This window comes from Bacillus sp. AC266, from assembly GCF_979253805.1.
The window spans coordinates 1-110,997 of the sequence record NZ_CEEDEC010000004.1 but is presented as its reverse complement, the minus strand read 5'-3'; the positions used below and the strand labels follow the sequence as shown (position 1 = coordinate 110,997).

General features: G+C 36.7%; 129 protein-coding genes, 1 pseudogene, 1 riboswitch and 1 other annotated feature. Of the genes and pseudogenes, 89 read left to right on the top strand and 41 right to left on the bottom strand.

The window, feature by feature from the left end; all coding sequences use genetic code 11:
• The first annotated feature begins 122 nt into the window (after positions 1-122).
• On the top strand, positions 123-1,085 hold the full coding sequence (locus tag AC0IXC_RS17635; protein ID WP_471653089.1) for a hypothetical protein: 963 nt from the start codon (positions 123-125) through the stop codon (positions 1,083-1,085).
• A 247-nt stretch (positions 1,086-1,332) separates the two neighbouring features.
• On the opposite strand, the gene AC0IXC_RS17630 is transcribed toward AC0IXC_RS17635, so the two are convergent.
• A complete protein-coding gene (locus tag AC0IXC_RS17630; protein WP_471653088.1) occupies positions 1,333-1,557 on the bottom strand; it encodes a hypothetical protein in 225 nt (74 codons plus the stop codon).
• Between the two features lie 165 nt (positions 1,558-1,722).
• Positions 1,723-1,959 (top strand) — a binding site (T-box leader).
• 65 nt (positions 1,960-2,024) lie between these two features.
• On the opposite strand from AC0IXC_RS17630, the gene AC0IXC_RS17625 reads away from it, so the two are divergent.
• From AC0IXC_RS17625 to AC0IXC_RS17615, 3 genes are all read left to right on the top strand, one after another.
• The gene (locus tag AC0IXC_RS17625; protein WP_471653087.1) at positions 2,025-3,338 is read left to right on the top strand and encodes an APC family permease; all 1,314 of its coding nucleotides are present in this window, start codon (positions 2,025-2,027) and stop codon (positions 3,336-3,338) included.
• Entirely contained in the window at positions 3,338-4,633 is a 1,296-nt protein-coding gene (locus tag AC0IXC_RS17620) for an MFS transporter (protein ID WP_471653086.1), read from the top strand. The genes AC0IXC_RS17625 and AC0IXC_RS17620 overlap by 1 nt, the downstream gene beginning before the upstream one ends.
• Positions 4,634-4,710: 77 nt before the next feature.
• Complete coding sequence (locus AC0IXC_RS17615) at positions 4,711-4,884, top strand: hypothetical protein (RefSeq protein ID WP_002034605.1); 174 nt, start codon at positions 4,711-4,713, stop codon at positions 4,882-4,884.
• Between the two features lie 181 nt (positions 4,885-5,065).
• On the opposite strand, the gene AC0IXC_RS17610 is transcribed toward AC0IXC_RS17615, so the two are convergent.
• The gene (locus AC0IXC_RS17610; RefSeq protein ID WP_002143655.1) at positions 5,066-5,824 is read right to left on the bottom strand and encodes a TrmB family transcriptional regulator; all 759 of its coding nucleotides are present in this window, start codon (positions 5,822-5,824) and stop codon (positions 5,066-5,068) included.
• Between the two features lie 208 nt (positions 5,825-6,032).
• Here AC0IXC_RS17610 and AC0IXC_RS17605 point away from each other — a divergent pair, with 208 nt between their 5' ends.
• The 4 genes from AC0IXC_RS17605 (at position 6,033) to AC0IXC_RS17590 (ending at position 9,935) form a co-directional block, all read left to right on the top strand.
• A complete protein-coding gene (locus tag AC0IXC_RS17605) occupies positions 6,033-8,033 on the top strand; it encodes a methyl-accepting chemotaxis protein (RefSeq protein ID WP_471653085.1) in 2,001 nt (666 codons plus the stop codon).
• Positions 8,034-8,110: 77 nt separating this feature from the next.
• Entirely contained in the window at positions 8,111-8,413 is a 303-nt protein-coding gene (locus tag AC0IXC_RS17600) for an MTH1187 family thiamine-binding protein (RefSeq protein WP_001018862.1), read from the top strand.
• 48 nt (positions 8,414-8,461) lie between these two features.
• Complete coding sequence (locus AC0IXC_RS17595) at positions 8,462-8,707, top strand: YusU family protein (protein WP_001290599.1); 246 nt, start codon at positions 8,462-8,464, stop codon at positions 8,705-8,707.
• 310 nt (positions 8,708-9,017) lie between these two features.
• The gene (locus AC0IXC_RS17590; RefSeq protein WP_002034609.1) at positions 9,018-9,935 is read left to right on the top strand and encodes a proline dehydrogenase family protein; all 918 of its coding nucleotides are present in this window, start codon (positions 9,018-9,020) and stop codon (positions 9,933-9,935) included.
• A gap of 22 nt (positions 9,936-9,957) precedes the next feature.
• Here AC0IXC_RS17590 and AC0IXC_RS17585 read toward each other — a convergent pair whose 3' ends face one another.
• Together AC0IXC_RS17585 and AC0IXC_RS17580 are read right to left on the bottom strand one after the other, a co-directional pair.
• On the bottom strand, positions 9,958-10,797 hold the full coding sequence (locus AC0IXC_RS17585; protein WP_002143652.1) for a D-alanyl-D-alanine carboxypeptidase family protein: 840 nt from the start codon (positions 10,795-10,797) through the stop codon (positions 9,958-9,960).
• 97 nt (positions 10,798-10,894) lie between these two features.
• Complete coding sequence (locus AC0IXC_RS17580; protein ID WP_001096346.1) at positions 10,895-11,041, bottom strand: YuzL family protein; 147 nt, start codon at positions 11,039-11,041, stop codon at positions 10,895-10,897.
• Between the two features lie 237 nt (positions 11,042-11,278).
• On the opposite strand from AC0IXC_RS17580, the gene AC0IXC_RS17575 reads away from it, so the two are divergent.
• From AC0IXC_RS17575 to AC0IXC_RS17525, 11 genes are all read left to right on the top strand, one after another.
• A complete protein-coding gene (locus tag AC0IXC_RS17575; protein ID WP_061673679.1) occupies positions 11,279-13,660 on the top strand; it encodes a 3-hydroxyacyl-CoA dehydrogenase/enoyl-CoA hydratase family protein in 2,382 nt (793 codons plus the stop codon).
• 21 nt (positions 13,661-13,681) lie between these two features.
• Entirely contained in the window at positions 13,682-14,854 is a 1,173-nt protein-coding gene (locus AC0IXC_RS17570; RefSeq protein WP_001206332.1) for an acetyl-CoA C-acetyltransferase, read from the top strand.
• Between the two features lie 144 nt (positions 14,855-14,998).
• Positions 14,999-16,783: an acyl-CoA dehydrogenase family protein gene (locus AC0IXC_RS17565; RefSeq protein ID WP_002089410.1), complete on the top strand. Its 1,785-nt coding sequence runs from the start codon at positions 14,999-15,001 to the stop codon at positions 16,781-16,783.
• Between the two features lie 139 nt (positions 16,784-16,922).
• A complete protein-coding gene (locus AC0IXC_RS17560) occupies positions 16,923-17,645 on the top strand; it encodes an MBL fold metallo-hydrolase (RefSeq protein ID WP_044439224.1) in 723 nt (240 codons plus the stop codon).
• A gap of 3 nt (positions 17,646-17,648) precedes the next feature.
• Positions 17,649-18,206 carry a TetR/AcrR family transcriptional regulator gene (locus tag AC0IXC_RS17555; RefSeq protein ID WP_088033213.1) on the top strand — a complete coding sequence of 186 codons (558 nt, stop codon included), beginning with the start codon at positions 17,649-17,651 and terminating at the stop codon, positions 18,204-18,206.
• Positions 18,207-18,304: 98 nt separating this feature from the next.
• Positions 18,305-18,871, top strand: coding sequence for a permease (locus tag AC0IXC_RS17550; RefSeq protein ID WP_471653084.1), 567 nt, complete (start codon positions 18,305-18,307; stop codon positions 18,869-18,871).
• A 462-nt stretch (positions 18,872-19,333) separates the two neighbouring features.
• Complete coding sequence (locus AC0IXC_RS17545; RefSeq protein WP_061690069.1) at positions 19,334-20,047, top strand: CPBP family intramembrane glutamic endopeptidase; 714 nt, start codon at positions 19,334-19,336, stop codon at positions 20,045-20,047.
• 143 nt (positions 20,048-20,190) lie between these two features.
• Positions 20,191-20,376, top strand: a complete 186-nt coding sequence (locus tag AC0IXC_RS17540) for a hypothetical protein (RefSeq protein ID WP_001180550.1) — start codon at positions 20,191-20,193, stop codon at positions 20,374-20,376.
• A gap of 13 nt (positions 20,377-20,389) precedes the next feature.
• Positions 20,390-20,638 carry a spore coat protein gene (locus tag AC0IXC_RS17535; protein ID WP_002015950.1) on the top strand — a complete coding sequence of 83 codons (249 nt, stop codon included), beginning with the start codon at positions 20,390-20,392 and terminating at the stop codon, positions 20,636-20,638.
• Positions 20,639-20,884: 246 nt separating this feature from the next.
• Entirely contained in the window at positions 20,885-21,835 is a 951-nt protein-coding gene (locus AC0IXC_RS17530) for an L-lactate dehydrogenase (RefSeq protein WP_002034621.1), read from the top strand.
• Between the two features lie 22 nt (positions 21,836-21,857).
• The gene (locus AC0IXC_RS17525) at positions 21,858-22,871 is read left to right on the top strand and encodes a PTS sugar transporter subunit IIC (protein ID WP_471653083.1); all 1,014 of its coding nucleotides are present in this window, start codon (positions 21,858-21,860) and stop codon (positions 22,869-22,871) included.
• Positions 22,872-22,924: 53 nt separating this feature from the next.
• Here AC0IXC_RS17525 and AC0IXC_RS17520 read toward each other — a convergent pair whose 3' ends face one another.
• Positions 22,925-23,572 (bottom strand): phosphatase PAP2 family protein, encoded by a 648-nt coding sequence (locus AC0IXC_RS17520; RefSeq protein WP_002143641.1) that lies wholly within the window; start codon positions 23,570-23,572, stop codon positions 22,925-22,927.
• A 144-nt stretch (positions 23,573-23,716) separates the two neighbouring features.
• Here AC0IXC_RS17520 and AC0IXC_RS17515 point away from each other — a divergent pair, with 144 nt between their 5' ends.
• The 22 genes and pseudogenes from AC0IXC_RS17515 (at position 23,717) to sufB (ending at position 39,771) form a co-directional block, all read left to right on the top strand.
• Positions 23,717-24,244, top strand: coding sequence for a hypothetical protein (locus tag AC0IXC_RS17515; protein ID WP_012261939.1), 528 nt, complete (start codon positions 23,717-23,719; stop codon positions 24,242-24,244).
• Positions 24,245-24,299: 55 nt separating this feature from the next.
• On the top strand, positions 24,300-24,452 hold the full coding sequence (locus tag AC0IXC_RS17510; RefSeq protein WP_002034624.1) for a hypothetical protein: 153 nt from the start codon (positions 24,300-24,302) through the stop codon (positions 24,450-24,452).
• Positions 24,453-24,802: 350 nt separating this feature from the next.
• The gene (locus AC0IXC_RS17505) at positions 24,803-25,636 is read left to right on the top strand and encodes a WXG100 family type VII secretion target (RefSeq protein ID WP_002143638.1); all 834 of its coding nucleotides are present in this window, start codon (positions 24,803-24,805) and stop codon (positions 25,634-25,636) included.
• A gap of 15 nt (positions 25,637-25,651) precedes the next feature.
• Positions 25,652-25,843: a hypothetical protein gene (locus tag AC0IXC_RS17500; RefSeq protein WP_002143637.1), complete on the top strand. Its 192-nt coding sequence runs from the start codon at positions 25,652-25,654 to the stop codon at positions 25,841-25,843.
• Positions 25,844-25,857: 14 nt separating this feature from the next.
• The gene (locus AC0IXC_RS17495) at positions 25,858-26,121 is read left to right on the top strand and encodes a DUF4176 domain-containing protein (protein WP_002143636.1); all 264 of its coding nucleotides are present in this window, start codon (positions 25,858-25,860) and stop codon (positions 26,119-26,121) included.
• A 116-nt stretch (positions 26,122-26,237) separates the two neighbouring features.
• Positions 26,238-26,627, top strand: coding sequence for a hypothetical protein (locus tag AC0IXC_RS17490; protein ID WP_471653082.1), 390 nt, complete (start codon positions 26,238-26,240; stop codon positions 26,625-26,627).
• A gap of 290 nt (positions 26,628-26,917) precedes the next feature.
• Positions 26,918-27,127: pseudogene (locus tag AC0IXC_RS17485) on the top strand (hypothetical protein); the annotation flags it as partial.
• A 120-nt stretch (positions 27,128-27,247) separates the two neighbouring features.
• Complete coding sequence (locus AC0IXC_RS17480; protein WP_002143630.1) at positions 27,248-27,490, top strand: DUF3937 family protein; 243 nt, start codon at positions 27,248-27,250, stop codon at positions 27,488-27,490.
• Positions 27,491-28,097: 607 nt separating this feature from the next.
• Positions 28,098-28,463 (top strand): arsenate reductase family protein, encoded by a 366-nt coding sequence (locus AC0IXC_RS17475; protein WP_002129756.1) that lies wholly within the window; start codon positions 28,098-28,100, stop codon positions 28,461-28,463.
• A gap of 41 nt (positions 28,464-28,504) precedes the next feature.
• Positions 28,505-28,888 (top strand): glycine cleavage system protein GcvH, encoded by a 384-nt coding sequence (gene gcvH, locus AC0IXC_RS17470; protein ID WP_000026895.1) that lies wholly within the window; start codon positions 28,505-28,507, stop codon positions 28,886-28,888.
• Between the two features lie 373 nt (positions 28,889-29,261).
• Entirely contained in the window at positions 29,262-29,606 is a 345-nt protein-coding gene (locus AC0IXC_RS17465; RefSeq protein ID WP_000640865.1) for a toprim domain-containing protein, read from the top strand.
• 3 nt (positions 29,607-29,609) lie between these two features.
• On the top strand, positions 29,610-29,918 hold the full coding sequence (locus tag AC0IXC_RS17460; protein WP_002015940.1) for a thioredoxin family protein: 309 nt from the start codon (positions 29,610-29,612) through the stop codon (positions 29,916-29,918).
• 152 nt (positions 29,919-30,070) lie between these two features.
• Positions 30,071-30,415 (top strand): hypothetical protein, encoded by a 345-nt coding sequence (locus tag AC0IXC_RS17455; protein ID WP_002015939.1) that lies wholly within the window; start codon positions 30,071-30,073, stop codon positions 30,413-30,415.
• Positions 30,416-30,540: 125 nt separating this feature from the next.
• A riboswitch (SAM riboswitch) is annotated at positions 30,541-30,648 on the top strand.
• A gap of 308 nt (positions 30,649-30,956) precedes the next feature.
• Positions 30,957-31,982 carry a methionine ABC transporter ATP-binding protein gene (locus tag AC0IXC_RS17450; protein WP_002015938.1) on the top strand — a complete coding sequence of 342 codons (1,026 nt, stop codon included), beginning with the start codon at positions 30,957-30,959 and terminating at the stop codon, positions 31,980-31,982.
• On the top strand, positions 31,975-32,640 hold the full coding sequence (locus AC0IXC_RS17445; RefSeq protein ID WP_002129754.1) for a methionine ABC transporter permease: 666 nt from the start codon (positions 31,975-31,977) through the stop codon (positions 32,638-32,640). The genes AC0IXC_RS17450 and AC0IXC_RS17445 overlap by 8 nt, the downstream gene beginning before the upstream one ends.
• A gap of 22 nt (positions 32,641-32,662) precedes the next feature.
• A complete protein-coding gene (gene metQ / locus AC0IXC_RS17440) occupies positions 32,663-33,475 on the top strand; it encodes a methionine ABC transporter substrate-binding lipoprotein MetQ (protein ID WP_002015935.1) in 813 nt (270 codons plus the stop codon).
• A 71-nt stretch (positions 33,476-33,546) separates the two neighbouring features.
• Positions 33,547-34,353 (top strand): methionine ABC transporter substrate-binding lipoprotein MetQ, encoded by an 807-nt coding sequence (gene metQ / locus AC0IXC_RS17435; protein WP_002089377.1) that lies wholly within the window; start codon positions 33,547-33,549, stop codon positions 34,351-34,353.
• 237 nt (positions 34,354-34,590) lie between these two features.
• Positions 34,591-35,376: a Fe-S cluster assembly ATPase SufC gene (gene sufC, locus AC0IXC_RS17430; protein ID WP_002034576.1), complete on the top strand. Its 786-nt coding sequence runs from the start codon at positions 34,591-34,593 to the stop codon at positions 35,374-35,376.
• 15 nt (positions 35,377-35,391) lie between these two features.
• Entirely contained in the window at positions 35,392-36,684 is a 1,293-nt protein-coding gene (gene sufD / locus AC0IXC_RS17425; protein WP_016102222.1) for a Fe-S cluster assembly protein SufD, read from the top strand.
• Positions 36,684-37,904, top strand: coding sequence for a cysteine desulfurase SufS (gene sufS / locus AC0IXC_RS17420; RefSeq protein ID WP_002015930.1), 1,221 nt, complete (start codon positions 36,684-36,686; stop codon positions 37,902-37,904). Before sufD ends, sufS begins: the two co-directional genes overlap by 1 nt.
• On the top strand, positions 37,894-38,325 hold the full coding sequence (gene sufU / locus AC0IXC_RS17415; protein WP_002089369.1) for a Fe-S cluster assembly sulfur transfer protein SufU: 432 nt from the start codon (positions 37,894-37,896) through the stop codon (positions 38,323-38,325). Before sufS ends, sufU begins: the two co-directional genes overlap by 11 nt.
• A 48-nt stretch (positions 38,326-38,373) precedes the next feature.
• On the top strand, positions 38,374-39,771 hold the full coding sequence (gene sufB, locus AC0IXC_RS17410; protein WP_002015928.1) for a Fe-S cluster assembly protein SufB: 1,398 nt from the start codon (positions 38,374-38,376) through the stop codon (positions 39,769-39,771).
• Positions 39,772-40,092: 321 nt separating this feature from the next.
• On the opposite strand, the gene AC0IXC_RS17405 is transcribed toward sufB, so the two are convergent.
• Positions 40,093-40,821, bottom strand: coding sequence for a VanZ family protein (locus AC0IXC_RS17405; RefSeq protein ID WP_078177963.1), 729 nt, complete (start codon positions 40,819-40,821; stop codon positions 40,093-40,095).
• A complete protein-coding gene (locus AC0IXC_RS17400) occupies positions 40,821-41,150 on the bottom strand; it encodes a PadR family transcriptional regulator (protein ID WP_078177962.1) in 330 nt (109 codons plus the stop codon). The genes AC0IXC_RS17405 and AC0IXC_RS17400 overlap by 1 nt, the downstream gene beginning before the upstream one ends.
• A 347-nt stretch (positions 41,151-41,497) precedes the next feature.
• On the opposite strand from AC0IXC_RS17400, the gene AC0IXC_RS17395 reads away from it, so the two are divergent.
• The 3 genes from AC0IXC_RS17395 to yunB all read left to right on the top strand — a co-directional run bounded on the left by AC0IXC_RS17395 (position 41,498) and on the right by yunB (position 44,068).
• Complete coding sequence (locus AC0IXC_RS17395; protein WP_305881565.1) at positions 41,498-42,913, top strand: bifunctional metallophosphatase/5'-nucleotidase; 1,416 nt, start codon at positions 41,498-41,500, stop codon at positions 42,911-42,913.
• A gap of 65 nt (positions 42,914-42,978) precedes the next feature.
• A complete protein-coding gene (locus tag AC0IXC_RS17390) occupies positions 42,979-43,281 on the top strand; it encodes a YunC family protein (RefSeq protein WP_002015926.1) in 303 nt (100 codons plus the stop codon).
• Between the two features lie 55 nt (positions 43,282-43,336).
• Positions 43,337-44,068 carry a sporulation protein YunB gene (gene yunB, locus AC0IXC_RS17385; RefSeq protein WP_088040371.1) on the top strand — a complete coding sequence of 244 codons (732 nt, stop codon included), beginning with the start codon at positions 43,337-43,339 and terminating at the stop codon, positions 44,066-44,068.
• Between the two features lie 57 nt (positions 44,069-44,125).
• On the opposite strand, the gene AC0IXC_RS17380 is transcribed toward yunB, so the two are convergent.
• Positions 44,126-45,109 carry a M23 family metallopeptidase gene (locus AC0IXC_RS17380; protein ID WP_002034579.1) on the bottom strand — a complete coding sequence of 328 codons (984 nt, stop codon included), beginning with the start codon at positions 45,107-45,109 and terminating at the stop codon, positions 44,126-44,128.
• 189 nt (positions 45,110-45,298) lie between these two features.
• On the opposite strand from AC0IXC_RS17380, the gene lipA reads away from it, so the two are divergent.
• Positions 45,299-46,195, top strand: coding sequence for a lipoyl synthase (gene lipA / locus AC0IXC_RS17375; protein ID WP_002034580.1), 897 nt, complete (start codon positions 45,299-45,301; stop codon positions 46,193-46,195).
• A gap of 20 nt (positions 46,196-46,215) precedes the next feature.
• Here lipA and AC0IXC_RS17370 read toward each other — a convergent pair whose 3' ends face one another.
• Together AC0IXC_RS17370 and AC0IXC_RS17365 are read right to left on the bottom strand one after the other, a co-directional pair.
• A complete protein-coding gene (locus AC0IXC_RS17370) occupies positions 46,216-46,695 on the bottom strand; it encodes a YbaK/EbsC family protein (protein ID WP_002034581.1) in 480 nt (159 codons plus the stop codon).
• A gap of 82 nt (positions 46,696-46,777) precedes the next feature.
• Positions 46,778-47,332 carry a histidine phosphatase family protein gene (locus tag AC0IXC_RS17365; protein ID WP_002034582.1) on the bottom strand — a complete coding sequence of 185 codons (555 nt, stop codon included), beginning with the start codon at positions 47,330-47,332 and terminating at the stop codon, positions 46,778-46,780.
• Between the two features lie 133 nt (positions 47,333-47,465).
• Between AC0IXC_RS17365 and AC0IXC_RS17360 the strand changes: the two genes are divergently transcribed.
• Positions 47,466-47,909 carry a hypothetical protein gene (locus AC0IXC_RS17360; protein ID WP_471653081.1) on the top strand — a complete coding sequence of 148 codons (444 nt, stop codon included), beginning with the start codon at positions 47,466-47,468 and terminating at the stop codon, positions 47,907-47,909.
• Between the two features lie 23 nt (positions 47,910-47,932).
• Here AC0IXC_RS17360 and AC0IXC_RS17355 read toward each other — a convergent pair whose 3' ends face one another.
• Positions 47,933-48,748: a YhfC family intramembrane metalloprotease gene (locus tag AC0IXC_RS17355; RefSeq protein ID WP_471653080.1), complete on the bottom strand. Its 816-nt coding sequence runs from the start codon at positions 48,746-48,748 to the stop codon at positions 47,933-47,935.
• 99 nt (positions 48,749-48,847) lie between these two features.
• Here AC0IXC_RS17355 and AC0IXC_RS17350 point away from each other — a divergent pair, with 99 nt between their 5' ends.
• Positions 48,848-49,579, top strand: a complete 732-nt coding sequence (locus AC0IXC_RS17350) for a MerR family transcriptional regulator (protein ID WP_002143625.1) — start codon at positions 48,848-48,850, stop codon at positions 49,577-49,579.
• Between the two features lie 28 nt (positions 49,580-49,607).
• Here AC0IXC_RS17350 and AC0IXC_RS17345 read toward each other — a convergent pair whose 3' ends face one another.
• Complete coding sequence (locus AC0IXC_RS17345; RefSeq protein WP_002015915.1) at positions 49,608-50,186, bottom strand: YhcN/YlaJ family sporulation lipoprotein; 579 nt, start codon at positions 50,184-50,186, stop codon at positions 49,608-49,610.
• Positions 50,187-50,304: 118 nt separating this feature from the next.
• Between AC0IXC_RS17345 and AC0IXC_RS17340 the strand changes: the two genes are divergently transcribed.
• Complete coding sequence (locus tag AC0IXC_RS17340) at positions 50,305-50,607, top strand: YutD family protein (protein WP_002015914.1); 303 nt, start codon at positions 50,305-50,307, stop codon at positions 50,605-50,607.
• A gap of 10 nt (positions 50,608-50,617) precedes the next feature.
• On the opposite strand, the gene AC0IXC_RS17335 is transcribed toward AC0IXC_RS17340, so the two are convergent.
• From AC0IXC_RS17335 to glpX, 4 genes are all read right to left on the bottom strand, one after another.
• On the bottom strand, positions 50,618-51,139 hold the full coding sequence (locus tag AC0IXC_RS17335) for a GNAT family N-acetyltransferase (protein ID WP_431183224.1): 522 nt from the start codon (positions 51,137-51,139) through the stop codon (positions 50,618-50,620).
• A gap of 11 nt (positions 51,140-51,150) precedes the next feature.
• Complete coding sequence (locus AC0IXC_RS17330) at positions 51,151-51,648, bottom strand: cytoplasmic protein (RefSeq protein WP_471653079.1); 498 nt, start codon at positions 51,646-51,648, stop codon at positions 51,151-51,153.
• Positions 51,649-52,021: 373 nt separating this feature from the next.
• The gene (locus AC0IXC_RS17325; protein WP_002015912.1) at positions 52,022-52,288 is read right to left on the bottom strand and encodes a DUF3055 domain-containing protein; all 267 of its coding nucleotides are present in this window, start codon (positions 52,286-52,288) and stop codon (positions 52,022-52,024) included.
• Between the two features lie 16 nt (positions 52,289-52,304).
• Positions 52,305-53,276: a class II fructose-bisphosphatase gene (glpX, locus tag AC0IXC_RS17320; protein ID WP_002015911.1), complete on the bottom strand. Its 972-nt coding sequence runs from the start codon at positions 53,274-53,276 to the stop codon at positions 52,305-52,307.
• Positions 53,277-53,423: 147 nt separating this feature from the next.
• On the opposite strand from glpX, the gene AC0IXC_RS17315 reads away from it, so the two are divergent.
• The 4 genes from AC0IXC_RS17315 to AC0IXC_RS17300 all read left to right on the top strand — a co-directional run bounded on the left by AC0IXC_RS17315 (position 53,424) and on the right by AC0IXC_RS17300 (position 56,094).
• Positions 53,424-53,864, top strand: coding sequence for a DUF86 domain-containing protein (locus AC0IXC_RS17315; protein ID WP_002015910.1), 441 nt, complete (start codon positions 53,424-53,426; stop codon positions 53,862-53,864).
• Positions 53,865-53,942: 78 nt separating this feature from the next.
• The gene (locus tag AC0IXC_RS17310; protein ID WP_215590335.1) at positions 53,943-54,575 is read left to right on the top strand and encodes a helix-turn-helix transcriptional regulator; all 633 of its coding nucleotides are present in this window, start codon (positions 53,943-53,945) and stop codon (positions 54,573-54,575) included.
• Between the two features lie 107 nt (positions 54,576-54,682).
• Positions 54,683-55,447 carry a TIGR01457 family HAD-type hydrolase gene (locus tag AC0IXC_RS17305; protein ID WP_002129729.1) on the top strand — a complete coding sequence of 255 codons (765 nt, stop codon included), beginning with the start codon at positions 54,683-54,685 and terminating at the stop codon, positions 55,445-55,447.
• Between the two features lie 116 nt (positions 55,448-55,563).
• Positions 55,564-56,094, top strand: a complete 531-nt coding sequence (locus AC0IXC_RS17300; protein WP_215590333.1) for an iron ABC transporter substrate-binding protein — start codon at positions 55,564-55,566, stop codon at positions 56,092-56,094.
• 32 nt (positions 56,095-56,126) lie between these two features.
• Here AC0IXC_RS17300 and AC0IXC_RS17295 read toward each other — a convergent pair whose 3' ends face one another.
• On the bottom strand, positions 56,127-56,708 hold the full coding sequence (locus tag AC0IXC_RS17295; protein ID WP_215590331.1) for an NAD(P)H-dependent oxidoreductase: 582 nt from the start codon (positions 56,706-56,708) through the stop codon (positions 56,127-56,129).
• 245 nt (positions 56,709-56,953) lie between these two features.
• Between AC0IXC_RS17295 and AC0IXC_RS17290 the strand changes: the two genes are divergently transcribed.
• From AC0IXC_RS17290 to AC0IXC_RS17280, 3 genes are all read left to right on the top strand, one after another.
• On the top strand, positions 56,954-57,742 hold the full coding sequence (locus AC0IXC_RS17290) for an ABC transporter ATP-binding protein (RefSeq protein ID WP_471653078.1): 789 nt from the start codon (positions 56,954-56,956) through the stop codon (positions 57,740-57,742).
• Positions 57,726-60,299, top strand: coding sequence for an FtsX-like permease family protein (locus AC0IXC_RS17285; protein WP_471653077.1), 2,574 nt, complete (start codon positions 57,726-57,728; stop codon positions 60,297-60,299). The genes AC0IXC_RS17290 and AC0IXC_RS17285 overlap by 17 nt, the downstream gene beginning before the upstream one ends.
• 521 nt (positions 60,300-60,820) lie before the next feature.
• Positions 60,821-61,300, top strand: a complete 480-nt coding sequence (locus AC0IXC_RS17280) for a GNAT family N-acetyltransferase (protein ID WP_002034600.1) — start codon at positions 60,821-60,823, stop codon at positions 61,298-61,300.
• A gap of 19 nt (positions 61,301-61,319) precedes the next feature.
• Here AC0IXC_RS17280 and AC0IXC_RS17275 read toward each other — a convergent pair whose 3' ends face one another.
• Positions 61,320-61,811: a phosphatidylglycerophosphatase A family protein gene (locus AC0IXC_RS17275; protein WP_078179370.1), complete on the bottom strand. Its 492-nt coding sequence runs from the start codon at positions 61,809-61,811 to the stop codon at positions 61,320-61,322.
• A gap of 120 nt (positions 61,812-61,931) precedes the next feature.
• Here AC0IXC_RS17275 and yutH point away from each other — a divergent pair, with 120 nt between their 5' ends.
• The gene (gene yutH / locus AC0IXC_RS17270; RefSeq protein ID WP_098634929.1) at positions 61,932-62,933 is read left to right on the top strand and encodes a spore coat putative kinase YutH; all 1,002 of its coding nucleotides are present in this window, start codon (positions 61,932-61,934) and stop codon (positions 62,931-62,933) included.
• Positions 62,934-62,992: 59 nt separating this feature from the next.
• Here the strand turns inward: yutH and AC0IXC_RS17265 are convergent, their stop codons facing one another.
• Positions 62,993-63,208, bottom strand: coding sequence for a hypothetical protein (locus AC0IXC_RS17265; RefSeq protein ID WP_001137788.1), 216 nt, complete (start codon positions 63,206-63,208; stop codon positions 62,993-62,995).
• A gap of 425 nt (positions 63,209-63,633) precedes the next feature.
• Positions 63,634-63,870 (bottom strand): NifU family protein, encoded by a 237-nt coding sequence (locus AC0IXC_RS17260; RefSeq protein ID WP_000431159.1) that lies wholly within the window; start codon positions 63,868-63,870, stop codon positions 63,634-63,636.
• Between the two features lie 206 nt (positions 63,871-64,076).
• Between AC0IXC_RS17260 and AC0IXC_RS17255 the strand changes: the two genes are divergently transcribed.
• From AC0IXC_RS17255 to AC0IXC_RS17235, 5 genes are all read left to right on the top strand, one after another.
• Complete coding sequence (locus AC0IXC_RS17255; protein ID WP_000248598.1) at positions 64,077-64,385, top strand: YuzD family protein; 309 nt, start codon at positions 64,077-64,079, stop codon at positions 64,383-64,385.
• Positions 64,386-64,437: 52 nt separating this feature from the next.
• Positions 64,438-65,232 carry a nucleotidyltransferase domain-containing protein gene (locus AC0IXC_RS17250; RefSeq protein ID WP_215590325.1) on the top strand — a complete coding sequence of 265 codons (795 nt, stop codon included), beginning with the start codon at positions 64,438-64,440 and terminating at the stop codon, positions 65,230-65,232.
• Between the two features lie 96 nt (positions 65,233-65,328).
• Positions 65,329-66,006: a lysostaphin resistance A-like protein gene (locus AC0IXC_RS17245; RefSeq protein ID WP_471653076.1), complete on the top strand. Its 678-nt coding sequence runs from the start codon at positions 65,329-65,331 to the stop codon at positions 66,004-66,006.
• Between the two features lie 113 nt (positions 66,007-66,119).
• Positions 66,120-66,788 (top strand): hypothetical protein, encoded by a 669-nt coding sequence (locus tag AC0IXC_RS17240; protein WP_193652079.1) that lies wholly within the window; start codon positions 66,120-66,122, stop codon positions 66,786-66,788.
• An 11-nt stretch (positions 66,789-66,799) separates the two neighbouring features.
• A complete protein-coding gene (locus AC0IXC_RS17235; protein WP_193652078.1) occupies positions 66,800-67,603 on the top strand; it encodes a leucine-rich repeat domain-containing protein in 804 nt (267 codons plus the stop codon).
• 2 nt (positions 67,604-67,605) lie between these two features.
• Here AC0IXC_RS17235 and AC0IXC_RS17230 read toward each other — a convergent pair whose 3' ends face one another.
• On the bottom strand, positions 67,606-68,199 hold the full coding sequence (locus AC0IXC_RS17230) for a DUF4304 domain-containing protein (protein ID WP_201053686.1): 594 nt from the start codon (positions 68,197-68,199) through the stop codon (positions 67,606-67,608).
• 168 nt (positions 68,200-68,367) lie between these two features.
• On the opposite strand from AC0IXC_RS17230, the gene AC0IXC_RS17225 reads away from it, so the two are divergent.
• The 3 genes from AC0IXC_RS17225 (at position 68,368) to phnA (ending at position 70,492) form a co-directional block, all read left to right on the top strand.
• The gene (locus AC0IXC_RS17225; RefSeq protein ID WP_471653075.1) at positions 68,368-68,742 is read left to right on the top strand and encodes a hypothetical protein; all 375 of its coding nucleotides are present in this window, start codon (positions 68,368-68,370) and stop codon (positions 68,740-68,742) included.
• Positions 68,743-69,095: 353 nt separating this feature from the next.
• Positions 69,096-69,869: a DUF2628 domain-containing protein gene (locus tag AC0IXC_RS17220; protein WP_002166528.1), complete on the top strand. Its 774-nt coding sequence runs from the start codon at positions 69,096-69,098 to the stop codon at positions 69,867-69,869.
• Positions 69,870-70,150: 281 nt separating this feature from the next.
• Positions 70,151-70,492: an alkylphosphonate utilization operon protein PhnA gene (gene phnA, locus AC0IXC_RS17215; RefSeq protein WP_002089332.1), complete on the top strand. Its 342-nt coding sequence runs from the start codon at positions 70,151-70,153 to the stop codon at positions 70,490-70,492.
• Between the two features lie 50 nt (positions 70,493-70,542).
• On the opposite strand, the gene AC0IXC_RS17210 is transcribed toward phnA, so the two are convergent.
• The 3 genes from AC0IXC_RS17210 to AC0IXC_RS17200 all read right to left on the bottom strand — a co-directional run bounded on the left by AC0IXC_RS17210 (position 70,543) and on the right by AC0IXC_RS17200 (position 73,319).
• Complete coding sequence (locus AC0IXC_RS17210) at positions 70,543-71,337, bottom strand: ABC transporter permease (protein ID WP_002191065.1); 795 nt, start codon at positions 71,335-71,337, stop codon at positions 70,543-70,545.
• Positions 71,321-71,980 carry an ABC transporter ATP-binding protein gene (locus AC0IXC_RS17205; protein ID WP_002034567.1) on the bottom strand — a complete coding sequence of 220 codons (660 nt, stop codon included), beginning with the start codon at positions 71,978-71,980 and terminating at the stop codon, positions 71,321-71,323. The genes AC0IXC_RS17210 and AC0IXC_RS17205 overlap by 17 nt, the downstream gene beginning before the upstream one ends.
• Positions 71,981-72,248: 268 nt before the next feature.
• Entirely contained in the window at positions 72,249-73,319 is a 1,071-nt protein-coding gene (locus AC0IXC_RS17200) for an NAD(P)/FAD-dependent oxidoreductase (RefSeq protein WP_002192372.1), read from the bottom strand.
• Positions 73,320-73,747: 428 nt separating this feature from the next.
• Between AC0IXC_RS17200 and AC0IXC_RS17195 the strand changes: the two genes are divergently transcribed.
• The 6 genes from AC0IXC_RS17195 (at position 73,748) to AC0IXC_RS17170 (ending at position 77,614) form a co-directional block, all read left to right on the top strand.
• The gene (locus tag AC0IXC_RS17195) at positions 73,748-73,987 is read left to right on the top strand and encodes a YuzB family protein (RefSeq protein WP_002015892.1); all 240 of its coding nucleotides are present in this window, start codon (positions 73,748-73,750) and stop codon (positions 73,985-73,987) included.
• 328 nt (positions 73,988-74,315) lie between these two features.
• Entirely contained in the window at positions 74,316-75,182 is an 867-nt protein-coding gene (gene dapF, locus AC0IXC_RS17190) for a diaminopimelate epimerase (RefSeq protein WP_002015893.1), read from the top strand.
• 41 nt (positions 75,183-75,223) lie between these two features.
• Positions 75,224-75,577: a HesB/IscA family protein gene (locus AC0IXC_RS17185; protein ID WP_002034566.1), complete on the top strand. Its 354-nt coding sequence runs from the start codon at positions 75,224-75,226 to the stop codon at positions 75,575-75,577.
• Between the two features lie 268 nt (positions 75,578-75,845).
• A complete protein-coding gene (locus AC0IXC_RS17180) occupies positions 75,846-76,604 on the top strand; it encodes a hypothetical protein (protein WP_326996213.1) in 759 nt (252 codons plus the stop codon).
• 87 nt (positions 76,605-76,691) lie between these two features.
• Positions 76,692-76,883: a hypothetical protein gene (locus AC0IXC_RS17175; RefSeq protein WP_137076099.1), complete on the top strand. Its 192-nt coding sequence runs from the start codon at positions 76,692-76,694 to the stop codon at positions 76,881-76,883.
• A gap of 377 nt (positions 76,884-77,260) precedes the next feature.
• Positions 77,261-77,614, top strand: a complete 354-nt coding sequence (locus tag AC0IXC_RS17170; RefSeq protein WP_002191062.1) for a YxeA family protein — start codon at positions 77,261-77,263, stop codon at positions 77,612-77,614.
• A gap of 28 nt (positions 77,615-77,642) precedes the next feature.
• On the opposite strand, the gene AC0IXC_RS17165 is transcribed toward AC0IXC_RS17170, so the two are convergent.
• Positions 77,643-78,104 carry a 2-thiouracil desulfurase family protein gene (locus AC0IXC_RS17165; protein WP_002191061.1) on the bottom strand — a complete coding sequence of 154 codons (462 nt, stop codon included), beginning with the start codon at positions 78,102-78,104 and terminating at the stop codon, positions 77,643-77,645.
• A gap of 232 nt (positions 78,105-78,336) precedes the next feature.
• Here AC0IXC_RS17165 and AC0IXC_RS17160 point away from each other — a divergent pair, with 232 nt between their 5' ends.
• Positions 78,337-79,218, top strand: coding sequence for a helix-turn-helix domain-containing protein (locus AC0IXC_RS17160; protein ID WP_326996214.1), 882 nt, complete (start codon positions 78,337-78,339; stop codon positions 79,216-79,218).
• A gap of 17 nt (positions 79,219-79,235) precedes the next feature.
• Here the strand turns inward: AC0IXC_RS17160 and AC0IXC_RS17155 are convergent, their stop codons facing one another.
• From AC0IXC_RS17155 to AC0IXC_RS17145, 3 genes are all read right to left on the bottom strand, one after another.
• Positions 79,236-80,483 (bottom strand): MFS transporter, encoded by a 1,248-nt coding sequence (locus AC0IXC_RS17155; RefSeq protein WP_002034542.1) that lies wholly within the window; start codon positions 80,481-80,483, stop codon positions 79,236-79,238.
• Positions 80,484-80,658: 175 nt separating this feature from the next.
• Positions 80,659-81,135: a GyrI-like domain-containing protein gene (locus tag AC0IXC_RS17150; RefSeq protein WP_033709549.1), complete on the bottom strand. Its 477-nt coding sequence runs from the start codon at positions 81,133-81,135 to the stop codon at positions 80,659-80,661.
• Between the two features lie 178 nt (positions 81,136-81,313).
• A complete protein-coding gene (locus AC0IXC_RS17145; protein WP_012261913.1) occupies positions 81,314-82,303 on the bottom strand; it encodes an NAD(P)/FAD-dependent oxidoreductase in 990 nt (329 codons plus the stop codon).
• 464 nt (positions 82,304-82,767) lie between these two features.
• Here AC0IXC_RS17145 and AC0IXC_RS17140 point away from each other — a divergent pair, with 464 nt between their 5' ends.
• From AC0IXC_RS17140 to pepA, 5 genes are all read left to right on the top strand, one after another.
• A complete protein-coding gene (locus AC0IXC_RS17140; protein ID WP_002067919.1) occupies positions 82,768-83,976 on the top strand; it encodes an NAD(P)/FAD-dependent oxidoreductase in 1,209 nt (402 codons plus the stop codon).
• Positions 83,977-84,096: 120 nt separating this feature from the next.
• On the top strand, positions 84,097-84,603 hold the full coding sequence (locus AC0IXC_RS17135; protein ID WP_002015875.1) for an NUDIX hydrolase: 507 nt from the start codon (positions 84,097-84,099) through the stop codon (positions 84,601-84,603).
• A complete protein-coding gene (locus AC0IXC_RS17130; protein WP_002089308.1) occupies positions 84,600-84,917 on the top strand; it encodes a YuiB family protein in 318 nt (105 codons plus the stop codon). Before AC0IXC_RS17135 ends, AC0IXC_RS17130 begins: the two co-directional genes overlap by 4 nt.
• Positions 84,918-85,003: 86 nt before the next feature.
• On the top strand, positions 85,004-85,630 hold the full coding sequence (locus AC0IXC_RS17125; protein ID WP_033709844.1) for a 3D domain-containing protein: 627 nt from the start codon (positions 85,004-85,006) through the stop codon (positions 85,628-85,630).
• Positions 85,631-85,835: 205 nt separating this feature from the next.
• A complete protein-coding gene (gene pepA / locus AC0IXC_RS17120) occupies positions 85,836-87,320 on the top strand; it encodes a cytosol aminopeptidase (RefSeq protein WP_215590316.1) in 1,485 nt (494 codons plus the stop codon).
• 168 nt (positions 87,321-87,488) lie between these two features.
• Here pepA and cdaS read toward each other — a convergent pair whose 3' ends face one another.
• Positions 87,489-88,094 carry a sporulation-specific diadenylate cyclase CdaS gene (gene cdaS, locus AC0IXC_RS17115; protein ID WP_002034547.1) on the bottom strand — a complete coding sequence of 202 codons (606 nt, stop codon included), beginning with the start codon at positions 88,092-88,094 and terminating at the stop codon, positions 87,489-87,491.
• A gap of 143 nt (positions 88,095-88,237) precedes the next feature.
• Between cdaS and AC0IXC_RS17110 the strand changes: the two genes are divergently transcribed.
• The gene (locus AC0IXC_RS17110; RefSeq protein ID WP_471653074.1) at positions 88,238-89,962 is read left to right on the top strand and encodes a phospho-sugar mutase; all 1,725 of its coding nucleotides are present in this window, start codon (positions 88,238-88,240) and stop codon (positions 89,960-89,962) included.
• 152 nt (positions 89,963-90,114) lie between these two features.
• A complete protein-coding gene (gene galU / locus AC0IXC_RS17105) occupies positions 90,115-91,002 on the top strand; it encodes a UTP--glucose-1-phosphate uridylyltransferase GalU (RefSeq protein ID WP_002015869.1) in 888 nt (295 codons plus the stop codon).
• Positions 91,003-91,047: 45 nt separating this feature from the next.
• On the opposite strand, the gene AC0IXC_RS17100 is transcribed toward galU, so the two are convergent.
• Positions 91,048-91,641, bottom strand: a complete 594-nt coding sequence (locus AC0IXC_RS17100) for a biotin transporter BioY (RefSeq protein WP_002015867.1) — start codon at positions 91,639-91,641, stop codon at positions 91,048-91,050.
• 50 nt (positions 91,642-91,691) lie between these two features.
• Positions 91,692-92,435, bottom strand: coding sequence for a DUF3298 and DUF4163 domain-containing protein (locus AC0IXC_RS17095; RefSeq protein ID WP_002089296.1), 744 nt, complete (start codon positions 92,433-92,435; stop codon positions 91,692-91,694).
• A gap of 96 nt (positions 92,436-92,531) precedes the next feature.
• Here AC0IXC_RS17095 and AC0IXC_RS17090 point away from each other — a divergent pair, with 96 nt between their 5' ends.
• Positions 92,532-92,915, top strand: coding sequence for a hotdog fold thioesterase (locus tag AC0IXC_RS17090; protein ID WP_002034550.1), 384 nt, complete (start codon positions 92,532-92,534; stop codon positions 92,913-92,915).
• A gap of 39 nt (positions 92,916-92,954) precedes the next feature.
• Here AC0IXC_RS17090 and AC0IXC_RS17085 read toward each other — a convergent pair whose 3' ends face one another.
• Together AC0IXC_RS17085 and AC0IXC_RS17080 are read right to left on the bottom strand one after the other, a co-directional pair.
• Positions 92,955-94,331 carry a glycine--tRNA ligase gene (locus AC0IXC_RS17085; RefSeq protein WP_471653073.1) on the bottom strand — a complete coding sequence of 459 codons (1,377 nt, stop codon included), beginning with the start codon at positions 94,329-94,331 and terminating at the stop codon, positions 92,955-92,957.
• Positions 94,332-94,700: 369 nt separating this feature from the next.
• Complete coding sequence (locus AC0IXC_RS17080; protein WP_471653072.1) at positions 94,701-95,390, bottom strand: DNA alkylation repair protein; 690 nt, start codon at positions 95,388-95,390, stop codon at positions 94,701-94,703.
• 118 nt (positions 95,391-95,508) lie between these two features.
• On the opposite strand from AC0IXC_RS17080, the gene AC0IXC_RS17075 reads away from it, so the two are divergent.
• A complete protein-coding gene (locus tag AC0IXC_RS17075; protein ID WP_002034556.1) occupies positions 95,509-95,976 on the top strand; it encodes a hypothetical protein in 468 nt (155 codons plus the stop codon).
• A 103-nt stretch (positions 95,977-96,079) separates the two neighbouring features.
• Here AC0IXC_RS17075 and AC0IXC_RS17070 read toward each other — a convergent pair whose 3' ends face one another.
• Positions 96,080-97,405 (bottom strand): ArsB/NhaD family transporter, encoded by a 1,326-nt coding sequence (locus AC0IXC_RS17070; protein ID WP_002139350.1) that lies wholly within the window; start codon positions 97,403-97,405, stop codon positions 96,080-96,082.
• A 290-nt stretch (positions 97,406-97,695) separates the two neighbouring features.
• Between AC0IXC_RS17070 and kapD the strand changes: the two genes are divergently transcribed.
• Entirely contained in the window at positions 97,696-98,319 is a 624-nt protein-coding gene (gene kapD / locus AC0IXC_RS17065; RefSeq protein WP_002034559.1) for a 3'-5' exonuclease KapD, read from the top strand.
• Positions 98,320-98,359: 40 nt separating this feature from the next.
• On the opposite strand, the gene kapB is transcribed toward kapD, so the two are convergent.
• Positions 98,360-98,743 (bottom strand): kinase-associated lipoprotein KapB, encoded by a 384-nt coding sequence (gene kapB, locus AC0IXC_RS17060; protein WP_001209324.1) that lies wholly within the window; start codon positions 98,741-98,743, stop codon positions 98,360-98,362.
• 174 nt (positions 98,744-98,917) lie between these two features.
• On the opposite strand from kapB, the gene AC0IXC_RS17055 reads away from it, so the two are divergent.
• Together AC0IXC_RS17055 and sodC are read left to right on the top strand one after the other, a co-directional pair.
• Entirely contained in the window at positions 98,918-99,094 is a 177-nt protein-coding gene (locus tag AC0IXC_RS17055) for a hypothetical protein (protein ID WP_000982764.1), read from the top strand.
• Positions 99,095-99,161: 67 nt separating this feature from the next.
• Positions 99,162-99,701: a superoxide dismutase [Cu-Zn] gene (gene sodC, locus AC0IXC_RS17050; RefSeq protein WP_002143588.1), complete on the top strand. Its 540-nt coding sequence runs from the start codon at positions 99,162-99,164 to the stop codon at positions 99,699-99,701.
• Between the two features lie 117 nt (positions 99,702-99,818).
• Here the strand turns inward: sodC and AC0IXC_RS17045 are convergent, their stop codons facing one another.
• Complete coding sequence (locus AC0IXC_RS17045) at positions 99,819-100,970, bottom strand: MalY/PatB family protein (RefSeq protein WP_471653071.1); 1,152 nt, start codon at positions 100,968-100,970, stop codon at positions 99,819-99,821.
• Between the two features lie 117 nt (positions 100,971-101,087).
• Between AC0IXC_RS17045 and AC0IXC_RS17040 the strand changes: the two genes are divergently transcribed.
• Positions 101,088-101,339, top strand: coding sequence for a YugE family protein (locus AC0IXC_RS17040; protein ID WP_002015854.1), 252 nt, complete (start codon positions 101,088-101,090; stop codon positions 101,337-101,339).
• Positions 101,340-101,554: 215 nt separating this feature from the next.
• On the opposite strand, the gene AC0IXC_RS17035 is transcribed toward AC0IXC_RS17040, so the two are convergent.
• Positions 101,555-102,394 carry an alpha/beta fold hydrolase gene (locus AC0IXC_RS17035; protein ID WP_215590311.1) on the bottom strand — a complete coding sequence of 280 codons (840 nt, stop codon included), beginning with the start codon at positions 102,392-102,394 and terminating at the stop codon, positions 101,555-101,557.
• A gap of 203 nt (positions 102,395-102,597) precedes the next feature.
• Entirely contained in the window at positions 102,598-103,578 is a 981-nt protein-coding gene (locus AC0IXC_RS17030) for a 2-hydroxyacid dehydrogenase (RefSeq protein ID WP_340779075.1), read from the bottom strand.
• Between the two features lie 262 nt (positions 103,579-103,840).
• Between AC0IXC_RS17030 and AC0IXC_RS17025 the strand changes: the two genes are divergently transcribed.
• The 3 genes from AC0IXC_RS17025 (at position 103,841) to yugI (ending at position 106,123) form a co-directional block, all read left to right on the top strand.
• On the top strand, positions 103,841-104,338 hold the full coding sequence (locus AC0IXC_RS17025) for an Lrp/AsnC family transcriptional regulator (protein ID WP_002067952.1): 498 nt from the start codon (positions 103,841-103,843) through the stop codon (positions 104,336-104,338).
• Positions 104,335-105,525, top strand: coding sequence for an aminotransferase (locus tag AC0IXC_RS17020; RefSeq protein WP_002129685.1), 1,191 nt, complete (start codon positions 104,335-104,337; stop codon positions 105,523-105,525). The genes AC0IXC_RS17025 and AC0IXC_RS17020 overlap by 4 nt, the downstream gene beginning before the upstream one ends.
• 253 nt (positions 105,526-105,778) lie before the next feature.
• Positions 105,779-106,123: a S1 domain-containing post-transcriptional regulator GSP13 gene (gene yugI, locus AC0IXC_RS17015; RefSeq protein ID WP_002015848.1), complete on the top strand. Its 345-nt coding sequence runs from the start codon at positions 105,779-105,781 to the stop codon at positions 106,121-106,123.
• A gap of 112 nt (positions 106,124-106,235) precedes the next feature.
• Here yugI and AC0IXC_RS17010 read toward each other — a convergent pair whose 3' ends face one another.
• Positions 106,236-106,469: a DUF378 domain-containing protein gene (locus AC0IXC_RS17010; RefSeq protein WP_002034535.1), complete on the bottom strand. Its 234-nt coding sequence runs from the start codon at positions 106,467-106,469 to the stop codon at positions 106,236-106,238.
• Between the two features lie 282 nt (positions 106,470-106,751).
• Between AC0IXC_RS17010 and AC0IXC_RS17005 the strand changes: the two genes are divergently transcribed.
• Both AC0IXC_RS17005 and AC0IXC_RS17000 read left to right on the top strand, forming a co-directional pair.
• Entirely contained in the window at positions 106,752-108,104 is a 1,353-nt protein-coding gene (locus AC0IXC_RS17005) for a glucose-6-phosphate isomerase (protein WP_002015845.1), read from the top strand.
• 108 nt (positions 108,105-108,212) lie between these two features.
• Entirely contained in the window at positions 108,213-108,626 is a 414-nt protein-coding gene (locus AC0IXC_RS17000) for a YugN-like family protein (protein ID WP_002131278.1), read from the top strand.
• Here AC0IXC_RS17000 and AC0IXC_RS16995 read toward each other — a convergent pair.
• Both AC0IXC_RS16995 and AC0IXC_RS16990 read right to left on the bottom strand, forming a co-directional pair.
• Positions 108,613-109,608 carry a potassium channel family protein gene (locus tag AC0IXC_RS16995; RefSeq protein WP_061673634.1) on the bottom strand — a complete coding sequence of 332 codons (996 nt, stop codon included), beginning with the start codon at positions 109,606-109,608 and terminating at the stop codon, positions 108,613-108,615. The two genes, AC0IXC_RS17000 and AC0IXC_RS16995, sit on opposite strands and share 14 nt — an antisense overlap.
• Positions 109,609-109,703: 95 nt before the next feature.
• The gene (locus AC0IXC_RS16990) at positions 109,704-110,387 is read right to left on the bottom strand and encodes an MgtC/SapB family protein (protein ID WP_002143579.1); all 684 of its coding nucleotides are present in this window, start codon (positions 110,385-110,387) and stop codon (positions 109,704-109,706) included.
• Between the last annotated feature and the right edge of the window lie 610 nt (positions 110,388-110,997).

Here is a 110,997-nt window from a genome sequence, read left to right as displayed (position 1 = left end):
CCGCTCGTGATGAGCGGTGTTTTTTATTTAAATCGTTAAGGAAATTTTAAGAAACCAACATTACTATTGGCATTGTATACGAAAGTGTACATGCTTTAGAAATATGAAGGAGGAAATTTCCTATGAAGAAGAAAACAGTTGGGTATGTAGCAATTGCAGGTGCTTTATCATTTGGAATTATAGGAGGAGCTTGCATACCAGCGTTTGCGGCAACGAATACTCCAGCGGCCGATCAAGTTACAAAAACTGCGAAGAAGGATTTAGATGAAGCGACAAAACAAAAAGTAAAAACGATTATGGATGATACAAAGAAACAGTTAGAGGAACTAGGTGTGAAACTTCCAGAGAAGGAGAAACGCAAAGACATGCTTGCGGACTTAGATGAGGCGACAAAAGAAAAAGCGAAGTCGATTCTAGAGCAAGAAAAATCCGGGAAATTAACTCGCGAACAAGCAAATGAGGAATTAACAAAGCTAGGCGTGAAATTCCCAGAGAAAGGGAAGCACAAAGGTATATTCGCGAATTTAGATGAGGCGACAAAAGAAAAAGCGAAGTCCATTTTTGAGCAAGAAAAGTCCGGAGCATTAACGCATGATCAAGTGAAAGAGAAATTGAAAGAATTAGGCGTAACGCTTCCAGAGAAAGGGAAGCATGGTGACATGTTCGCGGATTTAGATGAGGCGACAAAAGAAAAAGCGGAAGCAATTTTGAAGCAAGAAAAGTCTGGAACACTAACTCGTGAGCAAGCGAAAGCGAAGTTGAAAGAACTAGGTGTGAAATTCCCAGAGAAAGGGAAGCACGGTGATATGTTCGCGAATCTAGATGAGGCGACAAAAGAAAAAGCGAAGTCTATTTTTGAGCAAGAAAAGTCCGGGAAATTAACTCGCGAGCAAGCGAAAGAAGAATTGACAAAACTAGGTGTGAATCTTCCAGAGAAAGGGAAGCATGAAGACATCTTTGCAAACTTAGATGAGGTGACAAAAGAAAAAGCGAAAGCGATTCTAGAAAAGGAAAAGAAACAATTAGCAGATTTAAATGTGGATCTTCCAAATCATAAATTTTTTATGAAAAAAGATGATAAATAATTGAACTATGTAGTATCTTTCGTGTGGGCAAACGAAAGGTACATACGACAAATGCGAGGACCGATTTCTGTAAGCAGAAATCGGTCCCTTTTAATGATTCATCCCGCTATTTGCCGGCAGTAAGACACCCACCTCAAAATTGGATTAGAGCAAAGAAGTTAGGTGGGAGATCAACTGCCCGTAAACGCCCGATTGGTGAAGGCTAATAATCAGTGGGAGATGGATAAAACCCCCATTGATTAAAGTTTCACTTTATCGAAATTCTTTTCATTGTTAGTATGTATCCAAAGATGCAGTAGAAGATTGCAAAACCGATAAACACTTCAGTATATCGGTATTTATCTAATACGTAGAAGGAAGCAGCTGGTATAATAGCTACCGCTAAAATGCTATAACCAGGATACTTATATCGATACATGATAGCGAATATAAAAGAAAGAACCGTAGCGTTGATACAAAAAATAGCAATCATTATTAGTACACCTTCTACATTGATTATACCATTTTTAGGAAATTAGAGAAGTGTCGGAACTTCTGTTATAATATAAGAAGAGAAATGTTTCTTATGTTATATAAAAAATATATTGATTTTTTCTAACAATTCAATATAATGGGAAACAACTACAAAATTCGACATCAAGAAGTGATGATGAGGATATGATCAGTTTTTTACGATTATCAGAGAGGGAGGCCTTTGGCTGTGAGCTTCCTAATACGGGAAAATCGATTACCACCTCTGAACTGCAGCAGTGAACGTATATCTAGTAATTGCATGCCGGCAAAAACCGTTATTTAGACTTGAGAAATTGGTGAAGTGTGTCACTTTACTAATTGAAACAAGGGTGGAACCACGAATACAACACTCGTCCCTTTTTTAGGGAGGAGTGTTTTTTTATTTCATTTTTGCATCACACTAGAATTGGAAGGAGGATACGCAGCATGCATCATGATGAGAAAAACAAAATTGGTTTAACAGTAGCACTTTCTATCGTAGTAGGAACTATTATTGGGTCTGGTGTGTTTATGAAACCAGGGAGCGTATTAGATTACTCAGGGAGTTCTAATATGGCTATTCTTGCTTGGATAATTGGTGGTCTGTTGACGTTAGCAAGTGGTTTAACAGTAGCCGAAATTGGAGCGCAAATTCCGAAAAATGGTGGGTTGTATACGTATTTAGAGGAGATTTACGGAAGTTTTTGGGGGTATTTATCTGGCTGGATGCAAACAATTGTTTATGGACCAGCTATTATTGGAACGTTAGGTTTGTATTTTAGTTCTTTAATGATCAATTTTTTCTATTTAGATAAAGTCTGGAATTTACCAATCGCAATTGGAACAGTTGTGTTCCTAGGCGTTATAAATAGTTTGGGAACAAAATATGGGGGCATCGTCCAAACGGTTACGACAATTGGGAAGATGATTCCAATTATATTAATTGTTGTGCTAGGGTTTTGGAAAGGGAATAGTGATATCTTCAACGTAGTTGTACCGATATCAGAAAATCAAAGTATCGGGATGGCAATTTTAGCAACTTTATTTGCCTATGATGGCTGGATTTTGCTTGCTTCTATTGGCGGAGAAATGAAGAATCCAACAAAGTTATTACCGAAGGCAATGACAGTTGGGATTTTAATTGTAACAGCTGCTTACGTGTTAATTAACTTAGCGTTATTAAATGTATTACCAGCAGCGAAAATTGTAGACCTTGGAGAAAATGCAACAGCGACAGCTGCGGGTATGTTACTTGGAGAATATGGCGGGAAAATTATTAGTATCGGTATTATCATTTCTATTTTCGGTTGTTTAAATGGAAAGATTTTAACGTTCCCACGTATTCCGATGTCGATGGCAGAGCGTGGACACCTTCCGTTTTCTAAGTTTATTGCAAAAGAAAATTCGAGATTTAAAACACCAGCAAATGCGATTACTGTTGAAATCATTTTAGGAATTATTTTAATGCTTATTAGTGATCCGAATAAGCTATCTGAGATTTCCGTATTCATTATTTATATTTTCTACGTAATGACGTTTATTGGTGTCTTCATTTTACGAAGACGTAACAAGGATAAAGAGCGTGCATATAGTGTACCGTTATTCCCGATTGTACCAATCGTTGCGATTTTAGGGTCATTGTTTGTACTTGGAAGTGCGATTATTAACGATCCGGTAAGTTGTTTCTTATCAATTGGAATGGTATTTACTGGACTTCCGGTGTATTGGTACTTAAATAAGAAGAAAGAAACTGGAGTTTAATGATTGAAGGGCAGGCGTATAATACGCCTGCTTTTTTCGCTGTAAAAAAATTGTACTTGCGTCCACTTTCTCTTTTGGTTACTATAATAGTAGTAACCAAAAGAGAAAGTGTGGGGGAAGACTTGAATTTTCGTGTATATATTTTAGCTATTGCGGCTTTCGTAGTCGGAACGGTTGAGCTAATTATAGGAGGAACGCTTGATTTAGTTGCCAATGATTTAGGTGTGTCGATTAGTGCAGCTGGTCAGCTTATTACAATATTTTCAGTAGTATTCGCTCTATCAGGGCCAGTTTTATTAGCATTAACAGGCAAGTTTGAAAGAAAGAAATTGTATGTTGTGGCATTATCAATTTTCTTAATTGGAAATATCATTTCGGCATTTAGTGTGAATTACGGGATGTTAATGTTCTCGAGAGTAATTTGTGCAGCGAGTGGATCGCTTATTATTGCACTATCGGTTACACTTGCTTCTAGTGTAGTAGAGCCGCATTTTCGTGCGCGTGCAATTGGAATCATTTTTATGGGTATTAGTGGATCACTCGTACTTGGAGTACCGCTCGGTCTTGTGCTCGGAAATGCATATGGATGGCGTGCACCATTTGTATTAATTTCAATATTAACGGTTATAGCGATTGCTTGTATTTCATTATTCTTAACGAAAGTACCAGCGACATCGGTATTATCAATAAGAGAACAAATTGCTACGTTAAAGGATAAAAAAATTGTAAGCGCACAGTTAACATCATTTTTATTTTTAACAGGTCATTTAACGCTATACGCATATTTAACACCATTTTTAAAAGATGTGATGCATGTTGAAGCAAATTGGATTAGTGTGTTTTACTTCATTTTCGGAATTGCAGCGGTACTTGGAGGTGGCCTTGGTGGCTGGCTTGCTGATAAATGGGGATCGAAGAAAAGTATTATTTCCATCATTATCGTATTTGCATGTGCAATCTTTATGTTGCCGATGATGACATTCTCATTCCCGCTTTTCATTATTATGATGGGGCTTTGGAGTATGCTGAGCTGGGCAATTTCGCCAGCACAGCAAAACTATTTAATTGAAATTGCGCCAGAATCAGCTGGTATTCAGCAAGGTTTAAATAACTCTGCACTTCATTTAGGAATTGCACTTGGCTCAACAGTGGGCGGAGTTGTTATTGAGAAATCATCTGTTATATATAACGCTTGGGTAGGCGGCGTTTTCATTATATTTGCACTGCTTTGTGCGGTTTTCTCTATTACGAGAGGACGCTCGAATCAGCTTGCGAAAGAAGAATCTATCATTTGATAGGTTCTTTTTTGTGTGAAAAATTGCAGGGGTTAGTAGAGAAATGGAGAAGGGAGTATATAGCGAGGTGATAGTATATGGAGTCTAATTTTTCAATTATTGGTTTTCTAATTTCTTTAGTCCCATTATTTCTTATTATTTTTGTATTTAGATGGATTCGTTTCATCTATCAAAATTCTGAGAAACAAGTAGAGCAAAATGAGAAGATTATTGAGCTTTTGATGGAGATAAAGGAGCAAAAAAAATCGTAAAATGAACGCTCTGTATTTACAAATCAAAACCATCCGAAAAACCAACTACATAAAATTAAATTAGCGAAAGCGTAAAAAAAGAGCTGTACCAAATGAGTATGTAAAACTCCGTTTGGTACAGCTTTTTTTGTATAAAAAATTATATTATCTATTCAAATGGTAGAATCGATTTTGGGATTTGTTAATACCTCAACTTCATCAACAATTCCTTAATTTCCTCATCCTGCATAAAGAGATCATGGTGCTTCTCTGTAATCTTCGCAAGTGCAACGTCATGATAGAAGAACTCCGTAAAGAACTTCACGAAAGGTTGTGACATTGTTTTCATCGCTTGCCATGATTCTTGCTCTACACCAGCAAATAAAATTTCACTATCGTCAACGATGAGTAGTAAATAACGCTCTAATGCGTTAGGTTCTTGAGCTGGGATTAAAAAATGCATGTTTTCTAAGTCAGTTTCCACTTTTCCAACTATGAGGGACTCGACTTGGACGCCTTGTTTTGCTTTTTGTTCTAGTAAAGGAAGATATTCTAAAAGGGTATCGTTCCATGCGGAGATGCGTATGGATTCTTTCGCATCTTCTACAAGTTGCCTACTTTGTACTTTAATAGAAGACTGCATTTTTAAACTCCAAACGCGGTCATCTGTAAATGATTTTTTAGAAATATTATTTTCAAGTTCTTTAATATTAGATTGGAATTCTGTCGTTAACTTTTCAATTGCTAGCTTGAGTGGTAATGCTGTATACAATTTTTTCTTTTCAGAAACAGAATCCATTACCATCCCTTTATCAATGAGTCGTGCTAACACTTCGTATATTTTTGCTTTTGGAACACCTGAATGTTTAACGATAGTTGTTGCATCTAATGGGTCATTGCTTGATACGACAACTTCATAAGCTTGGCTTTCATATTGTGAGAAACCGAATTTTTGTAGCATAGTTCCCTCCGAACGAATGAGATTATATGTTAAGGATAATGAACTATTTGTTTTTACACAAGTGTTGAGATAACAAGTAAGTTGATTGAAATGAGAATAAATTTCAAGTTTTTAAACTATATAGATTGAGCTTTCTGATTTATCCATTATACTTAATATGGCGATTAGTATGATTAAATTTTACCGAGAAGGGGATGCTTGAGGGAATATGTTGAGAAGTTTACGTTTAAAAATTGCAGTAGTATTTTCGGTACTTATTTCTATGATGTTCGTAATATTAGGTACAGCTATGTATCAATTACAGAAAGAAAAGGAAGTGCGTTCCTTAGACCAGTATTCTCAAAATACGATGGACCTTGTGACAGAGCAACTTACGACATTTGTTCAAAGAACTGATGAAGATATGGGGTATTACGCGAACAGTGAGATGATTCGTAATATGATTCAAGATGGGGTTACTCCAGAAGAGGAAGCGTTTTTAACGAAAGAGTTTGCAGAGTATAAAAAGAATCATCCCGGTATTTTAGATTTATATATTGGTACGAAAGATAAAAAAACATTAAGTGCCAATCTTGCTGAAGGTGGGCAAGTGCCAGAAGGATATGATCCAACGACAAGAACGTGGTATAAAGATTCAGAGGCTGATGTGAAAAGGGTTCATTGGGGACAACCTTCTTATGAAATTGCGACAGGAAAGTTAAGTGTAGGGGTTTCTAAAGCAATTACAGCTCAAGATGGATCTGTATTAGGCGTTGTTGCGATGGATGTATCGCTCGGAACAATTCAGAAATTGCTTCACAATATTCAATACAATAATGACGGAGAAATGTTTATTATAAATGATAAAAATATGGCTCTTGTTTATCCAGAAAAAGTAGGGAAAGATGTTTCTAAAGAGCCACTTATGAAGAGTTTAAATAAAGAGGTAACAAAATATGCTGTCACTACATTAAAAGGTGAAGATGTAGTTGTTTATAGTCAGTCATTTGATGCGATGAAATGGAAGATAGGAATCTTTTATCCGAAACAAACGATTGATGGATTGTTAAGTAGTACGAGAAATACAGTTATTATAATGGCGTGTATTAGTTTATTAGTTGGAATAGTAGCATCATATTTATTCTCAAGAAGATTAGCAAGACCATTACAACTATTAACAAATCACGTTCAAAAAGTAGCGGAAGGTGATTTAACACTACAAATGAAGGTGACAAGTAAAGATGAGGTTGGTATGCTTACGACTCACTTTAATGATATGGTTGAGCAAATGAATGAAATGGTAAGTAAAATTAAAAATAGTGTATCGACAGTACAGAAATCGACTCACAATCTGCATTATTTAACGAATGAAACTGTAGCAGCTAGTAGAGAAGTTTCAGGTGCAATGGATGATGTGAGCGGAGGCGCGTCTACTCTTGCTAATAGTGTAGATGAAGTTTCAGAACAGCTCGAGAATATGGCGCAGTCAGTGGAACAAATGAATAACTCCGTTGGTGAAATAAAAGGAGTGGCTGGCAAAGCTGAAGAGGCATCTAAGCAAGGATTAAATACGATGCGAAATTTAGTTCGTACAAGAGAACAATCATCTTCTATCGTTGTTCATACGGAAGAAGCGTCCGGTAAGTTAGAGCAAAGGGTTGGATCGATTCAAAATGTGGTAGAACTTATAAAAGGTCTTTCGGATCAAACGAATTTACTGGCTTTAAACGCTTCAATTGAAGCAGCACGTGCAGGTGAGCAAGGTAAGGGCTTTGCTGTTGTTGCGGAAGAGGTTCGGAAATTAGCTGAACAATCAAAAGAGGCAACGGGTGAGATTACAATAATGATTAGCGATGTGCAGTTAGAAGTAAAGCGAGTTATAGAAGTTGTAAGTAAATTGAAAGACATTGCGGATATACAAAATAAAGTTACGACAGAGGCGGAGACAGAATTCCGCACAATTATGTCAGTTGTAAATACTATTAGTGCCTCAGTTGAAAAAATTGTAGAAGAGGTAAATAACATAGGTCACGAGCAAGAAGAAATTACAGAAGTTATGCAAACAATTGGTAGCACGAGTCAAGAGAGTGCGGCTGTTTCTGAAGAGGTAAATGCAGCAACTGAGTCACAAGTGAATCATTTAGAAAAAGTAGCTCATACGATGGAAAGTTTGACAGAGAATATGCAGGACTTAGAAAGATTGGTTGAGCAGTTTAAAGTAGAAGAGTAACGTATTAGTAAAATGATGAGAATTTCGGTAAAATAGACAATGGATATATAAGAAGCAGTAATAGGAGGAAGATTATTATGGCAATTGTTGATGTATCGATTATTCCAGTAGGAACAGGTAATCCAAGTGTTAGTGAATATGTAGCAGAAGTACAAAAGGTACTAGAGAAAAATGCTGATCGCGTGAAGTATCAATTAACACCGATGAATACAGTAATTGAAGGAGATCTTCCTGTCATTTTAGAAGTCATTCAACAAATGCATGAAGTTCCATACACGAAAGGTGCACAGCGCGTTGCGACAACAATTCGTATCGATGATCGCCGTGATAAAGTAAGTACGATGGAGAAGAAATTAAACTCTGTTCGATCAAAATTATAAGAAAAAGCAGCGATCTTCGCTGCTTTTTTCATATAGGAGGAAAATAAGATGAGTGAAAAGTTTAATGAGCAGTTTGATGGCTTGCTAGAGAAATACACGGAACTATTACTTGGAGAGAGCAACGAAGAGCGAAAAGAGCAGGTACAGAAATGGGCACTTTATTCTTATATGGCTAAGACGATGCCAGCTTTAGTGAAACATTGGAATGAGACGTATCCAGATGCAAAAGAAGAGATGGTACAGTTAATTACGAATATTAAAAAGCTGAATGATGAGAAGCGAAATGAGAAGTAAGAAGGCTTGAGATAATGTTACCTCAAGTTTTTGTTATTAATATCCTTATATAATTTACAGGAAATATAAATGGTTTTGTGAGCATGTCGAATATTTTCGGCATGCTCATTTTTTCCCTAGTAAACCCGTTTTTTCTGAATGTCGAAAAATAGTTTCTTCATATTTACAAACGAGAATATAGAGTTTTAAATGTTTTGATAGTATTTTATAAATTATCTAAATAATTATTTGTATCAAATAATTTTAAACAGTGATATAATTTCGAAGAGGGGTAAAAAACAGATAAATTATAGTCGTAGGGGTGAATTACATGGAACAATTAATGCGAAATTCGTTTCTTTTCTTATCTAAAAATAAAGCGCTAACAAAACTGGCTAAAAAGTACGGTTTACGCTTTGGTGCAGGTCGCTTCGTCGCAGGGGAAACGATTGAATTAGCGACAGCTGCAATTAAAGCATTAAATAAGCAAGGTCTTTGTGTAACGATCGATTATTTAGGTGAATTCGTTGATAACGAAGCGGAAGCAAATGAAATGGCTAGCGAATCGATTGAAGCGATTCGTGCAATTGGAAGAGAAGGTCTTAATTCGCAGCTTTCTTTAAAGATGACTTCTATGGGATTAGATATCTCTGATGAAATCGTAATGAACAATATGCGCCGTATTTTAGAAGCTGGAAAAGAAAACGGTGTGTTTATTACAATTGATATGGAAGACTATACGCGCTGCGGAAAAACAATTGATATCTTTAAACAATTAAAATCTGAATACGATAATATTGGTACAGTTATTCAAGCTTACTTATATCGTACAGAAAAAGATATGGAAGAATTAAATGCTTATAGTCCTAATTTACGTCTTGTAAAAGGAGCTTATAAAGAACCTGAAGAGGTAGCGTTCCCGGATAAGAAAGATGTAGATGACAATTATAAAAAAATTATTAAAATGCACTTATTAAATGGAAATTACACTGCAATTGCTTCACATGACGAAGCGATTATTGAATATACGAAAAAACTTGCGGAAGAACACAACATTCCAAGGGATCAATTTGAATTCCAAATGTTATTTGGTATTCGTACAGAGCGTCAACTTGAGCTAGTAAAAGAAGGTTACAAAATGCGCGTTTATGTGCCTTATGGAAACGACTGGTATGGCTATTTCATGCGCCGTCTAGCAGAACGTCCAGCAAACGTTGCGTTCGTATTAAAAGGTATGATCAAAAAATAACCAAGGAGTAAATACTCCTTGGTTATTTTAATTGCTGAAATGCGTAGTGCGCCATTTTCTTCGTATCAGGATATAGCTGCGTACGAGTAGAAGATAACACGACGTTAATGACGCGTTTACCGTCTTTTTCATCAACTGTTACGACTGTGTATTTTCCGAGTGCTGATAAACCGCTTTTACTTCCAATCGCATATGAATCATCATATAGTTCTTCCCGTCCATAGTTTGCGATTTTCGGAGAACGCTCTGAAGTATGTAATGTTGTATGTATTGAATTCATATATTCTAAAACAATCGGATACTTCAAGGCTTCTTTCGTAATAATAGCAATGTCATATGGTGATACTTTATTTCCAAGTGCATCAGCACCGCTTGCGTTTTTGAAAGTCGCATGTTTTGTCCCAAGTTCCTTCGCCCTAGCGTTCATCATTTTCACAAACTCATTTTTTGATCCTGCGATATGTTCTGCGATTGACTCAGCGATTGGGTCTGCACTAATAATAAGCATAAGTTTTAATGCCTCATCACGTTTTAATTTTTCACCCGCGCGAAGCTTAATCTTCTTACTTTGACTTTCCGTTTTAATCGCATTCTCTGTAACCGTAATTTCTTCATCTTCTTTCACATTTTCTAGTAAGAGTAAGGTAGTCATCATTTTCCCTATACTAGCCGGATAAGAGCGTTCATCTTCCCGTTTTCCATACAAAATTTCACCTGTGTCTGCATCGATTGTAATCCCGTATTGCCCAGTAATGTTAGGCTGATCTGCTCTTACAACTTGTTGCCTTTGTGCATAAGAGAAGAAAATCATCCCTGTAAATAGTGTGGCAATCATTACAATCATAATTATTGTTCGTTTCATCGTCGTTCCCTCTTTTGTTTTCCATATGTACAAATAAATTGGGCAGAAAAAGCAGCCATTAATCATTATGCCACGTTCTCTGCCCAAAAATATAGCGTTATTTTTCGCCCATATTATGCTTCTTATATTGTTGGTTATTACCTTGACGCCCTTTTTCAACACCTTGATTATGCGGGCCTGCATTTCCAGTTACGCTTGCTGCGCTAATTCCAGCTTTTGAAGGGTTCTTCTTAAGTTTTGCCATATATATTCCTCCAGTTTCGTCAGATTATAAAAAGGAAAAGTGCATTTTGATGAAGAAAATACACATGTATAGCATAGCCAAATGAAAGAAATATATTTATTTCAGAAAATTTTATCAATAAATATATTGCGAAAATTCAAACTGTATCATATATTTATTAGTAGAGGCTCACTCATTGATTGCGACTTATGTCGAAAAATTGAATGAGCATTCATTCAAGAATAGGGGGAGAAATGGATGTTCCAAATTAAAAAGGCTGCTGTTCTAGGTTCAGGCGTAATGGGTTCAGGAATTGCGGCACACTTAGCTAATATTGGTATTCCGACATTATTGCTTGATATTGTACCACCTGCGCTTACGAAAGAAGAAGAGGCGAAGGGACTTACATTAGAACATAAAAGTGTGAGAAATCGTTTTAGTAATACGGCTGTGCAAAAACTATTAAAGCAAAAACCAGCTCCTCTGACAGTGAAAGGAAATTTAGCACTGATTGAAGCGGGTAACTTAGAAGATGATCTTGAGCGTCTAGCTGATGTAGATTGGATTATTGAAGTAGTAGTTGAAAACTTAGATATAAAGAAGAAACTATTTGAAAAAGTAGATGCTGTTCGTAAACCAGGCTCAATTGTGAGCTCAAATACATCAGGCATTTCCGTTGAAAAAATGGCAGAGGGTCGTTCAGACGACTTCCAGAAACACTTCTTAGGAACACACTTTTTTAACCCACCACGATATTTAAAACTTCTAGAGGTAATACCGACGAAAGAAACTGATCCACAAGTATTAAGCTTCATGAAACTATTTGGCGAAGACGTTCTTGGAAAAGGCGTTGTTATCGCAAAAGACACACCAAACTTTATTGGAAACCGCATCGGTACGTATGGCTTGCTTGTAACGCTTCAAGAAATGATTAAGCGTGGCTATAGCATTGGAGAAGTTGACTCTGTAACAGGTCCATTAATTGGTCGTCCGAAGAGCGCAACGTTCCGTACATTAGATGTTGTTGGTTTAGATACATTTGTACACGTTGCAAATAACGTATATGAAAATGTACAGGAAGAAGAGCGTGATGTATTTAAAGTACCTGCTTTCATGCATGACATGCTTGATAAAAAATGGCTTGGAAGCAAAACAGGTCAAGGCTTCTTCTTAAAACAAGGAAAAGAAATTTTAGAACTAAATCCTGAAACGATGGAATACGAAGCTCGCAAGAAATTAAAAGCTGCATCTATCGAGTTAAGTAAACAAGAAAAAGGTTTATCGAATAAATTGAAAGCGCTTGTATACGCGAAAGACCGCGCAGGAGAGTTGTTATGGAACATCATCACACCAACTCTTTTATACTCTGCAAAACTTCATAAAGAAATTGCTGACGATATCGTTGCAATTGACCAAGCGATGAAGTGGGGCTTCGGCTGGGAGCAAGGGCCATTTGAAGTTTGGGATGCAATCGGCGTTGAAAAGTCCGTTCAAAAGATGGAAGAAAACGGCGTAGTTGTTCCGACTTGGGTGAAAGAAATGGTAGAGAAAGGTTTCACTACTTTCTACAAACACGATAACGGAGATAGCTACTATTACGATAATGGCGAATATAAGCTAATCGAACGTAATAAAAAGGCAATTTCTCTTAAACAATTAAAAGCGAAAAATGGCGTATTAAAGAAAAATAGCGGAGCGAGCTTAATCGATTTAGGCGATGGTATCCTTTGCTTAGAATTCCATTCGAAGAGCAATGCAATCGGTATGGATATTACGCAAATGATTAACTACGCTGTTGATGAAGTAGAGAAAAATTATAAAGGTCTTGTTATCGGAAACCAATCGAAGAACTTCTGCGTTGGTGCGAACCTTGCAATGATCTTAATGGAAGCACAAGACGACAACTACTTTGAAATTGAGTGGGTTGTGAAAAACTTCCAAGATGCAATGACGAAAATTAAGTACTCTTCTAAGCCAGTTGTAGCGGCGCCATATGGTATGACGCTTGGCGGCGGTACAGAAGTTTGTTTACCAGCAGCGAGCATTCAAGCTTCTAGCGAAACATATATGGGCTTAGTAGAAGTAGGTGTTGGCTTAATCCCTGGCGGAGGCGGTAACAAAGAGTTATACATTAAACACTTAAACAAAATGGCAAACGGTGTAGAATTTGACTTACAAAAAGTTGCGAATAAAGTATTCGAATCTGTAGCGATGGCGAAAGTTTCTACATCAGCACAAGAAGCTGTATCGAACAACTTCTTAGGCGATAAAGACGGTATTAGTGTGAATGGTGATCACTTACTATATGATGCGAAACAAAAAGCACTTTCTTTATATGAAGCAGGTTATAAAGCACCTATCCGCAAAAAGATACCAGTTGTTGGTGAGACAGGATATGCAGCGCTTGTACTTGGTGCAGAGGCAATGCATTTATCAGGTTACATTTCTGAACATGATCTGCACATTGCGAAGAAACTGGCATATGTCATTGCGGGCGGAAAAGTGCCGTACGGAACAGAAGTTGATGAGCAGTATTTATTAGATGTAGAACGTGAAGCATTTATTAGCTTAGTAAGTGAGATGAAATCACAAGCAAGAATGCAGCACATGCTTGTAAAAGGAAAACCATTACGTAACTAATAACGAGGGGAGATATCGTTCATGAGAGAAGCTGTCATTGTTGCGGGAGCAAGAACACCAATTGGAAAAGCAAAGAGGGGTTCATTAAAAACAGTTCGTCCTGACGATCTAGGGGCGTTAGTAGTAAAAGAAACGTTAAAGCGTGCGAATTATGAAGGACCAATCGATGATTTAATTTTCGGTTGTGCGATGCCAGAAGCAGAGCAAGGTTTAAATATGGCTCGTAATATCGGCGGATTAGCAGGACTTTCTTACGATGTTCCAGCTATTACAATTAACCGTTACTGTTCTTCAGGTTTACAAAGTATCGCTTACGGAGCAGAGCGCATTATGCTTGGTCACTCTGAAGCTGTATTATCAGGCGGAGCGGAATCAATGAGTTTAGTTCCAATGATGGGACACGTTGTTCGTCCGAATAGTCGCCTTGTAGAAGCAGCACCAGAATATTATATGGGTATGGGGCATACAGCAGAGCAAGTTGCTGTGAAATATGGAATTTCTCGTGAAGAACAAGATGCATTTGCAGTAAGAAGTCATCAACGTGCTGCGAAAGCATTAGCTGCAGGGAACTTTGCGGATGAAACAGTATCTGTAGATGTGACGTTACGCTCGGTTGGATCAAACAACAAACTGCAAGAAGAAACAATCATTTTCGCACAAGACGAAGGTGTAAGAGCAGAGACGACGCTAGACATTTTAGGTAAATTACGTCCAGCATTTAACGTTCGCGGTTCTGTAACGGCTGGTAACTCTTCACAAATGAGTGACGGTGCAGCATCTGTACTATTAATGGATCGTGAAAAAGCAGTGAGCGATGGCATGAAGCCACTTGCAAAATTCCGTTCATTCGCAGTAGCTGGAGTACCACCAGAAGTAATGGGAATCGGCCCAATTGCTGCAATTCCGAAAGCGTTAAAATTAGCTGGTTTAGAGCTATCTGATATCGGTCTATTTGAACTAAATGAAGCATTCGCTTCTCAATCTATCCAAGTTATTCGTGAACTTGGTCTAGATGAAGAAAAAGTAAACGTAAACGGCGGTGCAATCGCACTTGGACATCCACTTGGCTGTACAGGAGCGAAACTAACACTATCTCTTATTCACGAAATGAAACGTCGCAACCAACAATTCGGTATCGTAACAATGTGTATCGGCGGCGGAATGGGAGCAGCGGGAGTGTTTGAATTACTATAAAAAAAGTGTAAGCGGCTCGCTCAGAATGTGAGGGCGCTAAAGAAAAGAATGGAAGCAACAAAGGTTTATAAAAAATAAAATTGAGAGCCAGCTTCTTTCAAAATGAGAGAAGCGGCTTATGAAAATATGAAGGAGGAAATTTTCATGGAAAAAACAGTAGGAAATGCGGTTAAGGGCGGTAGCTTTTTAGTAGAGGAAATTACAATTGATCAAGTGTTTACGCCAGAAGATTTTTCATCTGAGCATAAAATGATTGCAAAAACGACAGAGGACTTTATCGTAAATGAAGTTCTTCCGGAGCTTGAATATTTAGAGCAACACGAGTTTGATCGTTCTGTTCGTCTTTTAAAAGAAGCTGGTGAACTTGGTTTACTAGGCGCTGACGTACCAGAAGAGTACGGCGGAATTGGTCTTGATAAAGTAAGCTCAGCGTTAATCGCAGAGAAATTCTCGCGCGCTGGTGGTTTTGCAATCACTCACGGTGCTCACGTTGGTATCGGATCTTTACCAATCGTATTATTCGGTAACGAAGAGCAAAAGAAAAAATATTTACCACTACTTGCAACTGGTGAAAAATTAGCGGCATACGCATTAACTGAGCCAGGTTCAGGATCTGACGCATTAGGTGCAAAAACAACTGCACGTTTAAACGCAGAAGGTACGCATTACGTATTAAATGGTGAAAAACAATGGATTACAAACTCTGCATTTGCTGACGTATTTATCGTATACGCAAAAATAGATGGAGAGCACTTCTCAGCATTTATCGTAGAGAAAGACTACGCTGGTGTATCTACAAGCCCTGAAGAGAAGAAAATGGGTATTAAATGTTCTTCAACTCGTACGTTAATTTTAGAAGATGCGTTAGTACCGAAAGAAAACCTACTTGGTGAAATCGGTAAAGGCCATATTATTGCGTTCAACATTTTAAATATCGGTCGTTATAAATTAGGTGTTGGTACAGTTGGATCTGCGAAACGTGCAGTAGAAATTTCAGCACAATATGCAAATCAACGTCAACAATTCAAACAACCAATCGCTCGCTTCCCATTAATTCAAGAGAAACTTGCGAATATGGCAGCGAAAACATATGCAGCTGAAAGCTCTGTATATCGTACAGTAGGTTTATTCGAAAGCCGCATGAGCACATTATCTGAAGAAGAAGTAAAAGACGGTAAAGCAGTAGCAGCTTCTATCGCTGAATATGCAATCGAGTGCTCTTTAAATAAAGTATTCGGTTCTGAAGTGTTAGATTATACAGTAGATGAAGGTGTTCAAATTCACGGTGGTTACGGATTTATGGCAGAGTACGAGATTGAAAGAATGTACCGCGATTCTCGTATTAACCGTATTTTCGAAGGCACGAACGAAATTAACCGCCTAATCGTACCAGGTACGTTCTTACGTAAAGCGATGAAAGGTGAATTACCATTACTACAAAAAGCACAAAAATTACAAGAAGAGTTAATGATGATGATGCCAGAAGAAGTAGGCGATGAGCCATTAGCACTTCAAAAATATTTAGTAAAGAACGCGAAGAAAATCGGCTTAATGGTAGCTGGATTAGCTGCTCAAAAATACGGTAAAGCATTAGATAAAGAGCAAGAAATTCTTGTGAATATCGCTGACATCGTAAGCAATCTTTACGCAATGGAATCAGCTCTTCTTCGTACAGAAAAAGCAATTAAAACAACTGGTCTTGAAAAGAATAAACAAAAAGTGTTATACACTGAAGTATTCTGCCAAGAAGCATTCAACGAAATCGAAGCAGATGCGAAAGAAACACTTATCGCAGTTGAAAATGGCGACATGCTGCGCATGATGTTATCATCATTACGCAAATTAACTCGCCACACACCACTTAACGTAATTCCGAAGAAACGTGAAATTGCTGCGAAAATTTTAGAAGATGAGCGTTACACAGTTTAATAGCTGTAAAGAAAAGTAGTCGTATAAACGGCTACTTTTCTTTTTTTTTGTAAAAATGAAATTTTTAGTGACACAAAACTAATACCATTAGTATAATAAAACTAATGTTATTAGTTTTCGTGAAAAGGGAGATGGAAATATGAGAATGATGCATGAAAAAACGGTATATCAATTGTCATTTTTGCCAAGAGTGTTTCCTGTGAATTGTTACTTTGTGGAGGAAGAAGATGGTTTAACTTTAATTGATGCGGCTTTGCCATATAGTACAAAAGGTATTTTACAGGCGGCTGAGAAAATAGGGAAGCCAATTACTAAGATTGTATTAACACATGCGCATGATGATCACATCGGTGCATTAGACGCGTTAAAGGAAGTACTTCCTAATGTTCCAGTCTATATTTCTAAGCGGGACGCAAAGCTGTTAGAAGGAGATACGACGTTACAAAAGGATGAACCGAATATACCGATAAAAGGCGGTGTACCTAAAAAAGTAAAAACGGTACCTGATGTTTTATTGGAAGATGGCGACCGAGTTGGATCCCTTCTTGCGATTATGACACCGGGACATACGCCAGGCTCCATGTCATTTCTTGATGTACGAAATAAAGCTCTTATTGTCGGGGATGCATTCCAAACAAGAGGAGGTATGGCTGTTTCGGGACAAATGAAATTTTGGTTTCCGTTTCCTGCGATGGCAACGTGGAGCAAAGAAATATCATTACAAAGTGCAGAGAAGTTAAGTGAATATGAGCCTTCCTTGCTTGCGGCAGGACATGGGAAAATGATAAAGAATCCGGGCACTGTCATAAAACTTGCTATTAAGGAAGCTAAGCGGAATATAGAAGGTAGGAAAGAGGGATAATTTATGTCACCGAGAATCGGACTTACATTACAGAAAATTGTAGAAACAGCGGCAGAAATTGCAGATACAAATGGAATACAAGAAGTAACGTTAGCTTCATTAGCGCAAACATTAGGGGTACGTTCACCCTCGCTATATAATCATGTGAACGGTTTACAAGATGTACGGAAAAATCTCGGTATGTACGGAATAAAACAGCTGCATAACAGACTGGAAGAAGCGGCTGAGGGTAAACGTATGGATGAAGCAGTTCATGCTTTAGGAGAAGCGTATGTAGCATTCGTCCGCAAACATCCTGGACTGTATGAAGCAACCTTTTTACGAGATGAAGAAGTAAGAAAAGCAGGTGACGGAATTGTAAAGCTTTGTCTGCAGGTGTTACAACAGTACGGCTTAGAAGGAGAGAATGCACTTCATGCGACACGTGGATTCAGAAGTATTTGTCATGGGTTTGCGTCGATTGAACAGCAAGGTGGATTTGGTTTGCCGCTAGATTTAGATACAAGTTTACATGTATTATTGGAGACGTTTATTAAAGGATTACATGTAATGAGAGATTGAATAGGAAGCAAAAAAACGTGAATTTGTTACTGATCATGCTTTTTGTATAGTAGGCTGCGGTTTGCTGGAGACAAGATTACAAAAGGATGTGAAGTGAAATGTTTGCAGGACATTTTGGCTTAGCGGCAGTAGTGAAAACAAAGTCACCTAAACTACCACTTTGGGCTCTCATGTTAAGCACACAATTATTGGATGTTATTTTTTTACCGCTTTATGTTTTAGGAGTAGAGACAATTGAACCTATTAATAGTAATGGTTATGGTGAAGCGATCATTCAAGCGGATTATTCACACTCTTTAATAGGAGCACTGTTTATTGCTTTTGTTGCAGGAATGGTGGGTATGATGTTTTGGGGCAAGCGGAGTGGCTTTGTTGTTGGGGCTGTAGTTTTTAGTCATTGGATTCTTGATTTACTTGTGCACCGTGCTGATTTGCCGCTACTTCCAGGGAATTTCGGAGACTTACCTATGCTAGGTTTTGGGTTGTGGCGATTTCCGGCTATTAGTATCATATTGGAATGTATTCTTATTGCGGTGGGTGGCATATTATACTTCAGATTTACCGTTTCCAGTGCGGGCGAACAAAAGAAATTTATAGCAAGAGTAACCGGCGGATTGGTAGTTATATTATTAATTCTTTCGTTACTTATAAGTATGGCGTTTTGAGTATGAATAGCCAGAAACCTTAGAAGCGATTCTAAGGTTTTTTAGTGCATATGATTCCAAAAGAACGGTAGGCTTTTTCTCATTAAATGATATTATCTTGCAGGTTTGAAAAATGTGTATATGGCTAAGGAAAAGCAAACGAAAATAAATGCGATAGGGTCTTGATAGGGATTAGGTTCAGAGCCCTTCTGGATTTCTGTAAGGAAGTCATGTGTTTTCATGTTCATTTCTCCTTTAATTAATAAGTTTTATATGATGCGAGGGTTATGGTGGATAGATAAGAAATTTTTGGAATTCCATCTAATAATTATTCTATAGTAATCTAGTTCCAAAAACTATATAATACAAAGCTTTCATAATATGTAAAATTGCATATTATTCTTTTTGAAAATCTTGTTATATTATCTATATATTTGTATTAATAGTTTTTGTTAAGGGAATGAAAACAAATGGAGGAATAGTATGAGAAAAACAGTGTTAGACGCGTATAATGCAGAAAGAGAAGTAGATAACATAACATATAAAAATCTAGTTGTAACGATTGCAAGCATTCTAGGGTTCTCACTCTTAGGGGGATTATTCCTTGCTTTAGCCCTTGGAATTTTTGGAGAAGAGGTATTACGTGCTAATTTAGAGGGATATTATTTACTTCTATTTGATGCAGCTGTTGTTACTATTGTTTTATTTGCTTATAAACCAGTGCTTCATTTTATTAAGAACATTTGGGATGTATCTGTTTTAAAAAATGGGAAAACCTACTTGTATTTATTAATAGGTTTTATCATCATTGCATTAACTCAGTATGTAATGTTAGAGTTGTTTAGCTTTGAAAGTGCAGAGCAGCAACGAGATCAATTAGGGAGCTTAGGACTTCAAAATAGTCTACAAAGTATTATATATGTGTTAAGTGTTGCTATAATTACACCAATTAAAGAAGAAATTTTATATAGAGGTATTTTGTATCGATTTTTTGAAAAGAAATATAGTTTTCTAGTTGGTACCATTATTTCTTCCTTCATCTTTGGGATTCTTCATGGTGGTTTTCCGATTACGGCAATGATTATGGGGATTGTATTTGCTATGTTATATAAGAAAACACAATCTATTGTACCTAGCATCATTTTACATATTGTATGGAACCTACTTGTGAGTATAAGTATGATTGTTTCTTTATAAAATTGAATGAATATTTAGCATAAAAGATGAATGGCCTAGCTATTCATCTTTTATTTTGTTTATATGTGGGAAAAGTTAATGAATACAATCCAAAAAGAACCAAATACTAATGATGAATGAACAAAGAAAGGCGGGTATGTTATATGCAAAACTTAACAGAGCTTGAAGTAGAAAACTTACGTCATTTAATTGGTGGACATGCGACGATTATTAACAAATTGGACCAGTATGCACAGGCTTGTACAGATCCACAGCTAAAGCAAATGCTACAAAAGGATGCACAAGATGCACGAAATACGAAACAGCAATTAATGACTTTTCTAGGATAGGAGGAAGAGAGAAATGAATGAAAAAGATATGGTAAATGATTATTTAGCAGGGTTAAATTCAAGTTTAACAAGTTATGCAAATTATATTTCTCAGTCTGATAATGAACAGTTACATCAAACGTTAATTCAAATTCGTAATCAAGATGAGATGCGTCAACGTAATATGTATGAATACGCAAAGCAAAAAAGTTATTATAAGCCGGCAGCGCCTGCTAACCCAATGATTGTACAGCAATTAAAAAGTCAATTAAGTGCGGAATAGTGTGATGAATGAAACGAGCGAATGGATTCGCTCGTTTTTTTGTTTGGTATATGTCAATAAATACATAAAAAATATTTTTCCGGTTGTAACAAATATGACGAAAATGGAATATAACAATTCACAAAAAGGACAAAAGTTTGCTCAATATTTCACAAAGTATCCATGGTTTCTATCGTGAGAACCTCTATAATTAGGGGTGTAAAGAACGAAAGAAATAGACTACATGATCAATTAGGAGAGATTGCTATGAATAGAAACACAAGAAAAATTGCAATTATCGGTACTGGATTAGTTGGATCAAGCTGTGCGTATTCCATTGTAAACCAAGGGATTTGCGAAGAGCTATTGTTAATTGATATAAATCATGAACGTGCAGTTGGAGAAGCGATGGATTTATCGCACTGCATTAACTTTACAAATACAAGAACAAAAGTATATGCAGGAAGTTATGAAGACTGCAAAGATATGGACATTGTCATTATTACAGCAGGACCAGCGCCGAAGCCTGGACAAAGTCGTTTAGACACTTTAGGAGCAAGCGCTAAGATTATGGAGGGTGTTGTTGGCGGCGTAATGGAAAGTGGATTTGATGGCATTTTCTTACTCGCATCGAACCCAGTTGACATTATTACATATCAAGTGTGGAAGCTATCTGGATTACCTAGAAATCGTGTGATTGGTACAGGTACATCACTAGATTCTTCTCGCTTAAGAACAATTTTATCTGAAATGTTACATGTAGACCCTCGTAGTATTCATGGGTATTCATTAGGAGAACATGGTGATTCTCAAATGGTTGCTTGGTCTCACGTAACTGTTGGTGGAAAGCCGATTTTACAAATTTTAGAAGAGAAAAAAGACCAATTTGGTGAAATAGATTTAGATGAAATTGTTGAGAAGACTGCAAAAGCTGGATGGGAAATTTATAAGCGCAAAGGAACTACTTATTACGGAATCGGAAATTCTTTAGCTTATATTGCGCGCTCAATTTTCAATGATGATCACCGTGTTATCGCTGTTTCAGCTATTTTAGATGGTGAATATGGCGAATACGATATTTGTACAGGAGTACCAGCAATTATTACTAGAGACGGTGTAAGAGAAGTGGTAGAACTAAACTTATCAGAAGATGAAGAAAGTCGCTTTGCAAAATCAAACGATGTTTTACGCGATTATATGAAAACAATTGGTTACTAAATTATAGGAGAAGGTGAAACAAATGAAGGAATATATAATGTCTCGTGTGTTTAAAGCTTCTGCCGGAATCGCACAGGGTATTTTCGTATCCCTTGGAATTGGTTTACTAATCGAAAATATAGGAAGAATTGTTGATATCCCATTACTTATTACAATCGGAGTTGTTGCAAAATCACTTATGGCACCAGCAATTGGAGCCGGGATTGCCTTTATGCTCGGTGCAAACGGACTCGTAATTTTCTCAGCAATAGTAGCTGGAGCAATTGGAGCAGGTTCCATTTCAATTACTGAAGCTGGTCTCATCATTAAAACAGGTGAACCAATCGGTGCATTATTAACAGCGACTTTAGCAGTTTATATTGGTAAACGATTAAGTGGAAAAACTGCTTTAGATATGATGCTCGTTCCATTTGCAGCAATATTAGGTTCTGGTTTAGTCGGTATTTGGTTAGCTCAAAATATTAGCCCAGTTTTAAATACAGTTGGAGCATTCATTAAAGATAGTTCAGCTGGTAGCCCGTTTATCGCTTCTATCGTGATTGCTGTAGTTTGGGGATTGTTACTTATCTCTCCAGCTTCATCAGCTGCGTTAGCGATAGCGCTTAGCTTAGATGGTGTTGCAGGCGGTGCAGCACTTGCAGGATGTGTTGCTCAGTTTATCGGATTCTCTGTTATTTCAGCGAAAGAGAATAATTTAGGTGGCATATTAGCTCAGGCACTTTGTACTCCAAAAGTACAGTTGCCGAACATTACTAAAAATCCAATGATTCTCATCCCAACTGTCGTCGCCAGTGCTATAGTGGGCCCAGTATCAGCATTAATTTTCCAACTGGAAGCAGGAAAAGAAATTGCAGGTCTTGGATTAAGCTCTCTTATCGCACCAATTAATTTAATTTCCAGCCAAGGGTGGGAAGTTGTCCCAGCGATGGTAATCACTTATATCATCATTCCAGTAGCTGTTTCTTATATACTGTACATTGCTCTTAAAAAAGCAGGTCGTATTCATTCTGGTGACATGACTGTACCACAATCTTAATTTGAAAATCTCCTTAATATAGAGAAAAGCAGACTGAAGCCACAGTCTGCTTTTTACATTTTTTGATTTTGTTTTACTGGAACACGTACGGTTTCTTTTGCTAATAACAACTGAACGCCGAAGTAAAGTACGCTTGCAAGCGTCATTCCAGAAATGGCGTCTACAAATGCATGCTGCTTCGTAAATAATGTTGATAAAATAATAAGCGTACCGAAGAAAGTAAGGATGTAATATTCCAAAGTATGCTGTTCCTTGCGCTTAAAGGCAGCTAACATAATTACAAATGTCGTAAGGACATGAATGCTTGGGAAGCAGTTTACTGGATGATCAATACTATAAATATAGCGGACTAGTTCGGAAAATACATCTGTTCCAACGACGGTTGGGCGTGGTACAGTTGTCTGCCAAAAAAAATAAATCGAAAAACAAGCAAGTTTTCCAAGAATTACACTACTTAAAGTGACATAATATTGCTTTCGATCAGCAAAACAGTAATAAATAAGTGCACCGTATAAGTATGGAAACCAAAGTAAGTAAGGAATAATAAATGCTTTCACAAATGGAATCCAATCATCTACTACAGTTGTGACATCTACTGCGTGAACAGTAGATTTATTTAATACATCGTAAAGGGGACTTACGAGTACGAGTAGAAGTATATAACTTAACGGAAGAAGAGATGAAAGTTTAAATTTCTTCATGATAATCTCCTATGTTTTAGTAATGTAAATAAATTCAATTGATTATAATATAGAAAATCCAATTGGGCTATCGATTTTGCTTACATTTTCTTGAATTCACCTTACATTTTTGTCACTTGACTTAAAAGAGGGGGAGGGTGCTATATGAAGCGTTCATTTTATTTCTTAGTTTTTATATTGTTATGCCTAGTGAGTACTGGGTGTGCAAAGGATAAAGAAGGAGAGAAATTAGAATATAACGGGAGAGCACTCGTAATTGGAGTTGTTGGTGAAAAGCCGAAAGATACGTTTAGAAATATAAAGTTTGAAAATGTGAAGTTAGAGGAATTGGAAAAGAAATCTAAGGAAGTGGATGGTTTTCTAATAATGAAAGATCACTTTCAAGAAGCCTCAACAGAGCAGTATAAAGATGTATTTTCATCGCTAAAGAAACCAGTATTTTTTATTGGTTTACAAGATAAATCATATTCAACTTTTATTACAAAAGGGATAGAGTATAACAGTGCACGAAAAGATGTAAATGCTATGTATACGCAAGGTTTTGCAAATATCGGAAGTGGTGAAGGACAACAATGGGCAGTTGGTTTATCGAATGGTGGAAATACAGAAGAAAGTATTCATAATATGTATATCGTAGTATTTCAAACAATTGCAGATTATTTGAATAGATGATGAAGGAGCCTGTAAACGAGGCTTCTTATTTTTTTATGTAGAAGCATATAACAATGTGATTGAGAAGCTCACGCAAGCTTTACAACGTATGCCAGATGCATTCGCGGCTGTAATGATACCGATTTATAATTTTATATCAGCTATTGCAGATTTAATTATAAAATTTAATAAAGCGCATCGAGTATTAGCTCGTTTTATCAAGGGATGATAATGTTAGTTCCACATCTTCCCCCTTGCGATTGGTATTGGTTTGTGGGCAAGTATGCAAGCAGCTTTAGCTTTATTATGGTAGGTAGAGCCAGGAACGAGGATTCTCCTTTATTTTGCATGCAGGAATCGGTTATATAGTGGTTCAAATGATTCCATTGTTTATAAAATTGCTAAAGATATATAGATTACTTTTTTATTTGGAGGAATTCCCTAACTATCATGGAATACAATCATCAAAAATTCTAAATAATATAATTTTTACCTTGATTTTTTTGGGAAAAACAGTAATTATATGAATGTGTAATTCTAATGTTAAATTAGGAACCATAGAAATAAGGGGGGGTATAAATGGGAGAGATCAAGGTTACTCCAGAGGAATTAAGAAATAGGGCAAAAAATTTTAAATACGCTAGTGCTGAAGCAACTGATCGTCATAATAGGATTCTTTCAGAATTGTTGAATCTTCAAATGAGATGGATAGGAGCTTCGAGTTTATCTTTTTATAATGATTTGCCTACTTTAACCAAAGCTTATGAATCTTTTAATAGTCATTTGAAAAATATTGAAGAAGAATTAGTGCGTATTGCCCTTAAGTTTGAAACAACGGATAATAATGGAGTTAATATGACTAGTGGTGCTACTGGATTAAGTACTGCCGGATTAAGTGCTGCTGGATTAGGTGCTGGATTAGGGATTAATAATAAAGTTAATTTACAATCAATAACTGATTTGTTAAGTACCAAGTCTAAAGAAGGCTATTTATATAATGAAAGAAGTGGCCCGTTATATGCTAAAGCTATAGGTGGTGAATTGAAAGCTGGAGCAATTATTGGAGGCAGTGCCTCATATAACACTGTAAAAGTAGGTATTGAAGGTTCAGTAAATATTGATGGAAGAGATTTAAAAGGAGAAGCAAGTTTAAGCATGGCAAACGCGGAAGTTGCTGCTAAAATAGATAAAAATGGCTTTGAACTTGGGGCGGAGGCCTCTTTAGCAAAATATGAAGCGGGGATAGATATACCTATACCATTTACAGATCATGATTTACATCTTGGTGGTTCAGCCTCACTTGGACAAGCCGGTGGTTCACTAAAGGTAAGTTCAAGTGGATTTAAAGTGAATTTCCCTTGGGGACCTGGAGCTAGTCCTGTGGGTACAGGTGTTGAAGTAGAGATAAAGTAAAAAGGAGTATCTTTTATGACTTTAGAAAGTTTGAAAAAAATTTTAACAATTCTTTTTGTTATTTGTTTTTTTGGTACTATTATTCTTACAATGTTTGATGCTACATATAATTTAAAAGAAAAAATAATCTTTTCATTGATATATTTAATTACAGTTCCTATTAGTTTTTTAATTTTATATAAAATAGGTAAATTTTTCATTAAATAAAGAGGTGAATTAAAATGGAGAAGGTAGAGAAAGACACATTACTTCCGATTGGTTCAGTTGTGAAATTTAAAACATGGGAACAGCCATTAATGATATATGGTAGAAAACAAGAAGATTCAAAAACTAAGAAAACTTGGGATTATGTAGCTTGTTATTATCCTATCGGAAATATTTCAACCGAATATAATATGTTTTTTAATCATGAACATATATCAGAGGTGATTTTTACTGGATATGTAAATGAAGATGAAATGAAGTTGCGTGAAGATTTAAAATAGCATTATTGATTTTACAACTATAATAATTATAATATATTCACTAGGGTATATTATAGTTATTATAGTTTTTTTGAATGTAAATAGGAGGATATTTATTGTGAGGATAAGGGGGAATGATGTTGAAAACTATTAAAAATACATTATTATTTATTCTATGTTTGGTAGTTCTTAGTGGTTGTTTTACAAGAGAGGGAACGATTGTTGGTGGTAAGGTTCATGGAGGTTCAAATAGTATAGATGGAAAGTATAAAAGTTTCACAGGTTTTGCCACTCAAGATATGGATGTAACAAAAGGTGAAAGCTGGATATTTTCCTTTGATGATAAAACTAAGCAAGGAACCATAAAGGCTTATGTTTTAGATTCAAATGATAATACAATACTGGAAGTTAATAGTGGAAACAGTAAAAATAATATTAAAGTGTCTAAAGATGATACATATAAAGTTAAAATTATAACAGAAGAACATGGTGGAGAATTTGAAATATCATGGAAAAAAGAAAAGTAGTTAAGTTAATGAGTATCGGGCTATTATTATGTTCTTAGGATTCGGATATCTTCCAAAGAGATGGGGAAAAAGGAAAGTTTCAGAAAAGTTTCTGCAAGCAAAATTTGCTGATGAAGGAAAAGGGATTTTGATTATTACTTATGCTATAGATTTATATGTAATATCTATTCCTTTAAAAGTAAAGAAATATAATTCACTTTAATTTCTATTGAATATAGAAGTGATTATGCTATGAAAGTCATGTTTATGCATGGCTTTTTCTTTGCAGTAATTTCTTACCTGTCGGTTCTATCGCATCCGTTGTAGCGTTATGTGGCGGGATATTCATTATGGGTGGTAGCCAGGAAAAGGGATTTCCCCTTATTTCAAGGACTGGGATTGGCTATATAGTGGTTCAAATGATTCCGTTATTTATGCGATTAATTGTCGGGATTGCTAAAGCTATTTTGTCCTACACTTGTAGGGCTTTTTTATTAACAGTAATTCCTCAATATTCATGAAATATGCAAATGTGCATATTGTATTTATTTGGATTTTATTCATGTTAAAATTACATATAAAGATTTTTATATGTAATGAACTGAAAGCAGAAATATCCAATGAATTTTGAGAGGTGTTACATGTTTAAAAATAAGAAATTGATTCAATTTGGTCTAACATTACTTGTATGTTTATGTGTAATTGATTTTACAATCAGTTATTTTCAAGCGTATCTTGAATCAGCCGCAGGTATTAAATGGGTAATATCAGAAACTTGGAGAACTATTTTGTTAGATGCCCCTGAAAGTATATTGGTTATTTTAGGCGCAGTTGCTTTATATGATTTCACAAAAGAAACATTGCCAAAAGACGCATCACTTTAAATGCGTCTTTTTTTATTTCATTCAATTAGCAATTTCATGGATAGTAGTCTTGCTGTAAAAGCGGAATAAGAAGCCCTAATTAGGGCTTTTTTCATTGCAGTAATTTCTTCAACATCATGGAATACTCTCACTATTACGGCCAAAATCGTTAGTTCCTTTTATCTGTACGCCTTTGTCATTTAAAGTGTTTCCGGGTTCTGTGATTATAGGCTGAAATGGTTAAATAAACGTTTGTTTAAGATGTATGTTCGGTAGGAAGAAACCGATGCAACTCAAAGGTTAACAAAGAAAAGTAGGAAATTAATCAAACGTTTGTTTAAGATGTATGTTCGGTAAGAAGAAACCGATACAGCTCAAGGGCTAACAAAGAAAAATAGGTAGTTAATCAAACGTTTGTTTAAGATATATGTTCGGCGTGGGATGAGAAAAAAATTTTAAAAAATTATATATTTATTTTTTCTTAATAAATGGCGGAAAAATAAGAAAAATTAGCAGGATTATTAAAAATTATCACGAAATAAGTAAAAGTTTAGCGAATAATCGTTTGAAATAATAAAATGTTTTCTATATGATAAAGGTAAAGGTTAGTAAAAAAGTAGGTGAATTTATGACAGTAACATTTTATTCATATCCAAAATGTGGCACATGTCAAAAAGCAAAGAAATGGTTTGAGGCAAACGATGTAGCATATGAGATGATTCATATTGTTGAAAATCCACCGTCAAAAGAAGATTTACGTAATTTACATGAGAAAAGTGAATTACCATTAAAAAAATTCTTTAATACAAGTGGAATGCGTTACCGCGAACTTGGTTTAAAAGATAAGTTAAAGGATGCAAGCGAAGACGAAATGTATGAGCTTTTAGCATCTGATGGCATGTTAATTAAACGTCCAATTGTAACAGATGGAACGAGTGTAACACTTGGTTTTAACGAAGAGCAGTTTGAAAGTGTGTGGAAAAAGTACCAATAAGGTATTTTTACATAATTAATACATTCACTGGAGGTACAGTCATGAGCATTCCAAATAATTTACGTTACTCTGAAGAACACGAATGGGTAAAAACAGAAGGTAATGCGGTTGTTATCGGTATTACTCATTTTGCGCAAGGTGAGTTAGGCGATATCGTATTCGTTGAACTTCCTGAAGTAGGTGCAACAATCCAAGCTGACGAGCCATTCGGAAGCGTAGAATCTGTTAAAACAGTTTCTGAACTATACGCACCTGTAAGTGGTAAAGTTGTAGCAGTAAACGAAGAATTAAGTGACCAACCAGAACTAGTTAACGAATCTCCATACGAGGGTGCATGGATGGTTAAAGTTGAACTTTCTGATGCAAGCCAAGTTGAGAAGTTATTAACTGCAGAAAAATATGCAGAAATGACAAACCAAGACTAATTATAGTCGAAGAAAAAGGACAGCCTTTGTGCTGTCCTTTTTTATGTTGTGTACATAATGAATTTAAAAACATATATATTAATTATTATGTAGGAGAACGTTTTTGAAAAACTTTTTTCATGGAGGCTTCATGCTGAGCGAGCGGCTTGCGCTTTTCATTGTCTAGCTCCAGCGGGCTAGATTGTTCGGTGGCTTCGCGTCTTCCTGTGAGGCAAAAGGCGCCTCTACCTCAGAAGCTCCATCCCCCTCGCAATCTGAGCGAGCCGCTTGCGCTTTTCTTTTGCAAAAATAAACAGGAAACAACATGAAAATAACGAATATACTATATACTAAGTTAAAGGTTGTATAGTATATGGTGATCGGGTGATGACATATGATTTATGTGGAAAAAGTCATTATTGTAGAAGGTAAATCGGATAGAAGAAAGATTGAATCTATTATTCGTGAACCAGTGGAAATTGTTTGTACAAATGGTACAATTGGTTTGTCGAAAATGGATGAGCTCATTGATCAATTTTTTGATAAGGACGTATATGTGCTAGTGGATGCTGATGATGCAGGAGAAAAGTTAAGGAAACAATTCCGAAAAGAATTTCCGCAAGCAGAGCATATTTATATTGATCGCTCGTATCGCGAGGTGGCGACTGCACCTTCTTCACATTTAGCAAATGTATTATGGGGAGCAGACATTGACGTTTATACAGAATATTTACGGTAAGGAATGATAGAAGTGATTGATTGGACAGGTGCCGAAGCTACAGCCCTAATAGGAAATGAAGAAAAAACAGTGTTATATGTGTATACACCAATGTGTGGAACATGCCAATTGGCAAAGAAGATGTTAACGGTCGTTGAGATGACGATTGAAGATTTGAAAATTGGAATGTTAGATTTAAATTATGCCCCGCATTTAGCGAAAGAGTATGGGATAGAAAGTGTACCGTGTTTACTTATTTTTGAAAATGGGACACTGATGAAGAAAATATATGCATTTCATTCGGTGGAATATTTATATACGGAATTAAAGTAGGCGGCAAAGTTTTTGCCGCCTCGACATATTTCTTGGGAAATATGTCGACATGCGTGATAGATACAGTATTTGTCGAGCGAAAATAACAGGATTGCCCTTTAATAAGAGGGAATGGTATGTAATAGAAAGTGATATGAGGGATGTGGTTTAGGATGAAATTATATTCTTTGCTTCAATCATTTGTAAATTACGCTAATGGTCAATATCATTTAGAACCGCTTTTAAGGCAAGGAGAAAGAACTGTTAATTTTCGTTTTGGAGATGAATGCTGTTCGTTACAAATTTCAAGAGATTATATAGAACTTTTGAAAGAGGCGAGAGGAACGGAACAAATCGTTTGTTTAGAGGAAGAGGATGTACAAAAATTAGTGACTGGAAATATGAGGTTGCAAAAGTTAATGAGTGATGGACGGGTACAATATTCTGGAACGTATCGAACGATGTTATTAGTTGAATCGATGTTTCATATATGTAAACCGATGTCAGTCGGAGCTTAAAATTCTGAAGTTTCTTTTTTTACGAAAATTTCTGTTGACAGAGCATGTGGATATTGATACAATTCAATTCATAAAATATAGACAATTTCATAAATTTTAAATCAGACGAAAATTTAATCTGATTTCTCTTATTAAGAGAGGTGGAGGGACTGTGCCCTGTGAAGCCCGGCAACCGTCAACTTATGTTGAAATGGTGCCAATTCCTGCAAAGCAAATGCTTTGAGAGATGAGAGAGAGGGATAATGTTGTTATATACGCATATAAACCTTTCTGCTTCTCTAGAAGCGGAAAGGTTTTTTGTTGTTTGAATGCGGAGGACATTCAAATAATAAGAGGAGCTATAACGATGGACTACACGCATGAAAAATAAAAAAATGCGGAGTCTATCCAAAGTTTTATGAAATCCAGCTCCAGCGGCTAGAACAGTCGGTCGTTTCATCCCTTCCTATGAGGCAAAAAGCGCCTCTACGTCTGGGATTCCAACGCCCTCTTGTTCTAAACGAGCCGCTTACGCTTTTTAAACAAAAAAGGGGTGAACATCATGATTTTATTAGAAAATGTAAAGAAAATATATAAGGCAAAAAGCGGTGATGTCACTGCTGTAGATAACGCCAACTTAAAAGTAGATAAGGGTGAAATATTTGGTGTTATTGGATATAGTGGCGCTGGGAAAAGTTCGTTAATTAGATTGTTTAATCAGTTAGAGAAACCAACTTCTGGCCAAATTACAATTGCGAATCGTGTGATTTCAGCGATTACTGGAAATGAACTTCGTAAGGCAAGACAAGAAATCGGAATGATTTTTCAGCATTTCAACTTACTTTGGTCACGAACTGTGCGTGAAAATATCGCATTCCCACTTGAAATTGCAGGTGTCGATAAGGCGGAGAGAAGAAAACGTGTCGATGAGTTAATTCATCTTGTTGGATTAGAAGGAAGAGGAGACGCGTACCCATCTCAGCTAAGTGGTGGACAAAAGCAGCGCGTCGGGATTGCAAGAGCGTTAGCAAATAATCCACAAGTACTTTTATGTGATGAAGCAACGTCAGCTCTTGATCCGGAAACGACAGATCAAATTTTAGATTTATTGTTAGATATTAATAAGCGTCTCGGCTTAACAATTGTATTGATTACGCATGAGATGCACGTTATTCGCAAAATTTGTAATCGAGTTGCTGTAATGGAGAAAGGGAAAATCGTAGAAACGGGTCCAGTACTTGACGTATTCCGTAATCCACAGCAAGACATTACAAAACGATTTGTACAGCAGTTAACTGATTCTGAAGATACAAATGAAACGATTGAAAGTTTAATAGAAAAGTATCCAGATGGAAAAGTAATTCGTTTGCAGTTTGTCGGTGAAGCGGTAGAAAGACCGGTACTTCAAAGGTTAATGCAGCGCGGTGATATAGAAGTTAGCATTTTGCAAGGAAATATCGCGCAAACGAATAACGGCTCTTACGGAAGTTTAGTCGTTCATTTAAATGGTGAAGAAACAGCGATCCAGCAAGCAATAGAAGGGATTCATCAAGATCAAGTAGAGCTGGAGGTGATTGCACATGGATAAGTTAATCGCAAATATTGATTGGAATCAAATGTTAGAAGCAACTGGTGAAACGTTATATATGACGGCAATCGCAGCGCTTGCCACATTTGTTTTAGGACTTATTTTAGGACTATTACTCTTTATGACAGCGAAAGATAATTTATGGGAAAATAAAGCGATTAATACGGTGATTGGAGCGTTCGTAAACATTTTCCGTTCTATACCGTTCATTATTTTAATTATTTTATTAATCCCGTTCACAAAGATTCTTCTTGGAACAATACTCGGAGCGAGTGCAGCGCTGCCAGCTTTAATTATTGGAGCGGCACCGTTTTACGCGAGAATGGTTGAAATCGCACTTCGTGAAATTGATAAAGGTGTAATTGAAGCTTCAAAAGCGATGGGAGCAAAAACAAGCACAATTATTTTGAAGGTGTTAATTCCAGAATCGTTACCAGCGTTAGTATCTGGTATTACGGTTACGACTATTGCTTTAGTAGGCTATACAGCAATGGCAGGTGTTGTTGGTGCTGGTGGTCTTGGAACACTTGCTTACTTAGAGGGATTCCAGCGTGGAAATAACGATGTAACAATCGTTGCGACAATTTGTGTATTACTCGTTGTATTTTTAATTCAGTGGATTGGTGATAGTTTAACGACTCGAATAGATAAAAGATAATGAAAACAGGGGGATATTTCAAATGAAAAAATTATTACTTACAGCACTTATTTCAACTTCAATTTTTGGGTTAGCTGCTTGTGGCGGGAAAGATAAAGATGAAAAGAAACTTGTTGTTGGTGCTTCTAACGTACCGCACGCTGAAATTTTAGAAAAGGCAAAACCGTTACTTGAGAAAAAAGGAATTGAGTTAGAAATTAAAAAATTCCAAGACTACGTGTTACCGAATAAATCGTTAGCAGATAAAGAATTAGATGCAAACTACTTTCAGCACATTCCGTATTTAGAAAAAGAGATCAAAGATAAGAAATATGATTTTGAAATAGCAGGAAAAATTCATTTAGAACCGATTGGTGTGTATTCTCAAAAATATAAGAGCTTAAAAGAACTTCCAAACGGGGCGACAATTATTATGAGTAATTCTGTTACTGATCATGGTCGTGGTTTAGCAATTTTACAAAAAGAAGGCATTTTAAAAATTAAAGACGGAGTAGAGCCAGTTAAAGCAACTCCAAAAGATATTGCGGATAATCCGAAAAACTTAAAGTTCAAAACAGATATTGAGCCTGGTTTATTGCCACAAGTGTATAACAATAAAGAAGGCGATGCGGTTCTAATTAATTCTAACTATGCAATTGATGCGAAATTAAACCCAGAAAAAGACGCGATTGCAATTGAAGGAAATGATTCTCCATACGCAAACGTAGTAGCTGTTCGTAAAGGCGATAAAGATAAAAAAGAGATTAAAGCTCTTATAGAAGTACTGCATTCTAAAGAAATTGAAGACTTTATTACTAAAGAATATAAAGGGGCAGTTGTTCCTGTAAAAGAATAATTGCGGAAAAAGGGCTGGTGTATGCCGGTCCTTTTTTTACTACATAAATATAGGGGAGAAGGGGACATCATATGAAAAAGATTCTATTGTCAGTTGTTACAGCACTGTCTGTATTTACATTAGCTGCTTGCGGGGGGAAAGATGAGAATAAGCTTGTCGTTGGCGCTTCTAATATACCGCACGCTGTTATTTTAGAAAAGGCACAGCCAATATTAGAGAAAAAGGGCATTAAGTTAGAGATAAAAAAATTCCAGGATTATGTTTTACCAAATAAGGCATTAGCTGATAAAGAAATCGATGCAAATTATTTTCAACATATCCCTTATTTAGATAAAGAGATTCAAGAAAAAGGATACAAAATTGTAAATGCAGGAAAAATTCATTTAGAGCCAATGGGCATTTATTCTAAGAAATATAAAAGCTTAAAAGAACTTCCAGATGGCGGAACAGTTATTATGAGTAATAACGTAGCGGAGCGTGGCCGTATGCTCGCATTGTTACAAAAAGGCGGCGTTATTAAATTAAAAGACGGTGTAGATGTTGTTAAAGCAACAGTAAAAGATGTTGTAGAAAATCCGAAAAATTTAAAGTTTAAAACAGATGTAGAACCTGGACTTTCACCGAAGCTGTACGAAAACAATGAAGGTGATGCTTTATTTATTAATTCAAACTACGCAATTGATGCGAAATTAAATCCAACAAAGGATGCAATCGCAATTGAAGGATCAGACTCTCCTTACGCAAATATTATCGCAGTTCGTAAAGGTGACGAGAAGAAAAAAGAAATTAAAGAGCTAGTAGAAGTGCTACATTCAAAAGAAATTCAAGATTTTATTAACAAAGAATATAAAGGTGCTGTACTTCCTGTGAACGAATAGGTGCTGGAAAGGGCTGGGAATAACCCAGTCCTTTTTTCTTTATATATATAAGAAGAAAGGTGTATCATAAGAGGATGTAAAGGAAATACTTATATACATTTGTGAAAAAATTGTTACATTTTCTTAGTGTTTGCGATATCATTTTATTTGCTATAAGATTAGAATGAGAATAAAATGAGAATATGAACGTTTTAGTAATTTTTAAAATGTATATAGAGGATTAATGGAGGTATTGAGATGGCTGGTTCTACATTAACGGTTAAAGACTTACACGTATCAATCGATGGCAAAGAAATTTTAAAAGGTGTAAACCTTGAAGTAAAAGGTGGAGAAATCCACGCAATTATGGGACCTAACGGAACAGGTAAATCAACTTTATCTTCTGCGATTATGGGTCACCCAAAGTATGAAGTAACAGAAGGTAGCATAATCATCGACGGTGAAGATGTATTAGAAATGGAAGTAGATGAGCGTGCGCTAGCAGGTCTATTCTTAGCAATGCAATATCCAAGTGAAATTAGCGGAGTAACAAACGCGGACTTCTTACGTTCTGCAATTAATGCACGTCGTGAAGAAGGCGATGAAATTTCTCTTATGAAATTTATCCGTACTTTAGATAAAAACATGGAATTCCTAGAAATGGATCCAGAAATGGCACAACGTTACTTAAACGAAGGTTTCTCTGGTGGAGAGAAAAAACGTAACGAAATTCTTCAATTAATGATGATTGAGCCAAAAATCGCAATCTTAGATGAAATCGACTCAGGTCTTGATATCGATGCATTAAAAGTTGTATCTAAAGGTATTAACCAAATGCGCGGCGAAGAGTTCGGTTGCCTAATGATTACGCATTACCAACGTTTATTAAACTACATCACTCCAGACTTCGTTCACGTTATGATGAACGGTCGTATCGTTAAATCTGGTGGCCCTGAGCTTGCACAACGTCTAGAAGCTGAAGGTTACGACTGGATTAAAAAAGAATTAGGTATTGAAGACGAAACAGCAGAGCAAGAAGCGTAAGAGAGGAGCATAAACATGACAATCGGTACATTACCTTTCGATCAAGAAACAATCCGTCAGCGCGCAAGCGAAGTAAACGAAGCTGCTTGGTTGACTGAGTTCCGCTTACAAGCTCTTGCACAAGCAACTGAACTTCCAATGCCAACGCCTGATAAAACGAAAATTGAAAAATGGGACTTTATCGGAAAAGGCGACGCTGCTAAGCAAGAGCCTGTAAGTTCTTTAACAGAGCTTCCAGAAGCAGTGAAAAACTTAATCGATGAAAATAACAGCGTATTAGTACAACGTACTGGTACAACTGCTTTCGTTTCTTTAGCAGACGAAGCAAAAGAAAAAGGTGTTATTTTTACAGACATCGTAACAGCTGCAACAGAGCATGCTGAATTAGTACAAAAGTACTTAATGAAAGACGGCGTGAAAGTAGACGAGCATCGTCTAACTGCACTTCATGCTGCATTAATCAACGGCGGTGCATTCGTATATGTTCCGAAAAACGTTGTTCTTGAAACTCCACTTCAAGCTGTATTCTTAGTAGACGGCGAAGAAGCTAACGTATATAACCACGTATTATTCGTAGCTGATGCGAACAGTACTGCAACATATGTAGAAAACTACGTTGCAAATGAAAATGCTAAAGGTATTGCAAATATCGTAGCAGAAGTAATCGTGGAACAAGGCGCACAAGTGAAATTCGGTGCGGTTGATCTATTAGCAAAAAACGTAACAACTTACGTTAACCGCCGCGGAATTGTTGGACGCGACGGCCGCATTGATTGGGCTCTAGGCCTTATGAATGACGGAAATACAATCTCAGAGAACGTTACGAACTTAATGGGCGACGGATCATATGCTGATACAAAAACAGTAACAATTGGTCGTGGTAACCAAACACAAAACTTTACAACTAAAGTTGTTCACTTCGGTAAACACTCTGAAGGTTGGATTTTAAAACACGGTGTACAAAAAGATAGTGCAACATCTATCTTTAACGGAATTGGTAAGATTGAACACGGTGCATCTAAATCAAATGCACAACAATCTTCTCGCGTTCTTATGTTAGATGAGAAAGCTCGCGGTGATGCAAACCCAATTCTTTTAATCGATGAAGATGATGTAATGGCAGGTCACGCAGCTTCAGTAGGTCGCGTAGATCCGTACCAATTATACTACTTGATGAGCCGTGGGATTCCAAAACGCGAAGCAGAACGTTTAGTCATCCATGGATTCTTAGCACCTGTAGTAAATGAGCTTCCAATTGAAGGAGTAAAGGCACAGCTTGTTGAGGTAATTGAAAGGAAAGTTCGCTAATGAATATTCATGAAATACGCAAACAGTTTCCAATTCTTGATCAAAAAGTGAACGGCAAACAACTTGTATATTTCGATAGTGCAGCAACTTCTCAAAAACCAATTCAAGTCATTGAAACGTTAGAACGTTACTATAAAGAATATAATTCTAACGTGCATCGCGGTGTTCATACGCTCGGTACGAAAGCTACCGACGCGTATGAAGGTGCACGTGAGAAAGTTCGCAAGTTTATTAATGCGAAATCAATGGAAGAGATTATTTTCACGCGCGGAACGACAACTGCATTAAATACAGTAGCAGCTAGTTATGGTCTTGATAATGTAAAAGAAGGCGATGAAATCGTCATCTCTTACATGGAGCACCATAGTAACATCATTCCGTGGCAACAAGTTGCGAAGAAAACTGGTGCAACTTTAAAATACCTTCCGCTTCAACTAGACGGTACAATTTCTTTAGAAGATGTTCGTCAAACAGTTACACCGAATACAAAAATCGTTTCTATCATGCACGTTTCTAACGTACTTGGAACGATTAACCCTGTAAAAGAAATCGGAGCAATCGCACATGAAAACGGTGCAATCATGATCGTTGATGGAGCACAAAGTGCACCTCATATGAAAGTGGATGTACAAGATTTAAACTGTGATTTCTACGCATTATCTGCTCATAAGATGTGCGGACCAACAGGTGTCGGCGTATTATATGGTAAGAAAGAATTGCTAAACAATATGGAACCAATTGAATTTGGTGGTGAAATGATTGATTTCGTAGACTTACAAGAGTCTACTTGGAAAGAGCTTCCGTGGAAGTTCGAAGCAGGTACACCGATTATCGGTAATGCAATCGGACTTGGTGCGGCAATTGATTTCCTAGAAGAAATCGGTCTTCATAATATTGAAAAGCATGAACATGAATTAGCGCAATACGCTTTAGAGAGACTTTCAGAAGTAGATGGCGTTACAATTTATGGTCCAAAGCATCGCGCTGGTCTAGTTACATTTAATATTGAAGACGTACATCCTCACGATGTAGCAACTGTATTAGATGTAGAAGGCATTGCGGTTCGCGCAGGACATCACTGTGCACAACCGCTTATGAAGTGGCTAAAAGCTTCTTCTACAGCACGTGCGAGCTTCTATTTATATAATACAAAAGAAGAAATTGATACATTTGTTGAATCACTAATCAAGACAAAGGAGTATTTCACAAATGTCATTTAATAATTTAGATACGTTATATCGTCAAGTTATTATGGATCATTATAAAAATCCTCGTAACCATGGCGTGTTAGAAGATAGTGTTACCGTTAACTTGAACAATCCAACTTGCGGCGATCGTATTCAACTTACGATGAAAGTAGAAGAGGGTATTGTACAAGAAGCGAAGTTTGAAGGCGAAGGATGTTCAATTTCAATGTCTTCAGCTTCAATGATGACACAAGCAGTAAAAGGAAAGAAAATTGAAGAGGCTCTTAAGCTTTCTAAAATTTTCTCTGACATGATGCTAGGAAAAGAGTATGATGACAGCATTGATTTAGGAGATATTGAAGCATTACAAGGCGTATGCAAGTTCCCGGCACGTATTAAATGTGCAACATTAGCGTGGAAAGCGTTAGAAAAGGGCTTAAACGAAGATAAGTAATGTTAAAGGTTCCTAAAAACGAGGTTATATAAGGAGGGACACACCAACATGGCGAAGCAACTGCCAGATATCGGCGATTATAAATATGGTTTCAAGGATAAAGACGTTTCGATTTTCCGTGCTGGACGCGGTTTAACAAAAGAGATCGTTGAAGAGATTTCACGTATGAAAGAAGAACCACAGTGGATGTTAGACTTCCGTTTAAAATCACTGGATAAGTTCTATGAAATGCCAATGCCACAATGGGGCGGCGACTTAAACGACTTAGATTTCGATGAAATTACGTACTACGTAAAACCATCTGAGAAATCTGAGAAGTCTTGGGATGAAGTACCTGAGGAAATTAAAGCGACATTTGATAAATTAGGTATTCCTGAAGCTGAGCAAAAATATTTAGCTGGTGTATCTGCACAGTACGAATCTGAAGTTGTATACCACAACATGAAAGAAGACCTAGAAGATCTAGGAGTCGTCTTCAAAGATACAGATAGCGCATTAAAAGAGAACGAAGATATTTTCCGTGAGCATTTCGGAAAAGTAATCCCGCCAACAGACAACAAATTCTCTGCATTAAACTCTGCAGTTTGGTCTGGTGGATCATTCATCTACGTTCCAAAAGGTATTAAAGTTGATACACCACTTCAAGCGTATTTCCGTATTAACTCTGAAAATATGGGACAATTCGAGCGTACGCTTATCATCGTAGACGAAGGCGCACACGTACACTACGTAGAAGGTTGTACAGCACCTGTTTACACGACTAACTCACTTCATAGTGCGGTAGTAGAAATCATCATTAAGAAAGATGCATATTGCCGTTATACAACAATCCAAAACTGGGCGAACAACGTATACAACCTAGTTACAAAACGTGCGGTTTGTGAAGAAAACGCAACGATGGAATGGATTGACGGTAACATCGGATCTAAATTAACGATGAAATACCCAGCAGTTATCTTAAAAGGCGAAGGCGCTCGTGGTTTAACATTATCTATCGCGATTGCTGGTAAAGGCCAACACCAAGATGCTGGTGCGAAAATGATTCACTTAGCACCAAACACGTCTTCAACAATCGTTTCTAAATCGATTGCGAAGCATGGTGGTAAAGTAACTTACCGTGGTATCGTACAATTCGGACCAAAAGCGAAAAACTCTCGCTCTAACATCGAGTGTGACACGTTAATCATGGATAACCAATCTACATCTGATACAATTCCTTACAACGAAATCAAAAACGATTACGTTTCACTTGAGCACGAAGCGAAAGTATCTAAAGTATCAGAAGAACAATTATTCTACCTAATGAGCCGTGGTATTTCTGAGCAAGAAGCTACAGAAATGATCGTAATGGGCTTCATCGAGCCATTCACTCGCGAACTTCCAATGGAATACGCAGTTGAAATGAACCGTCTAATCAAGTTTGAGATGGAAGGTTCTATCGGTTAAATAGAAATGCGGAGCCGACTGTTCAGACCCGTTGGCTAAGGTTCTTTCGCACAGAAGATGCTTTTTATCTTCTGGTGCGGAAGGTTCTTAGACATGAGGGTCTAGGAGACGAAGCTGGACATATTTAAAGTGGAAGCGGCTCGTTCAGAATGTGAGGGGATGGAGCTTCTGACGTAGAGGCGCTTTTTGCCTCATAGGAAGAAGTGAAGCCACCGAACATTCTAGCCGCTGGAACTGGATAATATATGTATGAAGAAAGCGCCCTGCTGTGCAGGGCGCTTTTTTATGTTTTATAAGCTGAGATGGGTATATACCCCGAACCTAAATCGTATCCACCTTATCCACAGATTTAATACGCTCCCAAATATGTTTCATCCCAATGAAAGAACCATATCCAATTAAAGCACCTAGCATATTCAATATGATGTCATCAATATCAAAAACACCAGTAAAAGTAAGGAGTTGTAACGATTCAATTAATAAAATAAACTTAATGAAAATTTTTGATGCCATTTTTACATTGTTTATTTGTTTAAATAATAAAGGTAGAAGGAATCCGAATGGGATAAATATGATGATGTTTCCTAATGTATTCATAAGTACGATGTCTAGATTATAAGAATCAAATTCAGTTAAATAGCGGATTGTACTTCTGAAAGGAACTAAGTTTATTAACCCACCGTGTATAGAATGCCAGTCACCTGTTTCAAAGAAGTACTTCAGATTACCAAAGTAAAAAGCTGGCCTCCCGAGCAACAGTTTAAATAATAAAACAAATGAATACGGTAAAAATAATCCCCAACCAATCCACTGTACATATTTTTGCGTAGAAGATTGCATCGCTTTTTCAATTTCAGTTCCTAAAGTAGAGGCTTCTCCGAAGTTTTGAATGGCTAATGTAGTAGCTTCTTCTTCAGATTTTCCTTGATCGAGAAATTCTTGTTTTAAACTTGTAAGATGATCGTAAATTTCGAAGTAAAGTTCGTCTCTATCAGGTTGCGATAGGTTTGTTTTTTGAACGATACTCTTTATGTATTCTTCAATCGTCATTAATTTAAAGCTCCTTTCTGACAAGTTTTAATAAGAGTTGTAACTGAATCCCATGCTGTTAGTTTTTCTTCTAAAATTTTCTTCCCGCTCGTAGTAATGCGATAAAATTTTCGTTTCATACCAGTTTCAGATTCACCCCAGTATGAATTGATGAAATCCTTTTGTTCCAAGCGTTTGAGTGCTGGGTAGAGTGTACCTTGGCTCATCGTGTATAAATCATTGCTGTTTTCTTTTAGCTTTTGAATAATTTCATATCCGTACGTATCGTGCTGTTTAATGATGGAGAGAAGTAAAATATCAATACTTCCTTTTAATATCTCTTTATCCATTTTATGGTTCACCACCTTATGATGAGATTGTAACACGACATATGTCGTATTACAAGGTATATGTGTAGGGTAATACTCCATCTAGTAGGCAGCAAAAAGCTCTTCGCCAATCCGTCCAACAAACTTCCTGACAAATAGGTCCCCAACACCGACTACAAAAAGAATCCTCCTCCAAATAATCCACAGATTAGAAAAAATAAAGTTTTCCATATTAAAAGGGCAATCTTTGGCTTTTTCTTATAATGCGAGTACAATGTAGAATAGCAAGAAAAGACGAAAAGTATTTACAGGATTATTGCGTACGTATAGCGTAAATGGCAGTAAGGAACTGAGAGGAGGTTTTTTCTCTGAATATAAATAAAGAAACAATCATCCACCTTTATCATACAAACGATATACATAGTCATTTTGAAAATTGGCCGCAAATTTCTCGGTTTGTACAAGGGGAGAAAAGGCGAAGACAGGAAGCGGGAGAGACTGTTTTAACTGTGGATATTGGCGATCATGTGGATCGTTTTCATAGTATTTCGGAAGCGACAAATGGACTTGGGAATACAAAATTATTAAATGAGGCGTTATATGATTATGTAACGATCGGAAATAATGAAGGAATTACATTGGCGAAAGAGCATTTGAATCGTCTATATGATGATGCTGGGTTTGAGGTGCTCGTAGCGAATTTATTTGAAAAAGAAGGTGTACGTCCAGCGTGGGCGCAGCCTTATAAATTACATACAACGACAGATGGGATTACGATTGCCTTTATTGGATTAACGGTAGCTTATCCAGAGTTTTATCATATGTTAGACTGGCATATTGAAGATCCAATCATCCATTTAGAGTCGATTTTAGAAGAAGTTAAGGATACAGCTCATATTACTGTTGTGCTTTCTCATCTTGGAAAAAGTATGGATGAGTATATGGCGGAGCATTATGATATAGATGTTATTTTAGGGGCACATACGCATCATTTATTTGAGCGTGGCGTTCTTGTGGATAATACTTTGCTTTGCTGTTGTGAAAAGTGGGGACATTACGTTGGTCACGTTCAGCTTACTGTGGATAAAGAGACGAAGAGACTGTTGAAAAAAGACGGTAGAGCGATTAAGACAGAACGGTTAGGTGCTTATAGCGAGCCGTTATCCACAATTGAAATGCTAAAGGAAGAAAGTAAACAGATAATGGCTGAGCCTGTCGTTCATTTAAAAGAATCATTGCCGGTTGATTGGTTTAAGGAGACGACGTTTTCTCATATGTTGGCAAGTGCACTTAAAGAGTGGTGTAATGCGGATGTTGGGATGGTGAATGCTGGTGTACTTCTTGAGGGATTAAATGAAGGTGTTGTGACGCGCGGAGATATTCATCGGATTTGTCCACATCCAATTAATCCATGTATGTTAAAAGTACCAGGGAAAACGTTAAGAGAAGTTATTTTGAAAGCGCGCCGCCCGAATATGGAGAATCTTGAGGTGAAAGGATTCGGATTTCGTGGAAAAGTAATGGGGAAAATGATTTACGATGGTTTGGAAGTGATTCCAGATACGATTCCAGGGAATAAAATTTTACTAGAAGATGTATTGATTAACGGCGAATCGCTGGAATTAGACCGGATATATACGGTAGGAACGATTGATATGTTTACATTCGGATACTTATACCCAGAGCTATCCACACTTTCTGACAAACAATATTATATGCCGGAATTGCTTAGAGATGTACTAACAGACATGTTGATAACTTATACATCTTCAGTCAAACTATAGGCTAGTTAACTTGTAACACTCATTTTTCTCTTGTCATAAAGATAAGAAAGAGAGGAGTGTGAACTATGGTTAATGTAGAGCCAATTATAATTGATAACTATACGTTCATTGCTGTTAGCGTAAAACTTCCAAAGACAAATTTGCTAGCTGTAATGAGCGATAAAGGATATATTATGTGCGGTGCTTTAGATGTAGGTCTTCTAAATGAGAAGTTAGGTGATCGAGGAATTATTGCTGGCCGTGCGGTTGGTGTAAGAACGATTGAACAACTTCTTGAAGCACCGCTGGAATCAGTAACGACTGGAGCCGAAGCTTTAGGTATTCCGGTAGGCACAATCGGAAAAGATGCACTATTAAAAATGAGATAAGCATATATCGTCCCTCTTTCTTGCATAGAAATAATATAAGAAGGAGGGTTTTCTTATGGGCATATTTCGTTCGAAAAATTCGCGGTTTCGAAGGGGACCGATTTCCTTTCGGTATATACTGCTTATTTCATTTATTCTTTTTATCGTAATGGTAGTTCAAGGTTTATGGATTGTAAATAAAAGTATTCAGCCAACGTTAATTAAATATGGGGAAACAGAGACTCATAAAATGGCAACAGCAGTTATGACGAAAGCGGTAAAAGACCGAATTAATGAAGGGTTTGATGTAGATTCATTAATGAAAGTACAAACGGATAGGAACGGGAAAGTATCTACAATTGATTTAAATACAAAACAAGTAAATGAAATATTAACATCGACTACTGCATACATAGAAAAATATTTACAACAAGTAGAAAAAGGGGATACGAAAGCACTTGGTATTTTTGAAGAGAATGGGGTATCTATGTCAGTTCCTTTTGGGCGTATAACTGATAATGCGCTTCTTGGTAATATAGGACCGGATATTCCGATTAATTTTACGCCAATTGGTCATGTGAATACGGATATTAAACAATTAGTTGAGCCGCAAGGAATTAATAATACAGCGATCAAAATTATTATGGAAGTGGAAGTGACGTTACAAGTTATGATTCCGTTACGCACGAAAGAAATTAAAGTGAAGCAAAACATTCCGATTGCGACGCGCATCGTTCAAGGTGAAGTGCCTACTTATTACGGAAGTGGAGGAGTTGTTGTACCAGATAAAAAGAAAACGGATAATTAGTCAGTAGTGTTTTATTGATTTATATTTATAAAAAATAACCGTAGCAATTTGCTACGGTTATCGTTTTGTATTTGCTCGTTCTTTTCGTTCCCAAAGGCTTAAATGCATGTATGGATCGAAAGCCCATTCTGTATAGCCATTGTCTTTATACATGCCGAAATGTAAGTGGGGCGGGAATTTTCCAGCTGTACCAGGAGGACCGTAGCCGGTACTACCGACAAATCCGATTACTTTTCCTGGTTCGACAATTTGTCCGAGCTGTATTTCTTTAGAGAACCCGCCTAAATGAGCGTAATAGTGGTAATTATTATGAAGGTCACGAATACCAATGCGCCATCCACCAAGACGATTCCATCCTTTTGTTTCAATAACGCCATAGCAGGTTGATCGTACTGGTACGCCATATCCAGCAAAAATATCGGTTCCTTCATGAATCCTCCTGCCGCCAAAGCTTCTACCAGCACCGAAAGTACTACGATAGCTATGGTCACTGCGAATCGGGAGAGGGAAAGCATTACCTTCTAAATTAATGCGTCCATAATGTTTATAAATTCGGGCGTATTCTGTAATTAATTCAACTGTTTTTGCACGTCTATAATATTCCCAAAGCATAATGTTAATACGGTCTTCCGACGTTCCTTGTTTCTTTAAAATGGTTGCTGCTGTATGCAGAAGATCACGGTCGTTATTTGCATTTGCAAATCCATCTTTGTCACCATCTAAACCCATTCCGCCAAATAGAGAAATTGTATGGGGGAGAGTATCATTACTATTAACAGGTCCAGCCCATATTTCAGGTTTGAAATAAAGGGAAATGATGGCATCTGGTTTTTTCGGAATATCTTTTCTTACGCTCCGTATGTTTCTTTCGTATTGATCCATTGCGGCTAAGTAATACCACGGAATACCGGAAGATTGCTCAGTTTCTTTATATAGTGCCATGCGCTTTTCATATATGCTTTGCTGATTATCTTCACCGTAAGCGATGTTTTGGTGGAGAAGAAAGCAAATCGAAAGCAAAAGAGAAATTTTTCGAAGCATGAAATAGACTCCTTTCACAACATCACTCTTTTTAGTGTGGGATATACGGAGTATTTCATTATAGGGAACGATTGGAAAAAATCTTAGAATCTTCATTTGAGCAAATCGCTTTCATACGTTAGAATAGATATGTTACATTGAAAGAAGCGAACACGGTAAACTATTTCATATTGTGCGGAGTTGATAACCATGACAAAACAAACAGAGTATAAGCGCAAGCCCGAATGGTTGAAAATTAAGTTAAACACGAATGAAAACTATACAGGCTTAAAGAAAATGATGCGTTCTAAGAATCTTCATACAGTTTGTGAAGAGGCGAAATGTCCGAATATTCATGAATGCTGGGCTGTAAGGAAAACAGCAACATTTATGATCTTAGGTGCGGTTTGTACACGTGCTTGTCGTTTTTGTGCGGTTAAAACAGGCTTACCAACTGAGCTTGATTTACAAGAGCCAGAACGCGTAGCAGATTCTGTAGTACAAATGGGCTTAAAGCACGTTGTTATAACAGCGGTTGCACGTGATGATTTAAAGGACGGCGGAGCAGCTGTTTTTGCTGAAACAGTACGCGCTGTTCGTCGTGAAAATCCATTCACGTCTATCGAAGTATTACCATCTGATATGGGTGGGGTAGAAGAAAACTTAAAAATGTTAATGGATGCAAAACCAGATATTTTGAACCATAACATTGAAACAGTACGTCGATTATCTAACCGAGTTCGCGCTAGAGCAAAATATGACCGTTCATTAGAGTTTTTACGTCGAGCAAAAGAAATGCAGCCTGATATTCCAACTAAATCGAGCATTATGCTGGGCTTAGGTGAAACGAGAGAAGATTTAATTGAAGCAATGGATGACTTACGTGCAAACAATGTGGATATTTTAACTCTTGGACAATACCTACAACCATCTAAGAAGCATTTACCAGTTATTAAATATTATCCACCAGCAGAATTTGCAGAGCTAAAAGAAATTGCACTTAGCAAAGGATTTAGCCACTGTGAAGCTGGTCCACTTGTACGTTCTTCTTATCATGCGGACGAGCAAGTACGTTCTGCAAAAGAAAAAACAGCAGAAGCGAAATAATGAAAAAAGAGAGCTAATCATTAGCTCTCTTTTTTCTTATACTCTAAAACTTTATTTTGACATGTGGATAAAATCTTTTTTAATTCTTCTGTGGATAATTCAATTGTAAATTCAGGTACACCAGGTGTAATTAAAATTTTATCGTAAGTATAAATTGAACTGTCCACAATAATCGTTACATCTTGTGAATAACCGAAAGGAGCTACACATCCAGGAGTGCAACCAGTCTCTTCTCTTAGCTCATTAGGAGAACAGAGAGATAAGCTCTCTCCTGTTATTTCCTTCATCTCTCCTCGGTTGAGGCGAGTGCCTTCTAACGTAAAGAATACGTAATGCTCCCCGGATTTTGATTTTAAAAATAAGCTTTTACTTGGAGTGCCTTGCAAACCAAGTCTTTCACGAACGATACGATCTGTTTCATAGTCAAGTACTGGTTCGTGTTCAAATTTTTCATAAGAAGCATTTGTTTTATGTAGTAAAGAAAGTACGTCTTCGTACATATTGAATGATACCCCTCTCTATGTTTACTGCAGTTCTACCATATCTCCTCGCGGTGTCAACTGAATGTATTGGAAAGGGATATTACTTGGATGGCGCTTCCCATAATCGTTTTATGATAGATTGTTCATCAAGTGTAATTTCATAAATATCAGGATTCGTTAAAGTTTTCCATGTGTCAAAGCCAATAGTATGATCAAAGTGCTTTAAAATTAATGTGAGTAAGTTGCCGTGTGTAACGAGTAATGTTGTGTCATGCTCTAGTTTTAAAACTTCCTGAATAAGTGAGATGGCGCGATCCATCGCTTGTTTTGTTGACTCTCCGCCCGAAAAGGCAATATCTATATTGGTAAAAGTGTATTCTAGTTTTTGAAGCCAATCATCCATTGAAACAGTGCTTAATATGCGTTCTGCTAACCGTTCATCTTCTTGAATAGATAAATTAGCTTGGAGGGCATATGGCCGAATAGAATCGATAGCTCGGACAAATGGGCTTGAAATAATATGATCTATTTGTAGATGATTTTCCATGAGGAATGTAGCAACGGTGTTTGATTGGTCTCTTCCCATGTTTGTTAATTCGGCATTACGCTCTTGTCCAGTTGCGGAACAATGTCGTATTACAATAATTTTCTTCATAATTCATCCCCATCTTTCAAGTTGACCATATATACTTCGACAAATGTGGGAAAAATTCCTTTTTATTGGAAACGGAATAGTGATCTAAGTATGTGGAAAAGTAATGTGGATAATGAAAATTTGAGGTGCAATTATGAAAAAAATGATATGCATTGTATTCAGTATTTGTTTTCTCGCGCAATTGTCCACAACATATGCACAATCAAATCAAAAATTCGACTATCCAAGCAATCGAAATAAGCCATTTGTGAGTGAGGATGTGTTTTATGAACAGTTAGATAAGAAAATTTATAAAGAATATGAAAATGCAGCGTATAGCGTTCGTAAAAAAGTTTCATTTAAAGAAGTGGCTGATGAAGAATTTATTTTTAGGCAAAAAACAAATGCCGACTGTCACAGTAAAATGACGATGGACGATTCTTTCGTTCACCCTGATCGCCAAGTGTACTTTTTTGCTTCTTTTACTCAAAATGAGGTAGAAGAGTTTCATAAGTACATCGTCATAGATGCGGAAACAAAGAGGGAACTACAAGGGGGAAAAAGCTATCATCATTATGACAATCCATATAAAAAATAACCCACCAATTGGTGGGTTATTTTTTACTCTGGCACACTTACTAATTTCTCTTTCATTTTACGAATAAGAATGAAACCACCGATCGCGAAGAGAAGAGTAATTCCTTCTGCGACAAAGATGTTAATCATTTTTGTTTGGTAAAGTGCTGCGAAAAAGTCTACAAGTGCGTGGAATAGTATAGCGTATGCGAGGAAAATGTATTTCTTTTGTTTTACCGCGTATACGACAAGCATTGTGAAGGCAATTTGCAGTACTAATGCCATAATTCTTTCTAGGCTACCAAGTAAGTATAAATAGGCAGGTTGCTCTATTAACAAGTCCTTGATATGGCTCAACTGTGGGTATTGTTCAACCATTTGAGCGAAGCTACCATTGTTAATAGATGTTGCAAAGGTAAGAGTTTGAAGCCCAGCGAATCCGCCGACTAAAATCGATTCAATACCGCCGTGCCCAATTCCGTACGCAAGACCGTCTTTATAATCTCGATATTTTTTCAGTAAGTAGTAAAAGGCAACGAAACGACCTAGTTCTTCAAAAATACCAGCAGTTAGTCCGCCATAAATTGCAAAGACATACGGATTTTCTAAAAATGGAGTGATTGCTGGATTACCACGCATAAATAGGTGGAACGGTGTTTCGAGAATTTGAGTAAATCCAATAAAGATAAGAACACCAACGCCGACCACTTTCCAATTAATATTATATTTTTTACGGAAATAAACGAGTACAATAATTGGGACCAGAACCGAAACAACGAGTTGAAATATGATGCTGGCAATTACAGTATTTGAAACCATACTTTCACCGCTTTCTAATATATGTACATATCTATTATGCATGAAATATGGGAGAGATGAAACTTTTAGAGATAAATGAATTTACTTATTGACTCTAACGTTGCGTCATACTTTATCGTATGTATTAAGGGGGAGATACGCATGACAATGAGGGTAAAAGAAGTAGCTAATTTAGTTGGGATTAGTGTGCGCACACTGCATCATTACGATGAAATTGGGTTGTTAACCCCAGATGAGACGACAGAGTCTGGATATCGTCTGTATTCCAATGAAAATTTAGAGACACTGCAGCAAATTTTATTTTTTAAAGAGCTAGGCTTCCCTTTGAAGAAGATTAAAGAAATTATCATGAGTCCATCATTTGATCATGAAGAAGCGCTACAGCTTCATAAGAAAATGCTTCTTGAAAAGCGTGCCAGGTTAGATAAGGTGATAGCGACGATTAATAAAACAATTCAGCATACAAAAGGAGAGATTGATATGACGAATAAAGAGAAATTTGAAGGATTTGATTTTAGTCATAATCCGTACGAAGAAGAAGCACGTGAACGATGGGGAGATGAGGCTGTAGATAAAGCGAATAAAACAGCGAAGGGGATGTCTAAAGAGAAACAGGAGGAGTTTAATAATATTTACAGAAATCTAGCAACACTTCGAAATGGAGCACCTGATTCTAAAGAGGCGCAATCCGCAATCGGGGTATGGTACGATTACTTGCAAAACTTCGGTGAATATTCATTAGAGGCCTTTAAGGGACTCGGTCAAATGTATGTTGCTGATGAGCGTTTTACGAAAAATATTGATAAGTTTGGTGAAGGTTTAGCGCAGTTTATGTGTGATGCGATGGAGGTTTATGCGGATCGTAAGAAATAGTAAAAAGGTGGAGGTTTTCTCCACCTTTTTATTTTTTAATCATGTCATTTAAAGTTTGATCCCCCGTATTGTTCAAATGAGGATTATCGCTCATTTCACGTTTTAACATATCAAGACTTTGTTCATATTCTTTATCGTTTAGGCTACCAGATTGAAGACCTTGAATTTGAGAAATCAACTTTTGGTTTGTTGATACATATGCTTTATAATAGCGAGGAACGATGGACAAAGCAGTTTTATATACTTGATCTGTTACGAGTTTCGGATCTGTTGTGTTTGCACGGTATACAACGAACACTTCGTCGTCGGTAACGAGTGTAGCGGCATTGGTGACGTCAGGAAGTTTGACTGTCATGCTTGTAATCATTTCAGCGACTTTCTCACGGTTAATGGCGCCTACTTGTTTGTTAGATACTTCATGTTTTTGTTTAGATGAATAGCCCACCCTTGTGAGCCGTGTATTTGTATTTTCCGTATGATACATGTCGTTTTTGTTGGAAACAAGAACACGACTTCCTTCTTCACGCTCCATTTCGGCTTTATTAGTTGATTGGCAGCCTGCAAATAAGGAAAGAGTGAGAAGAGAGAGTATAATTTGTTTTTTCACGATGTAGCACCTCCTTCTCCATAGCATGCACTAATTTTCAATTTTTTGTATTTGAAATTGTTGGTTGTTATGCTTTGTGATACGATAAAAAGAAGAATGCTTAGAGAGGAAGTTCATAATGGAGCAAAAGCAAGAGATTCATACTACGGTGAGCGTTAATAATGTTCAGTACGAAGTAATTAAAAACTTTCGTGACGGTTTTAGTGAAGAAGCACTTAAAGAGCGCTATGCAGAAATTTTAAATAAATATGATTATATCGTTGGAGACTGGGGTTATGAGCAACTTAGATTGCGCGGATTCTTTGATGATAGTAATCAACGTTCGACATATGATACGAAAATTAGTACTTTATCAGAGTATTTATACGAGTACTGTAACTTCGGTTGTGCACACTTTGTATTACGAAAAGTGAAGAAATGAAAAAATCCTCTTACGATTGTAAGAGGATTTTTTCATAGCAATTATACCAATTATGAGGAGGCTGTTTACTTGCAAAGTAAACAGCACCTCGACAAATATAATTATTTTTTTCATATAAGCTTAATGAAACGGGATTACCTGTAAAGCAATCTAGGCGTATTCCTTTGTAGCCCATCTGTCTTGCTTCGCTTTCCCAAAAGGATAAAAGTACTTTACTATATCCTTTGCCTTGCGCGAGCGGATGGATGACAAAAGAGTGGACGATAAGAAAGCGTCCGTCTATTTCTGACCAGTCAATTAGTTTGTATTCTGGAGACGGTGCTTCGTTTAAGACGACGGCACCGACAAGTACTTGATCTTGGAATAGACAATACAATTCGGCCTGTTCTAGATGATAGGAAATGTGTTCTCGCGTCGGATAAGAATCATCCCATTGGTAAATTTGGTTCTGTAAGAGTAATTCTTTGCATGCTGTATACATTACATCTAAGTCATTCAATAAATCAATCGTACCTTTTTTCACCTTTAACATGCGAGTCCTCCTTACAAACAAATTGAAATGTAATCACCTTCAGAAAGAGTTTTGTTTGGTTTCATTTGTTGTCCGTTCAATTGGATATGCCCATTTTTAATTTTATCCACAATGATAGTGCGGCTCCAATCTGAAATATATGTGGATAACACTTTATCAATCCTGTGGGAACCGAAAACTATGTCTAATACGATCGTTATTTCGGCTATACCACTTTCTTTGTATTGTGTAATGGAAATGGTAGTACTTGTTTCCGTTTGTTCTTGCTGAGTCATCTCGACAGTTTCGACGTGATCAGTAAATGATTTATAAATATGAAGTTTTTGATTCCACGTATGATCTTTCGGACATTTATAAATTGCAAATCGGTATATGTTCTTTCCGTTTGCGTTATGCCTGCGAATGTTCGTGTCGGTAAAAAGGGTATTACGCCTGCAATTTTTACAATACTTTTCGATTGTTGCTAGTTCGTTTTCATATAAACTCCAAGAAAGTTGTACTTTCTGCATTTTCCTTCACCTCTTATATTAGTGGCAAAGGAACGTAATACAGCTATTTGGATGTCTTGTAGTATGAAGACATAAGAAGTAGACAAAAATAAAAAGAGATTCCCCCAAGAGGAACCTCCGTAAACATCATACTACAGATGCGTTACGTTCCTTCGTAATGGGAATGGGCAGACTACTCCCTTGAAAAAGCACGGTGCTTTTTTGAGAGTAATGCTATCCAATTGCTGGTCCATTACAAAGTAAATGTTGGCATACGCAGATAACGTCCTTTCTATCCAAATAGATTTGTTCATAAGTATAACACATAAGATTGAAAATTCAAAATATAAATTGTAAAAAAACACCAGCTAACATAGCTGGTGCACCAGATAAATTATATAAGTTCAAATAAAAATGAGCGTAATTCTTCTGCATTTTCTTCAGACATCGAAAATGCATGCTCTAAGTAGCCTTGTTCGTTTAAATCGTCAGGACCAATGATAGCAAATTTGTTGCTTTGCATATCAAGGACTATCGTTTTACCGTAATGACGATCGGAGTATAAAAGCGCTAAATCATGACGCTCATTTTCCCCCAAAAAGCTAACGAAACGAGTTCTTGTAGCGACTGTATCGTCGTACAGAAAGAAACGTTCTTCCATACACATGGCTCCTTTATTAAATATCTAAGTTTAAGTGTGGTTTATGATCTAAATGGTGATGCGTTTTAATGAAACGTACTGTTCTTGTTTTGTAACGCATTACGATAGAATATGTTTCAGCTAAATCTCCGCCAAGGAATTTCACGCCGTCTAATAATTCACCAGCAGATACACCTGTTGCTGAGAAGATTGCATCATCACCAGATACTAAGTCATCTAACATAAGAAGTTGACGAGGATCTTCTAATCCCATTTCACGACAACGAGCTTCTTCTTCTTCGTTCATTGGAACTAAGCGAGCTTGCATTTCACCTTCAAGGCATTTTAATGCTGCTGCAGAAATAACGCCTTCTGGAGCTCCGCCTACACCTACGAATAAGTCGATACCTGTTCCAGGTAAAGCTGTAGCGATTGATGCACCAACATCTCCATCACCAAATAGTTTTACGCGTGCACCTTTTGCACGAACACGGTCAATAATATCTTGATGACGTTCACGTTCTTGGATGATAACCGTTAGGTCACGAATTTTTTTATTGTTTGCTTCTGCTACAATATCAATTGTTTTTTCAATTGGATCATCTAAGCTAATTTTACCAGCTGCTTTTGGACCAACCGCGATTTTTTCCATGTACATATCCGGAGCATGAAGAAGGTTTCCTTTATCCGCGATTGCAATAACTGCCATTGCATTTGCAAGACCTTTTGCAACGATGTTTGTGCCTTCTAATGGGTCAACGGCGATATCTACTTCTGGACCGTTACCTGTTCCTAGTTCTTCACCAATATATAACATCGGTGCTTCATCAAGTTCTCCTTCACCAATTACAACTGTACCTGCCATGTTTACTGAATCGAACATATCACGCATAGCTGTAGTTGCTGCATCATCTGCTTCGTTTTTCTTTCCGCGGCCCATCCACTGTGCGGATGCTAAGGCTGCTGCTTCTGTTACACGGACAATTTCTAGTGCGAGTTCACGTTCCAAGGTTGCATTCCTCCAATTTCAAAAATCATACAAATATAACTATAACAAATAACGAGGAAAAGGTGAATTCGAAAAATTGTCGATTTTTTCAGAAGAAAGCGTTACAATTAAAATGTAAATGCTTTAATTTCCAGGTAGGTGACATTCATGTACTTCGTAGACAGAAAGAAAATAGAACAAATGCTAGTATGTTTAGAACGAGCAACAAATACATTTCAAGAGAAAAAGACATATGAAACCGAGTTTGAATTTTACGCATTAGAGCGCATGGCGCATCTTATTATCGATTGTATATTAGATGTAGGGAATGCGATGATTGATGGATTTATTATGCGCGATCCAGGAAGTTACGAAGATATTATTGATATTTTAATGGACGAGAGAGTTATAAGTGGAGAAGAGGGAGCGCATATTAAAGAAATTATTCTTCTTCGAAAAATGCTTACGCAAGACTATATTCAAATGAATCATGATGAATTATATAAGACAATTCAAAAACATATCGCCGTGGTAGAGAAATACCCAGCGAATATTCACAGTTATTTAGAAAAGGAATTAGGACCTGTATCTGCATTTGTACCAGAATAATTGTGCTTATAAGATCCCCGGGAATTCCTTTGGGGATCTTATATTGTATAGGAGAAAGAAAAGGGAGAAGGGTGAGCTATGGGGGAAGCACGTACTACGAGAGAAGAGATTGTACAATTACTGAAGATAAAAGGAGAGCATACTGTAGCAGAATTAGCCGAAGCTTTAGAAATTACAGAGATGGCGATTCGTCGACATTTAAGTAAACTAGAAAATGATGAGCTAATTTATTCAAAGATGGTAAGGCAGCATGTTGGACGACCAACATATTTGTATGGATTAAGTCAAAAGGGAGAAGATACATTCCCGAAAGAATATAAGCAGTTTGCTATTGAAATATTAGATGATTTAGCTCGAATGGGCGATGAAAAAATACTTCGTTACGTTTTACAAGCGAGAACGAAACGAATGGAAGAACAGTTAAAAAAGAAGATAAGTAACCAAAGTAATTTAGCGTATAAAGTACAAGAAATAGCTGCTATGCAAGAGAAAAATGGTTATATGGTTCAAATAAAGAGAGATGGGGAACGCTCTTTCATACTTGAAAAGCAAAACTGTCCGTTAAAGGAAATAGCGGAGAAATACCCGCAAGTGTGTGAAGATGAAAAAGATATGTACAAGCGGTTATTTACAGGTGCAAATGTGAAAGCGCTAACGAACATGTGCGTGGGCGATTGTAATTGTTCGTACCAAATAAAAGAGAAAAAATGAACGTTATGGGACGCTTTAGGGTAAAGCGTTTTTTTCTTTTGAAAAAGGGGTTAATATAAGAGTGGTATGATAGGTGAGAACGTTAGCATAGAAGGAGAGACAAACAGATGTATAAAGGCTATTTAATTGACTTAGACGGTACAATGTATCGTGGTGAAGAACAAATTGAAGAAGCAAGCGATTTCGTAAAAGCGTTAGGAGAGCGCGGTATTCCATATTTATTCGTTACAAATAACTCAACTCGTAAACCAGAACAAGTTGCAGAAAAGCTTGTTCGTTTCGATATTCCAGCGAAAGCGGAGCAAGTATTCACAACGAGTATGGCTACAGCGAACTTTATTTATGAGCGTAAACAAGATGCGACTGTATATATGATTGGTGAAGAGGGCTTACACGCTGCTCTTGTGGAAAAGGGATTTGAAATTGTGGATGAAAATCCTGATTTCGTCATTGTTGGTTTAGATCGCGATATCACATATGAAAAATTAGCAAAAGCGTGCCTTGCTGTGCGTAACGGTGCAACGTTTATTTCAACAAATGGGGATATCGCAATTCCGACTGAGCGCGGATTATTACCAGGTAACGGTTCATTAACATCAGTTGTTGCAGTATCAACAGGTGTGGACCCAATCTTTATTGGTAAACCAGAATCAATCATTATGGAACAAGCGTTAAAAGTGCTTGGCATAGGAAAAGAAGAAGCTTTAATGGTTGGGGATAACTACGATACAGACATTTTAGCGGGGATAAATGCTAGTATGCATACCCTTCTTGTCCACACTGGAGTAACAACTGTGGACAAGTTAACAGAATATGAAGTACAACCGACGCAAGTTGTGCACAACTTGACGGAGTGGATTGAGAAGATGTAATGAAATGCAGGTAACCGGAGGAGGTTGCCTGTTTTTTTATGCATAATTGCATATGTACTGTAGTTATACAAAATGTAGAATTTATATGTATTGATATAAAAAGGGAGGGAATAAGAGTGTACTGGATGTCATGCATTATGTTTGTTTTTGCATTATGTGTTTTGTTCTTTGTTCTATGGAAGATATATAAAATAAATGCAATGAAAAAAAGAGCGGGAAAACTTATTGCAACATATCCTCGGGTGAAACGGCGTTGGATTGCATCACTTGGACCGGCGTATTTCATCGGACAATGTATGTATACATATGCTCAGTACGTAAGTGGTGATATTGGTACAATTGAACAGTTTCTCGTTCAGTCAGGTAGTTATGCTGTAGTAAGTTGTTTTATGACTTTAATAGCTATCCATCTGATTAAAAGTGTACAAATATATGAAAAAGGTGTAATAGACGGATTGAACTTTTATTCATACGAAGAATTAAAAGGCTATAAAACATCAACATGGGAAAATCCAAAAGAAAATATATTTTTATATCGCGGGCGAGAAAAAATGAATGATAATGTGAATTTACTTATTAGACAGGAAGATATGAATGAATTAGAAAGCATTCTTCAAAGGTATATTCCGAAATTGATGATGAAATAAAAACTCCGGTTGTTATAACCGGAGTTTTTTTATTAAAACGCACGATTCACTACGTCTTTAACTTCTTCAAGATATTGTTTACGCACACTGTCATCCACAGAAGGAACACTTGTATAGAATGTATGCTCCAGTGTTTCAATGCCTGTAAATTCAAAAATACCAGCATCAGTTGTTTTTTTCATTGCATCAAACATACCGCCTGCTGTGTATACTTCTTTCGAATTTCCCATCGTAGATAATAACAATCCTTTTTTACTGCTTAATAACTTTTCAATACCATTCTCACCGTAAGCATAAGCGAAGCCGTGGCTAAATACACGGTCAACGTATCCTTTTAAAATAGCAGGAAGACCCGCCCACCAAACTGGGTAAATGAATGTAATACTATCAGCCCAAGAGATATGCTTTTGTTCTTCTTTAATATCTTCTGGTGTGTTTCCTTGGGAAAATGAGATGAAATCGGAAGCGCCTAATACTGGATTGAAGTTTAATTCGTATAAATCACGAACGCGTACTTCATGACCTTTTTCTTCTAATTCACTTTTTACAGTTTCTAAAATTGCATGGTTGAAGCTTGCTGTATTCGGGTGTGCATAAACGATTACATGTTTCATTGTTCTTCCTCCTAATTGTGGATATGTGAATAGTTTTTATGTATTCGTGTAACTATTATGATTACTTTCGTTGCGAGAGTAAACTTTTCTGACGTGAGAAATAAAGTGAAACCTTAATCGGTGGGAGTCTTACGGCCCATTAATATAAATGTTAGTATGTGACAAAAAAATACAAAATAGTAGGTATTTTGTATTTTTGAATAGAATATATAGATTGGTAAATAGAGAGAAAAGGGGATATCGGGATGAATATTATTGAAATTGAAGGGTTAGAAAAATCGTTTGATATTGGGGATAGTAAAGTAAAGATCTTAAAAGATATTAATGTTCAAATTCAAAAAGGTGACTTTGTTTGTATTATGGGGGCAAGTGGATCGGGTAAAACGACTTTACTTCAGCTGTTAGGTGGATTAGATATTCCATCGGTAGGTAGTATTCGAGTTGATGGTACCGAGATTTCAACATTAAAAGAAAAAGAGCTCGCTTTATTTAGAAGGCATAAAATCGGTTTTATTTTTCAGCAGTTTAATTTAATTCCAGTGTTTAATGCGGAGGAAAATGTAGGGTTGCCTTTACTATTAGATAATGTTTCGCAAAAGAAGGCAACGGTGACAGCAAATCGTTTATTAGAGCTCGTTGGATTGAAAGGAAAAGAAAAGCATTTACCAGCACAGTTATCAGGTGGGCAACAGCAAAGGGTTGCGATAGCAAGAGCTTTTGCAAATGAGCCAGCTATTATATTAGCTGATGAACCAACAGGAGCATTGGATTCAGAAAATAGCAAAAATATAATCGCGGCACTGCGCAATGCGTGTGATGAGTTAGGACAAACAGCTGTCATTGTAACGCACGACTCGTTCGTAGCGGCCCATGCGGATAAAGTTGTTTTCTTATTAGATGGTGAAGTAATTCATGAACATGCTGAAAGTAAAGGATGGAAATTTCGAAATATCCCGCAACAAGTTATCCACATTCAAGAGATTATGAACCGTCACTTTAAAGTAGGAGGTAAAGGTGATGCGATGGGTAATTAAGTATGCGATAAAATCGATGAAACAAAATTGGTTGCGAAATATGTTGATTGCCCTCGGTGCAGCTTTAGGTGTTATGTTAGCGACGATGTTATTACTAGGTAATCAATCAGTAGAGCAAAGTGTGAAGGAACAAGTAGTAAGTCGGTATGGAGATTATAATTTACAATTTGGCTATATAAAAAATGACATGTATTTAAATAATGAAAGTTTAAAAGGAATAGATGGCTTAGAAAATGCTGAAAAAATATCAAAAGCACTTATACCGTATCCTTTTCCACATTATAAAGAACTATCGGGAAAGCCATCTTATTGGGGTGTTGAGCAAGATTCTCCAGAAATGCATTCTTATAAAATATTAGAAGGACGATATCCGAAAGAAGGTGCTGAAGTAGCACTGACAAAAGGGTATACAGATCGTGAAAATATACGGGTAGGAGATACGATTAAACTGCCATTCCCGCAGCATGGTGAAAAGGCTGTGAAAGTTGTCGGTATTTTAAATCCACCGTTAATGGCGTCAATGGGGCATAGTGCTTATTTTCCAATCCATTGGCTTCAAAAAGAATTAAATTTACCAAATCAATTCAATCTTGTTCAAGTGAAAGTACAAGATGTAAATGTGAAAAAAGCAATTGCTTTTGATGTACATAAAAAGATTGAAAATATAAAGGTGGACCAACGTACCTATGTAGATAAGGCATTTGAACGACTAAATGTAATGAAGCCATTAATTTTTAGTTTAGGTGGTATTGCCTTATTTGTTGTAGCCCTTTTAATAATGGGAAGTTTCTTCTTATCTGTCAGAAGTCGATTTAAGCAATGGGCATTATTACGTGCACTTGGTAGTAATCCAAATCAAATTATATTAGTCGTTTTATTAGAGGCTTTATGTATTGGGGCAATCGGATCACTAGCAGGAGTTATTCTTGGAGCAGGTACGCAAACAATCGCCGCATCATTTATTAATAAATGGGTGAATATTGAGGGGGCAGTGAAAGAATCATTCTCGATTTCAGGCGAGATTTTACTCATTACGTTTTTACTAGGGATTGTTATGTCTATCATAGGGGCTATTATACCAGCCTTTATGGTTAGAAAGATTCCACCAGTTCAAGCGCTTAGGCCAGGTCTTCCTAGTAATGAGAAAAAAGAAAAAAGGTGGAGTGCTTTTAGTGGTAGCATTCTAATCATTGGTACTGTTATTGGACTAGCGGGTAACGTATTAGAGCGATATATCGGTTTTAATCCAAGTGCGATAGGTGCGCTGTTATTTGCGGTCGGTTTGTTATTTGCGATTCCGTTATTTATTCGGATGATAGCACCAGTGATTGCAAAACCACTTCAAATGATATTACGAATTGAAACGACGATTAGTAGCCGAAATGTAATTCGTTATCGAAATAAGGCAGCTGTATCGGTTGCTATACTAGCATTTGGTTTTATGTTAGCACTTGTTGGAACGATGTATATAAACTCTATTTACGAAGGCATGAAAGATGGGTTACAAAAACATTTACCAGCTGATTTAGTAATAAGAATTCCAATAGAGTCGCAAAGTACTGAAGTATTACCATTTAGTTGGATGGAGAAGGTTAAAAAAATTGATGGTGTAGAAGAGAGCGTAGCAAATGTTACTGACTTTACAGCGAAGCTTATAAATTATGATTTTAAAAAAGCGGATCAAGAGTGGTATGAAAATGTGAGGAAAGATGATTTTGAATATGATGTGATAGAAGTTGTGGGGAATGATATTGTTGCTTATCAAAAAGTAACAAAAGCGAAAGTGATTACAGGACAAGATTTAAATAAGCCATTACAAGATGGTGAGGGAGTCGTTACGAAGAGAACTGCTAAAACATTAGGGATTCAGTTGCATGATACGATTGAAGTACAAGGAAAAGGGAAAGAAAAACAAACGATTAAAGTCGTTTCGATTATTGAGCAAGGATTAAGGGGAAGAGGATTAGACATTTTCGTAAATGAACAATGGGTTCGTGATAAGTTTCACGTGCAAGGATATGAAGCAATTCAAGTTATGACAAATTCTAATCAATCATTTGAAGAGATTAAGAAGCAAGTAAAACAAATTACAAATAATAAAGAGAACGTAGAAGTTATTAATAGCCATGATTTATTAAAAGAACAGAAGCAGTTATTATCGCAAATGATGATGTTAATTCGCTTGTTAGTTGTAATTGTTTTCATTATTTCTGGTATAGGGTTAATGAATGCGATTGTCTCAAGTTTACATGAAAGACGTGCTGAAATTAGTATGATTCGTGCAGTAGGAGCTATTCCGAAGCAAATGAGACGGATTGTTTTATTAGAAGGGACTTTACTTGGAGCGATAGCTGGCTGTATTGGCATTTTTGGCGGAATTTTGTTTAGTTATATTGTGTTATCAAGCTTAGAGCTAACGGTTATTATCATTCCATATAATCAAGTATTAATATTAGCTCTAGCTAGTGTAATGCTTGGGGCAGGGGCAGCGTTGATTGCTTCCTTACAATTAAGAAAGTTTAAATTAAGTGATACTTTAAAGGAGTTGTCAGCATAAAATATTACTATATTCCGCTCATACAAAGAACAAAGAAGACGAATAAAATGATAACAATACCAATGCCAAAGTTAAATACAAGAGTACTATCCATATATGTAACCTCCTTGTTTGAAAGTAAAAAGCACTCTGGCTGGAGTGCTTTTTATTATCCGAATCTGTCGCAACGAACGCTGCAACGTATAGAAAGGTAATAATGGGTTTAAGAGTTATATTAATTTATGCATTAATTTTGTAAATGAGCAGGTCCTGCTCAGGTATAGAAAAAAAGACACTCTTTCGAGTGTCTTTCATGATGACAAAACGTGCCAATTGCTTGAGTTTGATAAGACGTTAATTTTCCGGTTAACAGTCTTTCTTAATCAAGAAGTGTAACAACAGCGATTCAAATAAATTTTAGCATTTTTTAAAGGGGTGTGCGTATGTAACTATGCATATTACGATTAGAGGAGAATCAAGTTTGGAAAATGAATGAGTAAATACATATAGATTAGTAGAGTATTTGATAAGGAGCGAGATGAATGGATATACATAAGTTAACAGAAGAAGAAGCGAAAGAAATAAATACGTGGAAGTATGAAAATCCCTATACGTTATATAGCTTTTCGGGAGATGCTGAAGTAATAGAAGAGTTGCTAGATGGAACGTATTACGGTTGTTGCGGAGAGAATGGAGAATTTATCGGCTATTTTTGTTTTGGAGAAAATGCACAAGTGCCAGGGGGAAGAGATGCTAATTTATATAGGGGAGAAGATGTAGTAGATATTGGGCTTGGAATGAAGCCGGAGTTAACAGGGAAAGGGATGGGGGAAATGTTTTTTCAAGCGGGAATAGCATTTGCTACTGAGGAATTGAATTCGAAAATGTTTCGACTGAGTGTAGCGACATTCAATAAGAGAGCGATTAGGCTATATAAAAACATTGGATTTCAAGTAGGACCTGTTTTTTTGAGCCGTGGAAGAGAGTTTATGCTGATGGAATATGAAAGACCGTCAGTATGAAACTGACGGCCTAGATACGTTATTCCGAATGCTCAGCACGGTGCGCTAAACGACTTGAAGCAGCGGCAGCGATTCCGCCAACGATATCATCAAGGAATGTGTGAACTTTTCCAGTTGATTTATCATTTAAGTATTCTAAAATACCTGGCTTTAATTTATCGATATATCCAAAGTTCGTGAAACCGATAGAGCCGTACACGTTAACGATTGAAAGTGCGATGACTTCATCGATTCCATATAGTCCTTCATCGCGTTTTACGATATCTTGTAACGGTTGACTTAATAGTCCTTTTTCAGCGAGGACATCAAGTTCAATGCCTGTAATAAGTGCGTTTTGTACTTCTCGTTTGGATAGTACACGCTCAACGTTATAGCGACATTCTGACATCTCTAAATTTGCATGGTATTTCTTTTGAAGAAAATGAACAAGATCAGCAATATCGTCAATTGTTACACCGCGTTCTTGTAATAGTTGTAATGCTCTTTCTTGTAGTTGATTTGAGTCTTTCATGTTTATCACCTTTTTTTCTTTTTAGTATTTGTATACGTTTCGTTGCTTTATCATGTGCATAGGAATGAAAGGCGAGCACAAGCTCATATATATAAAGAAAAACCATAGGTGGCGACTGCGATGATTCAGCATATTTATGAGCATTATCACATGCATGTTAAAGAATTAATCCCCCTTGGCCCCTATAAAAGCTTTTGGATTCGCAACAAAATTTATGTACTTGTTCCAATTGGAGAAATGGAGGAAGAAGTACTTGTAGAGATGAAAAAGCTCAGTGATTATATGAACCAGCAAGGGGATATAACTGTTTCGACTTTCGTTCCGACTATACACGGCTACTATGTAAGTGAGATAGAAGAAAAAAATTACTGCTTATTAAAAGGTATGCGTATGTTAGAGCGACATGCTACATCATTAGGAAGTGAGCTTTCTATATTCCATAAACGTGGCGCATTCTTTCCAGAAGAAGTTGAGCAATTAAGCCGCATTGGTGAATGGAAAGCATTATGGGAAAAAAGGCTCGACCAATTAGAAAGGTTTTGGCAATCGCAAGTGATGAACCATCCTTCAGACGTATTCGATCAATTGTTTATTGAATCCTTCCCGTATTACTTAGGAGTTGCAGAAAATGCAATTCAATATGTTGTCGATACAGAAATGGACGATACACCACAAATAACTGACGCAGCAACAATTTGCCAAGAACGATTTACACCTTTATTATGGCAGCAAACGAAGCGTTTAAAACTTCCTTTTGATTGGGTATATGATCACCCAAGTAGGGATATAGCAGAATGTATTCGCTATATGATGATAGAAAAAAAGAAAGATTGGGAGCAAACGGTAGTTCAATTCATTACAGATTATGAACGTAATTATTCGCTCTCTTCATTTGGTTGGCGCTTATTATTCGCAAGGCTTCTGTTCCCGCTTCACTACTTTGAAACGATTGAACGATATTATCAAACAGGAAACGAAGAACAAAAAGGTATATATAGAGCCCGTTTAGAAATCATTTTACACGATGTGAAGCGCACTGAGCAATTTATGAATCATTTTTACGAGTCATTTCGTTTACCTGTTGAGAAGTTAGGCATTAGGAAATTAGATTGGCTGTCTTAAAATGAAAAAAGAGACCGGGTGAGGTCTCTTTTTTATATATCACAATTGTATGTAATACATTATGCCCCTACCTGTTGATCTGCACATATATTTAAAATGAATTGATGTCTTTCGATTTTTTCATTTACTTTACTCAATAATTCTTGCTGGATTTCTTTAAATAAAAATTGATAACTTGCATTCCATGTTGGTATAACGGATGAAAGGTCTAATAAATACTCTTTTTTCTTTTCTAGTTCTTGAATTGTTAAGAAAGTGTTCCCCATTCTTGGCATGTGTCGTCCCCCTATGTTTTTTTCTGTATATGTGTGAACGATTCTATAGTATTAATTATCGCACTTTTTGAGAAGGATTTCCAATTTTGTTTTATGATGTTAAAGGGGAAGTGTTATTTGAATAAAAAAAGAGACCCATTTGGGTCTCTTTCTAGGAAGCGATTCTGAACGAGCCGCTTCCGCTTTTAGATATTGTCTAGCTCCAGCGGCTAAAATGTTCGGTGGCTTCGCTTCTTCCGCCGAGGCAAAAAGCGCCTCTATGTCAGAAGCTCCATCCTCCTCACATTTTGGACGAGCCGCTTCCGCTTTTAGATGTTATCTAGCTCTTCGTGTCTAAGAACCTTCCGCATAAGAAGGCAAAAAGCGCCTTCTATGCGAAAGAACCTTAGCCAGTCAGAGCTGAACGAGCCACCGCCGCTTTTAAATTAAAATACTTGTTCTACTTCAATAACGCCTGGTACTTCTTCAAGTAGTGCGCGTTCGATACCAGCTTTTAGTGTGATTGTAGAACTTGGGCAGCTTCCGCATGCACCCATAAGGCGTAATTTTACGATACCTTCTTCAATGTCTACTAATTCAACGTCTCCGCCATCGCGAAGTAAGAATGGACGTAATTTATCTAATACCTCTAGTACTTGTTCTTGCATATGTGGGTTTTCCATTTTTATCGACTCCTTTCATCAGTTTTATTATAATCAAGATAGAGGGGAAAATCTATTTTTTCTCTTCTTGTTTTATTGTCAAAATATTATATCGTGTGTACAACGTGTTTTTTCAGTATAGGGGTATGGAATAAGTTTGTAAAATGATGTGCTTATGTACTAAGACATCTGAATATACTGTTAGGGCAAGAAGTGGGGGAGAAGAAATGGTTAATGTGCAAGTGTATGGGACGAAAGTAATTTGTGCGAGCTGCGTTGGAATGCCATCTTCAACAGAAACGTTTGAGTGGTTACAAGCGGCGATTGGTCGTAAATATGAAGGACAAGAAAATAAATTTAATTTCGAGTATATTGATTTTCAACAAGAACAAGAAGATGAAGATAAAAAAGCATTCGCAGAGCGCGTAGTGGAAGAAGATCTATTTTATCCGGTCGTTCTTGTAAATGGAGAAATTGTTGGAGAAGGAAATCCTCGTTTGAAGGATGTTTACGAAGAAATCGAGAAATATTTATAAAGCAGGAAGCCTTTGCAAATTCGCAAAGGCTTTTTTTAATGGAGGGATAGATGTGGAGAATGGAATAAAACAAGTTTTACCAGAAGAAGTAAAGCAATTAATGGAGCAGTACATAGTAGAATTAAAAGAAATTTTTTCGGACGAAAAAATAGTCGGGGTATATATTTACGGATCAATCGCGCTAGGAGCATTTCATATAGAAACGAGCGATGTTGACTTTGTTACGGTAATAAGTGATTCCGTGAATGAAGCTGAAAAACAACAAATTATAGAACTGCATAAAAAAATTAGTAAAAGTACGTTAGGTAAAAGAATGGACGGTATGTATATTCCGCTTGCTGACTTGGGGAAATACAATCATGAAATAAATGAGTACGTGTATTGTGCAGATGGTAAGGCTGATATTGGTCATTGGGATATTAACGCGGTCACATGGTGGACATTGAAAAATCAAGGTATTACAGTTAGCGGGAAAGAAGTAGAAGACCTTTCCTTTCAAATAAAGTGGGACGATGTAGTAAATACAATGAAATACAACGTAGAACATTACTGGCTTGAAAAAGCGAAGCGTCCTTATTTATTTTTCATAGAAGAATGGGTAGAATCAGCTGTCGTTACGATGGGACGTATTTTATATACGTTAGAACATAAAACAATTGTTTCAAAAGATAGAGGATTACAATACATGTTGGAACTTTACTCTCATAAGTGGGATCCTTTATTAAGGGAAGTAGAGCGAATGCGGCATAATCCAAAAGAAAAGCGAATAATCTCAAGGTGGAGAAGGGCTGATATGACGAAGAGGTATTTGCTGCATCTAATTGAAGCATGTAGAGAGAAATGGTAGGGAAAAACAGACGATACAGTAAATTGTATCGTCTGTTTTTGTGTTAAAATTGGTATATAATGGTTTAAAAGGTTTAATTATACTGGAGGGGATAGGATGAACACAGAATTAACTACATATGAAGAGAAGAATATACAAATGAGTATGCTCGAAGTAATTAGCATTATAATAATTACTTTTGGGGTAATGCATGGAATGGGTTTTTTGAACTTTTTATATGACTCCTCATTATATCCATGGTATGTAGACCATCTTATCCCACCCTTTACGTTTTGTACGATTATTGTAATGTATGCACCAGCAAGAAAGTATTGTTCACAGCTAGTAAAATCACTACAGTTCAATAATTTTAAACATTATGTAACAATAGTAATGATGATGATCATACTGCTTATATATCTTGCGGTATTAAATTTAGTTTTACCACAGGGGCTTAGTGTGGATGAGTCAAATATAGTAATAGAGCCTACTATAAGTGAAATCATTTTATACGTAGTTGTACTCACCATTTTTGCACCGATTTGGGAAGAACTTTTATTTCGGGGGATATTTTTCACGAAATTATCTCAGCGCTTCTCTACACTTACTAGTATTGTTATAAGTGCTTTTATATTTACTTTAGGTCATCCCCTTACTTTAGGTAGTATGTTATATATTTTTGGTATAGGTGTATGTTTAGCCTACACATATAAGAAAACAAATAATTTACTCGTTCCATGGGGAATTCATTTATTAAATAATTCATTTTTTATATTAGTAAATTTTCAAATGTAAAAAGACGCCTTTTTGAAAAGGGCGTCTTTCCTATTTTGCAGTAGGTAGAAAAGGCTTTACAAGTATTATGTAGAGGAAAGATAATAGAAAAAATATGTGTATGGGGGAAGACGATGAGTAAATATAAATTACATATAGACAAAGAACAATTATGGAGAGGTTGCATCTTAAAGTCGATTGCAGATGCAATTTTTGTAGCACATGCTCCTGATTTCTCACATGAAAGTTCATGGGATGGATTTAACTATAGTATGCAAGATAGTCAAGGCGGAAGAGGGACAATTACTTTTGATTCGAAGTACACAATCGTATGTCTTCAAGATGTGAATAGTGAGAGAATTGATGAGTGGATTGATGCGGAAAATTATTTTGAAGGGGCACCTTCGGAAGTGATAGAAATTGCTAAAGAGGAAGCACTCCAATACGTATTAGAAGAGGTAGAGGGGGAAACAGTTCCTTTCATTACGACGGCATTTTGGATTGAGGATAGCGGTGCATATTCAATTGATTCATTTGAAGAGATGGAAGAGCACGGTGGATTCTTATTAGAAATCCCATTACTTGATACGGAATCTGCAATAGAAAGATTGGAAGAAGAGTATGAACTGACAGAGGAGCAAATGGATCTGTTACAACTCGTGTATGAGAGAAAAATCAAAAATCCAAACGAGAAAATTATGTTGTCTAAAGAAGAAGTAGCGATGATTGGAACTGATGATGGCGAAGGGTTGGAAGTGAGTAAGAAGTCGTTTGAAGAAATGAATATTACTTGGGCGTTGTAGGAGAGGATAAAATGTTTCCAATTGGTGAGCAACCGAGGATTATAAAGGACTTGGAAAATGTTACTGCTAGTTTAGAAGAATTAGCGATTGAGGGGAAAACAAAAAATATAGAACGATTAGCATCTTTACAAGTTAAGAAGTTATGGGTTTTCGCAGTAAATCAAAAGCAATTTGAGCATATTCTTACGTACGCTCGTCCAAATATATTGTACGTTTACGAAATGAGGGTCGAGGATTTAAGTAGCCTTCAAAAATTATCTGATTTACAACAGTTGTATATGTGCTGGAATACAAAAGCGAAGACGTTATGGGATATTGCGTATAATAAAAAACTCAAATCCTTACTAATTGATGATTTTTCTAAGCTAGAAGATTTAACTGCTTTAAGTAAGTGTCCGCAACTCAATACCTTTTACATGGGTGGTGGGATAAATACAACGATGAAAGTACAAACTTTACAACCACTCGCTGCATTACAACATTTGAAAAAGCTTACCCTTATGAACTTAAAGGTTAAAGATGATTCGTTAGAACCTTTAATACAATTAAAAAATTTGCGAGAGTTAAGTTTATCTAATCAATTTAAAGTGGAAGAGTATGCAAAATTATCTGTAGCATTGCCATATACGGAATGTAAGTTTTTTAAACCTTACGTATATATGAACGATGCAATAGAAGGGAAAAATATAATGGTGATTGGGAGAAGAAGGACATTCCTTAATTCGAAAACGGATACGGTAAAGATGCAAAAGTATGAAGAACAATTTAAAAAGTTACAAGAGGAATATAAAGCACTAGTAGAAAGCACAATGTGAAGTTACATTGCACTTTCTACTAGTTTTTTCATATACATATCAACTTCATGAAAGAAGACTGGCTCTTTCTCCTCGGTATTAAGATGAACAGCACAATGCAAATATTGCTGTAAGTAGCGATTAGCTTGTTCGTACTGTTTTAATTTGTAGAAAGAGAAACAGGTAAGAAGCAGAAACGCTTTTTCTTGTAATATTGGAACGACAGCTAGTACAGGAGTTATGGAATGTATAGTTGTTTTTATTAAATTTTTATATGAAGCCCACGTTTGAAACCAGTCGAAAATAGTAGAAAGGTAATTCGGAATGTCGATAGTTTCATGTGAAACATTATGTAATAACTGGTTCTGTTTCATATGTATAGGCTCTATCCTTGTTCGTAGAATGCAATCGAATATTGAGATGTTTTCTTTTACTTGTAATTGGTCCGTAATAAGTTGCGGGAGACCAATTGGATGAACACCTATATTTATATAGAAATCATCTCCAAACTGGCTTTTTTGTATATGAATGATCTTATAAAATCCGTTATCAGCTTTGGAAAATGTATGTCTTTTCTTCTTAAATCCAAGTGGTTTTAAAGCAGCGTGTAAATTTATCCCGCATTAACGGGCAGTAAGACTCTCACTTCAAAATTCGGCGAATGCGAGGGAGTTAGACGGGAGATCAACTGCCCGTAAAAGCCCGATTGGTGAAGGCTAATAATCAGTGGGGGATGAACAAAACCCCCACTGATTAAAGTTTCACTTTATGAGGGAGAAAATCTTATGATTAACCACAATAAAATTAAACAACTTTTAGCACATGTAGATCGCGCTGAGGATAATGAAATTGAGTTAGAGTGTGAATTTGAACCAATGACAATAGAATTATTTAATAGTGAAGAAATAGAAGAAGGGCAACTTGGTTATAGCTTTGATGATGAAGGGCAAAGCTTAATCGGGAATAAAGACGGAGAGTGGAAAGACGGTTGGATTGTAATTGGGATAGATTCCTATCTCGGAGACCCGATCTTTGTAGATAGTAATGATGAGAATTGTCCGGTTTATACAGCTATGCATGGTGAGGGAGATTGGGAGCCAGAATGTATAGCTAAGCGTATAGAAGATGTTATTGAGAAAGTGAAGGGTAATGTGGGATAGTTGTGTAAGTGGAAATATGTTTGAAATAGTAGAGAGCTAATTTGTGAAGTCTCTTAAGTCGAGATTTTAGGCTAGGTCATATTACAATAGTAGTTTAATAGGAGAAGGGTGTGTCAAAATGATTTTGATACATCCTTTTTTGCGAATATACAAGATGTTTAACATAGTGTATTAAATGTCTTATATATGAGTATTCTAATATATTTAATAGCAAAATGGAATATAGAATGGATAATTGTCGGAATGTATTCGATTTTTGTTCATTTTTATGAAATATAACTATTTTTTGTTAGATTCCTTCTTTTTATAGATATACAATAAAGTTATATAGAAATAAGAGAAGGATGATGTACGTGAAGGACACTGTTTTACAGGAAGCGATAGCTCCTAAAGAGTTACATAAAGTTGTGAGAAATAATACTGCATATTACGACTTTAAGTGGGGGAAAGCAAAAGATCCCGAGAAGGGAAATAGTTGGAACTGGATAGCCTTTTTCTTCCCATTATTGTGGTTAGCTTATCGCAAAATGTATAAATTATTTATTATTATTGCATTAGTAGGAGTTCCTACTTTAATTACCTCTGTTTTTATAGATATCCCGATGTGGATCGATTTTATTGTTTATTTCGGAACTATGCTATTTACTGGATGGCAAGGGAATCGTTTATATTACAAGCATACAGTTCGCGTTTTACATAAGGCAAAAGAGTTATCTGATGCACAACACAATTATTACTTCCAAACAAAGGGTGGCACTCATGTTGGGATTATGCTTGGATTAAATGCGTTATTATTTGTAGTATTTGGTGCAGCTGGTTATGGGTTATCGTATTTACCGACGGAACCGAATATAAAAGATGTAGTTCGTTTAAGTGATGAAGGGATTACATTGGAAGTTTTTACTGATGATCCAAAATGGACGTATGTAAAAAAAGAAGGACGTTTTGATATAGTAGAATTTACTGGTTATGATTATGAGGAAAAAAAGGATGTAAAGGTTAAGTTCGCTGTGTATTTAGATAAACAGAGATTTGAATGGAAAGAAATTTATTTAAACGATAAAAAGTTAAATGAAGAAGAAGCAGAAGAGTATCAATTTTATATTGAAGAAAATGCCTGGTATTAATATAAATAGATAATGATGTATCGCAAAAAGAAGAGTCTAATGAAGATTCTTCTTTTTATTTATGAGAAAGGATATGTAACAAGAAGAGAAAAACATTAGTAAACAAACGCCATACTAATTGAAATTTTGTAAAATATAATAAAAAATGAGAATTTGAGGTAGGCTTGTCAATAACGTGAGACTATGGCAGTATAAAGAAATGCTATACAAATTTTATTTATCGAGATGTAAAAATCAAATTTGATTTTTACGTATAAATAATGAACGGAGGAAATGAATTTATGGCTACTTTACCAAATTGTCCAAAATGTAATTCAGAATATACGTATGAGGATGGCGCTCTTTTCGTATGTCCAGAATGTGCCCATGAGTGGGGTCAAGAAGCGGAAGCTGAAAGTAATGATGGTGCAAAAGTTGTAAAAGATGCGAACGGAAACGTTCTTCAAGATGGCGATGCTGTTACTGTAATTAAAGATTTAAAAGTAAAAGGAACTTCTTCAGTTGTAAAGATTGGTACGAAAGTAAAGAGTATCCGTCTAGTTGAGGGAGATCACGATATTGATTGTAAAATCGATGGTTTCGGAGCTATGAAGTTAAAATCACAGTTCGTTAAGAAAGCGTAAGATTAGCAAAGAAAAAAGACGCTCTGTAAGTAACTTGCAGAGCGTCTTTTTTATGATTGTACTTCAACTTCTTTCAACTGGCACCGCTTATTAAAGAACGTTTTATACCCAAGCTGTAAGAAGATAATAACAGAGAAAGCTGTACTTCCAGAAATGCCAAGTATAATCGCAATTTGATATTGGATAGCTGTAAATGGTGATACACCGGATAAAATTTGTCCTGTCATCATGCCTGGAAGACTTATAATTCCCATTCCGACCATGGAATTAATTGTTGGTAAAATAGCAGAATCGAAAGCGTCCCGTATGAGCGGAGCAGCTGCTTGTTTTGGAGTTGCGCCAAGCATAAGTGCACCTTCAATATGGTCTCTTTGTGATTTCATACTGTTTAAAAAGGTGTTTGCCCCGAGGCAAATACCTGTCATAGCGTTACCGATTAGCATGCCGGCAATAGGAACGATATATTGCGGAGCATACCAAGGATCGTGTCCGATAATGACAAAGATAAATAGTAGAAGAGGGCCAATTGATCCAGCGATCATGGAGAGGGCGGCTACTCGTTTTAATTCTTTTGACATAGGAAGGTTTATTCGTTTATAAATGTTGAAAATCGCAAATGTAGTAATAGAAGTAATGAGAGCTATTGTATAAAACGGATTACTATTTTCAAATATGTATGTAAGAACATATGCGACTAGTACGAGCTGAATTGTCATACGTAATGTAGCAATTGTAATTTGTTTCTCACGCGGTATTCCTTTTAATTTCACAAGCCCGATTAAAATAAGGATGAAAATATATGCAGCTGCAAGTTGCCAAATTTGTAGTTCAATAACGCCCTTCAATTGATAGCACTTCCTTTCTAGTTGCACCGTTTGTTTTACTAATTTCAATAATATCGTCTGCGATTTCTTCTGGAAGTTGTTGCGAGTGCGTGATGAAGATAACTGTTTTTTTCTTTTCTCTTGCCAGTAGAGTGAATTGTTTCATAACGCGGCGTTCTGTGTCACCATCTAGCGCCGAAGTTGGTTCATCTAATAAATAGACGGGCGGATCCATTAGTATAATACGAGCGAAAGCAAGTCTTTGTTTTTCGCCACCTGATAAAGAAGAGGCGTTATCTTCTAATTTTTTATCTAGGCTAACAGTCGTTAATGCGCCTTGCAGGGCGTCGTCATTTGGAAATGGCTTTTCAGAAAATCGAAGTCCCATTAATAAATTATCTTTAATTGTTCCATCAAAAATAGGCGGAGTTTGTCCGAGCATGACAACTTCACGGCGTAATTGAATGGGAGGATAATCTAAAATAGATTTTCCGTTATACTCAATTGTGCCAGATGTTGGTGATTGTAAATCGTTTAACATGCGAAGTAATGTGCTTTTACCACTACCACTTTCACCGATAATACAAGTTGTTTTTTCTTTTTGAATCTGTAAATAAGGAATGTGTAGAATATCTTTATATGTGATGTCTTTTAATATAAACATAAATTGCTCCTTTCTGATTCTAGTTATATCGTATCAAAAAGGGAGAAAAATAGAAAAATAAAGTCTCTTTAGAAGGAACATCTTTTTTCTTTGTTTTAAAACTTTGCGCGTGGCAGGAAAAGGCACTGACCGATCCTATACTATACATAGCCAGTCCCTCTCGACCATTTAAAAAAATGCTTTTCTGTCGGTTTTTCATAGAATGACTGAGTAGTTACAAAAAATGAATAGAAAAAGGCTGTCTACTATGTAGGCAGCCTTTAAAGTATTAACCGTTATGATATTTATACATCCAAAGAAGACCGGATTTTAATAATCTCGGTACACGTCCCATTAATGGTTGGTTTGCTAGTAAACCAAATCCATGTTTTTTGCCGAGAGAACCGAGAACACCTTTTAATTTAATAACAGGCAGTTCATCAGGAAGTGGTTCATTATTCCAACGTTTTAATAATATTTGGACAATTTGTTCTCCTTGACCTTCAGCAAGTTGAGCAGATGGTGCGTGTGGAAGTGCTGCACAATCTCCTACGACATAAACGTGCTCGTTATTTGGAATATTGTGATATTTCGTTAAAACAACCCGTCCGCTACCATCTTGTTCTACTGGAAGGTTTCGAACAACTTCATTTGCTTGAATACCAGCTGTCCAGACGATTGCATCACATTCAAGTGGTTCATCATGGTTGTATACAATGTTTGGTTCCACTTTTGTAATGTTAGAGTTTCGTATAATGGTAACTTTATGTTTTACAAACCATTCTTCTACGTATCTACTTAATTTCTCTGGATATGGGAATAAAATTCTATCTTTTCGATCAAATAAATAGATTTTTAAATCTGAACGGCTTTCGCGAAGTTCACTTGCCACTTCAACGCCGCTTAAACCAGCCCCAACGACAGCTACTGTTGCATTTGGTTCTAAGCTATTTAATTGTTCATATGTCTTACGTGTTTGTTCAATTGATTGTAGGCTATGTGTATATTCCTTTGCCCCAGGAACGTTATGATATTTATCTTCACAGCCAAGCCCGATAATTAAATCATCATATTGAATCGTTTCACCGCCATCGAGATGAATGGCTTTCGTTTCGAGGTCAATATTTGTTACTGTTCCGTATTGAATATTGAGACGTGGGTGCTCAGGAAACGGTATGCGAATATGCGTTTCTGAAATTGTACCCGCAACTAATGCATAATATTCAGTTTTAAAGCAATGATATGGTACTTTGTCGATTAATGTCACTTGTACATCATCTGGAAGTTGGTTGCTTGGAAGTAGCCGCTGCAGAATTCTCATTCCACCGTAGCCACCACCTAGTAGTACGAGGTGTTTCATGATGGATTACCCCTTTTCTGTTGAAATATCCCCTAATCATACAATTTTATATTAATAAAATATTTTGACTTTACACAATCAAATTATATCGAATTTGTGAACAAATAACAATGCATGAATGAATACTCTGTTGTACAATAAGAAGAAAAGTAAAGTAAGTGGTTTTCATTTTCTAGTTACTATTTACTATTTCATTATGAGTAGTATGTTATATAAAGAAGACCATCTATTATGAAGTGAAATAGTGAAGTAACTAAATAGTTTAGAATATATAACGAAAACAACAAGAAACAGCTTAGTTTTCTTCTTATAAATAAAGTGGAATGGTAACAAGTAGAGAGGGTTACTTATCCGTTTCGCAAATTAGGTATGCACATACCATATAAAGTAAATGGTAATTTGTTTAGAGATACAGGGGGGAGAGAGTTTTGATTAAACCATTAATCGAATTTTGTGTAGGTAACCTTGCAAGCGGTTCGCAAGCAGCTTTAGAAAAATTAGAAAAAGATCCTAATTTAGACGTAATGGAATATGGTTGTTTAGGATATTGTGGCATCTGTTTTGAAGGTCCATTTGCACTTGTAAATGGTGAAGTGGTACAAGGTGCAACAGTAGAAGAACTTGTAAATAATGTATATGATTATATGGATGAAAATCCAATGTTTTAAAGCGTTGCAAACAGGCAACGTTTTTCTTTTTTCATTTATCCCGCTATTTGCGGGCAGTAAGACTCCCACCTCAAAATTCAGCTGAAGCAAAGAATTTAGGTTGAAGCCCTGTTGCCCGTCCCCCCACTGATTAAAGTTTCACTTTATTAGGAGTGTTTATTTCGAAAAAAAAAGCCCTTTTAGAAGGGCTTTTTTCTTACACGATTTGTGTAAGAACGGCTTATTGCCAAAACACTGTCAAATATGAGAAACGGGGGACATTCATATTGTGTTCTAAAAGCATGCATTTTATACTTGAAATAATAAATTATTTTTGGAGTGAATAAAAATGAGCCAATTTTCTTTTACAAAAATGCATGGTCTTGGAAATAGTTATATATATGTAAATATGTTTGAGGAACAAATTAGAGAAGAAGATTTAGCAATTGTAGCGGAAAAGGTTTCAAATATTAATACTGGTATTGGTGCAGATGGAATGATTTTAATTTGTCCTTCTGACGTGGCACCAGTAAAAATGCGCATGTTTAATAACGATGGCTCAGAAGGAAAGAGCTGTGGAAATGGTTTACGCTGCGTAGCGAAATATGCGTATGAGCATAAACTAGTAGAAGGTAAAGTTTTCACAATTGAAACGTTAGCTGGTATTGTTACGGCAGAAGTAACGGTAGAAGATGACAAAGTTACATTAGCGAAAATCGACATGGGAGCACCTCGTTTAACACGTGAAGAGATACCGATGCTTGGTGAAGGAGAAACACCATTTATTCGTGAAAACTTCTTATACAATAATCACCGTTATGCATTTACAGCTGTTTCAATGGGGAATCCACATGCGGTTATTTTTGTTGATGATGTAGAAAAAGCGCCTCTTACAACGTTAGGACCGGTTCTTGAGACGCATGAAATGTTCCCAGAGCGAGTGAATGTTGAATTCATCGAGATTTTGAATGATGAAGAGATGAATTTCCGCGTTTGGGAACGAGGATCTGGTGTAACACAAGCTTGCGGGACAGGAGCATGCGCAGCTGTCGTTGCGGCAATTTTAAATGGGAAAATGGAACACGGTAAAGAAATTACGGTTCACTTAGCAGGCGGCGACTTAATGATCGCATGGACAGAAGAAGGAAATGTATTAATGAAAGGGCCTGCGGAAATAATTTGCCGCGGAGTGTATGAGTACAAGATAGAAGCGTAAAGATGTATAATAGAATGAGAACAGAAAGGATGGTGTATTTCATGATTGAAGTAACAGAACAAGCAGCTTTTCAAATTAAAGATATGTTAAAAGATGCTGAAGATGGAGAGAAGTACGTGCGCCTTGCTGTACATGGCGGCGGATGTAGTGGTCTTTCTTACGGCTTAGGATTTGAAGTAGAACCAAAAGAAGACGACACAGTTCTTGAGTTTTTCGGTGTTGAATTTGTTATCGATAAAGAAAGTGCTCCGATTGTAAAGGGAGTGAAAGTTGACTATAAGCAATCTATGCTTGGCGGCGGATTCACAATCGACAATCCAAACGCGATCGCATCATGTGGATGCGGATCATCTTTCCGTACAGCGTCGAATGCTGGTAAGCCAGAAGATTGCTAAGTTTTTTCATCCCTTTATTCTAAGTGGAAATTGAATGGGTAGGTTGCATATAAAGACCTTCTTAGCGATGAAACCAAATCGTTAAGAAGGTCTTTTCTTTTGCGCTAAAAAGAAAAAGAGCATGACAAAGATAACGAATATATGCAAGAAGAAGGATAAAGAGGATGCATGAAGGTGCAGGCCATATCAAATTGTATAGAACTGACTCGTTCCATATTAATTAAAATACGCTGATTACTAGAAATTAAAAACTACCGGAGGAATTACAATGAAGTCATTTAAGAAAGTACTGGTATTAGGGATGACGTTGGTTACAGCATCAATATTTGGAGCTTGTTCTAACGATACAGACGTGTTAACAAAAGCGGGAGCAAAGCAACAGGTGAAATCGGAAGCGGAAGTACTAAAAGAACAGAAGGAAACCCCTATGACTACGAGCGAACGTGACAGCATTAAATATGAGGACGCTACATCGTCACAGAAGCGTTATATTTCTCGTGACGAAGCCGAAAAGATTGAGGAAGGCATGACATATACGGATATTCTTAATACGATTGACTACGGTGGTGAGAACATAAAACATTATAATAACAAGGAAAAACGCGTGTTTTATACTGAAAAGGATACGGATGGTACATATGAAATTATGGTTGAATTAAATACATATGGTTACGTTGTTAATATTGAACGCACTGCTATAAAGGATGCGGATAAAGAGAGTCAGGTATCTACGAAAAGCAGTGAAGAGCCTGTAAAGGAATATGAAGAAAAAAACGACCGCGTACCGTGGTATAAAGATGTAAATAACGATTCGGCGGAAGTAGACTATAATCACTATTTGAAAATCAGAAAAGGTATGCCTGCGAATCAAGTAAAAGCTGCGATTGGACAGCCACGTATGATTGAGAAATATAAATCGTATTCAGTATACGGCTATACCGGTTATGGCGGCGAAGGAACATTACGTGTAATATTCGAACCGAATGGAACTGTTACGCAGGTAGTAGAAGATGGATTACAACGATAATAAATTAATTACGGGAACAATTGCAGTAAAGTTGTCGGTGGCTTTATAAAGTCTTGGAGAGAGAACCGTGAGTAATCGGAGAGGACAATGATGAACGAAGATAAGATAACGATAATTATGCTAGCAGTATTAACGATAGCGTTAGTATTTGTTGGGGTTTCATCCAAATTCAATATCCTCATTGTGGACGCTATCGCCGTACTATTTTTGTTGATAGCTACTGCAGTAGGCGCAGCGGTTGTAACAGAACGTAGATTGCGCAAAATGAATCGGAAGTAGCAGTTTTTTGTACGAGCGGGAGGGGACGCAAGATCGACGATATTTTTGAATTCGTAGGAAGATATGTGATTAAACCTATAATTAGATTTGTAAGTTACCTTGTAATTGATATCATAATAGAGTGCGTAATAGAAGGTGTAATAAGCGGTATAAGGAAATTACGTGATAAGATTCGTGACAAGTGGAAAAATTAGCGTTAATAGATTGTCATGACTAGGCTAGATGAGTGTCAATAACGTTTTCAATGAAAAAACACTGATTAAAGTTTTAATTTACTATCTTACAAAAGTGTAATGTTCATGTCATGTTTTTGAATTTCTTCTTTAAAGCTTAGGCTTTAAGATAACAATATAAGAAAAACATATGAGGTGAAGGAAATGAAAAGATATATTGCACTTTTTAGTATTTTAGTTGTATTCGCAAGTTTGTTAGTTGGCTGTGATTTAAACCGTATGGGTAAAGATGAGTATTACGTTCAAATTACAGTAGATGGAAAAGAATATAATGGTAAAGCTGATAATGGTCAGCCGTATAAAGATTACGAATATAAACTAACTGGTTTTGATAAAGATGGTAAAGAGAAAGAATTAGAATTCATAGCGCAAAAAAATCTTCGTAAAGAAGCATTCCTACGCGTATACCACTCAGATAAAAAAGGTGTAACAGCTTGGGAAGAAGTGAAAAAGGACGAGCTTCCAGCGAAAGTGAAAGAAAAACTAGGTGCGAAATAAGACAGAAAAAAGGAATTGACGAACAGGGTCAATTCCTTTTTTTACTTTCAAAATCCTCTTCTGAAATGACTTTAAATCCGTGTCTTTTAAATAAAGCAGTTGTCACTCCGTAACCAGTTTGTTTATTGCCGTTAAATTCCCCTGTGTAAATAGTAGAACTACCACAAGATGGACTGCGTTCTTTTAAAATTATATATTCTGGGTTTAAATCTTTTATTTGTTCTAATGCTTTATAAGCACCACGCACGAAAGCCTCCGTGACATCTTGTCCTTCTTTCGTCATTACTTTTGCTTTTCCATCTAAAACATCATCGCCATTACCGCCGATAATTTCAGCAGAAGGGCGTGGTGTTGGTAAACCGCCTAATACTTCGGGACAAACAAGGATGGTATCTTCCCTTTGTAATAACTCTTCTATTTTTGAAACGAGATTATCGTTACCGTCATAACGACAAGCGATACCACCTAAACAAGCGCTAATTACAATCATATTTTCATCTCCAATAAAATGAAACTTTAATCAGTGGGGGTTTTGTCCATCCCCCACTGATTATTAGCCCACACCAATCGGGCTTTTACGGGCAGTTGATCTCCCACCTAACCTCCTCGCATTCGCCGAATCTGGAGGTGGGAGTCTTACTGCCCGTTAATGCGGGATAAAAAATATTAAATATCACGCCAATTTCTCTTCCTATTTCTTACCTATAAGTGAGGTGATAAAAATGGGAAGCTTATATAATTTAATGAAACCATATAGTCAATTTCGAAGTAAAGAAGAGTTTAATACATATCAAAAACAAGTTTTGAAGTGCTATCGATTTCAATTGAATAAAACGGATGCTATCATTATTCATTTTTTAGGAAAGTATGCAGTGAATGAGAAACAGAAAACAGTGGGAGTTGCTTGTCCGTTAATGGAGACGATTGCTACAAATGTTGGAAAGAGTATTCGTACGGTACGCCGCTCGATTGCAAAGTTAGAGGAACTAGGGATTATAAAACGTGTTGCGACAAAAGAAAGATATAAGCGCGGGGGATATAGTGCAAACTTATATGTATTTCTTAAATCTGCAATTGACCGCATGGATGACCGTATGAAAATGTCCGCATGTGAAAGTGATGATCGTACAGATGGCTGTAGTGGAAACGAGCAAAAAAATGAGGGGGAAACAATTCTTTCTAAAAACATTCCACAAATAAAAGAGAAAAGAAAAGTAACGTACGAGCTTGATGAAACGTATTGTCGTCACGATATACCGAAGCCTTTTATATACGCACTGGTGCCGATGACGAGTAATCCGAAGAAGATTAATATATTTTGGAGTAAGGTGGAACTTGCTTATAAAAAGAGCGGATTACTAGAGCAAGGTGCTTTATTAGAGGGAATATTAGCTGATGAAGAAGTGCGTGGGAATTTAATTTGGAGGGTGAAAAGTGTTGTGAGGGCGTATAAGTACGGAGAAATTCGTAAAGATGTTGGAGCACTATTGTATAGTACGATGCGAGATTTATTTTTAGAAATTGGATTAGAGTGGGGAGCGGCATTAAGGAGAAGTAAGGGAATACCGTTATTCGATCCATTTAAAAAAGAGCCATGCGTATAATACATGACTCCAAGTAGCTAATCGAACTTTCTTACAACTGGAACACGAATTGCTACAAATAGTACAAAGACGATAACAGCGATTGCACCGCTTTTCATAACCGTTACAATTGGAATGCCTATCCCAAGTGCAAGCGATGTAAATGCGTAAGAGAGCGGAATGAATCCCATCGATGAAAGCATGAGTAAACTCATAACGCGTCCCATCATCTCTTCTTTTACTGTTGATTGAATCATTGCCATAAGTGGAACGATAGCCATCGCAATTGTAATACCGTAAAACATTCCAGCTAATAACGCTTGCCAAAGTACGGTGCTAAAGTTGATGGCTAGGAAGAATACACCAGACAGTAGCATCATGATAATACAAAATAGACCACGTCTGCGGTTAATGTTTTTTAATCCGACAATGACAGCTCCTATCGCCATCCCGCCGCCAACAGACGCTTCTAAGTAACTAAACTGAAGTGAATCACCGTGCAGAACGTTTTTGACGAAGAGCGGGAAGCCTACTTGCATTGGGCCGATTAAAAATAAATTTAAAAAGGCGCTACATATAAGGAAAGTTGAAAGAAATGGTGATTCTTTTACATATGAAATTCCCTCTTTAATAGAAGTAAACATGCCTTTATCTGTTTCATTTTTTTCGGGTACTGTAAATTGTATTTTTTGAACGAGTATCGCAGCGATAATGAGTAGCAGGATTGTAATTGAAAAGATTGTTTCATAGTTCGTAAATTTAATGAGAATACCGCCAAGTACAGGGCCCAAGATGACCGATCCTTGGTTTGTCATTTGAGTAAGTGAATTTGCTTGTGTTAAACGGCTTTTTTCTACAAGTTCAGGCAGAATAGATCCATCTGCTGACCAGAAGAAAGCGTCAGCAAGTCCGAAGAACAAAGCGAACAAAGCAAATGTATATAGTGTTACATCACCGACGATGAACCAGGTGAGAATGGTTGCGACAAGAATAGCGCGAATAATATTAGAGTAAAACATAATATTTTTTTTCGGGAATTTATCAGCTAATGCTCCGCCGATAATCATAAAGATGAGCCTTGGAACACTAAGAGCCACGAAAACAATACCGAGTGAAGCCTCAAGGTTTAATGTTTTTGCTATGTACCATGTTTGTGAAAAAGTAAAAAAGGCTAAAGCAAAGCTTGAAAAGAGAGTAGCTGCCCAAAGAAAAAGGAAATTCGTATTTTTTAATAACGGTTTTCCGCTTCCTTCTAAAGCAGATTTATTTTGTTGTAGTTCCTCCATATTGCTTCCTTTCTATGTACCAAATTTAGACTGAAAAACCTATTAACAATCGTTTTATACAGTTTCTAATATTTCTATACTGCACTTTCTCATTGTAGACAATAATAATGAATTTGCACAGTGGCTATTTAACGACAAAAAAGAAGATACCAAAGGGTATCCTCTTTTTTGTCATTCACGCTAAAGCAATATAAATATCCACTTGTACGTTATTTGGATCTACTGCATTTTCGTCATAAAGCTCAAAGTCTGTTGTAAAAGCACGTTTGTTTTCTTTCGACCATTGCCAAATATATTCCCAAGTTTCACAAATGACTTCAGACACAGGACCTTTTCTCGTTGTAAACACCGCATACGTTGCAGTAGGTATTGTTAAGGCTGTCATATTTTCAGGAACGTCTTCTAATGAAGAAACAGGCATGCCAATAGTAAATTGATATGTACCAGTTTCATCTGATTCGTAGTTTGAGTAGAAAGCGAATGTTTCTTTTGTTTGTTGATTTGGGATGTGATGCATGATTTGTTCTTGGAAGTATTGGTTCCAAAGCCCTGGGATTTTTCCTTCAGTAGATGCCTCTTTTTCATTTGTCGTCGTAATAGAAACGCCGATTGCTTGGAAAGCTTCTTTCTTAATGATAATAGGTTCTTTCATTATAAAATTTCCCTCCATTGAATGAAACGTATGTTCTGTTTAATTGTAACATATTTTAGGAGTATGTGGTATTTTTTTCTAAAGTACATAGCTGTGAAGAAAGAGAGGTAATTTGGATTAGGGATCTTTATAACAAAAGAACTCCTTTCATGTAAAAGGAGCTCTTTTCATTTCTATATTAAAACATACTTGAGCTATGCATTGGTTGAAGTTTTGCGTTTGGATCGAAGTAAGCTTTTGCATTGTTTACTGCTGTAGGTGCTTCACCAAAGCCGCAAGCAATGAGTTTTACTTTTCCTTCATATGTACAAATGTCACCAGCAGCGTAAATGCCAGGAATATTTGTTTCCATTTTTGAGTTCACGAGGATGCTGTTTTTTTGAATATCTAAGCCCCAATTTTTAATTGGACCAAGTGAAGAAACGAAGCCGTAGTTTACGATTACGTCATCAACATCGATGATAATTTTTTCTTCTGTTTTTACGTGCTGAAGAACAACTTGTTCAATAGTATCATCACCGATAAGTTCAACTGGAACGTAAGGTGTGCTTACTTCTGCACGGGAATTCATTAAGCTTTCTACGCTATGTTCATGTGCACGGAATTTATCGCGGCGATGAGCAATTGTAACTTTGTCCGCAATCGGTTCTAACATCATTGTCCAATCTACTGCTGAGTCACCACCGCCGAATACAACGACGCGTCTTCCAGCAAATTTATTCATATCATCAACGAAATAATGTAAGTTTTTCTTTTCATATTTTGCTGTGCCTTCTAATTCTAAGCGGCGTGGCTGGAACGCACCATTACCAGCAGTAATAATGACAGATTTAGAGTAGTGAGTTTGTTTATTTGTAACAAGCTTAAATATACCGTCAGCTTGTTTTTCAAGAGTATCAACAGCTTCTTCTAAGCAAACGGTTGGATCGAACTTTTTCATTTGTTCTTTTAAGTTATCAACTAACTCTTGTGCGCGCACTTTTGGGAATCCAGCTACATCATAAATATATTTTTCGGGATATAGCGCGGATAATTGCCCTCCAAGTTGAGGTAAGCTTTCGATAATTTTTACACTTGCTTGTCTCATTCCGCCATAAAATGCGGTGAATAGTCCTGTTGGGCCACCACCAATAATCGTTATGTCGTAAACTTTTTGATTTTCTGTCATTTTCATTCCCCCTATAGATGATGGAATTTTAATATTGATTTCATATATTGTTCATATGTACATGAAAATCCTGCAAATGATGACACTTTCAAATAAATGATAGCATATTTCAGTTAATAATACTTCTGAAAACGACTGAATAATAAGTAAGTTTGCGCATAGATGTTTTAGAATTGTATAAAATATAGCGAAAGGAAAATACATGAAAAAAAGGCTGAAAAACCCTTGAAAACGCTATGTTATTTTAAAATATTGATAATTCTCTAGGTGCTTGAATTATGGAATGAAACCGACTAATATAGGGAAGTATTATGTTAAATTTCTATGACAAATTTCGTACGATTTTTTGACTGCGTTTTGTTATGATATAGAATGTGATAAATTCCACATTCTTGACAAATAGAGTTTTTAGTACTTGGTATTATTTTTTATTACTATTATATAAAGAAAAGGGTTGTGATTTAGTGAAGACTCCAAAAATCGTAGTTTTAGGTGCAGGTTATGGCGGGATGATTACGACTGTTCGTCTGCAAAAAACATTATCTGTAAGTGAAGCTGAAATTACGTTAGTAAACAACAACAGCTATCACTACCAAGCAACTTGGTTACATGAGAGTGCAGCTGGTACATTACAAGATGATAAAATCTGTCTAGATATTCAAGACGTTATCGATACAAATAAAGTGAACTTTGTACAAGATACAGTAGTAGAGATTAAAGCTGCTGAAAAACGTATTATCTTAAAAGATGGTGAATTAGAGTATGATTACTTAGTAATCGGTCTTGGTTTCGAATCAGAAACGTTTGGAATTAAAGGATTAAAAGAGCATGCATTCTCAATCACTAACATTAATGCAACTCGTCAAATTCGTGAGCATATGGAAGAAAAATTCGCTCAATATGCGACTGAAAAACGTGATGAGTTAGTAACAATCGTTGTTGGTGGCGCTGGATTTACTGGTATCGAGTACGTAGGTGAGCTTGCAAACCGTATTCCTGAACTTTGCAAAGAGTACGATGTTCCACGTGAAAAAGCACGTATCATCTGTGTAGAAGCTGCTCCAACAGCACTTCCTGGTTTCGATCCAGCATTAGTAGAGTACGCTGTAAAACAACTTGAGAAAAAAGGTGTAGAATTCCGCATCGGTACAGCAATTAAGGAAGCAACTGAAGAAGGTATTATCGTTGCCAACGGTGATGATGCTGAACTTCTTAAATCTGAAACTGTAGTTTGGGCTGCAGGTGTTCGTGGTAATGGTATTGTGGAAGAGTCTGGATTTGAAGCAATGCGCGGACGTATTAAAGTGGATGAGTACATGCACGCACCGGGTCATGAAGATGTATTCATGGTTGGTGATGCAGCGTTAATCATCAACGAAGAAATTAACCGTCCATACCCACCAACAGCACAGATTGCAATTCAAGAAGGTTATAATATTGCACACAATTTAACTGTGTTAGTTCGCGGCAAAGGTGAAATGAAAAAGTTCGCATTTGATAATAAAGGATCTGTATGTTCATTAGGTCATGACGATGCAATGGGCGTTGTTATGGGCAAAAAGTTAACAGGTTGGAAAGCTTCATTCATGAAGAAAGTAATCGACAACCGTTACTTATTCTTACTAGGCGGACCTTTATTAGTTCTTAAAAAAGGTAAATTGAAGTTCTTTTAATATATAGTAGAAAAAGCAGAAACGGCTATGAGCTGTTTCTGCTTTTTTCGTATTGAAAATATAGTATAATATATAAAAAAGAAAGAATATTCTGTTCGTTTTGATGGAGGAGGTTATATCATGGGGAAGCGAGGGAAAGTGTGGTTAGCTGTCAGTGGCTTAGTAGCTACAGAAGATGGGAGATGGCTATTCGTTAAGAAAAAATACGGTGGATTGAAAGGGCAATGGTCTTTACCTGCTGGTTTTGTTAATGAAGGCGAGACTGTTGATGAAGCTGTGAAACGTGAAATTTTGGAAGAGACAGGCATTGTTGCTCATGTAAAGGGGATTATTGGTATTCGCTCAGGTGTTATTCATAATGAAATTAGTGATAATATGATTATTTTTCTTCTAGAGCCAGAGGGAGAAGACGTTATCGTACAGGAGAAAGAATTGTCGGAAGTAGCTTTTTTACATCCAGAAAATATTGCAGATGATCAAAATACTTCTGTACTCATCAAATATTTATTAGAAGGAAGAGCAGAGTCGCATTTTGAAATGGACAAAACATTAAATCCAGGAGAGCAATTTGGTTATACGGCTTATCATGTGTTTACGGCGTATGCGAAGGAGAGGGAGAAGAAGTGAGTATACCGGTACTACTTATTTCAATGATGTTGTTCTTTATTTTATTTTTTGGAATTGGATTTTTACTCAACATGATTTTGCGAGCTACGTGGGTAATGGTTATTGTATATCCGATTATTTGTATGCTTATTATTAATAAAGCGAGTGTATGGGACTATTTTTCAAAGCCAAAAGAAACATTTTCTTCATTTGGGACAAGTGTATCGCATTTAGGACACGCAGATGTGTTTATTCTATCTACTGGATTAGTAGGTGCTGCTTTAGCAGGAATTATAATTAAAAAACTTCGGAAAAGTGGATATCAAATGTTTTAATCTCCAATCAATTTGGAGATTATTTTTTTGCATATTCCTTCATCGTATAGGGAATGATTAACGATGAAGGAGTGTGGAATATAAAAATGTTAAAACGATATTGTATTCGCATTATGATGACTTGTTTACTTGCATTCGCATTATGCGTAACATGGCAGGCTTTCACAGGAGTTTCTTTAGTAGAGATTATAAAATCATATGAAGGAACAAGTGTAAAAGAAGTACATGCAGCAGAAATTGAGAAAAAAATTGCTCCGAGTAAAGAAGTGATAAATGCTTTAGAGCAGGCAAATGACTGGTCTAAATATCGTGTTATAGAAATGACTGCAACTGGTTATACATCAGGTATAGAGTCAACTGGAAAGAGGCCGGGGCATCCAGAGTATGGCATTACATATTCAGGTGTTAAAGCAAAAAGGGATTTATATTCCACAATCGCTGCCGATTTACGCGTATTCCCGCTTGGGACAATTCTATTCGTGCCAGGTTACGGATATGGTGTTGTAGCTGATAAGGGCGGTGCTATAAAAGGAAATCGTCTCGATTTATATTATGATACGGTGAAAGATGTTTATAGCCAATGGGGTAAGAAAAAAGTAAATGTGTATATAGTGAAAATAGGAAATGGCAAGTTTTCGGAAGAAGAGTTAACGATGTTAAATCAAGACGAAACGATGCAAGTGTTTCGTGGACAATATTTAAAACAAAGATAGTCTAGTGGTAATAACGCTAGACTTTTTTCTTGTCTTATTTCACCATAGAAGATATTGGAGATAGTATCTTTATCCTGCTATTTGCGGCCGGTAAAACCCCCACTGATTAAAGTTTCACTTTATATGAAATAACAGAATTTAGAATTGTCGCATTTTATCGAAAATAAAGTTATAATGGACGTAGAGAAATTTAGGGGGTCTGAACATGTTTCGAGTACAAAAAGAATTAGTAAGTCATGAAGCGGTAATTGTTGCCTTATTTGAAGAAGATAAAAAGAGTAGCTTTGTACAAGAACTGGATAAAGTGTTTGAAGGACAATTACAAGTTTTATTAGAAGAAAAAGAACTTTCAACTAAGAAGAAAGCCATTTCAAAAGTACATAGCTTAGGAAAAACAAATGTTAAACGTTATTATTTTGTTGGTTTAGGTAAGAAAGAGTCATATACAACGGAAACGTTACGTGCTGCTCTTGGTAAGGCGTTTAAAGCGTTACAAGCAGCAAAAGTACAAGATGCAGCAATCTTACTTGATTCTTTCGTGACAGATAAATTAGATGCGATTGATGTAGCTCATATTGCGGCAGAAGTACAAGGTCTTGGTACATATGAATTACAAACGTATAAATCAGATAAAAAGGATCGTGTAGAATTAGAGAAGTTTACGGCTATTACAGCAGAAGATGCACAAGAAATTGAAGCAGCATTAACGGTAGGATACGTACATGGACGTGCAACGAATTCAGCTCGTACGCTTGTAAATATGCCGCCAAACGTATTAACAGCGACAAAGCTTGCTGAGTATGCAGTTGAATTAGCAGAAAAATACGATATGGATTATAAGGTTCTTGAGAAAGAAGAGATGGAAGAGCTTGGTATGGGTGCATTACTTGCAGTAAACCAAGGATCTACTGAACCGCCAAAAATGATCGCTCTTATTTATAAAGGAAAAGAAGAGTGGAAAGATGTAATTGGATTTGTTGGAAAAGGGATTACATATGATACAGGCGGTTATTCTTTAAAACCACGTGAAGGCATGGTTGGTATGAAAGGTGATATGGGCGGAGCTGCAGCTGTTCTTGGCGCGATGGAGATCATCGGTGAACTTCGCCCAGAGCAAAATGTAATTGCTGTTATTCCATCAACTGACAACGTTGTAAGTGGTACAGCATTTAAGCCAGATGATGTTATTACATCTATGAGCGGAAAAACAATTGAAGTATTAAATACAGATGCAGAAGGTCGCCTAGCGTTAGCTGACGGTATTACGTATGCGAAGAAACTTGGCGCAAATTACTTAGTTGATGTTGCAACATTAACAGGCGGTGTAATTGTTGCACTTGGAAATCATACAACAGGCGCGATGACAAATAATGAAGAATTGTTTGAACAAGTGTTAGAGGCTTCTATGGAAACGGATGAGCCAATTTGGCAATTGCCGATTTTTGAACGTGATAAAGAACGTGTCAAAAACAGTAAATTTGCTGATTTAAATAACTCACCAGGCCGTGAAGGACATGCGGTTATGGCTGGGGCATTCCTTGGTGAATTTGCAGAAGAAACACCATGGGTACACTTAGACATCGCTGGAACATCTGAAACATCAGGAGCACATGATTTAGGACCATCTGGAGCAACAGGTGCAATGGTGCGTACACTTGCAACACTTGTTGAGCGTTTCGGAGAAGAATAATTTTTGAAGAAAAGGCTGTCTCAAATTTTTGGGATAGCCTTTTCTTATTGATATGGTATGACTATTGTCAGTTTTTGTCGGTAAGTCGATATATTTGGAGTTACGGTTAATATAATTTCATTTACTATTTTACCGTTCCAAAAAGTGCTACATAGCTAAAGATTCGTCCTATAAAGAAATCGTATATAACGTCCCACCTAAAGCGAATGAAGTACGCCCTGTTTCCTCAGAGACAACTAATATAAGTGCATCAATTTTCTCGGATAAGCCAATTGCAGCCCTATGACGTGTTCCTAGCTCAGGATTGATTTCCATGCTTTTTGTTAATGGGAGAATATTAGCTGCTGAGACAATATGATTATTTTTAATGAGAACGGCTCCGTCATGAAGAGGGTTCCCTGGATAAAAAATCGATTCAAGTAGTGGCGCGGTTAAGTGTGCGTTTAATGTCGTTCCAGTTTGAATGAAAGACTCAAGAGCGTCACTTCGTTCCACAATAATAAGAGCACCGTGTTTTCGAGCGCTTAAATGTTGGACAGCTGTAGTGATGAAATGTGAACTTTCCGTATAAGGTGATAAATATGCTTGAATATAATATGTAGCTGCTAACGTTTGTACATTTGTTAGCATATGATGAATATCTTCCATTTTACATAAAATACATTCATCTTCTTTATCGATTGCATGCTTCATGTTTGATAATTCTTTTTCAGCAATTTCAATCATCTGCTTTGTTTTTATTTTGAGCTCTTCTGACAAGCCCCATTCTTGCATAATCCTCATTCCCTTTGGTGGAGTATTTAACCATAGTGTATACAAATATTTATAGTAAAATCCTGCTAGATTTTAAAAAATATTGAGATTCAGGTTGTTTTTTTCATATAATGAAGGTACGACAGGCGAGAGGAGATGGAAGTATGAATTGGAAACAAGAATTTAGTCGCTGGCTTTCATATGCAGAATTAGACGCAGAATTAAAAGAACAGCTAGAAAACATGAAGCAAGATGAGAAGAAAATCGAGGATAGCTTTTATAAAAATCTAGAGTTCGGAACAGGTGGTATGCGTGGTGAACTTGGTGCTGGTACGAACCGTTTAAATATATATACAGTTCGTAAAGCAACAAAAGGATTAGCTATGTTTATTGAAAAATTAGGTGAAGAAGCGAAAAAACGCGGTGTTGTTGTCGCGTATGATTCTCGTCATAAATCACCTGAATTCGCAATGGAAGTAGCTGCTACTCTTGGTGCACACGGTATTACAACATATGTATTTGAAAGCTTACGTCCAACACCAGTGCTTTCTTTCGCAGTTCGTCATTTACATACAGCAAGTGGAATCGTTCTTACGGCAAGCCATAATCCGCCCGAATATAACGGTTATAAAGTATATGGTGAAGATGGTGGCCAGTTGCCTCCAAAGGAAGCTGATGAGTTAATTAGCTACGTAAATGCAGTAGAGAATGAATTAACAGTTGAAGTTGCTGATGTTGAGCAATTAAAAGCTGACGGTTTATTACATATAATTGGACAAGAAGTAGATGATGCGTATGCAGCAGAATTGAACAATGTCATTATTAATAAAGAGATGGTGAAAGAAGTAGGAAAAGATTTGAAAATCGTCTTTACACCATTGCATGGAACATCAAATATTTCGGTACGCCGTGGTTTAGAAGAAGTTGGATTTACAGATGTAACAGTTGTAAAAGAGCAAGAGTTACCAGATCCAAATTTCTCTACAGTAAAATCACCAAACCCAGAAGAGCATGCAGCGTTTGAGTATGCAATTCGCGACGGTGAAAAAGTAGGCGCAGATGTGTTAATCGCAACAGATCCTGATGCAGACCGTCTAGGTGTAGCAGTTCGCAATCATGATGGTGAGTTCCAAGTATTAACTGGTAACCAAACAGGTGCGTTAATGCTTGATTACTTATTATCACAAAAGAAGGAAAACGGAACGCTTCCAGAAAACGGTGTTGTTTTAAAAACAATCGTAACGTCTGAAATTGGCCGTACAATCGCAAAAGCATACGGTTTAGATACAGTTGATACGTTAACTGGATTTAAATTTATCGGTGAAAAAATTAAACAGTATGAAGAAAGCGGACAATATGAATTCCAATTCGGTTATGAGGAAAGCTACGGTTATTTAATCCGTCCATTCTGCCGTGATAAAGACGCGGTGCAATCCGTCCTATTTGCATGTGAAGTAGCTGCATACTACAAATCACAAGGTAAAACGTTATACGATGGTCTGCTAGAAGTATTTAAGAAGTATGGGTTCTTCCGTGAGGACCTTGTATCGTTAACGTTAAAAGGAAAAGATGGTGCCGAACAGATTCAAAAGATGATGGCAACATTCCGTGAGAATCCTCCGAAAGAAGTAGCTGGTTTAACAGTCGTTGCAGTTGAGGATTATAAAGAAAGCATCATTACAACGTTACAAGATGGAAATAAGGAAGAGATTCACTTACCGAAATCAAATGTGTTAAAATATCAATTAGAAGATGGTTCTTGGTTCTGCTTACGTCCATCTGGAACAGAGCCGAAAATTAAATTCTACTTTGGTGTACAAGATGATTCCTTACAAAATAGTGAACAAAAGTTACTTACTATTAAAGAAGATATTATGAATCGTTTATAATAGAATAGAATGCTACTGATAGGAAAAGAGGAGAACGGAGAACGGCCTCCTCTTTTCTTGTAGTTTTGTTTGATGTAGAGGATTATTACGAGCGAGTGTTATAAATTTGCACTTTACTAAGAGAATTAGAATGAAAAGCGAGGGTATTTGTCATGAAAAAAGTGAGAAAAGCAATTATCCCGGCAGCGGGATTAGGAACACGCTTTTTACCAGCAACGAAAGCAATGCCAAAAGAAATGCTTCCAATTGTAGATAAACCAACAATTCAATACATCGTAGAAGAAGCAGTAAAATCAGGCATCGAAGATATTATTATCGTTACTGGTAAAGGAAAGCGCTCTATCGAAGATCATTTTGATAACGCATTTGAATTAGAGCAAAACTTATTAGAGAAGAAAAAGTATGAGTTACTTGAAAAAGTACAAGCTTCTTCTAAAATGGTAGATATCCATTACATTCGACAAAAAGAACCAAAAGGATTAGGACATGCTGTTTGGTGCGCACGTAAATTCATTGGTGATGAGCCGTTTGCAGTATTATTAGGCGATGATATCGTTCAAGCTGAAAAACCATGTTTACGTCAATTAATGGACGAGTATGACAAAACACTTTCTTCTGTTATTGGTGTACAAACTGTTCCTGAAGCAGAAACACATCGCTACGGAATTATTGATCCGTTAGAGCAAGAGGGACGTCGTTATCAAGTTCGTAAATTCGTTGAAAAACCAGCGCAAGGTACTGCGCCTTCAAACTTAGCGATTATGGGACGTTACATTTTAACTCCTGAAATCTTTATGTTCTTGGAACAGCAACAAGTTGGAGCGGGTGGCGAAATTCAGTTAACGGATGCAATTCAAAGCTTAAATGAAATTCAACGTGTATTTGCATATGATTTTGAAGGAAAGCGTTATGACGTTGGTGAAAAATTAGGATTCGTTCAAACGACAATTGAAATGGCATTGCAGCACCCAGAATTACGTGATGATATGCTAGTAATGATGAAGAAAGTTTTAGACGAGCAAATGAAGCAAGAGTCTTAATATAATAAACAAGGAGCTGTTCCTATAGGAACAGCTCCTTGTTTATTATGAAATCGTCGAATGAGAATGCTGATAAGCAGAACGACGTACAGCATAGTATATGCGAGGTGCGATAATGGCGCCGATAATTGTAAACGCAATATCCTTTACTGCGAACCACATCATAATCATCCAGGCAGCTTTATAACTCATATTACCACCCATGAAAATATTGACTGCCCCGTACATATAAGTAGTACCGATAATATACGTTAAAATGATTCCGACGAAAGAAGAAATTGCAAAGGTGCTGAATGTTGGTCGTTCTTTTTGTTCTACTAGTTTTCCTGATACGTAAGCAACGATAATAAATGCGATAATAAAACCACCAGTAGGATCTAAAAGTGCTCCAAATCCAGCTTTGAAGTTAGCGAAGATTGGCGCACCTGCTACTCCAACAAGCATGTAAACAGTCATTGATAATGCCCCAAGTCTACTCCCGAGAAGAAGACCTGCTAAAATTGCGAAAAATGGTTGCATAGATAATGGAATGCCCGCTATTTGTAAGAATGGTGCCCACGATACAATATTTGCACCAATAGCCATAAGAGCGACGAACATGGCAGCTAATGCTAAATCTAAAACATGAAGCTTCTTCATAATGTTAACCTCCAGTTGTGTTTAGGTTAACATTATCGTAGCGAAAATATTTACTTGTTGTCAATCAAAATATTTTGATAAGAAGGCTTTAAATAGTCTCTAAGCAATGTGTATGGAATACGAAACTGCGGAATTCCGCTTGAATAAGGAGCAATTTCATATAAAGGGAAATAAATCACAAGATTATCGGGTTCTAAAAAGTAGTGAAACTTTTTAGTGCTCGTTACTTTTTCGACTGCATCAGGAAAATAAATGCTTTCATTTTGTTTAATTTGTCTTACAATCTCTGTGCGAATTATTTCTTTATATTTATCCTCTTGTTGAAATAAATCGTCTAAGTGTAATAATTTTTTTTCGTTTAAATCAAATGTATTTGCCTTCCACGTATACAGTCCGTGCGCTCCGCCTGTATATTGATAGTAATTCACATATAGACTTAGGAAAGGTGGTTTGTTTAAAGCTACTTTATAGTCAACATTTGCAACGTATGGATGAAAAGGTGTGCTAGATCCTTCTGTTTCTTCATAATATTTCTTCGCTTCTTTTTCTAATTTACTTTTAAATTTAGTAGTAGAGTTTTTGTAATAGGAATTCAGCTTATTTTGAAATTTCGAATCAGAAAAGTTGTGAAAGGAAGGCCTATTAATTTGATATTCTATATAAGGTTTCTTACCTTTTTGCGTTACAGTCTTAACATTGATTGTCAGGTTGGATGCTTTGGCTGCTATTGCACAATTTGGTACAATAGTCAGCAAGGAGAACATAAGCAATAGTATACAAAATTTCTGTTTCATTTAGGTGAAACCTCCTTATATAAGTGTTATAGGTAGTTTGAAATTAAACAGGTAAAATTATACATTTGATCTAAAGGGAGAGAGGTTGAAAACGATATGTCAAAAACTTTAATGGATTCGCTTGGAATTGAGTTGTTAGAAATGACAGAGGATAAAGTAGTTGCTACAATGCCTGTTGATGAACGCACGCATCAGCCGTTTGGATTTTTACACGGTGGTGCATCTGTTGCATTAGCAGAAACTGTGGCAAGTGTTGGCTCATACAATTTAATTGATCAAGAAAAATGTATTTGTTTCGGATTAGAAATTAATGCAAATCATATTCGCTCAAAGCAAGATGGAATTGTAACAGCAATTGGAACACCGATACATAGAGGACAATCGACAATGGTTTGGGATATTCGCATCATTGATGAAAATGATGAGTTACTATGCATATCAAGATGTACAGTAGCAATTAAAGAAAAACGTGAAAAATAGAAAAGAGGCAGCTCTGATGAGCAGCCTCTTTTTTTATAATTAGAACTGGATTTTCTTCTCTAAGAAACCTTTTAGTTCGCTAATTGGCATACGAACTTGTTCCATTGTGTCACGGTCACGTACTGTAACAGCTTTGTCTTCAACAGAGTCGAAGTCGTATGTGATACAGAATGGAGTACCGATTTCGTCTTGACGACGGTAACGTTTACCGATAGAACCAGTTTCATCAAAGTCTACCATGAAGTCTTTAGCTAGTTCTGCGAATACTTCAGTAGCACCTTCAGATAGCTTTTTAGATAATGGTAAGATAGCTGCTTTATATGGTGCTAAAGCAGGGTGGAAACGAAGAACTGTACGAGAATCGTTTTCTAATTGCTCTTCTTCATATGCATCACATAAGAATGCTAATGTTACACGGTCTGCACCTAGAGATGGCTCGATGCAGTAAGGCACGTAACGCTCATTCGTTTGTGGATCGATATAGTTAAAGTCTTCGTTAGAGTGTTCCATATGACGTTTTAAATCGAAGTCTGTACGAGATGCAACGCCCCATAGTTCGCCCCAACCGAATGGGAATCTGAATTCAATATCAGTTGTTGCGTTACTGTAATGAGATAATTCGTCTTCACCGTGGTCACGAAGACGCATGCTTTCTTCAGTCATACCAAGTGAAAGTAACCAGTTTTTACAAGTTTCACGCCAGAATGCGAACCACTCTAAATCTTTACCAGGCTTACAGAAGAATTCAAGTTCCATTTGTTCGAATTCACGTGTACGGAATGTGAAGTTACCAGGTGTGATTTCGTTACGGAAACTTTTACCGATTTGGCCGATACCAAATGGAAGTTTTTTACGCATAGAGCGTTGTACGTTTTTAAAGTTTACGAAAATACCTTGTGCTGTTTCAGGACGAAGGAAGATTTCGTTTGTGCTAGACTCTGTAACACCTTGGAATGTTTTGAACATTAAGTTGAACTGACGGATTTCCGTGAATTCTTGGCTACCGCAATCTGGGCATTTTACTTCATGTTCTTTCATTAAGTCAGCCATTTGGTCGAAAGTAAGACCGTCAACGACCATTTCGATACCTTTTGCGTCTAATGCATCTTCAATTAATTTGTCAGCACGGTGACGAGCTTTACATTTTTTACAGTCGATCATTGGATCATTAAAGTTACCAACGTGACCAGAAGCGATCCAAGTTTTTGGGTTCATTAAAATAGCAGCATCTAAACCAACGTTGTGTGGAGATTCTTGAATGAATTTTTTCCACCAAGCTTTTTTGACGTTATTTTTTAATTCGATTCCAAGTGGACCGTAATCCCATGTGTTTGCAAGACCACCGTAAATTTCAGAACCAGGGAAAACGAAACCGCGATGTTTCGCTAAGTTTACAACTTGTTCCATTGAATACATAATAAAATCCTCCTTTTGAAAGTTAACGTATTTGCGATGACGTGATGGGTACTTTGGAAACGAGCAATATATGCTTTAAAAAACATAAAAAAACGCTCATCCCAAGGCTTAATCGCCTAGGGACGAGCGTTTGCCCGCGGTTCCACCCTAGTTGATACACAAAATGTGCATCCACTTTATCACGTATTGCTCGAGACTGCCGTTTCCTCGCAGCTTCAGGCTTTCACTATCCCTGAATCGCTTTTTATGCAAGTACTTATAAGTCCGTCATCGCTACTTATATTAATAATAATGAACATATTTTAACACGTTCTTTTTTAAATCTCAATAGAGGAACGTGCCCATCTAGGATAGAGTCTCGCCTATTTTTTAGTTATTTATTCCGTAATTTTGCTTAATATGCTTAATTGCTTCGCGTTTACTAAGCGAGGCAAGTTCGTTATTTTGAACGTATTCCCATACTACATCTGGTTTTGTTTTTGCATATTCGCGAAGGACCCAGCCGATTGCTTTTTGAATGAAAAATTCTTTTGAGGAATGTAGTTGTCCGATAATCCAGAAAAGGAGTTCTTCATCCATTTTTTGTTTATATTTTAGCTGGAATAAAATAGCGGCACGTTGTAACCATATGTTTTCTGATGCAATCCACTTTGGAATATATGCAGAAATTAATTCTGGATGTTTTAAAAAGATAGCACCTAAAAATGTAGGGACGATGCTATCAACAGAATCCCACCAAGATTTTGTGACAATAAGTTCTTCTAAAAATGAGATGTGAGTTTCGTTTATGTGTTTTTTATATTTTTGCATGATATCGAGTGCGGAAGCTTGAAATTCACGTTCTGGTAGGTCCCAAAGTTCACGCACGATAATTTGGAAGTCCTTTTTATCTGGGAGAGTATGTATTTGAATGACGTCTTTCAATAACTGTCTTCTCTCAGGAGTTTGAATACCGAGAAACGGGAAGTGATTTTTCATATAACGTGCCATCGGTTCTGCTTTTTCGGGATTTTGATGAGCTGTAAAATGCTCTTGTAATGCCTTTACAAATGGATGCATAGGTATGTACTCCTCTCTCATTATCTTTCTCTTCTTATTATACAAAGAGTTTGGTTAAATTTTAAAACATAACTTGCACTGTAATGAAATATGTTGAGAAGAGAGAGGAGAGGATAAGATGGAAGATCAAGGCGTACTAGCAGGTTTCTTTGCTCTTAGTTTTGCGTTTATGCTTGTTATAATAATTTGGGCAATTATTTCGTATTTGTTAACGGCTTTTGCACTTTATACGATGGCAAAAAATGATGGTGCAACTGATGGTGTTCTTGCTTTTATTCCGTTTATAAATAGTAAGATATGGGGTGATTTAGCGAAAGATAAATTACCAGATTTCTTGAAAGAAGAAGCAGGGTGGAAAGTATTTGGCATATATGTTGGATGCTTCATCTTTAATTTCGTACCAATTCTATATATATTAGCAACAGCTGTATCACTTGTACTGTCTATTTATCTTATCTATGCTATTTTGGATAGATACGGAACGAATTCCATACTATTTACGATCATTCATACAATCACATTTTCGGTTTTCTTGCCGATTCATTTGTTCATTATTCGGAATGAGCCGGTGAGGTATAACGAGTAGGCGTATCAAAGTTGCCCTGCGGTCGATATATTTGGTTCTATAATAATTCGGATATGCTGAAAAAAGAACGAAAGCGCCCTGCTGAGCAGGGCGCTTTTTTCTACTACATAAGATAGCGTAAGTAAATGTAAATATGAGAAATGATTAATGAAACGATCATAATTGGGAAGCCGACTTTAAGGAATTCCATGTAGCTGAATTTATGTCCTTCACGACTTGCGATACCAGCTACGATTACGTTAGCAGAAGCCCCGATTAATGTTCCGTTTCCACCTAAGCAAGCACCTAATGCTAATGCCCACCATAGTACGTCGACTTGTGCGTCAGAAGGTGATAAACCTAGCCCAACTGCCATATCGTTAATAAGTGGAATCATTGTTGCAACGAATGGAATGTTATCGATTGTTGCAGAGGCGATACCAGATACCCATAGAATAAGGATAGATGCCTGAGAAATATCTCCGCCTGTTATTCCAATTACTTTTTGAGCTAACATTTTGATAAGCCCGATATCAATAAGTCCTCCAACGAGTACGAATAGTCCCGCGAAGAAGAAGATTGTTACCCACTCTACACTTGCGAATACCTCTTCAATTTCATGCTCTTTCACACCGATTAGCATAAGTACAGTAGCGCCAGTTAAGGCGATGATAGCTGCATCAATATGGAAAATGGAATGAGTCATGAAACCTAAAATAGTAAGGCCAAGTACTGTTAAAGATTTCTTCATTAATACTGGGTCTTTAATGTATTGTTTTTCATCTAAGCTCATTAATTTTTTAATTTGTACAGGATCAGCAATTAATTGCTTACGGTACATGAAGTAAAGAATTGTTGCCGTAACAGCAATAATGATGATCACGATAGGTGCTAAGTTGAATAAGAAAGCATTGAAATCTAAATGCTTATTTGCAGAACCAATCATAATGTTTGGCGGATCACCAATTAATGTTGCTGTTCCTCCGATATTTGAAAAAATAATTTCAGAAAGTAAATATGGAACAGGATTTACTTGCAAGATGCGCGTAATAGATAAAGTAACTGGAACAACAAGAAGTACTGTTGTAACGTTATCTAAAAATGCGGAGCCGAGCGCGGTAAGTAAGGAAAGTGAAATTAAAATTTTAATTGGATTTCCTTGTGCTCCTTTTGCGGCTTTAATGGCAACGTATTGGAAGACACCTGACTTACTTGTAATGTTTACGAGTATCATCATACCGATGAGTAATGTAATTGTTCCCCATTCAATATGTTTCGTAAAGGCATTGTGTAAGTCAACGACCCCTGCAATTACCATGAATGCTGCACCAAGAAGTGCGATGACAGCACGGTTAATTTTTTCAGAAATAATAATGGCATATGTAATTAAAAAGACTGCGATAGCGAAATAATACTGCCAGTTTGCGAGTTCTTGCGTTGTTTCGTGCAAAACTCTCATCTCCTTTCATTCACTTTTCTTAGTGTGTCAAAAAATTAACTAGATGAAACACACATAACGTCATTATAAAGTAGAAAAATGGCGGATGTAAATGGAAGGGTTTATTTTGTCATATTTTCTGCATAGGTCATTTTTTCTTATTTTTAAAAATATTTGTGGGCATCTGACATATATATAAGATACATCCAATCTGAATATTTAAAATCGAATCAGCATTCGAGCTTGTTCGTGTAGGAGTGTCAAATAGAAAGGAATGACAAATATGATAAGGAAGGGATCGTATGGATGAACAACGATTTTTGTTTTTAGACTTTGAGTTTACGATGCCCCAGCATAGAAAAAAGCCAAAAGGTTTTTTCCCAGAAATTATTGAGGTCGGACTCGTTTCAGTTGTTGGTTGTAAGGTGGAAGATACGTATTCATCGCATATTAGACCGAAAACATTTCCGTCTTTAACGGATCGATGTAAAAAATTTTTAGGAATTAAACAGGAAGTAGTGGACAAAGGAATTTCTTTTCATGAACTTGTTGAGAAACTTGCAGAATATGAGAAGAGTGGTAAACCGACAATTGTAACGTGGGGAAATATGGATATGAAAGTCTTAAAGCATAACTGTGAAATGGCGGGAGTAGAATTTCCATTCTTTGGACAGTGTCGTGATTTATCGCTTGAGTATAAGAAGTTTTTTGGAGAGAGAAATCAAACAGGGCTGTGGAAAGCAATTGAGGCGTATGGAAAAGCAGGAACAGGAAAGCATCATTGTGCGCTTGATGATGCGATGACGACATATAATATTTTTAAGTTAGTAGAAAAAGATAAAGAGTATTTAGTCAAACCAGCACCTCCGACATTAGGGGAACTTGTTGATTTTTCGAAAGTGTTAAAGAAAGTGAGTACACAGTAACGACCAAATTGCAAAATATGTAATTTGGTCGTTTTGTTTTTTAAAGTTTGTAATCTTGCTTCAATTGCTGAAGTGTTTCTAGACTACGCCCCGCAAAAGGTGAATCATCTTCAGAAAATGAATTCATTTGAGTTTCTAATGCTAATTTTAGTGACTCTGTATAATCCGGAATTTCTCCTTCATATTTCTTCACCATTTGCTCTGGAATGTTCGTCTGTTCACGAAAAGCTAAAGCACGTCTTTCATGGAAAAATGGTACGTCAGCTTGTTTTACATTATGTAAATCACCTTGCACTGGATGTTTTAAAACAGCTAGTACTTTTACGACGTAACTGCCAGGACGGCTATTTGTAATTTCGCCGATGTATTTTCCAGTTTTATAAATACCAGTAACGATTTCACCAATTTCAAATGTTTCTCTCATATTTTTCACCTCAAGTTTATAGTAAGGAAAGTGCGCGAAGGAGTCAAAGAAATCATTCGCTTTCGGAACGCCCCCCTTGAGAATATGACAGGCTTCAATTATAATTTAAGATGATAAAACAGAAAATTCTGATGTTTATTCTTACTATAAATTCCCCGATAAGGAGTGTTTCATATGATGCCTTTATATTTTCCTGAAGATAAAACGGAGTATATTATTCCAGGTATTGTTTGCGTTCTATTTATCATCGGTGCGGTCGCTACGTGGCGTATGTTTATTCGTGTATCAAAACGAGAAGCAGAGCGATTACAGAAAGTAGAAGAAAAGCTTTTAGCTGAAAAGAAACGGTAATTCATTTTGTATGTTTCCCTCTATGCTCGGACAATCTAAGGGCAGAAAGCATTTTGGAGGGAATTGAATGAAAAGACGGCTTTTTTTCAGTTGTTGTTTATTATTTCTAATGGCGGGTTGTGACCAAGGGAAGCCGAAAGAAATTGATGTGAAATTACATAATGCTTCAGGTGATGAAGTTGGGACTGCAAAAGTAGTTCAGCAAACAAGTGGAGTGAAAATTACGATTAAAGCGGAAGGCTTTACACCAGGACCACACGGGATACATGTGCATGAAATCGGAGAATGTAAAGCGCCACGTTTCGAATCATCTGGGAATCATTTTAATCCGGATAATAAAAAACATGGGCTCTTGAATCCGAAAGGTGCGGAAAATGGTGATTTACCGAACGTAGTTGCAGACGGTTCGGGAAAGATTAAAGCAGAAATCGATGCTCCGCATATAACGCTTGAAGAAGGAAAAACGACGATTCATAGAAAAGATGGAGCGTCTATTATTATTACAGAAAACGCTGATGATGGTATGACGCAACCAACGGGTAAATCTGGTGGCCGAATTGCTTGCGGTGTTATCGTAAAAAAAGTGTCGGATATGAAGAAAAAATAGAAGCTACCGTGAATGGTAGATTTTGTTGTAAAACCGCATGATAGTAAGTGGAATTATATCGATTTATCGAAAAAAGGAGGCTATCCCAAAATCATTTTGGGATAGCCTCCTTTTTTGTTATGAGAATGTATGGTGTAGTCTGTTTAAAATTTCTTCTAAAACAGATCTAGGACAGCCAATGTTAATTCGGATATAGGCTTCCCCGCCCATTCCGTATTTCTCACCAGGCTCAACGATGATTTTACCTTTCTCTTCAAGCAATGCTGTTCGTTCATCTTGAGAAAGATCCAAGTGGGAACAATCAATCCACAGTAAAAAACTACCTTCTGGTTTAATTACAGAAAGAGCTGGTATGTGATTTTGAATATACTCACAAGCAAATTGAGCGTTATCTTCAACGTACAATCGAATTTCATTTAGCCAATCATTACATTCTGTATAGGCACTTTGCATTGCTGTATAAGCAAATGTATTTAATCCGTGGAATCCTTGTCTATATTGGATAGACATAAAGGCATTACGGAGATTTTCATTCGGAATAATAATGATCGATGCTTGTAATCCAGCGATATTAAATGTTTTGCTCGGAGCCATACAAGTAATAGTGCGTGCTGCTAATTCTTCAGATAAAGAAGCAAACGGTGTATGAGTATGGCCTCTATAAATAATATCGGCGTGAATTTCATCCGCGACAACGGTTACATTATATTGCGTACATAACGTACCGAGTTTTGTTAGCTCCTCTTTCGTCCAAACGCGCCCGATAGGATTGTGAGGGCTGCAAAGAAGCATTAGTTTTACACCTTGTTTAAATTGAGTTTCTAGATGCTCGAAGTCTATCTTATATATGCCATTTTGTTTAAATAAGGGACTCTCACATAATTGTCTATTATTTGTTTTGACCATTTCAAAAAATGGTGGATAAATAGGAGGTTGTACGAGTACGGCTTCTCCTTCTTTCGTTATAGCTTGTATGCTCGTACTAAGAGCTGGAACGATACCTGCGCTAAATACAATCCATTCTTTTTGTATTTCCCAATTGTATTGGCTTTTCGTCCAATTACAAATGATATCCCAAATATTTTCAGGAGGAAGTGTATAGCCGAAAATAGGATGTTCTGTGCGTTTTTGTAATGCAGTTTGAATTGGTTTTGGTACTTCAAAATCCATATCGGCAATCCAAGCGTGGATGAGCTCTTCATTTTTATATGTATCCCATTTTGTACTATGCGTTCCGCGACGATTTACCGTTTTATGAAATAGTTGCATATGCTTGCTCCTTTCTTCTGTCAAACTGTTAAGTTATGAAAATTCTCACTCTTCTTATAGAATAGCTGATATGATACGATAAAGAAAAGCATTAAAAAGTGAAAAGGCGGGAAGCAGATGGGTGCATATGACAAAATGATTGAGGTTGTGAAAAATTGGGATCCGTTTCAAATGGGACCGGAGTTTTATGAAACAGAAGCGAGCGATGTTGTAAACGTCGTAAGTGTGTTTGATGATCCGAAATACATCGCAAAGAAGATTCAACATATATACTTTATGTCTTTTGAAGAAGTACCTGCACTTGAAAAATGCGAAAAATTAGCAGTAGAGTTACTCGTACTAAAAGAAGGCGGAAGTTGTTCGTTATAGGCTGTCGGAATTTACGACAGCCTTTTTGTTTATTTTTATTTGTGCTGATTGATTAAAGTTTCACCTTATCCCGCTATTTGCGAGCAGTAAGACTCCCGCCTCAAAATTCGGTTGAAGCAAAGAGGTTAGGCGAGAAATCAAACTGCCCGTAAAAACCCGATTGGTGAAGGCTAATAATCCGTGGGGATAGAACCGCTCGCGGATAAAGCTTCACTTTATTGCGTCGCAAACGTAATAATTTCTTCATAAACATGATCGGGCTTTTCTTCAGGTAGTAAGTGCCCTGTATTTTCGTAAGAAATGAAAGTTGAATTAGGTAGGTCCTTATGGAGACGGTGTCCTACATGTACAGGGACGACGCGATCTTTTTCACCCCAAATGAGTAATACTGGGGTTTCGATTTTTTGTAATTCAGTTGAAGATAAGTCACCTTCACGGTCTCTTATCATTCGAGTTAAAGCAGGGAATATACGATCATCATAAAAAGGAGCAGCATAGCCTTCCATCATTTCAGTGTCAATTAATGAATGGTCATGAACGACATTCATTAAGTTATGGACGATGCCCCTTCGAATAATCCAGTTCTTCACGTATAAGTGGAAGAACGGTAAATAAGAGGAGTACAGTAAAGGTAAGTTTGCGCGTGCTAAATAACTAGAGCTACATAGTAAAATCGTCTTTGAAATTAATTCAGGGCGTAGTCGGTTTACAAAGAGTGAAATTTGTCCGCCCATAGAATGGCCAACTAGTACAATATTCGAGAGAGATAAATGTTCGATTAAATCGATAATAATAGCTGCTAAATTGTGATAAGAATATTTAAAGAGATGAGATTTATCACTTTTTCCGAATGGTGGTAAATCAAGGGCAATTACTGTACCTTCCTTTGTTAGTAAAGGAATGAGTCTTCGATAGCTAAATGAGGAAGAGAGGAAGCCGTGAACGAGTACGAAAGTAGGTCGTTCTTTTTTAGTATTATGTTCATACAATTCGTAATGAATAGTAGTCCCGCGAGTGGAAAAAGTGAAGTAAGGGCATTTGCATTCATGGTTCATTTTTTGTCACTCCATTGATTTTTGTTCATATCATCTCCCGGCAAGAAACAAAATATGTTAACAAAAAAAGGGAAGATGACATCGTCATCTTCCCTTTCGCTTATTTATCCCGCTATTTGCCGGCCCGTAAAAGCCCGATTGGTGAAGGCTAATAATCAGTGGGGATGGACAAAACCCCCACTGATTAAAGTTTCACTTTATAATTACCCACGCACAATATTAGGTGGTGTTTTTCCTTGTAATCCTGCTACTAAATTTTCAGCAGCTGTCATTGCCATTTGCTGCCGAGTTTTTAATGTTGCAGATCCGATGTGCGGTAAAGTTACAACGTTTTGTAATGATAAGAGCGGATTCTCTTTTTGAATCGGCTCTTGTGTAAATGTGTCGATGCCGGCTGCAAATATTTTCTTTTCTGTTAACGCATGAATTAATGCAGTTTCATCTACTGTTTTCCCGCGAGAAGCATTAATGAAAATTGCTGTTTCTTTCATTAGTGAAAATTCCTTTTCACCGATAAGATGATACGTTTCATCTGTTAATGGAGTAAGAAGAATAATAAAATCAGATTGTTTGATTAAAGTTTGTAAATCACAATATGTAGCATCAAATTTTTGCTCAGCTTCTTCTTTACGGCGACGGTTATAGTAAAGGACATTCATATCAAAGCCGAATTTCGCTCGTTTTGCGACAGCTTCTCCAATTCGTCCCATTCCGATAATACCAATCGTACTATGATGTACATCTAGTCCGAAGTGTTCTTTTCCAATTTCAGCGTTCCATTTACCATTTTTTACATAGGAATTGAGTTCGCAAACACGGCGACCAGCAGATAACATAAGAGCGAAAACGAGATCGGCTACTGTATCATCTAACACATATGGAGTATTCGTTCCGATAACATTTTGTTTTTCCATCGCTTTTAAATCAAAGTTATCATGGCCAACAGAAATGTTACTTACTACTTTTAAATTAGGAGCAACCTGTAATAACTCTTCATTTATAGTAGATCCGAAATTTAATAACCCATCTTTATCTTTTATTTTTTCTAATAGAACATCACGAGGTACTTTCTCGTTTTGATCCCATTTTTCAAAATCACAGTGTTCTGATAAATAGTTTTCTACAAATGTTGGAACTGGTTCAGCAATATATACTTTTGGTTTCACGGTTCCATCCCCTTTCACTTTATCCTGCGTTTTTTCACTTTACCCCGATTTAACGGACAGTAAGCCTCCCGCCTCAAAAAGCAGCTTAAGCAAAGAGATTAGGTGGGAAAGCAACGGTCCGTAAAAGCTCGATTGGTTCAAATAATAATCAGCGGGGTGAGTCTTTCCACTGATTAAAGTTTCACTTTATTTTGACATAATTCACTAAAAAAATCTTCTTTTCAAATTGGAAAGAGTATTTGTATAATTTAGACAGAAACTAAAAGGAAGGATGATTTATATGGTGACAGAGAAAGAATTGGAATTATTAGCTTGTCTTGAAAAGAATAGTCGTTTATCTGTAGATACATTAGCGAAGTTGTTAAATATAGAAGTAGAAGAAGTGAAAAAAATGGTTACGAAATTAGAAAGTGAAAAGATTATCGTGGACTATGTAACACATATCGATTGGACAAAAGTGAAAGAACATACTGGTTTAACGGCGATGATTGATGTGAAAGTTACACCGAAGCGTGGTGTCGGTTTTGATGCAGTAGCTGAACAAATTTATCGCTATTCAGAAGTGAAATCCGTTTATTTAATGTCTGGGACATATGACCTTTCTATTACATTAGAAGGAAAGACGATGGGAGAGGTAGCGATGTTTGTTTCTGAGAAATTAGCAACAATTGAATCTGTCGTTTCAACGACAACTCATTTTATTTTGAAGAAGTATAAACATGAGGGGATTATTTATGAAAAGACAGATGATGATAAGAGAATTGTGGTGACACCGTGAAGCAATTTGACCTATCTAGAGTAGCAGAATCTTTACAACCGTCCGGTATACGAAAGTTTTTTGATTTAGCGGCAAGTATGAAAGGTGTTATTTCACTTGGAGTGGGAGAGCCGGACTTTGTTACACCTTGGAATGTAAGGCAAGCATGTATTCGTTCTTTAGAACAAGGATATACGTCATATACAGCAAATGCAGGATTATTGGAGCTCCGTCAAGAAATAGCAAAGTATCTAAAAAAACAATTTGCAGTATCTTATGATCCGAATGATGAAATCATTGTTACAGTTGGAGCGAGTCAAGCGCTAGATGTAGCGATGCGTGCTATTGTAAACCCTGATGATGAAATACTTATTATTGAACCAAGTTTCGTTTCGTATGCACCGCTTGTTACGTTAGCGGGCGGGGTCCCGGTTCCAGTGGCGACTTCATTAGAAGATGAATTTAAAGTACAGCCAGATCAAATTGAAGCAGCTATTACAACGAAAACAAAGGCAATATTACTTTGTTCTCCCAATAACCCAACAGGCGCAATGTTAAATAAATCCGAATTAGAAAAGCTAGCTGTTATTGTTGAGAAGTATAATTTAATCGTGTTATCGGATGAAATTTATGCAGAGCTCGTATACGACGAAGCATATACGAGTTTCGCGAGTATTAAAAATATGCGTGACCATACGATTTTAATTTCAGGGTTTTCAAAAGGGTTTGCCATGACGGGATGGCGTCTTGGGATGATTGCAGCCCCTGTTCAATTTTCAGAATTAATGCTCAAAATTCACCAGTATTCAATGATGTGTGCACCAACGATGTCTCAATTTGCAGCGCTTGAAGCATTACGCGGGGGAAATGATGAAGTAATTCGAATGAGAGATAGCTATAAAAAGCGTCGTAACTTTATGACGACATCTTTCAATGAAATGGGCTTAACATGTCATGTGCCAGGCGGGGCATTTTATGTCTTCCCTTCTATAGCTTCAACCGGACTATCTTCAGCAGAATTTGCAGAGCAGTTATTATTAGAAGAAAAAGTGGCTGTTGTTCCTGGAAATGTGTTTGGCGGGAGTGGTGAAGGATTTATTCGTTGTTCATATGCAACATCGCTTGAGCAACTTATGGAAGCAATGAAGAGAATGGAACGGTTCATAGAGAATAAAAAAAGGACAAAACACAATACGTTTTGTCCATAAAAGGGGGGGAATACTAGAAAGCCATGTGTTAGTATTCTATCCTAATATTGGAGAATTATACGTATTACAGGAAATTTTTTCGTGAATTTTGAATGAGTTCTATCAAAGTGGTATAATTTACTAATATAAGGTGGGAGTATCCTCGGTGTTTTACTTAGGATACTTACTCACTAATCGGATATTTAACAATAAATACATCTGCTTTGCTATTTACAATTGTAGAGAAAATGGTAAACGTATGGGAGTGTTTCACATGTCAGAACAATATACAACGGGAGTGGTTGTAACAGGGAAAGTAACTGGAATTCAAGATTACGGTGCATTTGTAGCTTTGGATGCAGAAACACAAGGACTTGTGCATATATCTGAAATCACAAATGGGTATGTAAAAGACATTCATGACTTTTTAAAGGTCGGAGATACAGTAGAAGTAAAAGTACTTTCAATTGATGAAGAACACAGAAAAATGAGTTTATCGTTAAAAGCGGCGAAAAGAAAGCAAGGACGAATTCTTATACCGAATCCATCAGAGAACGGATTTAATACACTGCGAGAAAAGCTAGCAGAATGGATTGAAGAGTCGGAGGTAATAAAGTAAAAGAGGAACGCATATGAGCGTTCCTCTTTTACTGTGACTTATGATATATATATTTGCAAATATGATTGCATGCAATCATATTCGTATGTCGGAGGCGAAAAAGACATACTGACTATTGAATTTCATGTGTTTCTGGGTGAGTACCAAGATTCTCGGATGGTTTAAATAGTAAGCCGAGATTGATAAGCCCAGAAATACCAACGATGCCGTAAATAATACGTGCAAGAGCTGAGTTCTGTCCCCCGAAAATAGCCGCTACTAAGTCAAACTGGAAGAACCCGATCAGTCCCCAGTTAACAGCGCCGATTACAGTGAAGACTAATGCGATACGTTGCAAGGTACTCATGAAAAGCCCCCCCTTAATGTGAAGCGTGAGCAAGCAAGGAGTTAATAAGAAAATTTAACTCCTTTATAGAATGGTATAGTTTTGTTGTTTTTATACATGAAAAATGTACGAAAAACGATGTATATACATCTATACCGAAAAATTCGAATTTTTATGCAAAAAATGAACTTTTTCTAAAAAATAAATAATGGTTACGTTTACAATTGTTGAATCGCTTGATTTACAACTTTAGTTTCGCTAAAGTGAATACAGAAATACATATACATAATTGGAGGGAAAAAGATGAGTACACATGTAACGTTCGACTATTCTAAAGCGTTATCCTTCATCGGTGAAAATGAACTAACTTATTTACGTGATGCAGTAAAAGTAACACATCATGCAATCCACGAAAAAACTGGAGCTGGGAACGATTTCCTTGGGTGGGTAGAGCTTCCGCTTCAATATGACAAAGAAGAATTCGCTCGCATTCAAAAATGCGCAGAAAAAATTAAAAATGACTCTGACATTTTACTTGTTGTAGGTATTGGTGGTTCTTACCTAGGAGCACGCGCAGCAATTGAAATGTTAAACCATTCTTTCTATAACACGCTTTCTAAAGAACAACGTAAAACTCCACAAGTGCTATTTGTTGGACAAAACATTAGCTCCACTTACATGAAAGATTTAATGGACGTACTAGAAGGTAAAGACTTTTCTATTAACGTTATTTCCAAATCAGGTACAACAACAGAGCCTGCAATTGCATTCCGTATTTTCCGTAAATTATTAGAAGAAAAGTATGGAAAAGAAGAAGCACGCAAACGTATTTATGCGACTACAGATAAAGCGCGCGGTGCTTTAAAAACATTATCTGATAATGAAGGCTACGAAACGTTCGTTATTCCAGATGATGTTGGCGGTCGTTTCTCTGTATTAACACCAGTAGGTTTATTGCCAATCGCTGTAAGTGGCCTAAACATTGAAGAGATGATGAAAGGTGCAGCTGCTGGTCATAATGATTTCGCGAAATCAGAACTTGAAGAAAACCCAGCTTACCAATACGCAGTAGTTCGTAATGCTCTATATAATAAAGGGAAAACAATTGAAATGCTTGTTAACTATGAGCCAGCACTTCACTACTTCTCTGAGTGGTGGAAACAGTTATTTGGTGAAAGTGAAGGAAAAGATCAAAAAGGTATTTTCCCATCTTCAGCAAACTTCTCAACTGACTTACACTCATTAGGTCAATACATTCAAGAAGGTCGTCGTGACCTATTCGAAACAGTTCTTAAAGTAGGTAAATCTACACACGAACTAAAAATCGAATTAGACGACAACGATTTAGATGGATTAAACTACCTTGCTGGTGAAACGATAGACTTCGTAAACACAAAAGCATACGAAGGTACATTACTTGCACATAGCGATGGCGGAGTACCAAACTTAATCGTAAACATCCCTGAATTAAATGAGTACACATTCGGTTACCTTGTATACTTCTTCGAAAAAGCATGTGCGATGAGCGGCTACCTATTAGGCGTAAATCCATTTGACCAACCAGGAGTAGAAGCATACAAGAAAAACATGTTTGCTTTACTTGGTAAACCAGGATTTGAAGAATTAAAAGCAGAATTAGAAGAGCGTTTAAAATAATAAAAAGCGATCGGGTCTCCGGTCGCTTTTTATTATTTTATTGAAAGGTACATCGGTATATTCAAACTAGAATGGGTATGCTAAAGGAAAAGTCTAGGAGGGATGGGCTTGATTCCGATTCAATCAAAATTAGAAGGATGTACATATGCGTTATATAAGTTAGAAGAGGTTATGAAACCACTTGGATATAGTATTGGCGGCAATTGGGATTATGATAAAGGATGCTTTGATTATAAAATCGACGAAGAAGAAGGGTATCAATTTTTACGCGTACCATTTACAGCGGTGGATGGGGAACTAGATGTGCCTGGTGTAATAGTCCGTCTTGAAACACCGTATATTCTTTCGCACGTATATCAAGACGAACTAGATGATAATGTTAATGCTTTAACAGCTGGAACGAGTGGATTGGATCAATTTGCGGAGCCGCAAGATCCAGATGGAGATGTGAAAAGAAAGTATGTCAATATTGGTAAAGTATTGGTACAAGAACTAGAAAATCATTTTTTTAATGGTGAATAACGATGAGTATGTCGCTTTCGATGAGAATGAAAGAATGAACTGGATTGATCATATATTGTTCGTCGCGCTTTACACCTAGTAAGAGAATGTTTTGCTTTAAAAGAGTATAGCTACAATTTGCAAAGGATTGTCCGGTACAGGACGGGGGAATCTCCATCAGTTGTAATTTGTTATCAGAGATTTCATCGTAAAGTGAGAATAGTACACCTGAAATGGAAGGGAATAAAAGAGAAGCGGTAAATACATAGCTCGTTAATTTATTTCCTTCTATAATTTCTGATACGCCAGCTCTCGTTGCATTTTGGATTTGTTCAGAAGTAAGAAGTTCAGCGATGCAGTGAATGTTTGGATTAAGTCCTTTTGCAGTTAAAATATTTAAAATGGACTGTGTATCTGCTAAGCTTTCGTTCTTCTCTTTATCCGCTGTTATTAATATAGTGTGAGCTGTTGTAATGTTAGCTTTTAATAAAGTTTGATCGTGATGCGGACAACCTTTTATAAATTCTAAATGATGAAATGGCTTTGGAAGTAAAGAAAGTGTTTCATCAATTAAAACAATATCAAGGTTCGGTTGTAATATGTGCATTTGTTTTACAACATGTTTTGCACGCTCATTCCAGCCAACGATAATCATATGACCATTAGAGGTAGCAGCTGTTTCACCTTTAATTCTCATATATTGTTTATTAATCATGTCGGTAGCGAATAGAACCATATAATAAGAACAAAATCCCGTTCCTAATAAAATAATACATATACCAATAAGTTTTCCTATCGTTGTATGGGGGGCGAAATCGCCGTATCCAACGGTGAAAATGGTAACGATTGACCACCAAACCCCGTCGAACCATGTGGTGAAGTGAGATGGCTCTAATATATGTATAAGAAAGCCGGAGAGGGCAGTAAGTACAATAATAAAGCAAATTAAACGAAAAATAATGGAATCACGAAATGTATCTACTAAATTCGGACGGGATTTCAAGTTCCTATTCCTCCTTACTTTTCAGGACTACATTCATTGTTACCATTATAGAAAAAAGAAAAACTCTCTAATTAAAAAGAGAGTTCATTTCATAATTAATACATACTTTCAACTTCAGTTTGTTGAACACTTTCAAGATGCTGGAGAGCATAATAAACATCAGCAGTATGTCTTTTTTGATCGATAGACAATTTTAAATGTAAATAGTGCGAACCATTTTCCAATGTTTTGAGCTTCATGTTCTTAACTTTTATATCCATTTCTTTTATTTCTTCAATTACGGTCGGGATATTGTCCATATTTCGTACAACGAGTCTCACTGCGATATCACGTTGGCGAAATGATCTAGGACCGACGTATTTCATCGCTAATGGTATAAGTTCCACACTAATCATAAGGAAACACATTCCGAAAATAGCCTCGATATAGAAACCAGCTCCAACGGCAATGCCGATGCCAGAAGCACCCCAAATCATAGCGGCGGTCGTTAACCCCGCAATACTATCGTTTCCTCTGCGTAAAATTACACCGGCACCTAAAAAACCAATTCCTGATACAATTTGAGCGGCAAGTCGAAGTGGATCCATATTCATATGATCGGTATGTGGTAAGTTGTAAGCTGCTTTAATAGAAACAATAGTTAGGAGGCAACTAATAATAGAAATAACTAAACACGTTTTTAAGCCGAGTGGTTTACGTTTTAATTCGCGCTCTAAACCGATAGCGAATCCTAAAATAGCCGAGAGACCTAGTTTTATTAATAAGTCGGTGTAGTCCATGTATATTCCTCCTTGTATGATATGGTATATGAATAAAACGTTTATCCCACTATTTGCGGGCAGTCAGCCCCGCCTCAAAATTCGCCGAATGCGAGAAAGTTAGGTGGGAGACGACTGCCCGTAAATGCCCGATTGGTGAAGGCTAATAATCAGTGGGGGATGAACACCCCACACTGATTAAAGTTTCACTTTATATAGAAAGAAACGTTTTTTGACAGAGTGACTTACTATAGAATATATGTAGGAATTACTTAGAAATGAAAGAGATGTTTCGTTTAAGTATATGATATTAAAAAAGAAATGTAGTTGGTTTCAAAAAAGTTTTCAAAAGGTGTTGCATTTCATTTTTTCACATGATATATTAATAAACGTCGCTGATGCAGAAACGCAGAAAACGACAAAAAAGAAATTAAAAAACATAGTTGACATCGAAAAATGAAGATGTTAATATGATGAAGTCGCTTCTGAAGCGGCAAATAAGTTCTTTGAAAACTGAACGAAACAAACAACGTGAACGTCAATTTTTATTTTTTGATGCTAGACAAACTAACTTTATTGGAGAGTTTGATCCTGGCTCAGGATGAACGCTGGCGGCGTGCCTAATACATGC

What these genes read in the sequence shown, in the direction of transcription:
- AC0IXC_RS17635 (WP_471653089.1), top strand. Translation starts at nt 123, where the DNA reads ATGAAGAAGAAAACAGTTGGGTATGTAGCAATTGCAGGTGCTTTATCA.
- AC0IXC_RS17630 (WP_471653088.1), bottom strand. Translation starts at nt 1,557, where the DNA reads ATGATTGCTATTTTTTGTATCAACGCTACGGTTCTTTCTTTTATATTC.
- AC0IXC_RS17625 (WP_471653087.1), top strand. Translation starts at nt 2,025, where the DNA reads ATGCATCATGATGAGAAAAACAAAATTGGTTTAACAGTAGCACTTTCT.
- AC0IXC_RS17620 (WP_471653086.1), top strand. Translation starts at nt 3,338, where the DNA reads ATGATTGAAGGGCAGGCGTATAATACGCCTGCTTTTTTCGCTGTAAAA.
- AC0IXC_RS17615 (WP_002034605.1), top strand. Translation starts at nt 4,711, where the DNA reads ATGGAGTCTAATTTTTCAATTATTGGTTTTCTAATTTCTTTAGTCCCA.
- AC0IXC_RS17610 (WP_002143655.1), bottom strand. Translation starts at nt 5,824, where the DNA reads ATGCTACAAAAATTCGGTTTCTCACAATATGAAAGCCAAGCTTATGAA.
- AC0IXC_RS17605 (WP_471653085.1), top strand. Translation starts at nt 6,033, where the DNA reads ATGTTGAGAAGTTTACGTTTAAAAATTGCAGTAGTATTTTCGGTACTT.
- AC0IXC_RS17600 (WP_001018862.1), top strand. Translation starts at nt 8,111, where the DNA reads ATGGCAATTGTTGATGTATCGATTATTCCAGTAGGAACAGGTAATCCA.
- AC0IXC_RS17595 (WP_001290599.1), top strand. Translation starts at nt 8,462, where the DNA reads ATGAGTGAAAAGTTTAATGAGCAGTTTGATGGCTTGCTAGAGAAATAC.
- AC0IXC_RS17590 (WP_002034609.1), top strand. Translation starts at nt 9,018, where the DNA reads ATGGAACAATTAATGCGAAATTCGTTTCTTTTCTTATCTAAAAATAAA.
- AC0IXC_RS17585 (WP_002143652.1), bottom strand. Translation starts at nt 10,797, where the DNA reads ATGAAACGAACAATAATTATGATTGTAATGATTGCCACACTATTTACA.
- AC0IXC_RS17580 (WP_001096346.1), bottom strand. Translation starts at nt 11,041, where the DNA reads ATGGCAAAACTTAAGAAGAACCCTTCAAAAGCTGGAATTAGCGCAGCA.
- AC0IXC_RS17575 (WP_061673679.1), top strand. Translation starts at nt 11,279, where the DNA reads ATGTTCCAAATTAAAAAGGCTGCTGTTCTAGGTTCAGGCGTAATGGGT.
- AC0IXC_RS17570 (WP_001206332.1), top strand. Translation starts at nt 13,682, where the DNA reads ATGAGAGAAGCTGTCATTGTTGCGGGAGCAAGAACACCAATTGGAAAA.
- AC0IXC_RS17565 (WP_002089410.1), top strand. Translation starts at nt 14,999, where the DNA reads ATGGAAAAAACAGTAGGAAATGCGGTTAAGGGCGGTAGCTTTTTAGTA.
- AC0IXC_RS17560 (WP_044439224.1), top strand. Translation starts at nt 16,923, where the DNA reads ATGAGAATGATGCATGAAAAAACGGTATATCAATTGTCATTTTTGCCA.
- AC0IXC_RS17555 (WP_088033213.1), top strand. Translation starts at nt 17,649, where the DNA reads ATGTCACCGAGAATCGGACTTACATTACAGAAAATTGTAGAAACAGCG.
- AC0IXC_RS17550 (WP_471653084.1), top strand. Translation starts at nt 18,305, where the DNA reads ATGTTTGCAGGACATTTTGGCTTAGCGGCAGTAGTGAAAACAAAGTCA.
- AC0IXC_RS17545 (WP_061690069.1), top strand. Translation starts at nt 19,334, where the DNA reads ATGAGAAAAACAGTGTTAGACGCGTATAATGCAGAAAGAGAAGTAGAT.
- AC0IXC_RS17540 (WP_001180550.1), top strand. Translation starts at nt 20,191, where the DNA reads ATGCAAAACTTAACAGAGCTTGAAGTAGAAAACTTACGTCATTTAATT.
- AC0IXC_RS17535 (WP_002015950.1), top strand. Translation starts at nt 20,390, where the DNA reads ATGAATGAAAAAGATATGGTAAATGATTATTTAGCAGGGTTAAATTCA.
- AC0IXC_RS17530 (WP_002034621.1), top strand. Translation starts at nt 20,885, where the DNA reads ATGAATAGAAACACAAGAAAAATTGCAATTATCGGTACTGGATTAGTT.
- AC0IXC_RS17525 (WP_471653083.1), top strand. Translation starts at nt 21,858, where the DNA reads ATGAAGGAATATATAATGTCTCGTGTGTTTAAAGCTTCTGCCGGAATC.
- AC0IXC_RS17520 (WP_002143641.1), bottom strand. Translation starts at nt 23,572, where the DNA reads ATGAAGAAATTTAAACTTTCATCTCTTCTTCCGTTAAGTTATATACTT.
- AC0IXC_RS17515 (WP_012261939.1), top strand. Translation starts at nt 23,717, where the DNA reads ATGAAGCGTTCATTTTATTTCTTAGTTTTTATATTGTTATGCCTAGTG.
- AC0IXC_RS17505 (WP_002143638.1), top strand. Translation starts at nt 24,803, where the DNA reads ATGGGAGAGATCAAGGTTACTCCAGAGGAATTAAGAAATAGGGCAAAA.
- AC0IXC_RS17500 (WP_002143637.1), top strand. Translation starts at nt 25,652, where the DNA reads ATGACTTTAGAAAGTTTGAAAAAAATTTTAACAATTCTTTTTGTTATT.
- AC0IXC_RS17495 (WP_002143636.1), top strand. Translation starts at nt 25,858, where the DNA reads ATGGAGAAGGTAGAGAAAGACACATTACTTCCGATTGGTTCAGTTGTG.
- AC0IXC_RS17490 (WP_471653082.1), top strand. Translation starts at nt 26,238, where the DNA reads ATGTTGAAAACTATTAAAAATACATTATTATTTATTCTATGTTTGGTA.
- AC0IXC_RS17480 (WP_002143630.1), top strand. Translation starts at nt 27,248, where the DNA reads ATGTTTAAAAATAAGAAATTGATTCAATTTGGTCTAACATTACTTGTA.
- AC0IXC_RS17475 (WP_002129756.1), top strand. Translation starts at nt 28,098, where the DNA reads ATGACAGTAACATTTTATTCATATCCAAAATGTGGCACATGTCAAAAA.
- gcvH (WP_000026895.1), top strand. Translation starts at nt 28,505, where the DNA reads ATGAGCATTCCAAATAATTTACGTTACTCTGAAGAACACGAATGGGTA.
- AC0IXC_RS17465 (WP_000640865.1), top strand. Translation starts at nt 29,262, where the DNA reads ATGATTTATGTGGAAAAAGTCATTATTGTAGAAGGTAAATCGGATAGA.
- AC0IXC_RS17460 (WP_002015940.1), top strand. Translation starts at nt 29,610, where the DNA reads ATGATAGAAGTGATTGATTGGACAGGTGCCGAAGCTACAGCCCTAATA.
- AC0IXC_RS17455 (WP_002015939.1), top strand. Translation starts at nt 30,071, where the DNA reads ATGAAATTATATTCTTTGCTTCAATCATTTGTAAATTACGCTAATGGT.
- AC0IXC_RS17450 (WP_002015938.1), top strand. Translation starts at nt 30,957, where the DNA reads ATGATTTTATTAGAAAATGTAAAGAAAATATATAAGGCAAAAAGCGGT.
- AC0IXC_RS17445 (WP_002129754.1), top strand. Translation starts at nt 31,975, where the DNA reads ATGGATAAGTTAATCGCAAATATTGATTGGAATCAAATGTTAGAAGCA.
- metQ (WP_002015935.1), top strand. Translation starts at nt 32,663, where the DNA reads ATGAAAAAATTATTACTTACAGCACTTATTTCAACTTCAATTTTTGGG.
- metQ (WP_002089377.1), top strand. Translation starts at nt 33,547, where the DNA reads ATGAAAAAGATTCTATTGTCAGTTGTTACAGCACTGTCTGTATTTACA.
- sufC (WP_002034576.1), top strand. Translation starts at nt 34,591, where the DNA reads ATGGCTGGTTCTACATTAACGGTTAAAGACTTACACGTATCAATCGAT.
- sufD (WP_016102222.1), top strand. Translation starts at nt 35,392, where the DNA reads ATGACAATCGGTACATTACCTTTCGATCAAGAAACAATCCGTCAGCGC.
- sufS (WP_002015930.1), top strand. Translation starts at nt 36,684, where the DNA reads ATGAATATTCATGAAATACGCAAACAGTTTCCAATTCTTGATCAAAAA.
- sufU (WP_002089369.1), top strand. Translation starts at nt 37,894, where the DNA reads ATGTCATTTAATAATTTAGATACGTTATATCGTCAAGTTATTATGGAT.
- sufB (WP_002015928.1), top strand. Translation starts at nt 38,374, where the DNA reads ATGGCGAAGCAACTGCCAGATATCGGCGATTATAAATATGGTTTCAAG.
- AC0IXC_RS17405 (WP_078177963.1), bottom strand. Translation starts at nt 40,821, where the DNA reads ATGACGATTGAAGAATACATAAAGAGTATCGTTCAAAAAACAAACCTA.
- AC0IXC_RS17400 (WP_078177962.1), bottom strand. Translation starts at nt 41,150, where the DNA reads ATGGATAAAGAGATATTAAAAGGAAGTATTGATATTTTACTTCTCTCC.
- AC0IXC_RS17390 (WP_002015926.1), top strand. Translation starts at nt 42,979, where the DNA reads ATGGTTAATGTAGAGCCAATTATAATTGATAACTATACGTTCATTGCT.
- yunB (WP_088040371.1), top strand. Translation starts at nt 43,337, where the DNA reads ATGGGCATATTTCGTTCGAAAAATTCGCGGTTTCGAAGGGGACCGATT.
- AC0IXC_RS17380 (WP_002034579.1), bottom strand. Translation starts at nt 45,109, where the DNA reads ATGCTTCGAAAAATTTCTCTTTTGCTTTCGATTTGCTTTCTTCTCCAC.
- lipA (WP_002034580.1), top strand. Translation starts at nt 45,299, where the DNA reads ATGACAAAACAAACAGAGTATAAGCGCAAGCCCGAATGGTTGAAAATT.
- AC0IXC_RS17370 (WP_002034581.1), bottom strand. Translation starts at nt 46,695, where the DNA reads ATGTACGAAGACGTACTTTCTTTACTACATAAAACAAATGCTTCTTAT.
- AC0IXC_RS17365 (WP_002034582.1), bottom strand. Translation starts at nt 47,332, where the DNA reads ATGAAGAAAATTATTGTAATACGACATTGTTCCGCAACTGGACAAGAG.
- AC0IXC_RS17360 (WP_471653081.1), top strand. Translation starts at nt 47,466, where the DNA reads ATGAAAAAAATGATATGCATTGTATTCAGTATTTGTTTTCTCGCGCAA.
- AC0IXC_RS17355 (WP_471653080.1), bottom strand. Translation starts at nt 48,748, where the DNA reads ATGCATAATAGATATGTACATATATTAGAAAGCGGTGAAAGTATGGTT.
- AC0IXC_RS17350 (WP_002143625.1), top strand. Translation starts at nt 48,848, where the DNA reads ATGACAATGAGGGTAAAAGAAGTAGCTAATTTAGTTGGGATTAGTGTG.
- AC0IXC_RS17340 (WP_002015914.1), top strand. Translation starts at nt 50,305, where the DNA reads ATGGAGCAAAAGCAAGAGATTCATACTACGGTGAGCGTTAATAATGTT.
- AC0IXC_RS17335 (WP_431183224.1), bottom strand. Translation starts at nt 51,139, where the DNA reads ATGTTAAAGGTGAAAAAAGGTACGATTGATTTATTGAATGACTTAGAT.
- AC0IXC_RS17330 (WP_471653079.1), bottom strand. Translation starts at nt 51,648, where the DNA reads ATGCAGAAAGTACAACTTTCTTGGAGTTTATATGAAAACGAACTAGCA.
- AC0IXC_RS17325 (WP_002015912.1), bottom strand. Translation starts at nt 52,288, where the DNA reads ATGGAAGAACGTTTCTTTCTGTACGACGATACAGTCGCTACAAGAACT.
- AC0IXC_RS17315 (WP_002015910.1), top strand. Translation starts at nt 53,424, where the DNA reads ATGTACTTCGTAGACAGAAAGAAAATAGAACAAATGCTAGTATGTTTA.
- AC0IXC_RS17310 (WP_215590335.1), top strand. Translation starts at nt 53,943, where the DNA reads ATGGGGGAAGCACGTACTACGAGAGAAGAGATTGTACAATTACTGAAG.
- AC0IXC_RS17305 (WP_002129729.1), top strand. Translation starts at nt 54,683, where the DNA reads ATGTATAAAGGCTATTTAATTGACTTAGACGGTACAATGTATCGTGGT.
- AC0IXC_RS17295 (WP_215590331.1), bottom strand. Translation starts at nt 56,708, where the DNA reads ATGAAACATGTAATCGTTTATGCACACCCGAATACAGCAAGCTTCAAC.
- AC0IXC_RS17290 (WP_471653078.1), top strand. Translation starts at nt 56,954, where the DNA reads ATGAATATTATTGAAATTGAAGGGTTAGAAAAATCGTTTGATATTGGG.
- AC0IXC_RS17285 (WP_471653077.1), top strand. Translation starts at nt 57,726, where the DNA reads ATGCGATGGGTAATTAAGTATGCGATAAAATCGATGAAACAAAATTGG.
- AC0IXC_RS17280 (WP_002034600.1), top strand. Translation starts at nt 60,821, where the DNA reads ATGGATATACATAAGTTAACAGAAGAAGAAGCGAAAGAAATAAATACG.
- AC0IXC_RS17275 (WP_078179370.1), bottom strand. Translation starts at nt 61,811, where the DNA reads ATGAAAGACTCAAATCAACTACAAGAAAGAGCATTACAACTATTACAA.
- yutH (WP_098634929.1), top strand. Translation starts at nt 61,932, where the DNA reads ATGATTCAGCATATTTATGAGCATTATCACATGCATGTTAAAGAATTA.
- AC0IXC_RS17265 (WP_001137788.1), bottom strand. Translation starts at nt 63,208, where the DNA reads ATGCCAAGAATGGGGAACACTTTCTTAACAATTCAAGAACTAGAAAAG.
- AC0IXC_RS17260 (WP_000431159.1), bottom strand. Translation starts at nt 63,870, where the DNA reads ATGGAAAACCCACATATGCAAGAACAAGTACTAGAGGTATTAGATAAA.
- AC0IXC_RS17255 (WP_000248598.1), top strand. Translation starts at nt 64,077, where the DNA reads ATGGTTAATGTGCAAGTGTATGGGACGAAAGTAATTTGTGCGAGCTGC.
- AC0IXC_RS17245 (WP_471653076.1), top strand. Translation starts at nt 65,329, where the DNA reads ATGAACACAGAATTAACTACATATGAAGAGAAGAATATACAAATGAGT.
- AC0IXC_RS17240 (WP_193652079.1), top strand. Translation starts at nt 66,120, where the DNA reads ATGAGTAAATATAAATTACATATAGACAAAGAACAATTATGGAGAGGT.
- AC0IXC_RS17235 (WP_193652078.1), top strand. Translation starts at nt 66,800, where the DNA reads ATGTTTCCAATTGGTGAGCAACCGAGGATTATAAAGGACTTGGAAAAT.
- AC0IXC_RS17225 (WP_471653075.1), top strand. Translation starts at nt 68,368, where the DNA reads ATGATTAACCACAATAAAATTAAACAACTTTTAGCACATGTAGATCGC.
- phnA (WP_002089332.1), top strand. Translation starts at nt 70,151, where the DNA reads ATGGCTACTTTACCAAATTGTCCAAAATGTAATTCAGAATATACGTAT.
- AC0IXC_RS17205 (WP_002034567.1), bottom strand. Translation starts at nt 71,980, where the DNA reads ATGTTTATATTAAAAGACATCACATATAAAGATATTCTACACATTCCT.
- AC0IXC_RS17200 (WP_002192372.1), bottom strand. Translation starts at nt 73,319, where the DNA reads ATGAAACACCTCGTACTACTAGGTGGTGGCTACGGTGGAATGAGAATT.
- dapF (WP_002015893.1), top strand. Translation starts at nt 74,316, where the DNA reads ATGAGCCAATTTTCTTTTACAAAAATGCATGGTCTTGGAAATAGTTAT.
- AC0IXC_RS17185 (WP_002034566.1), top strand. Translation starts at nt 75,224, where the DNA reads ATGATTGAAGTAACAGAACAAGCAGCTTTTCAAATTAAAGATATGTTA.
- AC0IXC_RS17180 (WP_326996213.1), top strand. Translation starts at nt 75,846, where the DNA reads ATGAAGTCATTTAAGAAAGTACTGGTATTAGGGATGACGTTGGTTACA.
- AC0IXC_RS17175 (WP_137076099.1), top strand. Translation starts at nt 76,692, where the DNA reads ATGATGAACGAAGATAAGATAACGATAATTATGCTAGCAGTATTAACG.
- AC0IXC_RS17170 (WP_002191062.1), top strand. Translation starts at nt 77,261, where the DNA reads ATGAAAAGATATATTGCACTTTTTAGTATTTTAGTTGTATTCGCAAGT.
- AC0IXC_RS17165 (WP_002191061.1), bottom strand. Translation starts at nt 78,104, where the DNA reads ATGATTGTAATTAGCGCTTGTTTAGGTGGTATCGCTTGTCGTTATGAC.
- AC0IXC_RS17160 (WP_326996214.1), top strand. Translation starts at nt 78,337, where the DNA reads ATGGGAAGCTTATATAATTTAATGAAACCATATAGTCAATTTCGAAGT.
- AC0IXC_RS17155 (WP_002034542.1), bottom strand. Translation starts at nt 80,483, where the DNA reads ATGGAGGAACTACAACAAAATAAATCTGCTTTAGAAGGAAGCGGAAAA.
- AC0IXC_RS17150 (WP_033709549.1), bottom strand. Translation starts at nt 81,135, where the DNA reads ATGAAAGAACCTATTATCATTAAGAAAGAAGCTTTCCAAGCAATCGGC.
- AC0IXC_RS17145 (WP_012261913.1), bottom strand. Translation starts at nt 82,303, where the DNA reads ATGACAGAAAATCAAAAAGTTTACGACATAACGATTATTGGTGGTGGC.
- AC0IXC_RS17135 (WP_002015875.1), top strand. Translation starts at nt 84,097, where the DNA reads ATGGGGAAGCGAGGGAAAGTGTGGTTAGCTGTCAGTGGCTTAGTAGCT.
- AC0IXC_RS17125 (WP_033709844.1), top strand. Translation starts at nt 85,004, where the DNA reads ATGTTAAAACGATATTGTATTCGCATTATGATGACTTGTTTACTTGCA.
- pepA (WP_215590316.1), top strand. Translation starts at nt 85,836, where the DNA reads ATGTTTCGAGTACAAAAAGAATTAGTAAGTCATGAAGCGGTAATTGTT.
- cdaS (WP_002034547.1), bottom strand. Translation starts at nt 88,094, where the DNA reads ATGCAAGAATGGGGCTTGTCAGAAGAGCTCAAAATAAAAACAAAGCAG.
- AC0IXC_RS17110 (WP_471653074.1), top strand. Translation starts at nt 88,238, where the DNA reads ATGAATTGGAAACAAGAATTTAGTCGCTGGCTTTCATATGCAGAATTA.
- galU (WP_002015869.1), top strand. Translation starts at nt 90,115, where the DNA reads ATGAAAAAAGTGAGAAAAGCAATTATCCCGGCAGCGGGATTAGGAACA.
- AC0IXC_RS17100 (WP_002015867.1), bottom strand. Translation starts at nt 91,641, where the DNA reads ATGAAGAAGCTTCATGTTTTAGATTTAGCATTAGCTGCCATGTTCGTC.
- AC0IXC_RS17095 (WP_002089296.1), bottom strand. Translation starts at nt 92,435, where the DNA reads ATGAAACAGAAATTTTGTATACTATTGCTTATGTTCTCCTTGCTGACT.
- AC0IXC_RS17090 (WP_002034550.1), top strand. Translation starts at nt 92,532, where the DNA reads ATGTCAAAAACTTTAATGGATTCGCTTGGAATTGAGTTGTTAGAAATG.
- AC0IXC_RS17085 (WP_471653073.1), bottom strand. Translation starts at nt 94,331, where the DNA reads ATGTATTCAATGGAACAAGTTGTAAACTTAGCGAAACATCGCGGTTTC.
- AC0IXC_RS17080 (WP_471653072.1), bottom strand. Translation starts at nt 95,390, where the DNA reads ATGCATCCATTTGTAAAGGCATTACAAGAGCATTTTACAGCTCATCAA.
- AC0IXC_RS17075 (WP_002034556.1), top strand. Translation starts at nt 95,509, where the DNA reads ATGGAAGATCAAGGCGTACTAGCAGGTTTCTTTGCTCTTAGTTTTGCG.
- kapD (WP_002034559.1), top strand. Translation starts at nt 97,696, where the DNA reads ATGGATGAACAACGATTTTTGTTTTTAGACTTTGAGTTTACGATGCCC.
- kapB (WP_001209324.1), bottom strand. Translation starts at nt 98,743, where the DNA reads ATGAGAGAAACATTTGAAATTGGTGAAATCGTTACTGGTATTTATAAA.
- AC0IXC_RS17055 (WP_000982764.1), top strand. Translation starts at nt 98,918, where the DNA reads ATGATGCCTTTATATTTTCCTGAAGATAAAACGGAGTATATTATTCCA.
- sodC (WP_002143588.1), top strand. Translation starts at nt 99,162, where the DNA reads ATGAAAAGACGGCTTTTTTTCAGTTGTTGTTTATTATTTCTAATGGCG.
- AC0IXC_RS17045 (WP_471653071.1), bottom strand. Translation starts at nt 100,970, where the DNA reads ATGCAACTATTTCATAAAACGGTAAATCGTCGCGGAACGCATAGTACA.
- AC0IXC_RS17040 (WP_002015854.1), top strand. Translation starts at nt 101,088, where the DNA reads ATGGGTGCATATGACAAAATGATTGAGGTTGTGAAAAATTGGGATCCG.
- AC0IXC_RS17035 (WP_215590311.1), bottom strand. Translation starts at nt 102,394, where the DNA reads ATGAACCATGAATGCAAATGCCCTTACTTCACTTTTTCCACTCGCGGG.
- AC0IXC_RS17025 (WP_002067952.1), top strand. Translation starts at nt 103,841, where the DNA reads ATGGTGACAGAGAAAGAATTGGAATTATTAGCTTGTCTTGAAAAGAAT.
- yugI (WP_002015848.1), top strand. Translation starts at nt 105,779, where the DNA reads ATGTCAGAACAATATACAACGGGAGTGGTTGTAACAGGGAAAGTAACT.
- AC0IXC_RS17010 (WP_002034535.1), bottom strand. Translation starts at nt 106,469, where the DNA reads ATGAGTACCTTGCAACGTATCGCATTAGTCTTCACTGTAATCGGCGCT.
- AC0IXC_RS17005 (WP_002015845.1), top strand. Translation starts at nt 106,752, where the DNA reads ATGAGTACACATGTAACGTTCGACTATTCTAAAGCGTTATCCTTCATC.
- AC0IXC_RS16990 (WP_002143579.1), bottom strand. Translation starts at nt 110,387, where the DNA reads ATGGACTACACCGACTTATTAATAAAACTAGGTCTCTCGGCTATTTTA.